Origin of the sequence: Burkholderia sp. COPS, from assembly GCF_019425585.1 — a bacterium.
Classification (GTDB): Bacteria; Pseudomonadota; Gammaproteobacteria; order Burkholderiales; family Burkholderiaceae; genus Burkholderia; species Burkholderia cepacia.
The window spans coordinates 3221-114306 of the sequence record NZ_WIXR01000005.1 but is presented as its reverse complement, the minus strand read 5'-3'; the positions used below and the strand labels follow the sequence as shown (position 1 = coordinate 114306).

The 111086-nt window shown below is 66.4% G+C and carries 87 protein-coding genes, 1 pseudogene and 1 riboswitch; of the genes and pseudogenes, 45 read left to right on the top strand and 43 right to left on the bottom strand.

Annotated features, from left to right (window positions below; genetic code table 11):
• The 7 genes from FOZ70_RS04110 to FOZ70_RS04080 form a co-directional block, all read left to right on the top strand.
• Window positions 1-1965, top strand: a 1965-nt coding sequence (locus tag FOZ70_RS04110) for a YadA-like family protein (RefSeq protein WP_219704997.1), incomplete at its 5' end; no start/stop codon positions are given.
• 124 nt (window positions 1966-2089) lie between these two features.
• Entirely contained in the window at window positions 2090-2758 is a 669-nt protein-coding gene (locus FOZ70_RS04105; RefSeq protein WP_021164373.1) for an OmpA family protein, read from the top strand.
• A 403-nt stretch (window positions 2759-3161) separates the two neighbouring features.
• Window positions 3162-4307 (top strand): DUF2827 domain-containing protein, encoded by a 1146-nt coding sequence (locus tag FOZ70_RS04100; RefSeq protein ID WP_048025465.1) that lies wholly within the window; start codon window positions 3162-3164, stop codon window positions 4305-4307.
• A gap of 14 nt (window positions 4308-4321) precedes the next feature.
• Entirely contained in the window at window positions 4322-5476 is a 1155-nt protein-coding gene (locus tag FOZ70_RS04095; RefSeq protein ID WP_048025464.1) for a DUF2827 domain-containing protein, read from the top strand.
• Between the two features lie 26 nt (window positions 5477-5502).
• Window positions 5503-5970, top strand: coding sequence for a DUF4019 domain-containing protein (locus FOZ70_RS04090; protein WP_021163030.1), 468 nt, complete (start codon window positions 5503-5505; stop codon window positions 5968-5970).
• Window positions 5971-6000: 30 nt separating this feature from the next.
• The gene (locus FOZ70_RS04085) at window positions 6001-7137 is read left to right on the top strand and encodes a DUF2827 family protein (RefSeq protein WP_219704996.1); all 1137 of its coding nucleotides are present in this window, start codon (window positions 6001-6003) and stop codon (window positions 7135-7137) included.
• Between the two features lie 23 nt (window positions 7138-7160).
• Window positions 7161-9128, top strand: a complete 1968-nt coding sequence (locus FOZ70_RS04080) for an FkbM family methyltransferase (protein ID WP_219704995.1) — start codon at window positions 7161-7163, stop codon at window positions 9126-9128.
• Window positions 9129-9244: 116 nt separating this feature from the next.
• Here FOZ70_RS04080 and FOZ70_RS04075 read toward each other — a convergent pair whose 3' ends face one another.
• From FOZ70_RS04075 to FOZ70_RS04065, 3 genes are all read right to left on the bottom strand, one after another.
• Window positions 9245-9661 (bottom strand): hypothetical protein, encoded by a 417-nt coding sequence (locus FOZ70_RS04075; RefSeq protein WP_219704994.1) that lies wholly within the window; start codon window positions 9659-9661, stop codon window positions 9245-9247.
• Window positions 9662-9754: 93 nt separating this feature from the next.
• On the bottom strand, window positions 9755-10558 hold the full coding sequence (locus FOZ70_RS04070) for an EAL domain-containing protein (RefSeq protein WP_027790583.1): 804 nt from the start codon (window positions 10556-10558) through the stop codon (window positions 9755-9757).
• A gap of 785 nt (window positions 10559-11343) precedes the next feature.
• Window positions 11344-12486 carry a DUF2827 domain-containing protein gene (locus tag FOZ70_RS04065; RefSeq protein ID WP_060277981.1) on the bottom strand — a complete coding sequence of 381 codons (1143 nt, stop codon included), beginning with the start codon at window positions 12484-12486 and terminating at the stop codon, window positions 11344-11346.
• Window positions 12487-12800: 314 nt separating this feature from the next.
• Here FOZ70_RS04065 and FOZ70_RS04060 point away from each other — a divergent pair, with 314 nt between their 5' ends.
• Window positions 12801-13499 (top strand): methyltransferase domain-containing protein, encoded by a 699-nt coding sequence (locus tag FOZ70_RS04060; RefSeq protein ID WP_021163023.1) that lies wholly within the window; start codon window positions 12801-12803, stop codon window positions 13497-13499.
• 100 nt (window positions 13500-13599) lie between these two features.
• Here FOZ70_RS04060 and FOZ70_RS04055 read toward each other — a convergent pair whose 3' ends face one another.
• From FOZ70_RS04055 to FOZ70_RS04030, 6 genes are all read right to left on the bottom strand, one after another.
• Window positions 13600-15714, bottom strand: a complete 2115-nt coding sequence (locus tag FOZ70_RS04055) for a phospholipase C, phosphocholine-specific (RefSeq protein WP_219704993.1) — start codon at window positions 15712-15714, stop codon at window positions 13600-13602.
• 42 nt (window positions 15715-15756) lie between these two features.
• Entirely contained in the window at window positions 15757-15960 is a 204-nt protein-coding gene (locus tag FOZ70_RS04050) for a hypothetical protein (protein ID WP_021163021.1), read from the bottom strand.
• A gap of 321 nt (window positions 15961-16281) precedes the next feature.
• Entirely contained in the window at window positions 16282-18279 is a 1998-nt protein-coding gene (locus tag FOZ70_RS04045) for an acetyl/propionyl/methylcrotonyl-CoA carboxylase subunit alpha (protein WP_048025458.1), read from the bottom strand.
• 36 nt (window positions 18280-18315) lie between these two features.
• Window positions 18316-19101, bottom strand: a complete 786-nt coding sequence (locus FOZ70_RS04040; protein ID WP_059496512.1) for an enoyl-CoA hydratase/isomerase family protein — start codon at window positions 19099-19101, stop codon at window positions 18316-18318.
• A 19-nt stretch (window positions 19102-19120) separates the two neighbouring features.
• Window positions 19121-20728 carry a carboxyl transferase domain-containing protein gene (locus tag FOZ70_RS04035; RefSeq protein ID WP_219704992.1) on the bottom strand — a complete coding sequence of 536 codons (1608 nt, stop codon included), beginning with the start codon at window positions 20726-20728 and terminating at the stop codon, window positions 19121-19123.
• A gap of 31 nt (window positions 20729-20759) precedes the next feature.
• Window positions 20760-21941, bottom strand: coding sequence for an isovaleryl-CoA dehydrogenase (locus tag FOZ70_RS04030; protein ID WP_021163017.1), 1182 nt, complete (start codon window positions 21939-21941; stop codon window positions 20760-20762).
• A 170-nt stretch (window positions 21942-22111) separates the two neighbouring features.
• Between FOZ70_RS04030 and FOZ70_RS04025 the strand changes: the two genes are divergently transcribed.
• Complete coding sequence (locus tag FOZ70_RS04025) at window positions 22112-22858, top strand: TetR/AcrR family transcriptional regulator (RefSeq protein WP_021163016.1); 747 nt, start codon at window positions 22112-22114, stop codon at window positions 22856-22858.
• Between the two features lie 54 nt (window positions 22859-22912).
• Here the strand turns inward: FOZ70_RS04025 and FOZ70_RS04020 are convergent, their stop codons facing one another.
• The gene (locus FOZ70_RS04020; protein WP_021163015.1) at window positions 22913-23401 is read right to left on the bottom strand and encodes a MarR family winged helix-turn-helix transcriptional regulator; all 489 of its coding nucleotides are present in this window, start codon (window positions 23399-23401) and stop codon (window positions 22913-22915) included.
• Between the two features lie 199 nt (window positions 23402-23600).
• Here FOZ70_RS04020 and FOZ70_RS04015 point away from each other — a divergent pair, with 199 nt between their 5' ends.
• The 5 genes from FOZ70_RS04015 to FOZ70_RS03995 all read left to right on the top strand — a co-directional run bounded on the left by FOZ70_RS04015 (window position 23601) and on the right by FOZ70_RS03995 (window position 29474).
• Window positions 23601-24680 carry an aromatic ring-hydroxylating dioxygenase subunit alpha gene (locus tag FOZ70_RS04015; RefSeq protein ID WP_048025454.1) on the top strand — a complete coding sequence of 360 codons (1080 nt, stop codon included), beginning with the start codon at window positions 23601-23603 and terminating at the stop codon, window positions 24678-24680.
• Window positions 24677-25642: a PDR/VanB family oxidoreductase gene (locus tag FOZ70_RS04010; RefSeq protein ID WP_111997759.1), complete on the top strand. Its 966-nt coding sequence runs from the start codon at window positions 24677-24679 to the stop codon at window positions 25640-25642. The genes FOZ70_RS04015 and FOZ70_RS04010 overlap by 4 nt, the downstream gene beginning before the upstream one ends.
• 64 nt (window positions 25643-25706) lie before the next feature.
• Window positions 25707-26762 (top strand): aromatic ring-hydroxylating dioxygenase subunit alpha, encoded by a 1056-nt coding sequence (locus FOZ70_RS04005; RefSeq protein WP_219704991.1) that lies wholly within the window; start codon window positions 25707-25709, stop codon window positions 26760-26762.
• 154 nt (window positions 26763-26916) lie between these two features.
• Window positions 26917-28260 carry an MFS transporter gene (locus tag FOZ70_RS04000; protein WP_059709109.1) on the top strand — a complete coding sequence of 448 codons (1344 nt, stop codon included), beginning with the start codon at window positions 26917-26919 and terminating at the stop codon, window positions 28258-28260.
• 101 nt (window positions 28261-28361) lie between these two features.
• Complete coding sequence (locus FOZ70_RS03995) at window positions 28362-29474, top strand: porin (RefSeq protein WP_060157430.1); 1113 nt, start codon at window positions 28362-28364, stop codon at window positions 29472-29474.
• 22 nt (window positions 29475-29496) lie between these two features.
• Here the strand turns inward: FOZ70_RS03995 and FOZ70_RS03990 are convergent, their stop codons facing one another.
• Window positions 29497-29940, bottom strand: coding sequence for a hypothetical protein (locus tag FOZ70_RS03990; protein WP_021163009.1), 444 nt, complete (start codon window positions 29938-29940; stop codon window positions 29497-29499).
• Between the two features lie 398 nt (window positions 29941-30338).
• Here FOZ70_RS03990 and FOZ70_RS03985 point away from each other — a divergent pair, with 398 nt between their 5' ends.
• Both FOZ70_RS03985 and FOZ70_RS03980 read left to right on the top strand, forming a co-directional pair.
• A complete protein-coding gene (locus FOZ70_RS03985; protein WP_059619784.1) occupies window positions 30339-32507 on the top strand; it encodes a TonB-dependent siderophore receptor in 2169 nt (722 codons plus the stop codon).
• A 495-nt stretch (window positions 32508-33002) separates the two neighbouring features.
• Window positions 33003-34205 (top strand): multidrug effflux MFS transporter, encoded by a 1203-nt coding sequence (locus tag FOZ70_RS03980; protein WP_219704990.1) that lies wholly within the window; start codon window positions 33003-33005, stop codon window positions 34203-34205.
• A gap of 33 nt (window positions 34206-34238) precedes the next feature.
• On the opposite strand, the gene FOZ70_RS03975 is transcribed toward FOZ70_RS03980, so the two are convergent.
• Window positions 34239-35114, bottom strand: a complete 876-nt coding sequence (locus FOZ70_RS03975) for a LysR family transcriptional regulator (protein ID WP_165581276.1) — start codon at window positions 35112-35114, stop codon at window positions 34239-34241.
• A gap of 390 nt (window positions 35115-35504) precedes the next feature.
• Here FOZ70_RS03975 and FOZ70_RS03970 point away from each other — a divergent pair, with 390 nt between their 5' ends.
• From FOZ70_RS03970 to FOZ70_RS03955, 4 genes are read left to right on the top strand one after another with little or no spacing between them, the layout of a single operon-like run.
• Window positions 35505-36296, top strand: coding sequence for a transcriptional initiation protein Tat (locus tag FOZ70_RS03970; protein ID WP_219704989.1), 792 nt, complete (start codon window positions 35505-35507; stop codon window positions 36294-36296).
• 8 nt (window positions 36297-36304) lie between these two features.
• A complete protein-coding gene (locus FOZ70_RS03965; RefSeq protein WP_219704988.1) occupies window positions 36305-37369 on the top strand; it encodes a substrate-binding domain-containing protein in 1065 nt (354 codons plus the stop codon).
• Between the two features lie 60 nt (window positions 37370-37429).
• On the top strand, window positions 37430-38116 hold the full coding sequence (locus tag FOZ70_RS03960) for a c-type cytochrome (protein WP_060218594.1): 687 nt from the start codon (window positions 37430-37432) through the stop codon (window positions 38114-38116).
• Window positions 38113-39051: a c-type cytochrome gene (locus FOZ70_RS03955; protein WP_219704987.1), complete on the top strand. Its 939-nt coding sequence runs from the start codon at window positions 38113-38115 to the stop codon at window positions 39049-39051. The genes FOZ70_RS03960 and FOZ70_RS03955 overlap by 4 nt, the downstream gene beginning before the upstream one ends.
• 52 nt (window positions 39052-39103) lie before the next feature.
• Here the strand turns inward: FOZ70_RS03955 and FOZ70_RS03950 are convergent, their stop codons facing one another.
• Window positions 39104-41026, bottom strand: a complete 1923-nt coding sequence (locus FOZ70_RS03950) for an SMP-30/gluconolactonase/LRE family protein (protein ID WP_060068386.1) — start codon at window positions 41024-41026, stop codon at window positions 39104-39106.
• Window positions 41027-41085: 59 nt separating this feature from the next.
• On the opposite strand from FOZ70_RS03950, the gene FOZ70_RS03945 reads away from it, so the two are divergent.
• On the top strand, window positions 41086-41340 hold the full coding sequence (locus tag FOZ70_RS03945) for a hypothetical protein (protein WP_124475770.1): 255 nt from the start codon (window positions 41086-41088) through the stop codon (window positions 41338-41340).
• Window positions 41341-41486: 146 nt separating this feature from the next.
• Here the strand turns inward: FOZ70_RS03945 and FOZ70_RS03940 are convergent, their stop codons facing one another.
• Entirely contained in the window at window positions 41487-41918 is a 432-nt protein-coding gene (locus FOZ70_RS03940) for a GFA family protein (protein ID WP_219704986.1), read from the bottom strand.
• Window positions 41919-42018: 100 nt separating this feature from the next.
• Window positions 42019-43212, bottom strand: a complete 1194-nt coding sequence (locus FOZ70_RS03935) for a porin (protein ID WP_219704985.1) — start codon at window positions 43210-43212, stop codon at window positions 42019-42021.
• Window positions 43213-43517: 305 nt separating this feature from the next.
• Between FOZ70_RS03935 and FOZ70_RS03930 the strand changes: the two genes are divergently transcribed.
• From FOZ70_RS03930 to FOZ70_RS03905, 6 genes are all read left to right on the top strand, one after another.
• Window positions 43518-44150 carry a LysE family translocator gene (locus tag FOZ70_RS03930; RefSeq protein WP_219704984.1) on the top strand — a complete coding sequence of 211 codons (633 nt, stop codon included), beginning with the start codon at window positions 43518-43520 and terminating at the stop codon, window positions 44148-44150.
• A 339-nt stretch (window positions 44151-44489) separates the two neighbouring features.
• Window positions 44490-47216 carry a P-loop NTPase fold protein gene (locus tag FOZ70_RS03925; protein ID WP_219704983.1) on the top strand — a complete coding sequence of 909 codons (2727 nt, stop codon included), beginning with the start codon at window positions 44490-44492 and terminating at the stop codon, window positions 47214-47216.
• A 52-nt stretch (window positions 47217-47268) separates the two neighbouring features.
• Window positions 47269-47805, top strand: coding sequence for a GNAT family protein (locus tag FOZ70_RS03920; RefSeq protein WP_219704982.1), 537 nt, complete (start codon window positions 47269-47271; stop codon window positions 47803-47805).
• 186 nt (window positions 47806-47991) lie between these two features.
• Entirely contained in the window at window positions 47992-48726 is a 735-nt protein-coding gene (locus tag FOZ70_RS03915; RefSeq protein WP_059496488.1) for a metallophosphoesterase family protein, read from the top strand.
• A gap of 53 nt (window positions 48727-48779) precedes the next feature.
• Window positions 48780-49391, top strand: a complete 612-nt coding sequence (locus FOZ70_RS03910; RefSeq protein WP_060057944.1) for an alpha/beta fold hydrolase — start codon at window positions 48780-48782, stop codon at window positions 49389-49391.
• Window positions 49342-49572, top strand: a complete 231-nt coding sequence (locus FOZ70_RS03905) for a hypothetical protein (RefSeq protein ID WP_219704981.1) — start codon at window positions 49342-49344, stop codon at window positions 49570-49572. The genes FOZ70_RS03910 and FOZ70_RS03905 overlap by 50 nt, the downstream gene beginning before the upstream one ends.
• Here FOZ70_RS03905 and FOZ70_RS03900 read toward each other — a convergent pair.
• Together FOZ70_RS03900 and FOZ70_RS03895 are read right to left on the bottom strand one after the other, a co-directional pair.
• Entirely contained in the window at window positions 49550-50878 is a 1329-nt protein-coding gene (locus FOZ70_RS03900) for an ATP-binding protein (RefSeq protein ID WP_021161178.1), read from the bottom strand. The two genes, FOZ70_RS03905 and FOZ70_RS03900, sit on opposite strands and share 23 nt — an antisense overlap.
• Window positions 50875-51615: a response regulator gene (locus FOZ70_RS03895; protein WP_021161177.1), complete on the bottom strand. Its 741-nt coding sequence runs from the start codon at window positions 51613-51615 to the stop codon at window positions 50875-50877. The genes FOZ70_RS03900 and FOZ70_RS03895 overlap by 4 nt, the downstream gene beginning before the upstream one ends.
• Before the next feature lie 242 nt (window positions 51616-51857).
• Between FOZ70_RS03895 and FOZ70_RS03890 the strand changes: the two genes are divergently transcribed.
• A complete protein-coding gene (locus FOZ70_RS03890) occupies window positions 51858-52439 on the top strand; it encodes a thioredoxin family protein (protein ID WP_060057948.1) in 582 nt (193 codons plus the stop codon).
• 91 nt (window positions 52440-52530) lie between these two features.
• On the opposite strand, the gene FOZ70_RS03885 is transcribed toward FOZ70_RS03890, so the two are convergent.
• Window positions 52531-53172: an FMN-binding negative transcriptional regulator gene (locus tag FOZ70_RS03885; RefSeq protein ID WP_059859747.1), complete on the bottom strand. Its 642-nt coding sequence runs from the start codon at window positions 53170-53172 to the stop codon at window positions 52531-52533.
• Window positions 53173-53295: 123 nt separating this feature from the next.
• Between FOZ70_RS03885 and FOZ70_RS03880 the strand changes: the two genes are divergently transcribed.
• Entirely contained in the window at window positions 53296-54831 is a 1536-nt protein-coding gene (locus FOZ70_RS03880; RefSeq protein ID WP_060057950.1) for a PLP-dependent aminotransferase family protein, read from the top strand.
• A gap of 97 nt (window positions 54832-54928) precedes the next feature.
• A complete protein-coding gene (locus FOZ70_RS03875; RefSeq protein WP_219704980.1) occupies window positions 54929-57160 on the top strand; it encodes a transglycosylase domain-containing protein in 2232 nt (743 codons plus the stop codon).
• 46 nt (window positions 57161-57206) lie between these two features.
• Here FOZ70_RS03875 and FOZ70_RS03870 read toward each other — a convergent pair whose 3' ends face one another.
• From FOZ70_RS03870 to FOZ70_RS03850, 4 genes are all read right to left on the bottom strand, one after another.
• Window positions 57207-59123 carry a WG repeat-containing protein gene (locus FOZ70_RS03870; protein WP_219704979.1) on the bottom strand — a complete coding sequence of 639 codons (1917 nt, stop codon included), beginning with the start codon at window positions 59121-59123 and terminating at the stop codon, window positions 57207-57209.
• 76 nt (window positions 59124-59199) lie between these two features.
• Window positions 59200-59613: a hypothetical protein gene (locus FOZ70_RS03865; protein ID WP_258025538.1), complete on the bottom strand. Its 414-nt coding sequence runs from the start codon at window positions 59611-59613 to the stop codon at window positions 59200-59202.
• Between the two features lie 456 nt (window positions 59614-60069).
• Window positions 60070-61170 (bottom strand): adenosine deaminase, encoded by a 1101-nt coding sequence (gene add / locus FOZ70_RS03855; protein WP_048025430.1) that lies wholly within the window; start codon window positions 61168-61170, stop codon window positions 60070-60072.
• Window positions 61171-61216: 46 nt separating this feature from the next.
• Window positions 61217-62566, bottom strand: coding sequence for an NCS2 family permease (locus FOZ70_RS03850; RefSeq protein ID WP_219704978.1), 1350 nt, complete (start codon window positions 62564-62566; stop codon window positions 61217-61219).
• 94 nt (window positions 62567-62660) lie between these two features.
• On the opposite strand from FOZ70_RS03850, the gene FOZ70_RS03845 reads away from it, so the two are divergent.
• Window positions 62661-63572, top strand: coding sequence for a LysR family transcriptional regulator (locus tag FOZ70_RS03845; RefSeq protein WP_027790547.1), 912 nt, complete (start codon window positions 62661-62663; stop codon window positions 63570-63572).
• Between the two features lie 55 nt (window positions 63573-63627).
• Here the strand turns inward: FOZ70_RS03845 and FOZ70_RS03840 are convergent, their stop codons facing one another.
• The 4 genes from FOZ70_RS03840 to FOZ70_RS03825 all read right to left on the bottom strand — a co-directional run bounded on the left by FOZ70_RS03840 (window position 63628) and on the right by FOZ70_RS03825 (window position 69108).
• Window positions 63628-64680: a nucleoside hydrolase gene (locus FOZ70_RS03840; RefSeq protein WP_060229061.1), complete on the bottom strand. Its 1053-nt coding sequence runs from the start codon at window positions 64678-64680 to the stop codon at window positions 63628-63630.
• A gap of 10 nt (window positions 64681-64690) precedes the next feature.
• Window positions 64691-65803 (bottom strand): porin, encoded by a 1113-nt coding sequence (locus tag FOZ70_RS03835; protein WP_048025427.1) that lies wholly within the window; start codon window positions 65801-65803, stop codon window positions 64691-64693.
• Between the two features lie 169 nt (window positions 65804-65972).
• Window positions 65973-67292 (bottom strand): hypothetical protein, encoded by a 1320-nt coding sequence (locus FOZ70_RS03830; protein ID WP_219704977.1) that lies wholly within the window; start codon window positions 67290-67292, stop codon window positions 65973-65975.
• Between the two features lie 397 nt (window positions 67293-67689).
• Window positions 67690-69108, bottom strand: a complete 1419-nt coding sequence (locus tag FOZ70_RS03825; protein ID WP_219704976.1) for an MFS transporter — start codon at window positions 69106-69108, stop codon at window positions 67690-67692.
• Between the two features lie 454 nt (window positions 69109-69562).
• Between FOZ70_RS03825 and FOZ70_RS03820 the strand changes: the two genes are divergently transcribed.
• The gene (locus FOZ70_RS03820) at window positions 69563-72007 is read left to right on the top strand and encodes a DUF3772 domain-containing protein (RefSeq protein WP_048026721.1); all 2445 of its coding nucleotides are present in this window, start codon (window positions 69563-69565) and stop codon (window positions 72005-72007) included.
• 51 nt (window positions 72008-72058) lie between these two features.
• Here the strand turns inward: FOZ70_RS03820 and FOZ70_RS03815 are convergent, their stop codons facing one another.
• The 7 genes from FOZ70_RS03815 to FOZ70_RS03790 form a co-directional block, all read right to left on the bottom strand.
• On the bottom strand, window positions 72059-73516 hold the full coding sequence (locus FOZ70_RS03815) for a TolC family protein (RefSeq protein WP_219704975.1): 1458 nt from the start codon (window positions 73514-73516) through the stop codon (window positions 72059-72061).
• The gene (locus FOZ70_RS03810; protein ID WP_060218580.1) at window positions 73488-74831 is read right to left on the bottom strand and encodes an HlyD family type I secretion periplasmic adaptor subunit; all 1344 of its coding nucleotides are present in this window, start codon (window positions 74829-74831) and stop codon (window positions 73488-73490) included. Before FOZ70_RS03810 ends, FOZ70_RS03815 begins: the two co-directional genes overlap by 29 nt.
• Window positions 74828-77014 carry a type I secretion system permease/ATPase gene (locus tag FOZ70_RS03805; RefSeq protein WP_219704974.1) on the bottom strand — a complete coding sequence of 729 codons (2187 nt, stop codon included), beginning with the start codon at window positions 77012-77014 and terminating at the stop codon, window positions 74828-74830. Before FOZ70_RS03805 ends, FOZ70_RS03810 begins: the two co-directional genes overlap by 4 nt.
• 102 nt (window positions 77015-77116) lie before the next feature.
• Entirely contained in the window at window positions 77117-81346 is a 4230-nt protein-coding gene (locus tag FOZ70_RS38485) for a calcium-binding protein (protein WP_346656385.1), read from the bottom strand.
• On the bottom strand, window positions 81343-81717 hold the full coding sequence (locus FOZ70_RS37940) for a hypothetical protein (RefSeq protein ID WP_258025537.1): 375 nt from the start codon (window positions 81715-81717) through the stop codon (window positions 81343-81345). The genes FOZ70_RS38485 and FOZ70_RS37940 overlap by 4 nt, the downstream gene beginning before the upstream one ends.
• Before the next feature lie 4 nt (window positions 81718-81721).
• Window positions 81722-82201, bottom strand: a complete 480-nt coding sequence (locus FOZ70_RS03795) for a hypothetical protein (RefSeq protein ID WP_124590185.1) — start codon at window positions 82199-82201, stop codon at window positions 81722-81724.
• A gap of 380 nt (window positions 82202-82581) precedes the next feature.
• Window positions 82582-83040: a hypothetical protein gene (locus FOZ70_RS03790; protein ID WP_155630965.1), complete on the bottom strand. Its 459-nt coding sequence runs from the start codon at window positions 83038-83040 to the stop codon at window positions 82582-82584.
• A gap of 554 nt (window positions 83041-83594) precedes the next feature.
• Between FOZ70_RS03790 and FOZ70_RS03785 the strand changes: the two are divergent.
• Window positions 83595-84100, top strand: a pseudogene (locus tag FOZ70_RS03785) (transposase); the annotation flags it as partial.
• Window positions 84101-84248: 148 nt separating this feature from the next.
• Here the strand turns inward: FOZ70_RS03785 and FOZ70_RS03780 are convergent.
• A complete protein-coding gene (locus tag FOZ70_RS03780; protein ID WP_021161161.1) occupies window positions 84249-85760 on the bottom strand; it encodes an aldehyde dehydrogenase family protein in 1512 nt (503 codons plus the stop codon).
• A gap of 633 nt (window positions 85761-86393) precedes the next feature.
• Between FOZ70_RS03780 and FOZ70_RS03775 the strand changes: the two genes are divergently transcribed.
• From FOZ70_RS03775 to FOZ70_RS03765, 3 genes are all read left to right on the top strand, one after another.
• Window positions 86394-87974 (top strand): amino acid permease, encoded by a 1581-nt coding sequence (locus tag FOZ70_RS03775; RefSeq protein ID WP_219704973.1) that lies wholly within the window; start codon window positions 86394-86396, stop codon window positions 87972-87974.
• 163 nt (window positions 87975-88137) lie between these two features.
• Complete coding sequence (locus FOZ70_RS03770; RefSeq protein WP_219704972.1) at window positions 88138-89406, top strand: FAD-binding oxidoreductase; 1269 nt, start codon at window positions 88138-88140, stop codon at window positions 89404-89406.
• 113 nt (window positions 89407-89519) lie between these two features.
• The gene (locus tag FOZ70_RS03765; RefSeq protein WP_011353990.1) at window positions 89520-90194 is read left to right on the top strand and encodes a TetR family transcriptional regulator; all 675 of its coding nucleotides are present in this window, start codon (window positions 89520-89522) and stop codon (window positions 90192-90194) included.
• A 75-nt stretch (window positions 90195-90269) separates the two neighbouring features.
• Here the strand turns inward: FOZ70_RS03765 and FOZ70_RS03760 are convergent, their stop codons facing one another.
• Both FOZ70_RS03760 and FOZ70_RS03755 read right to left on the bottom strand, forming a co-directional pair.
• Window positions 90270-92066, bottom strand: coding sequence for a phospholipase D-like domain-containing protein (locus FOZ70_RS03760; RefSeq protein WP_219704971.1), 1797 nt, complete (start codon window positions 92064-92066; stop codon window positions 90270-90272).
• Window positions 92067-92171: 105 nt separating this feature from the next.
• Window positions 92172-92930: a DeoR/GlpR family DNA-binding transcription regulator gene (locus FOZ70_RS03755; RefSeq protein ID WP_021161157.1), complete on the bottom strand. Its 759-nt coding sequence runs from the start codon at window positions 92928-92930 to the stop codon at window positions 92172-92174.
• 208 nt (window positions 92931-93138) lie between these two features.
• On the opposite strand from FOZ70_RS03755, the gene FOZ70_RS03750 reads away from it, so the two are divergent.
• The 3 genes from FOZ70_RS03750 (at window position 93139) to nadE (ending at window position 95512) form a co-directional block, all read left to right on the top strand.
• Complete coding sequence (locus FOZ70_RS03750) at window positions 93139-93324, top strand: hypothetical protein (protein ID WP_021161156.1); 186 nt, start codon at window positions 93139-93141, stop codon at window positions 93322-93324.
• A gap of 205 nt (window positions 93325-93529) precedes the next feature.
• Window positions 93530-94399, top strand: coding sequence for a DMT family transporter (locus FOZ70_RS03745; RefSeq protein WP_021161155.1), 870 nt, complete (start codon window positions 93530-93532; stop codon window positions 94397-94399).
• 264 nt (window positions 94400-94663) lie between these two features.
• Window positions 94664-95512, top strand: a complete 849-nt coding sequence (gene nadE / locus FOZ70_RS03740) for an ammonia-dependent NAD(+) synthetase (RefSeq protein ID WP_021161153.1) — start codon at window positions 94664-94666, stop codon at window positions 95510-95512.
• A 134-nt stretch (window positions 95513-95646) separates the two neighbouring features.
• Here nadE and FOZ70_RS03735 read toward each other — a convergent pair whose 3' ends face one another.
• The 3 genes from FOZ70_RS03735 to FOZ70_RS03725 all read right to left on the bottom strand — a co-directional run bounded on the left by FOZ70_RS03735 (window position 95647) and on the right by FOZ70_RS03725 (window position 99891).
• On the bottom strand, window positions 95647-97323 hold the full coding sequence (locus tag FOZ70_RS03735; RefSeq protein WP_059675658.1) for a peptidase S1: 1677 nt from the start codon (window positions 97321-97323) through the stop codon (window positions 95647-95649).
• A 75-nt stretch (window positions 97324-97398) separates the two neighbouring features.
• Complete coding sequence (locus FOZ70_RS03730; RefSeq protein ID WP_219704970.1) at window positions 97399-99015, bottom strand: S53 family peptidase; 1617 nt, start codon at window positions 99013-99015, stop codon at window positions 97399-97401.
• A 249-nt stretch (window positions 99016-99264) separates the two neighbouring features.
• Entirely contained in the window at window positions 99265-99891 is a 627-nt protein-coding gene (locus FOZ70_RS03725; RefSeq protein WP_027790530.1) for a LysE family translocator, read from the bottom strand.
• A 134-nt stretch (window positions 99892-100025) separates the two neighbouring features.
• On the opposite strand from FOZ70_RS03725, the gene FOZ70_RS03720 reads away from it, so the two are divergent.
• Window positions 100026-100490, top strand: a complete 465-nt coding sequence (locus tag FOZ70_RS03720; protein WP_011353982.1) for an Lrp/AsnC family transcriptional regulator — start codon at window positions 100026-100028, stop codon at window positions 100488-100490.
• A gap of 126 nt (window positions 100491-100616) precedes the next feature.
• On the opposite strand, the gene FOZ70_RS03715 is transcribed toward FOZ70_RS03720, so the two are convergent.
• Complete coding sequence (locus tag FOZ70_RS03715) at window positions 100617-101528, bottom strand: LysR family transcriptional regulator (protein ID WP_027790528.1); 912 nt, start codon at window positions 101526-101528, stop codon at window positions 100617-100619.
• A gap of 139 nt (window positions 101529-101667) precedes the next feature.
• On the opposite strand from FOZ70_RS03715, the gene speB reads away from it, so the two are divergent.
• Window positions 101668-102624: an agmatinase gene (gene speB / locus FOZ70_RS03710; RefSeq protein ID WP_059709136.1), complete on the top strand. Its 957-nt coding sequence runs from the start codon at window positions 101668-101670 to the stop codon at window positions 102622-102624.
• 56 nt (window positions 102625-102680) lie between these two features.
• Complete coding sequence (locus tag FOZ70_RS03705; RefSeq protein WP_219704969.1) at window positions 102681-104006, top strand: MFS transporter; 1326 nt, start codon at window positions 102681-102683, stop codon at window positions 104004-104006.
• Between the two features lie 97 nt (window positions 104007-104103).
• Here FOZ70_RS03705 and metE read toward each other — a convergent pair whose 3' ends face one another.
• Window positions 104104-106398: a 5-methyltetrahydropteroyltriglutamate--homocysteine S-methyltransferase gene (gene metE, locus FOZ70_RS03700; RefSeq protein ID WP_219704968.1), complete on the bottom strand. Its 2295-nt coding sequence runs from the start codon at window positions 106396-106398 to the stop codon at window positions 104104-104106.
• A gap of 125 nt (window positions 106399-106523) precedes the next feature.
• Here metE and FOZ70_RS03695 point away from each other — a divergent pair, with 125 nt between their 5' ends.
• Window positions 106524-107432 carry a LysR family transcriptional regulator gene (locus tag FOZ70_RS03695; RefSeq protein WP_219704967.1) on the top strand — a complete coding sequence of 303 codons (909 nt, stop codon included), beginning with the start codon at window positions 106524-106526 and terminating at the stop codon, window positions 107430-107432.
• Between the two features lie 22 nt (window positions 107433-107454).
• On the opposite strand, the gene FOZ70_RS03690 is transcribed toward FOZ70_RS03695, so the two are convergent.
• Together FOZ70_RS03690 and FOZ70_RS03685 are read right to left on the bottom strand one after the other, a co-directional pair.
• Window positions 107455-108177 carry a CbtA family protein gene (locus FOZ70_RS03690; protein WP_059648922.1) on the bottom strand — a complete coding sequence of 241 codons (723 nt, stop codon included), beginning with the start codon at window positions 108175-108177 and terminating at the stop codon, window positions 107455-107457.
• A gap of 13 nt (window positions 108178-108190) precedes the next feature.
• A complete protein-coding gene (locus tag FOZ70_RS03685) occupies window positions 108191-108400 on the bottom strand; it encodes a CbtB-domain containing protein (RefSeq protein ID WP_006488502.1) in 210 nt (69 codons plus the stop codon).
• 32 nt (window positions 108401-108432) lie between these two features.
• Window positions 108433-108576, bottom strand: a riboswitch (cobalamin riboswitch).
• 45 nt (window positions 108577-108621) lie between these two features.
• Between FOZ70_RS03685 and FOZ70_RS03680 the strand changes: the two genes are divergently transcribed.
• The gene (locus tag FOZ70_RS03680; RefSeq protein ID WP_219704966.1) at window positions 108622-109194 is read left to right on the top strand and encodes a histidine phosphatase family protein; all 573 of its coding nucleotides are present in this window, start codon (window positions 108622-108624) and stop codon (window positions 109192-109194) included.
• 175 nt (window positions 109195-109369) lie between these two features.
• The gene (locus FOZ70_RS03675; RefSeq protein WP_124469726.1) at window positions 109370-110962 is read left to right on the top strand and encodes an inorganic phosphate transporter; all 1593 of its coding nucleotides are present in this window, start codon (window positions 109370-109372) and stop codon (window positions 110960-110962) included.
• Window positions 110963-111086: the final 124 nt, after the last annotated feature.

The window sequence follows — 111086 nt, the reverse complement described above, 5'->3', positions numbered from 1 at the left end:
CTGTCGACTTCGACCTCGACGGGCCTCTCGTCGGCCACCAGCTCGATCGGCTCCCTGTCCACCGGCCTGAGCAGCACGAACAGCTCGATCAGCTCGCTGTCGACCTCCACGTCGACCGGCCTCTCCTCGGCCACCAGCTCGATCACGTCACTGTCCACGTCGACCTCGACCGGCATCAGCTCGTTGTCCACCGGCCTGAGCAGCACGGACAGCACGATCCTGTCGCTGTCCACGTCGACGTCGACCGGTATCGGCTCGCTGTCCACCGGCCTGAGCAGCACGAACAGCAACGTGGCCTCGCTGTCGACTTCGACCTCGACCGCGATCAACGCCGCGAAGACGCACTACTACAGCGTCAACGACAACGGCACGCAGCAGGCCAACTACGACAACACGGGCGCCACCGGCACCAACGCCCTCGCCGCCGGCGTGAACGCCAGCGCGGCAGGCGCGAGCAGCGTGGCAGTCGGCGACGGTTCGAACGCGCAGTCGGCAGGCGCGGTCGCGATCGGCCAGAACGCATCGGCCACGGGCGGCAAGGCCGTGTCGATCGGCTCCGGCAACACGGCCACCGGCGACGGCGCGGTCGCGATCGGCGACCCGAGCATCGCGACGGGTACCGGCGCGGTCGCACTGGGCGCGAACGACACGGCGACCGGCAACGGCGCAGTGGCGCTCGGCAACGCGAACACCGCAACCGGTGCCAGCGCGCTCGCCCTCGGCAGCTCGAACCAGGCCACCGCGGACAACACGATCGCGCTGGGCAACCAGTCGACGGCCAGCGCCGTCGGTGCACAGGCCTACGGCTCGAGCGCCACGGCCAGCGCCGCCGACGCGCTCGCCCTGGGTTCGAACGCCACCGCGAACGTCGCCAACTCGATCGCACTCGGCGCGAATTCGGTCACGGCCCCGGCCGTCGGTACCTCCAGCGCCACGATCGGCGGCGTCACGTACTTCTTCGCGGGCAGCTCGCCGGTCGGCGTGGTGAGCGTCGGCGCACCGGGTGCGGAACGCCAGATCACGAACGTCGCCGCGGGCCGGATCTCGGCCAGCAGCACGGACGCGATCAACGGCAGCCAGCTCAACGCGACGAACAACGCGGTCAACGCGCTGTCGACGTCCACCGCATCGAACGTCGCATCGCTGTCGACCGGCATCAACTCGCTGTCGACGGGCCTGAGCACGACGAACAGCAACGTGGCCTCGCTGTCCACGTCGACCTCGACCGCGATCAACTCGCTGTCGACCGGCCTGAGCACGACGAACAGCAACGTCAACTCGCTGTCGACGTCGACCTCGACGGGCATCGGTTCGCTGTCCACCGGCCTGAGCACGACGAACAGCAACGTGGCCTCGCTGTCGACCGGCGTGAACAACATCAACAACACGTTGAACTCGCTGTCGACGACGATCAACAACAACACGACGCGCGCCGCCAACAACAACGGCATCGCGGCCGACATGAACGGCAAGGGCACCGACGTCCCGACCGTCACCGCCGGCTCGAACTCGGTGGCGATCGGCGCGAATTCGAACGACGGCGGTCGCTCGAACGTGGTGTCGGTCGGCAGCGACACGCAGCAGCGCCAGATCACGAACGTCGCGCCGGGTACGCAAGGCACCGACGCGGTGAACGTGAACCAGCTGACGCAAGTGCAGACGACGCTGTCGACGGCACTGTCGGGCCAGCAGGCGCAGATCAACTCGCTGGGTTCGCAACTGCAGCAGACCGACCAGATGGCGAAGCAGGGTATCGCGGCCGTCGGCGCGATGGCATCGATCCCGCAGCTCGATCGCGATGCCAACTTCGGGATGGGCGTGGGTACGTCGACCTTCCTCGGCCAGAAGGCGATGGCGGTCAACATGCAGGCGCGCATCACGGAGAACCTGAAGGCGTCGATCAACGGCGGCTTCAGCGGCGGTCAGAAGGTGATCGGCGCCGGCATGCTGTACCAGTGGAAGTAACGCGTCGCGCCGCCAGGCCGCCCGGCTCGCCAGCCGGACGGCCCGCGGCGGCCCCGACGGCCGGACGAGCCCGCCGCGCAACCCGGGGCGGGCTTCAGTCAACCCAAGTTTTGAGGATGTAACCGTGAACAAACTCGCTCTTGCGCTCGCGCTTTCCGCAACGGCCCTCGCCGCGTGCTCGACCGCATCCGGCCCGACCTTCAGCGCCTCCGAACTGCAGCCGCGCGACGGCGTGCGCACCTTCCAGGTGGACTGCCACGGCCTGCTGTCGGGCCCGGAGACCTGCATGAAGGCCGCCCGCAAGATCTGCGGCGAAGAGCCCGTGCGCGCTGTCGACTCTGCCCGCGCGCTGCGCGACAAATCCGATCCGGCCACGCTGATCTTCCAGTGCGGCGCGGCACCGGCCGAAGCGGCCCCGGCAGCCACGCCGGCGCCGGCGGCTGCCGTCGTCGAACAGGTCAACCTATCGGGCGACGCGCTGTTCGCCACCGACCACGCGACGCTCGCCCCGACCGCGCGCGAATCGCTCGACCGTTTGCTGAGCGAGCGCGCCGACCACACGTACTCGCAGGTGAGCGTCACCGGCTTTACGGATTCGGTGGGCAGCGACGACTACAATCTCGCGCTGTCGAAGCGCCGCGCCGAATCCGTCGCGGCATACCTGAAGGCACACGGCCTGAAGACCGATTCGCTGACGGTCTCGGGGCGCGGCAAGGCCGACCCGGTCGCGTCGAACGCGACGCCCGAAGGCCGCGCCAGCAACCGCCGCGTCGAAATCCGCCTGCAGCACTGAGCGGGCCGCCGCCGCGCGCGGCGCCCCGATCCGGCCGGCCGTCAGTGCCGCGCCGGCCCGCACCCGCCCCCCTGCCGGACGAGCCAGGCGCCGCTTCGCCGGCGCCCGGCTCGCATGGGCCGGCGGCTATGTCAAAGTTCGTCACGTCCCGCCAAAAACGGCGGTTTCCGTGCCACAATCGCCGCAGACAGTCGCCGGGGCAACCTGTCCGAATCACGCGCCGTGCCAGGCGTGCCCGATGACACGCCGGAAACCGGCTGCCGCCCTCGCGAACCAGGTCGCCCGATTCGCCCGCCGCGGCGCACCGGCGCAAATGCAACCATGACAATCCACGGCGCGCCGCTTCCAGGCCAGACGCTCGACGCGATGCCCGGACGCACGACGCCGCAGAGGAAACCAACCGGTGACGGACATCAATGAAGCCGCCTCGGGCGGCACCCGCAAGCAACGGCCGGCGGTCGGCATCTCGCTGTTTGCGCGCGACGGCCAGGCGATCTGGGAAAACGGCATCCACCAGAACATCGCGTTCCTCGCGATGATGCTCAAGCGCTCGGATCGCGTCGGCCCGGTCTACTTCCTGAACGGCGGCGACGCCAACGCGCTGCCGGCCGGCCTCGAACTCGACGGCCTCGACATCCCGCTCGTGAAACCCTCCGACGTCACGCACGAACTCGACGTCGTGATCGAAATGGGCGCGCAGCTGCCGGTGGAGTGGCTCCGGCACATGAAGGCGCTCGGCAAGAAAATCGCCGCGTTCTTCTGCGGGCACGTGTATGCCGGCCTGTGCGAAACCCCGATCTTCGGGAAACCGTCGGGACACGTCTTCAACGGCGCGCCGTTCGACGAGGTCTGGTTGCTGCCGCAATACGACAAGACCGCGGCGCCGATGCTGCGGACCATCCTGCGCGCGCCCGTCCACCTGATGCCGCACATCTGGTCGCCGTACTTCCTCGATCGGCGCATCGCCGCGCTCGCCGCGGAAGGCGCGACGTTCGGCTATCGGCCCGGCCGCCGCCCGTGGTACCTCGCGATGCTCGAGCCGAACATCTCGGTCGCCAAGTCCTGCCACTATCCGATGCTCGCGTGCGACGCGTTCTACCGTGCGCGTCCGGACGCGGTTCAGCACATGTTCGTCGTGAACTCGTTGCACATGAAGGAGCATCCGACCTTCGTGCACTTCGCGAACAGCCTCGATCTCGTGCGCCAGCACAAGGCGACCTTCGAGCCGCGCCTCGACCTGCCGGGCTTCATGGCGCGTCACGCGGATGCGGTCGTGTCGCACCACTGGGAAAACGGGCAGAACTATCTGTATTACGACGTGCTGTACGGCGGTTATCCGCTGATCCACAACTCGACGCTGATCGGCGACGCCGGTTATTACTACCCGGACTTCGATTCCGCCGCGGGCGGCCGCGCGCTGCTCGACGCGTGGCTGCATCACGACGAACGCCTCGACGACTACCGCGCGAAGGCCGGCCGGCTGCTGCAGTCGGTCTCGATCGACAACCCCGCGAACCTCGACGCGTTCGTTTCGCGTCTGGTCGCCTGAACCGGAGAATACGCATGTCGGACTCCAATGCCCGTCAAGCGCCCGGCGAGGGCAAGCGTCTCGTCGTCGGCGTGTCGCTGTTCGTGCGCGGCGCCGGCCAGTCGCTGTGGGAAAACGGCATCTTCCAGAACTGCCTGCTGCTGATCCTGCTGCTGCGCCAGTCGCCGCTCGTCGCGGAAGCCGTGATGGTGAACGGCGGCGAACAGGTCGCCGATCCGCAGATGATGCTCGGCGAATGGGACGTGCCGCTCCTGTCGATGGATGAAGCACTGCAGCGCTGCGACGTGCTGATCGAAATGAGCGCGCAGTTCGGCGCGGATTACCTGCGCGCGTTCCGCGAGCGCGGCGGCAAGGTCGTCACGATGCGGGTCGGCAACGACTACGTGATCGACATCGAACGCGCGATGTTCAACAAGCCGTCGGGTTTCCTGTTCTCGGGCGCGCCGTACGATGCCGTGTGGACGATTCCCGAATTCGAGCGCTCGTGCCTGCACTATTACCAGACGGGCCTGCGCGCGCCCGTCACGATCGTTCCGCACATCTGGCACCCGATGCTGTTCGACAAGGCGCGCGCGACACTCGGTGCCGGGCTGTCGTTCGGCTATGAACCCGGCAAGCCGCGCTGGCGCGTGACGATGTTCGAGCCGAACATTTGCATGGTGAAGACGAGCGTCATCCCGATGCTGGTGGCCGAGGAAGCGTATCGCGCGAAGCCCGATTTCCTCGAGTTCGTGCGCGTGTGCAACACGCTGCACCTGAAGGAACATGCGACGTTCGTCCATTTCGCGAAAAGCCTCGACATCGTGAACCACGGGATCACGACGTTCGAGAGCCGCTACGCGGTGTACGAGTTCATGGCCGCGTTCGGCGACGCGGTCGTGTCGCACACGTGGGAAAACGCGCAGAACTACCTGTACTACGAACTGTTGTACGGCGACTACCCGCTGATCCACAACTCGCCGTTCCTCGGCAAGGCCGGGTATTTCTATCCGGACTTCGACTGCCAGGCCGGCGGCCGCGCGTTGCTGAAGGCGTTCGCCGAGCACGACGCGAACCTGGAAGCGTACCGCGAGCAGTCGAAGCACGTGCTCAGCTCCGTGAGCATCTACAACCCCGAGAACGTCGCCGCCTATACGGACGCGATCGCCACCCTCTATCGCGACGCGTGACGCGCCGCCCTTTTCCGGACTCCGACATGACCGCACGCACGACCCTCACCCGCGCCAAATGGCTGATCGGCTGCGCCGTTGCATCGATCGCGATCGGCGCGCATGCGCAAGCCGACGGCGAATCGGCCGACGCGCTGCTCCGCGACTCGGACGCCGTGTTCAAGCAGCTCGACGCCGGCCAGTACAACGACGTGTGGACCGATGCCGCCGCGTTCGTGAAGGCACGCATCAAGCAGGACCAGTTCGCGTCGGACATGCAGCGTGCGCGCCAGTCGGTCGGCGCGGTCCGTCATCGCGGCTGGGCGCAGATCACGCGCATCCGCTACACCAACGCGTCGACGACACCCGACGGGCTCTACGCGAACGTCGATTACGCGACCACGCTGACGAGCGGCGCGACCATGTTCGAGAAGCTGAGTTTTCGCCGCGAGGATGACGGCCACTGGCGCCTGACCGGCTATGTGCCGCGCTCGTCGCAAAACTATACGCCGTAACCCGCGCAACGCCCGCACCACGGAGCCGTCATGAAACTCAATGTCGCGATAACGATGAACGTGCAGCGCGACGCGACGCAGTCGATCTGGTACAACGGCGCGAACCAGCACTGCGTGTACCTGTACATGCTGCTGAAGCAGTCGCCGCTGATCGGCGAGGTCTGGCTCGCGCACGACGAAGGCGTGACCGAGTATCCGCAGGCGCTGATGATGGACGCGTTCGGCGACGCGCTGCGGCCGCTGTCCGCCGTCGTCCACCAGACCGACCTGCTGATCGAGATGAACGCATTCGTCGACTCGACGCACACCGACGCCGTGCGCCGGCGCGGCGGCAAGTGCGTGTCGTACCGCTTCGGCAACGACTACGTGATCGCGGTCGAGACGATCAACTTCGAGAAGAACCAGTGGCGGCCGAACCCGCACCGCGTGCAGTTCGACGAGATCTGGACCAACCCGCAGCACATGCATACGTGCGCCGCGTATTTCAAGGCCGTGTACCGCGCGCCGGTGATCGAGCTGCCGCACATCTGGTCGCCGTATTTCATCGAGCGCAGCCTCGACGCCGATCCTGAACTGAAGGCGCGCTTCGGTTATCGGAACCACGGCCCCGCGAAACGCATCGCATTCTTCGAACCGAACCTGAACGTCGTGAAAAGCTCGATCGTGCCGATGCTCGCCGCCAACGCGTGTTACGTCGAGCATCCGGAGCTCGTCGAGCACGTGTACATGACCAACACGTTCGACAAGAAGGAAAACGTCGCCTTCAAGCATCTCGCGCTCGGGCTCGAGATGGTGCGCGACGGCAAGGCGACCGCCGACGTGCGCGCGCCGTTCGTCGCGTGGGCCGCGCATCACACCGACATCGTCGTGTCCCACCACTGGGAAAACGGCCTCAACTACCTGCTGTACGACGCGCTGTACGGCAACTACCCGCTCGTGCACAACTCGCCGTTCCTGCGCGACGTCGGTTATTACTATCCGGACTTCGAGATCTTCGATGCGGCGCGTGCGATCGCGACCGCCGCGCAGACGCACGACGCACGGCTCGACGAATACGCGGCCGCGGCACGCCGCTGCCTGCATCAGGTCGACACACTCGCCGCGCACAACGTCCACGCGTATTCCGCACAGATCCAGCAGTTGTTCGCCGGCCGCGCACTCGGCTGACCTTACTTCCCCTGCTCCCGCCCATGAATCAGACCGTCCGCAATTTCGTCGTGATCGATTCGATTCACGGTCCGTTCGTCATCAACCGGCACTGCGCGTACCAGGCCGAAGCATTGATCAAGACCGGGCGGCCGCACATCCAGGATGAGCTCGACACGATCCTGAAGGTGATCGACCAGTTGCCGGACGATGCGATCGCCGTGGACGGCGGCGCGAATGCGGGGCTCGTGTGCGTGCCGATCGCCCACCGGTTGCGTGCGCGCGGCGGCCGCGTGTACGCGTTCGAGCCGCAGCGCACGCTGTTCCATGCGCTCGGCGGCACCGTCGCGCTCAACCAGCTCGACAACGTCCATCTGCTGAACATGGGGCTTGCGGGCGCCAACGGCACGATGAAGGTGCCCGACGTCGACTACGGACAGGATGCCGACTTCGGCCAGGTGTCGCTCGTCGGCGCGCACGCGGAAGGCGGTACGCCGACACCGGTCGTCAGGCTCGACGCGCTCGGCCTGTCGCGGCTGGATTTCCTGAAGCTCGACGTCGAAGGCATGGAGATCGACGCGCTGCGCGGCGCGCGCCGCCTGATCGAGACGCACCTGCCCTGGTGCTGGGTCGAATACTGGAAAGTCGGCGAGGCGCCGATCATCGCCACCTTTGCCGGCCTCGACTACACGTTCTACCGGATGGACCCGCTGAACCTGCTTTGCGTGCCCAACGCGCGCTGGGACAGGCAGCGGCTGGTCATCTCGATCGAGCCGATCGCCGTCGCGTCGCCGGCCGACGTCGATGCGCCCCCCGACGCAGCCGTCGACACCGACGCGCCTGAAACGCACTGGAACCGCGCACTCGACCATGAGTCGCGCTGCGAGTGGGGGCACGCGATCGATCGCTGGCAACGCGCGCGCGGCCGCGGGCTCGACGACGATGCGATCGCGCTGCAACTCGCGTCGTGCTACGGCTTTGCCGGGGCACCCGACGCCGGGCTCGCGGCGCTCGAACGCTTCAGCGACGCGGACGCGTTGCCCGACGCGACGCGCGGCCGCCTCGAGCTGATGCGTTCGATGCTGCTGCTGCGTGCCGGCCGGCGCGACGAAGCGGCCCGCGCCACCATCGCGAGCGAAAACATCCTGACGGCCGCGCAGTTCGGGCTGCCGACGGAGCGGCTCTACCAGGGCCAGCCGCTGCAGGGCAAGCGGCTGCTGGTGCTCAGCTACGGCGGTGTCGGCGATCAGCTCCAGTACGCGCGCTACCTGCATGCGCTCGACACGCTCGGCTGCACGAGCGTGACCGTCGTCGTTCCGGACGCGCTGACGGGCCTGATGCGTCACACGTTCCCGCACATCGAATGCATCGGCGCGCACGGCGCGTGGATCGACACGTCGCAGATCGCACACGATTACTGGTGTTCGTTCCTGGTGCTCGCCGCGCAGTTCGGCTACGCGCCGGCACCCAAAGGATCGGCGGGCGCGTACCTGTCCTGCCCGCCCGGGCAGGCGGCCGCGTGGCGCGAGCGCGTGTCGCGCGACGGTCATGCCGCCGGCACGCGCCGCATCGGGCTCAACTGGCGCGGGCGCGACGACAGCGACGCGCGCTTCCATCGCGCGGCCAGCCTGCGCGACCTCGCGCCGCTGACGCGGCTGCACGGTCACGCCGCGTACTGCATCAACCGCGACCTGTCCGCGCAGTCCGAGCAATCGGACCTGCCGGTGACCTTCCCGCATCACGCGATCGGCGATTTCAGCGACCTGGCGGCACTGATGCTCGCGCTCGACGCCGTGGTGACCACCTGCACCGCGCATGTGCACCTCGCCGGCGCGCTCGGCGTGCCGGCCGTGCTGCTGCTCAGCCCGAAAGCCGACGCGCGCTGGGAAACCGGCTCGCGCACCGCTCTCTATCCGGGCGTCCGGATCGTGCGCGCCGCGCACGTCGGCCGATGGGACGACGCGGTCGACCGCGCGATGGCGTTCGTGCTCGGCGGATTCGGGAAGGATTGACCGGTATGGCGCGCGATCGGGCCGCTACACGAAAAGATGAGATCGACACGGGCCGCGCGCATCGCATCGCATCGCGCCGCGCCGGCGCCGGCGCCGGCGACCGGCGTGAACAGGCGCTAGACCAGCACCCGGTCGCCACTCTGCGCGGCGAACACACGGCCATGCCGCCGGCCCGTTCGCGCGAGCACGGCAAAGCAACGCGCCGCCGGCCGGCTGATGCCGCCGGATAACTTGACGAGGCTGTCGGACACACCACGCGCGATCGCCGAATCGTCGCCGCACGCGCCCGCGATGACACCCGCGTAATAGTGCCGCGCGGCCAGTTCGCGGCCGCCGGCGTCGAGCGGCGTCATCCGCTGGATGCGGCGCGCAATGGTTTTCAGTCCGTCGAGATACGGCCCGACGTCGATCGGCACTTCGGTCGATTCGGCGCCCAGCTGCCACAGCATGTCGGCCAGCTCGGCGATCGCGACGAGTTCGCGCGCACCGGCTGCCTGCGTGCCCGTTCCGCTTCCGGCCTTCGTCCCCGCCATGCCCATGCCCCTTTGCGATTCGTCCCGGCCACGCGCCGGCCACGCCCGACACCGGCGTGCGTCGTGCACGCCACCCCGCCTGTTTCCGCGCCGTCACGCGGCGGCCGGCGACCGCCATGAAAAACGGATGCCCTGCGCCCAGGCGACGCCGGCATCCACGATGATCTGCCGGTCGATCTCGCTCTCCACGCCTTCGACGACGACGTGCCGCGCACCTTCATGCGCGAACGCGATCAGCCTGCGGAACTGGTAGCGGCCGATCGCGTTGCGCTTGATCATCGACAGGATCGACCGGTCGAGCTTCACGATGTCGGGATTGCCGACCACCAGGTTGTTCAACGCGCTGAAACCCACCCCGAAATCGTCGATCGCGATGCGGCATCCGGTCTGCCGGAAGCGGTTCACGAACGAACGACCCGCGACGGGATTCAGCGGCCCCGTCTCCGTGATCTCGACCACCAGCCGCGCCGCGACCGACGGCTCGCGCTCGAGCCGCCTGAAGATGGCCAGCCACGCATCGTCGACGACCGCGCTCGCCGCCGCCACATTGCAGCCGTAGACGGCAGCCGGATCGGCGCGCAGCGCGTCGATCGTCCGGCCGACCACGAGCCGGTCGAACCATCGCATCAGCCCGAGCGCCTCGAGGCGCGGCAGGAACGCGACCGGCGGCAGCGCATCGCGCTCGCCCCACCGCAATCGCGCCAGGCATTCCTGGTACAGCACACCGCCCGACAGGTCGGCCCGGCACACGGGCTCTTGCGCGAACGCGAGCCGGCTCTCCACGAAACTGCGTACCGACGCGAGGTCGGGATGATCGTCGGGGGCGCCGAACACGAGATCGATTTCGTCACGATTCGCTTCCCGATTCGCCTCCTGGCGAGCTTCGACCGCATTCATCCGGCGCTCCGGCAAATGGCGAGCCGCCGATCGCGGCTCGACCTCAACAAACATGCGGAGCAAACCGATCATGACGTGCTCCGCCGCCTACCCGGCCCATCCTGTTATGTCGATCTTTTCCGGGGAGCGTACTTTTCGCTTCGGCGCGCCGTCAAATTCGATATTTTCAACGATATTCAGTTACTGGAATACACCACGCATGCGCAACACCGATTGTGCGACAGGTCACACTAACGCAAATTACATAAACACGATTCGGATATTGTTTATTCCATGCACCTAAACATTCTTGTCCGAATCAATTCCCGCGTAATCCGCATGCCTCGCAAATTCGAAAATCTTCAATTAATCAGATCAATACCGGCCCGCGAGGCAGCGCCCTCGCCCGCTGCCGGACTCGCCGTGAAGGCTGGCGGCCCGGCTTGCGCGTCGCCGCAAATCGGCTGCCGCACGTCATTCGATCATCGCAGCGCTCAATTTTCCCGTTTCAAACGGATTATTAAATTTCCAACCTGAATCAAGCCACCGTTAATCGATAATATCAATTTAAATCATATGACGATTATCGATCAAACCATTTTTAACAATCTTGAATACTTGTTAACCTATAAAATGATTTCCGACGGACTTCCCTCGGAGCCGTCAAATTCGTGCCTTCAAAAACCGTCGAACCGATCGGGTTCGGCGGTTTCTTTTTTAACGGCATTATTTCGTCAGACATTAGGGCGGGACAATCCCGATGGCGGGCCGCGGCGCAACGTGTGCGCCGCGAGAAAAACCGGGCCTTATGCGGCCGATGCGCCGACCAAGTTCGCGAGCAGGGCGTCGTATTCGGCGATGAGCGCGGGATTCGCCGACGTATAGCGGCTCAGGATGTCCCGCTGGCGCCGCGTGTACGCTTCCCAGTCGTCATCGTGCGTATGCAGCGCGCGCAACAGCGCATCGGCGCCCTGCTGCACGTCGTTGTCCGGATAGTAGTAGCCGAGTTCGGGCGCGAGGCTCGCGTTGTGCACGAGCGGATAGCCCTGCCAGCACACGTCGAAATAGAAATAGTTGAGCGGGTTCGACCATTGGTGCGACACGACGATATCGGTCAGGTCGGCCAGGAACAGCGGCGTATCGAAGCGCCCGACGAAACTCGCCTTGCCCGCGCGCACGATGTCCAGGTAGTTCATCAGCATCACGAACTCGGGGCTGTCGTGCGCGAGGCGATCGGCGTTCGTCACGTGCGTGAAGCAGATCGCATCCGGATCGCGGCGATACGCTTCGTCGATGATCAGCATCGGATACACGCAGAACTTCACGACGTCGTGGTTCGGCTCCATCACCGTCAGCCGCTTGCCCGGCTCGCTGCGCGGCCGGTATTCGCCGCGCTCCGGCAGCGACTGCGCGCGCGCGCTCAGGAACATCGGGTCCCACACGAACGGCACGACACGCCCGGGGCAGCGGCGCAGCGACTGCAGGAACGGCAGCGACGACGGCGCGATCTGCGGAATCGCCCACACCTCGTCGTAGCCGCGATTGATGAACAGCGAATCCCACAGCCGGCGGCCGAACAGAATCGATTCCATCGCGTTGACGTACTCGACGCCGCAGCAGTAACTGACGAGTTTCGCGCCGCGCGCCTTCAGGTAGGCCGTCTGCTCGCCGTCGATCTGCCCGCCGAGCTCGATCAACACGTCGAGCGCATCCTTCATCTCGGCGAATGCGCGCGTGTCGTACACGCTGCGATCCCACGGCAAGGCATCGGTGAGCGGTACGTCGGTGGTGTTGACCAGCGTCACGCGGTAGCCATGCGGCGACGCCATCAGCAGCTTCGCAAGAAACAGCGCGTTCTGCTTGATGCCGTTGATCCACATGCTTTCGTCAGGGGCACGCAGTCCGATCGTGATACCGATGCGCAGGCCGTTCAGGACAGGGGATGTCATCGTCGGCGGGATGGGAAGTTGGATGGGGATGGAATGGATGCAGTGTAGCGCGCGAAGCGCCGCCCGCGTCAAGCGGCGCACGCCGCCGGCCACCCGGCATTCTAGCGGAGTGCCCGCCGCATACTGTCAGGGATGGTCAGCGCCCGGCCGGCACACGCAGATCCGCGAGACGGTTGTGCGATACTCGTGCGACCCGCCGCGCCACCGGGTTGCCGGGCGGTATCGGCATCCAGGGTGGGCAGAAAACGGCTTCGCAGCAACACTGCGACATCGCTACGATCAATTTTACAAACCAGCGTTGACGGGAGGTCAAAGTGGAGCAGATCGGGTATTCGTGGCCAACCTTCGATCAACTCACGCAGTATCTGGTCAAGTCGATCAACCCGGGCAAGATTCTGGATATCGGGGCCGGGGGCGGGAAATACGGGCGCCTGCTCAGGAAGGTCGTGCCGGATTGCCGTATCACGGCGCTGGAATGTGACGAGGAGACCCATCCGTTCCTGATCGAGAACGGCTACGACGACATCATTTCCGGCGTCAGCGACACGCTGTACGAACGGTCCGGCGACTCGTACGACACGATCATCCTGGGCGATGTCATCGAGCACATGCGCCACTCCCACGGTCGCGATCTACTGGAGTTTCTCAACTATCGATCGCGATACATCATCATCTCGACCCCCGAGTGCATGCCGATGAGCAGCGCATCGTACTTCGAGAGCCACAACTCCGTGTGGCGGCCCGATTCATTCATGTGGCATGACTTCTGGGCCCATCAGCAATGCGGGATCATGCACTTCTACCTGCTCAGGGGGCACCTCGACTGGAACGCACCGCGCCTCGATTCTCTCGTGAACTCCGCCAATGCGTCGAGCCTGTTCAATACGCGCGCCAGCAACGAACGCGAGGCCGCCGACGAGAAATTGCTCCAGCCGGTCAACCTGACGCTCCATGATTCCCGGTACCTGGAAAAACTCGACGGCGATCAATACGCAGTTTTTCGCCCGATCTGATTTCGTGTACCCGACTGAAAAAGGCGCCGTGCGGCGCCTTTTTCGTTTCTGACATGCGCTCGTCGCGTGCCGGCTCGGAGCCGGCACGCATGGATTGCCGTCAGATCGCCGAGATCGTCGGCGCCACGGCGGCCGGGTCGGTGATGCTGGCCTTGCCGGTTTCGACGTGCCCCGCGATGCGGCGCATCCAGCCGGCGTTCCCGGCCACCGCGAACTGCAGGTCGTACCAGTGGCTGCTGCACGACAGATCCCAGTGCGCTTCGACGCGCTGCCCGGCCGGAACCGTCAACGTGCGCGGTGCGCCGCCGTACGCGACATCGGTCGCCGTGACCGTGAGCGTGCCGGTGCCCGCGTTGGCGATCGTCACGTACACGTCGCCGTTGGCCGTGTCGTAACACGGCGTGATTTCAGGCTTCGCGCCGGCATCCGCGGCGGCCGATCCGGCGAAGCGCCGGAAATAGCCGTTCGGCCCCCACACGCTCACCAGGTAGTTGCCGTTCGCATCGAGCGCCCACGTGTCGGTCAGCTGCTTGCCCGCCTCGACCGTGTAGCGGCGCGGCATCGCGGTGGGGTCGCCCGTATAGACCCAGAAATGCGCGCCCTGCGTGCCGGTGTTCGCGAACGTCAGCGCATAGCCTTGCGCCTGGAGCTGGCCGGTCACGTGCAATTCGTACGGCAGCGCACGCGCCGGCCGCGTGCCGGGCTCCTGTGCCGTCACGACCTGCTGCGCGGTGCTGGCCGGTGCGGTCTGCGACGACGCGCGCGAACATTGCAGGTCCGCCTGCGCGACATACGCCTGCGTGCTCGGCAGGGTCGGCAGCGTCGCATCCGATTTCGAGAAGTCGAGCGCCGACGTCAGGTCGCCGCAGATCGCGCGGCGCCACGGCGAGATGTTCGTTTCCATCACGCCGAAGCGCTTCTCGATGAATTGCAGCACCGATGTGTGATCGAAGACCTGCGAGCACACGAAGCCGCCCTTCGACCACGGCGAAACCACGAACATCGGCACGCGCGGGCCGAGGCCGTATGGCAGGTTGTCGGCCGTGTACGTACCCGTCTGCGTCGAGGTCACGACGTTGTGCCGCTCGAGCGACACGTCCACGGTGCTCATGCCGGAACCCGGCAGCGTCGGTGCCGACGGCGGCACGACGTGATCGAAGAAGCCGTCGTTCTCGTCGTACATGACGAGCAGGACGGTCTTGCTCCACACGTCCGGATTCGACGTCAGCGCATCGAGAATGGTCGACAGGTAATACGCGCCGTAAAGCGGTGTGAACTTCGGATGCTCCGAATACGCGGCGGGCGGCAGCAGCCACGATACCTGCGGCAGCGCGTTCGCCTGCACGTCGGCCTTCAGCTGCGTGATCGGGCGCGTGCTCATCCCGCGCGTCTGCAGCGACGAACCGGCCGGCGCATTCACGAAGTTGTTGAAGCACGCGAGCATGTTCGTGCCGTAGTTGCCGGTGAAGTTGTCGAACCCGGTGCCCTGCTGGTAGACCTGCCACGAGATGCCCGCTTTCTCGAGGCGCTCCGGATAAGTCGTCCAGCTGAAGGGCGGCAACTGGATCTTGTCGAACTGGTTGTCGATGTAGTCGGTGTTGTCGAGCAGCGGGCCGCCGCCCGTGCCGAGCGGGTCGACCATGCCCGTCATCAGGTACATGCGGTTCGGGTGCGTGTTGCCCGGGATCGAGCAGAAGTAGTTGTCGCACACGGTGAACGCATCCGCGAGCGCGTAATGGAACGGGATGTCGTCGCGGACGTGGTAGCCCATCGTCATGTTGGACTTCTGCACCGCCCACTGGTCGGCACGGCCGTTGTCGATCGCGCCGTGCGTCGTCGCCCACGTATGCGGCAGGCCGCCGATGCACTGCGCGTTAACGCCCGGGTTGGTCGTGTCGTAGCGGAACGGCGCGATCACGCTCGTCTTGTCCTCCTGCCGCGGCTGGAACCACACCGGCTTGCCGTTCGGCAGCGTGACCGGGAAGCGGTCGTTGTAGCCGCGCACGCCGCTCAGGTGACCGAGGTAGTGGTCGAACGAGCGGTTTTCCTGCATGAACACGACGATGTGCTGCACATCCTGGATCGTGCCCGTCACGGTATTCGGCTCGATCGCCAGCGCCTTGCGGATCGATTCGGGAAGCAGTGCGGTGGCGGCGGTCGCGCCGGCGAGGCCGGCGGAGAACTTCAGAAAATCGCGTCGCGAATGGGTGGCCATGCTGGTTGCTCTTGATTGGATTTCTGGTGGAAACAGCCGGGATCAGGAAGCGGGCGAGGAGGCAGGCGCGGTGAAACCGGGCGGGCAGTGCATCTGCGCGGTGGCGACCACGCCGCCGCCGCATGCGGCCTTCTGCTGCGCCACAGGTGCGGCGGGTGCGGTCAGGTCGTCGTTGCAGGCACCGAGGAGTGCGGTCAGCGCGATCAGGCCAACGACCGCGAAAGGCCGTAGGGCCGACTTTCGCATAACGTCTCTCCGTGGATGTGATGACTCGACACAGGCGCGGGTGCGCACCGGTCGTGTCGACGGCGAGATGCTAATTATCACGTGTTACACGACGGTGTCGTGCAAGGAGGCGCGCCGCGTGCACGCAAGGGGCGCGCATGTCGCGGCGGAGAGGATTACGAGAGGTTGACGTAATGCAATCGAAAGATTCGCATTGCTTCGTTTTTGCCGAAGCGATCGAAGCGAACCTGTCGCGGTGTCGGTCGAGCAACGCACCACGACGCCTGTATTACGGGCCGGCAGCCGCGGCGGCCGGCCCGCATATCGCGAAACCGGCGCCGCTCAGCCTTCCGCCATCATCAGCAACTGCGCGCCATCCGAAACCTGGTCGCCGACGCCGTACAGCACTTCCGCGACGACGCCCGCGCTCGGCGCGCCGATCGTGTGCTCCATCTTCATCGCTTCCATCACGATCAGCGGCGTGCCCGCCTCGACCTTCTGGCCCGGCTCGACCAGCACCGCGATCACCTTGCCGGGCATCGGCGCGGTCAGGCGGCCGCCGCCCTGCTCCGCATCACCCGCATGCGCGAGCAGGTTGCGCCATTCGAACGTCTCGGCCGCGCCTTGCGAGAACACGTGGAAGGTGTCGCCGTCCGCATACACGCGGCCGCTGCTGCGTACGCCGCCGAGCGTCACGTCGAAATCGAGCGGCGTGGCGCCACGCGTCCACGTGAACGGTTGCGCGGCCGCGCCGCCGGTCGCGAGGCGCGCGACAGCGCCGTCGTCCTCGTACGTGACCGTCACGTCCGCTTCGCGCTCGGCCGCATGCCAGTCGAGCGTGCGGCGATAGCCGCCGTTCAGCCGCCAGTCCGGCAGCGCGCCCCACGGCGACGAACCCTGCGCGGCCGCGCCGCGTTCGCGCGCGAGCAGCGCCGCGCATGCGAGCGCGAGCATCGCGCGCGGCGGCTCTTGCGGCGCGAACAGCGCATCGTGATTGCGCTCGATCAGGCCCGTGTCGAGATCGGCCGTCGCGAACGGCTCGCACGCGACGATCCGCTGCAGGAACGCGGCATTCGTGTGCAGGCCGACCACTTCGCATGCACGCAGCGCGCGCAGCATCAGGCCCAGTGCTTCCGCGCGGTCCGCGCCGTGGACGATCAGCTTCGCGATCATCGGATCGTAGAACGGCGTGATCGCATCGCCTTCGCGCACGCCGCTGTCGACGCGCACCGATGCGCCGATCGCGAACTCGACGCCGGCCGGCAGCCGCAGGTGCTTCAGCGTGCCCGTGGACGGCAGGAAACCGCGCGCCGGGTTCTCCGCATAAAGGCGCGCCTCGAGCGCGTGACCCTGCACGCGCAGTTCGTCCTGCTGCAGCGGCAGCGGCTCGCCGGATGCGACACGCAGTTGCCATTCGACGAGATCGAGCCCGGTGACCATCTCGGTGACCGGATGCTCGACCTGCAGGCGCGTGTTCATTTCCATGAAGTAGAACGCGTCGCCCGTCATGATGAATTCGACGGTGCCCGCGCCGACATAACCGACCGCGCGCGCGGCCGCGACGGCCGCTTCGCCCATCGCCTGGCGCACGTCGTCGTGCAGGCCCGGCGCCGGCGCTTCCTCGAGCACCTTCTGGTGACGGCGCTGCACCGAGCAGTCGCGGTCGAACAGGTACACGGTATTGCCGTGCGTGTCGCCGAACACCTGCACCTCGACGTGACGCGGGCGCGTCAGGTATTTCTCGATCAGCACGCGGTCGTTGCCGAAGCTGCTCGCGGCTTCGCGCTGGCACGACGCGAGCGCCGCGGGGAAATCGTCGGAGCGCTCGACCACGCGCATCCCCTTGCCGCCGCCGCCCGCGCTCGCCTTCAACAGCACCGGGTAGCCGATCGCGTCGGCTTCGCGATGCAGGTTGGCCGCATCCTGGTCGTCGCCGTGATAACCGGGCACGAGCGGCACGGCGGCCGCGTGCATCAGCGCCTTCGCGGCGGCCTTCGAGCCCATCGCCGCGATCGCGTCGACCGGCGGCCCGATGAAGACGATGCCGGCCGCTTCGCACGCATGCGCAAAATCTTCGTTCTCCGACAGGAATCCGTAGCCGGGATGGATCGCCTGCGCGCCGGTTGCGCGCGCGGCTTCGATGATGCGCTCGATGCGCAGGTAGCTGTCCGCGGCGGCCGAGCCGCCGATGTGCACGGCTTCGTCGCACGCGGCCACGTGTTTCGCGTTCGCGTCCGCGTCGGAATAGACGGCGACGCTCGCGATCCCGAGACGTTTGCACGTCGCGGCGACGCGGCACGCGATTTCGCCGCGGTTGGCGATCAGAATCTTGTCGAACATGGCTTCGGTGTCGTCCGGAAAGTTAGGGGCACGCCGTCATTCACGCCACGAAGGCGTGCGTTTCTCGAGAAAGGACGCGATCCCTTCGCGCGCTTCCGCGCCGGCCCGGGTTCGCGCGATCCAGTCGGCGGTCTGCTCAATCAGCGCCGCGTCGAGCGCGCGGCCGGCCACGTCGGCAACGAGCCGCTTGCATGCGCGCACCGCGTCGGGGCCGTTCGCGACGAGCGTCGCGGCCAGCTTCGCGACGGTTTCGTCGAGCGCATCGGCCGGTACCGCTTCGTGAATGAAGCCGAGCGACGCCGCGCGCGTGCTGTCGAACACCTCGGCCGTCGTGAAGTAACGGCGCGCCGCGCGCTCGCCCATCGCGCGCACCACGTACGGCGCGATCGTCGCGGGGATCAGCCCGAGCCGCGCTTCCGACAGGCAGAACTTCACGCCGTCGGCGGCAATCGCGATGTCGGCAGCGGCCACCAGGCCCACGCCGCCCGCGTAGGCATCGCCGTGCACGCGGGCGATCACCGGCTTGCCGCAGCGATGGATCGCCTCGAGCATGCGCGCGAGCTTGCGCGCATCGGCGCGGTTCTCGTCGTCCGAGTAACCGGCCATCTTCTTCATCCAGTTCAGGTCCGCGCCCGCGCAGAACGCGGCGCCTTCCGCGGCGAGCACGATCGCGCGCACGCCTTCATGCGCGTCGAGCCATTCGAACGCGGTGGTCAGCTCGGCGATCGTCGTCTCGTTGAACGCGTTGCGCACGTCGGGGCGCGCGAGCGTGACGGTCGCCACGCGGCCGGCTTCGCTTACCTTGATCGTTTCGTATCGCATCGGTCAGCCCTCCCGGCCGTTACATGCGGAACACGCCGAAGCGCGTGTCTTCGATCGGCGCGTTCATCGACGCGGCAAGGCCGAGCCCGAGCACGTCGCGCGTCTGCGCCGGGTCGATCACGCCGTCGTCCCACAGCCGCGCGCTCGCGTAATACGGATGGCCCTGGCGCTCGTACTGGTCGCGGATCGGCTGCTTGAACGCGTCTTCTTCCTCGGCGGACCACGAACCGCCCTTCGCCTCGATGCCGTCGCGGCGCACCGTCGCGAGCACCGACGCGGCCTGCTCGCCGCCCATCACCGAGATCCGCGCGTTCGGCCACATCCACAGGAAGCGCGGGCCGAACGCGCGGCCGCACATCCCGTAGTTGCCGGCGCCGAACGAGCCGCCGATGATCACCGTGAACTTCGGCACCTTCGCGTTCGACACGGCCGTCACCATCTTCGCGCCGTGCCGCGCGATGCCTTCGTTCTCGTACTTGCGGCCGACCATGAAGCCCGTGATGTTCTGCAGGAACACGAGCGGAATCTTGCGCTGGCAGCACATCTCGATGAAATGCGCGCCCTTCACCGCCGATTCGGAGAACAGAATGCCGTTGTTCGCGACGATCCCGACCGGGTGGCCCCAGATGTGCGCGAAACCGGTAACGAGCGTCGTGCCGTAGCGCGCCTTGAATTCGTCGAACTCCGAATCGTCGACGATACGCGCGATCACCTCGCGCACGTCGAACGGCTTGCGCGTATCGACCGGAATCACGCCGTACAGGCTCTTCGCGTCGTAGCGCGGCGGCTTCGGCTCGCGCAGCGCGACCGGCGGCGCGATCTTCGGCGCGAGGTGACTGACGATGGTGCGCGCGATCGACAGCGCATGCGCGTCGTTCTGCGCGAGATGGTCGGCCACGCCCGACAGGCGCGTATGCACGTCGCCGCCGCCGAGATCCTCGGCGCTCACTTGCTCGCCGGTCGCGGCCTTCACGAGCGGCGGGCCGCCCAGGAAAATCGTGCCCTGCTCCTTCACGATGATCGACTCGTCGCTCATCGCCGGCACGTACGCGCCGCCCGCCGTGCACGAGCCCATCACGACGGCGATCTGCGCGATCCCCGCGGCCGACATCGTCGCCTGGTTGAAGAAGATGCGGCCGAAGTGGTCGCGATCGGGAAACACGTCGTCCTGGTTCGGCAGGTTCGCGCCGCCCGAATCGACGAGGTACACGCACGGCAGCCGGTTTTCCGCGGCGATCTCCTGCGCGCGCACGTGCTTCTTCACGGTGACCGGGTAATAGGTGCCGCCCTTGACCGTCGCGTCGTTGCACACGATCACGCATTCGCGGCCGGCGATGCGGCCGATCCCGGTGATGACGCCCGCGCCCGGTGCGTCATCGTTGTACATGCCGTTCGCCGCGAGCTGCGAGAACTCGAGGAACGGCGCGCCCGGATCGAGCAGTTGCGCGATGCGGTCGCGCGGCAGCAGCTTGCCGCGCGCCAGGTGCTTGTCGCGCGCGGCCTGGCCGCCGCCCTGCGCGAGCTGTTCGATCTTCGCGCGCAGATCGGCGACGACCGCCTCGAGCGCGGCGGCATTCGCGCGGAAGTCTTCCGAGCGCGGGTTCAGTTTCGATTCGATGATCGGCATCGACGGGGCTCCGTTCGCGTGACGTGGGGCGTTACATCGTTTCCGCGAACAGCTCGCGGCCGATCAGCATCCGGCGGATCTCGCTCGTGCCGGCGCCGATCTCGTACAGCTTCGCATCGCGCCACAGGCGCCCGACCGGGTATTCGTTGATGTAGCCGTTGCCGCCGAGGATCTGGATCGCCTCGCCGGCCATCCACGTCGCCTTCTCGGCCGTATAGAGGATCACGCCCGCGCAGTCCTTGCGCACCTGGCGGATGTGGTCGCTGCCGGCCGAATCGAGGTGGCGGCCGACCGCGTACAGATACGCGCGGCATGCCTGGAACGTGGTGTACATGTCGGCGACCTTGCCCTGGATCAGCTGGAATTCGCCGATCGCCTGGCCGAACTGCTTGCGGTCGTGGATGTACGGCACCACCGCGTCGAGACACGCGGCCATGATGCCCGTCGGGCCGCCCGACAGCACGGCGCGCTCGTAGTCGAGGCCGCTCATCAGCACCTTCACGCCGCCGTTGAGCTGGCCGAGGATGTTTTCCTCGGGCACTTCGACGTCCTGGAACACCAGCTCGCCCGTGTGCGAGCCGCGCATGCCGAGCTTGTCGAGCTTCTGCGCGACCGAGAAGCCCTTCATCCCCTTCTCGACGATGAACGCGGTGATGCCGCGCGGGCCGGCTTCGAGGTCGGTCTTCGCGTAGACCACCAGCGTGTCGCAATCGGGCCCGTTGGTGATCCACATCTTCGTGCCGTTCAGCACGTAGCGATCGCCGCGCTTGTCGGCGCGCAGCTTCATGCTGACGACGTCCGAGCCGGCGTTCGGCTCGCTCATCGCGAGTGCGCCGATGTGTTCGCCCGACACGAGCTTCGGCAGGTATTTCTGCTTTTGAGCCTCGGTGCCGTTGCGGTGGATCTGGTTCACGCACAGGTTCGAGTGCGCGCCGTACGACAGGCCGATCGACGCCGAGGCGCGCGAGATCTCCTCCATCGCGACCATGTGCGCGGTATAGCCCATGTTCGCGCCGCCGTACTCCTCGGCCACCGTCATGCCGAGCACGCCGAGATCGCCGAACTTCTTCCACAGATCCATCGGAAACTGGTCGGTGCGGTCGACCTCCGCCGCGCGCGGCGTGATTTCCTTCGCCGCGAACGTCGCGACGGCGTCGCGCAGCATCTCGATGTCTTCACCGAGCATGAATTGCACACCGGGCAGGTTGATCATGTCTCCTCCGTCTCCAGAAAGTGTGTGGCACCCACCGATTTCTGAGTTTCGCTCAAATCGAATGAATGCACCGATTCATTGACCAATACAGCGTAAATTTTGCACAGTTTCGCGCCTCGTCGGGTTCGGCGTCAATAGTTTTTTGAGTGACACTCAGATATCATGCGGAGATGACAGCCGCTACCGCCGACACCATGACCGCCACCGTCAAAGCCGATCGCGCCGACACGTCGCGCGCGCCCGCCGGGCGCAAATCCCAGCAACGCGTGCAGGACATCCTGCGCGCCGGCCGGGAAGTGTTCGCCGAAAAGGGTTACGAGCATGCGACGGCCGCCGAGATCGCGCAGCGCGTCGGCGTATCGGAGGCGACGGTGTTCAGCTACTTCCGCGGCAAGCGCGAGCTGTGCGCGCGCGTCATCGCGGATTGGTACGACGAAAACATCGCCGCGTTCGAGCAGGGGATGCCGCAGGAAGCGTCGGTGCGGCAGCAGTTCGCGTTCATCGTGCGCACCCACCTGCGGCTGATGCTGGTGAACGGCACGGGCCTGTGCGCGCTGGTGTTGTCGGAAGGCCGCGCGAAGCAGCATGCGCTGAGCGACGAACTCACCGCGCTGCAGCGCCGCTACACCGCGCCGCTGATGGACGTGCTCGCGCGCGGCCAGGCGGCCGGGCAGGTGCGTACCGACCTGCCGCTGAGCCTGCTGCGCTCGATGGTGTTCGGGCCGATCGAGCACGTGCTGTGGGATGCGATCCTCGGGCACCGCAAGCTCGACACGGAAACGACGGCCACGCAGCTCGTCGACATGCTGTGGGCCGCCGTGCAGCCGCCGGCGCCGGAACAGGCGGCGCTCGTGCGGTTCAGGAATGAAGTGGCGGAAGCCGTGCGGCGGCTGGAAGGGGAAGCGTCACGCCCGTGACGCAGGGGTGCGGCCCGGGCACGCGCCGCATCGTGCGCCGCGCGTAACCGACCGCTAGGAATCCTCGCCGACACGCAGCGGCGCGCGGCTCTGCTCGTTGTTCAAATGGACGAACTTGCGCAACAGGCGCACGAGTTCCTGCGAATCTTCCTCGCCCATCCCGTCGAACAGGCCGGCACGCAGCTCCTGCACTGACGGAATCAGGCGCGTGAGCAGTTCGACGCCCGTCGGCGTCAGCAGCAGGCGCCGCTGACGCCGCGGCAGCACTTCGCGAACGATCAATCCTTTCGCTTCGAGCCGGACCGCGAGGTCGGCCGTGGTCGACGTGTCGAGCGCCACCCGCTGCGCCAGCGTCACCTGATCGAGCCCCGGACACTCGTAGAGCATCCGCAGGACGGCGTACTGCACCGGCGTCACGTCGCGGCCCAGCTTCTCGTAGAACATCGCGACGGCAATCTGGTGCGCGCGCCGGATCAGGTGCCCCGGCTCGTCGTACAGGTCGAGCGGGAAAGCCGGCGCGTCGGCGGGATTCGTTTTTTCCATGAATGAGTCGATGACATAGGCGGCGCGCGCCGGTTGCGCGCGCCGACGGCATGGCGCTGCCTCGCGCCATTTCCCGGGAAAACCAGTATACCGCTCGCCTTGCCCCGGCTTATCTCAATGCGTACACTGAATCTCATTCAGTACACGGAATGAAGAACTGCCGCATGTCAGCGGCACCGCCCCGAAGGAGACGACGAACGTGTTTCTCAAGAACGCTTGGTATGTGGCGTGCACGCCCGATGAAATCGACGGCAAGCCGCTGGGCCGCAAGATCTGCAATGAATCGATGGTGTTTTACCGCGCGGCGGACGGCCGGGTCGCCGCGCTCGAGGACTTCTGCCCGCACCGCGGCGCCCCGCTGTCGCTGGGATTCGTGCGCGACGGTGTGCTCGTGTGCGGTTATCACGGGCTGGAAATGGGCTGCGACGGCAAGGCGTCCGGCATGCCGGGCCAGCGCGTCGGCGGCTTCCCGCCGATTCGCAGCTTCCCGGTGATCGAGCGCTACGGATTCGTCTGGGTCTGGCCGGGCAATGCGTCGGAAGCCGATCCCGCCAAGCTGCCCGCGCTGGCCTGGGCCGAAGACCCGGCCTGGGCGCACGGCGGCGGCCTCTATCACATCCGTTGCGATTACCGGCTGATGATCGACAACCTGATGGACCTCACGCACGAAACCTACGTGCATGCGTCGAGCATCGGCCAGAAGGAAATCGACGAAGCGCCGCCGAAGACCACCAGTCATGGAGACGAAGTCGTCACGAGCCGCTTCATGGAGAACGTGATGCCGCCGCCGTTCTGGCGGATGGCGCTGCGCGGCAACGGGCTCGCCGACGACGTGCCGGTCGACCGCTGGCAGATCTGCCGCTTCACGCCGCCGAGCCACGTGATGATCGAAGTGGGCGTCGCCCATGCGGGCCACGGCGGCTACGACGCGCCGGCCGAGTTGAAGGCGTCGTCGATCGTGGTCGACTTCATCACGCCCGAGACAGACACCTCGATCTGGTATTTCTGGGGCATGGCGCGCAACTTCCGGCCCGAAGATCACGCGCTGACCGCCGAGATCCGCGAAGGCCAGGGCAAGATCTTCGCCGAGGATCTCGAGATGCTCGAACGCCAGCAGCTCAACCTCGAGCAGTGGCCGGACCGCAAGCTGCTCAAACTCAACATCGACGCCGGCGGCGTGCTGTCGCGCAAGGTGATCGACCGGCTGCTCGCCGAAGAAAACGCGGCGAGCCCGCAGCGGCCCGTGATTCCGGTCGCGCAGGTCAAGGAGGCGTCATGAGCGCCGCGACATTGACGGTCCGGGTGGCCCGCAAGTGGCAGGAAGCGCGCGACATCTGCGGTTTCGAATTCGTCAGCGACGACGGTTCACCGCTGCCGGGCTTTGAAGCCGGCGCCCACATCGACGTGCATTTGCCAGGCGGGCTCGTGCGCCAGTACTCGCTGTGCAATCATCCGGAACACGCCGATCGCTATCAGATCGCCGTGCTGCGCGATGCCGACGGCCGCGGCGGGTCGCGCGCGATCCACGACGAAGTCCAGCAAGGCGATACCGTGCGGATCGGCGTGCCGCGCAACCAGTTTCCGCTCGCCCCCGACGCTCCGCACCACCTGCTGCTCGCGGGCGGGATCGGCGTCACGCCGATCCTCAGCATGGCGGAACGACTGTTCTCGTCCGGCATGCCGTTCGACATGCACTACTGCGCGCGCTCGACCGATCGCATGGCGTTCGTCGAGCGGATCAACGCGGCCGGGTTTCACGATCGCACCCGCCTCCACGTCGACGACGGCGATCCCGGGCAACGCTTCGACCTCGCCGCCGTGCTCGCCGCCGCGCCCGCAGGCACGCACCTGTACGTATGCGGCCCGCGCGGCTTCATGGACGCAGTGCTGAACGCCGCGCGCGAGCGCAACTGGGCCGAAGCGCGGCTGCACTACGAGTTCTTCGGCGGCGCGGTTGCGTCGTCCGGCGCGGACCGTGCGTTCCAGGTTCGGATCGCGAGCAGCGGCATGGTGATCGACGTGCCGGCCGAATGCACGGTCATCGCGGCGCTGGCGGCGAACGGCGTCGACGTGCTGACGTCGTGCGAACAAGGCGTATGCGGCACCTGCGCGACACGTGTGCTCGAAGGCGAGCCCGATCATCGCGACGCGTATCTGACCGACGATGAAAAGGCAGCCGGCGATCAGTTCATGCCGTGCTGCTCGCGATCGCGAAGCGACCTGCTGGTCCTCGATCTGTAGATCCGCAAAGCTGTAGACGGACCGCCCGACTCGCGGCGGCCAACCACAATACTGGAGACGATCAATGGAGCAACATGCCCCGGCACCGGTCAGTACTACTCAGTTCCCGGTCGATCGATGGTGGGTCGCCGCGCTGTCATCCGAGCTGACGGACAAACCCGTCGCCCGCACGCTCCTCGGCCGCCCGATCGTCCTGTTCCGGTTGCCGTCCGGGGAAGTCGGCGCACTGGAGGATCGCTGCTGCCACAAGTCGCTGCCGTTGTCGTGCGGCTCGCTCGAATCGCGCGGCCTGCGCTGCGGCTATCACGGGCTGCTGTTCGACCGCGACGGCACGTGCGTGGAGATTCCCGGCCAGGACCGGATTCCGGCGAAGGCGTGCGTGTCGTCGTATCCGGTACGGGAACAGGACGCCATCGTGTGGATCTGGATCGGCGCCGACGCGCACGCTCGGCCGACGAGCGCGCCGCCACGCTATGCGTTCCATGCCGATCCGCAATACCGGTTCGGCGGCGGCCACTACCATTACGACGCACCGTATCAGCTGATTCACGACAACCTGATGGACCTGAGCCACCTCGGTTATGTCCATCTGAAAACGATCGGCGGCAACGCGGCGCTGCACATGGGTGCGGAAACCCGCGTCAGCAGCGACGGCGATACCGTGACGCTGGTTCGCCGGATGCCGGATTCCGACCCGCCGCCAACCTATACCGCTGCGTGGCCGTTCGCGGGCCGCGTCGATCGCTGGCAGGAAATCGAATTCCACGTGTCGCACATCCGGATCTGGACCGGCGCGATGGACGCCGGAACCGGCGACCTGCACGATCCGGCACGCGGCGGCTTTCACATGCGCGGCTTCCACGGCATCACGCCCGAGACGGAAACGACGACGCACTACTTCTGGACCGTCGCGACCAATCCGCAACACGACATCGAGCGCGTCGCGCAAACGGTCATCGAGCAATCCGCGGCGACGTTCGACGAGGACAAGGCCGTGATCGAAGCGCAATACCGGAACCAGCTGCGGTTTCCGGGCGGCCGCCAGATCGACATTCACGTCGACGCGGGCCCCAATCGCGCGCGGCGCGTGATCGAGCGGCTGCTGCTCGAACCCGCTTGAGCATCGCGCCGCCCCGCCGACAACACCCGCCGGTCGCGACGGGCGCTCCGCGGGGTGTCCCGTCGGCCCGTTCAATCGCTTTCGCCCCATTCGCCATCACCGGCTTCGATTTCATCCCATTTAATTAGTCATACTATTTACAAGGATCTTTGACGTGAGCGCAAACATCCGCAATACGATCGACGAATCCCCGATGAGCACGTTCCAGACGATGGCGGTCACCGCCTGCGTCGTGCTGAACATGCTCGACGGCTTCGACGTGCTGGCCATCGCGTTCGCCGCGCCGCACCTGGCGGCCGAGTGGAAACTGAGCGGCAAGGAAATCGGCCTGCTGCTGAGCGCCGGGCTCGCCGGCATGGGCATCGGCTCGGTGCTGATCGCGCCGCTCGCCGACCGCGTCGGCCGCCGCCGCATCATCCTGCTCTGCCTCGCGGTGATCTCGACCGGGATGCTCGCCTGCGCGGCCACGCACAGCACGATTCAACTCGCCGTCACGCGTGCGTACACGGGGCTCGGCATCGGCGGCATGCTGGCGAGCCTGACCGTCATCAGCGGCGAATACGCATCGAGCAAATGGCGCAGCGCCGCGATCGGCATGCAGTCGACCGGCTACGCGATCGGCGCGACCGGCGGCGGCGTCATCGCCGGCTACCTGCTGTCGACGTGGGGATGGCGCAGCGTATTCGCGTTCGGCGGCATCCTGACCTTGCTGGCGATCCCGATGGTGCTCGCATTGCTGCCGGAATCGCTCGACTTCCTGCTGGCAAGGCGTCCGGACAACGCGCTGCAGAAAATCAACCGCATCCTCGCGAGAATGAAGCGCGCGCCGATCGACATGCTGCCCGCGGCGACTGCCGCCATCGACTCGGCGAACGCCGCGTCGAGCTGGACGGCCGTGCTGCGCGCGCCGCTGACGCGCCGCACGATCGCACTGTGGATCGCATTCTTTCTCGTGATGGGCAGCTTCTACTTCGTCGTGAGCTGGACACCGAAGCTGCTGGTTCAGGCCGGGTTGTCGGCATCGCAGGGGGTCACCGGTGGCGTGCTGCTCAATCTCGGCGGCATTGCGGGCGCATCGCTCTTCAGCCTGCTGTCGACACGGTTCGGCCTCCGTAACCTGCTCGGCGCGACGCTGCTGCTCGGCGGTGTATTGATGGTCGTGTTCGGCGCGAACACCGGCTCGCTCGGGATCGGGATGACGGTCGGGGTATTCCTCGGCGCCGTGATCAATGCGTGCGTGGCCGGCATGTATGCGCTGTCGCCGACGCCGTATCCCGCCGAAATCCGCACGACCGGCATCGGCCTCGCGGTCGGCATCGGTCGCCTCGGCGCGATCCTGTCGCCGATGACGGTCGGTGCGCTGCTGGACGACGGCTGGTCCGTGTCCCATCTGTATCTCGCGTTCCTCGTGCCGATGATCGGCGCGGCAATCGCCGTCGCCGTGGTGGGTACGCGTGCCGCGGCACCGCACAGGCAACGCGACCCGGCGATGTCGTAACGCACGACGCGCGCAGCCTTGCCGATACCCGTCGGCATCCCGGATCGGCTCGGGTCATAAAAATATCGATAAGCATATCTACATACTGTTTGGAGACAGCCATGAAAACGAAACTGGGCGCCGCAGTCGCGACGGCGACGGCGATGGCACTGACGCTGGCGCTGGCCGGACCGGCCTGCGCACAAAGCAGCGTGACGCTGTACGGAATCATCGATACCGGCGTGTCCTACTACAACAACGCCGCACATGGCGGATCGTTCACGGGTATGCCGACACTGACCGGCGAAGTGCCGTCACGCTGGGGGCTGAGGGGCACGGAGGATCTCGGCGGGGGCTACCAGGCGTTCTTCGTGCTCGAGAACGGCTTCCAGCCCGGCACGGGCGCACTGAACTACGGCGGGCGCCTGTTCGGGCGACAGGCGAACGTGGGCGTGAACAGTCCGCTCGGCGCGCTGACCCTCGGCCGCCAGATGAACATGTCGATGATCGTGCTGACCAATGCGGACGTGATCGGCCCGTCGATTCACTCGATGGCGGATTTCGATTCCTATCTGCCGAACGCACGCAGCGACAATGCGATCGGTTACAAGGGCACGTTCCACGGTGTGACGCTCGGCGCCACCTACAGCTTCGGCCGCGACGCGGCCGGGCCGGCAGGGCCGTCGGCCACGGGCTGTGCCGGACAGGTGCCCGGCGACTTCGTCGCTTGCCGCCAATACACGGCGATGCTCGCGTATGACGCGAGCAATTTCGGGCTCGCCGCGTCGCACGACGTGATGCGCGGCGGCGGCGGTGCGCTCGCGCCGCTGAACAATCCGGCGTACACCGACACGCGCGACATCGTCGCCGGCTACGTGAAGATCGGCCCCGCGAAACTGGGCGCCGGCTGGATTCGCCGCAACCTCGCGGCAGCCGAACACCTGCAGGCCGATATCGTGTTCGCCGGCGGCACGTACTACGCGACGCCCTACCTCGCGCTCGACCTTCAGGGCGTCCGCTACCTGCAACGCCGGGAAAACAGCGAAGGCGGCACGAACGCGACACTGCTCGTCGGCCGCGCGAACTATTTCCTGTCGAAGCGGACGACCGTCTATACGTCGGTGGGCTACATGTTCAACAGCACGCTGGCCGCGAACGCGGTCGCCGCGGGCGGGACGGTCGGCACCGGGATGAACCAGCTCGGCGTGATGGCCGGCATCCAGCAGAAGTTCTGAACGCCGGACGCCCGTGCGCCGGTCAGTTGGCGAGACGGCAGTGGGCCAGCTTCAGGCCCGGCAACACGGGCGCATCGATATAGCCTTCGTTCACGCAGCTGAAGCGGAAAGCCGCCGACGTGACGAACGGCTTGATTTCGCCGCCGGGGAATTTCGGCTTCAGCGCATCCTGGTCGGCCACGTCGAAATGCGTATCGAATTGCTCGCCGTCGGCCGTCAGCGCGCCGAAGTAAGTGCCGCCCGGATCGCTGCCCATCCGGATCACGGCGCCGACGAACGTGAGGCGCTTGCCGTCGTACTTCGCCTTCGCGGCGGCCACGTCCTGCGTGTAGGCCTCGATCACGGCGCCGTAGTGCGCGTCGATCGCGTCGGCATCGGAAGCCGCGCAAGCAGCCTGGTGAATGCCTGCCAGCAGCGCGCAGGCCGCAAGCGCGGCCGCCGCGAACGGCGCGGAAATCTTCTTCATGGGTGGTCTCCCGTCTAGCGTGGTGGTTGAAGTGATTGAAGCCCGGCGCAACGCCGGATGAATTCGCTTCCGTTGCTTTAATCGTTCGAATGGCGGATGACGGCTGCGATCACTTCATCGCCCGCGTGGTCGTGCGCGGTGCGTGGCGTCGCGCGGAACGCGACGTGACAGGAAGATGACATGGTGCGGCCCCCGGTTCTCTCGTTGAATTTCACTGCGTCTGATTTTGGCCGCTACGGTAGCAGACGGCCGCCAGCCCGGCAACCGACACCCGGGCGCCCGCAATCCTGTCATTACAATTGCAAATGATTCTCATTACATATATCATGCACGCCTTGGCCGTAACGAAACGCCGCGGCCCGAGACACGATCCTTAGCACTCCCTCCTGTATCGATTCATGCCATCCCGTCGAACGCCCCGCCGCGTCCGGACCCCGCGTCCGTGGCGCTCGAGCCTGCCTGCCCTGATTACCCTTTGCGTCGCAAGCGGCGCGCATGCGGCCAACGCCGAAGCCGGTGCAACCGCATCGGCCCCCGCGACGCCGGCCGGGAAAGAACTCCCCGCCATCAACGTCAACGCATCGTCGACCGTCGACCCGACCATCGGCTACCAGCCGCGCACCAGCAGCATCGCGGGCGGCAGCGACCGTCCGTTGAAAGAGATCCCGCAATCGGTCGCGGTGGTCAGCAGCAGCGTGATGCAGGACCAGCAGGCGCGTTCGCTCGACGACGTGCTCGGCAACATCAGCGGCGTGACCCAAACCAACACGCTCGGCGGCACGCGCGACGCGTTCATCAAGCGCGGCTTCGGATCGAACAACGACGGCTCCGTGCTGGTCGACGGCGTGCGCACGCCGGTGCTGCACAGCTATCTCGCGACGATCGACCGCGTCGAGGTGCTGAAGGGCCCGGCTTCGCTGCTGTACGGGATGCAGGATCCGGGCGGCGTGATCAACCTCATCACGCGCAAGCCGGAAGACACGTTCGGCGGCTCGATCTCCGCATCGCGCACGAACCACGGCGGCAGCAACGCGCAGTTCGATCTCACGGGCCCGCTCGGCAACCCCGGCCAGGTCGCGGGCGGCACGCTCGCGTTCCGGCTGACCGGCGAATACGACACGAGCCGCTACTGGCGCAGCTTCGGCCGCGAACGCAACGCGCTGATCGCACCCGCGCTGTCGTGGCACGACGCGAACACGTCGATCGACGTCAGCTATCAGTACGTCGACTACACGATGCCGTTCGATCGCGGCACCGTGCTCGTGAACGGCCAGCTCGACGATGCGTTGCGCTATCGCCGCTACGAGGAAGCATGGTCGCAAAGCAGCGGCATCCAGGAAACGTTGCGGACGCGCATCGAGCACCGCTTCTCCGACGCATGGCGCGTGCGCGCGACCTACGGCTGGGGCCGCGACCGCTACGACCAAACCATCACCCGCGGCAACTCGTTCAACAGCAAGACGGGCGCAATGACACGCTCGTCCGACGCGAACCTCGGCCGCAACGACTCCGACCAGATCGCGACGCTCGGCCTGCTCGGCAACGTGACGCTCGCCGGGATGAACCACGCGATCTACATCGGCGGCGAATACGAACGGCAGCGCAGTTTCCGCGGCGACACGATCCGCGGCAAGGCGACGACGGGCTTCAATCTCTACGATCCCGTGTACGGCCTGCTCGCGGCGGGCGGCACGCCCAACGCGAAGCAAAGCGATTCGCGCTCGGTCGTGCATGCGTATTCGACGATCGTGCAGGACTCGGTGAAGATCACCGACCGCCTCACCGCGGTGGGCGGGCTGCGCTGGGAAAACTGGCAGCAGGAATCGGGGATGGGGCGGCCGTTCGTGTTCGCCGACCGCTCGCGCGGCAGCGTCTGGCTGCCGCAGTTCGGGCTCGCATACGCGCTCACGCCGGCGCTGACCGCCTACGCGAACGTGAGCCGGTCGTTCAAGCCGAACGTCGCATCGAACGTCGCCGCGCCGCTCGCGCCGGAATACGGCCGCGTGCTCGAGGCCGGGCTGAAGTTCAGCCTGAAGCCCGCGATCACCGGCACGCTCGCGGTCTACCAGATCGACAAGCGCAACGTCGCGGTCACGGTCGGCGACATCACGTCGACGATCGGCACCGCGCGCTCGCGCGGGATCGAGCTCGACGTCGCCGGGCAGATCACGCGCCACCTGAGCGTGATCGGCAGCTACGCGTATACGAACGCGACCGATCGCGACAGCAACACCCCGCTCACGAACGTCGCGCGCCACACCGGGAGCCTGTTCGCCGTGTACGACACGGCCATCGCGAATCTGCCCGGCCGCTGGCGCTTCGGCGGCGGCGCGCGTCTCGTCGGCGCACGCTCCGGCGACACGGCGAACAGCTTCACGCTGCCCGGTTATGTGACCGTCGATGCCTTCGCAGCCTACGAAACGACGATCGGCAAGTTCCCGACGCGCTTCCAGCTCAACGTGAAGAACCTGCTCGACAAGACCTACTACCCGTCGAGCAACAACAACCTGATCGTCGCGGTCGGCGAGCCGCGGCTCGTCACGCTGACGACGACGGTGTCGTTCTGATGGCCTGACGTTCCGATCGCCCGATGCGTGCATGAGCCGGCCCAAACGCGGCAGCCCATGCACCACGGCCGTAGTCGCAGCCGCTCGCGACGCGTAGCGGCTCGCTCCTTGCCCCGGTGATGCATCCTTGCCGCTTCGCAAGCGGTCACCGCGAATCCGCGCGCGTTGGGCCGGACAACCACCGACGACGCGGCGACGGAACATCGTCCGATCCGCCGGCGAAGCAGGATCGACAGCGAATCACCCCGTTGCTTGCCGCCCACACCAGCGCCGGATTCCGCTTGACTGCCGTCCCGCGCGGCACCCGACGCCGCCATTCACATGCCTCCCCGGCACTCGCTTCACCGCCCGCAAAAATGCATCCGAGCGATGCATTTCCGCCCGCTCCCGAACCGCATCGCGCGCCGTATGATCGCCCCGGCTTTTCTCCACGGCGGCCCGATGCGCGTCTACGTCTCCATTCGCGCTCGCGCTCCGCTCCAACCACCTGCGAACATGTCCAACCTCTCACTCATCCTCGTCGTCTCCATGCTCAGCGCCTTCGGCCTGATCGCGTCCGACGTCTACCTGCCCACGATGCCGTCGATGGCCCACGAGTTTTCGATCGGCGCATGGCAGATGCCGCAAACGGTATCGGCTTACCTGATCGCGCTCGCCTGCGCGCAGCTGGCCTACGGCCCCCTCTCCGATCGATGGGGACGCAAACCCGTGCTGACCGCCGGCATCGTCCTGTACATCCTTGGCTCGATCGGCTGCGCACGCGCCGGCGGCTTCGCGAGCTTTCTCGGATGGCGCGTGCTCGAAGCGCTCGGCGCGGCGTCCGGCCTCGTCATCGGTCGCGCGATCATCGCCGACACCTGCGACAAGAACGCATCCGCGAAGATCTACAGCATCGTGTATCCGCTCGTGTCGCTGTCTCCGGCAATCGCCCCCGCAATCGGCGGATATCTGGCTGCGGCGTTCGGGTGGCGAAGCGATTTCATTTTCGTCGCCGCATTCGGCGTTGTCGCACTCGCGCTCGTTCAGTTGCTCCTGAAGGAAACCCGGCCGCCCGTCGCGCCGGGCCAACATCGCGCCGCACCGCTGGCCGGCTTCACCGGCGTACTCGCGGACCGGGCCTTCATCCGCTACACGCTCGTCGTGTGTGCGATCTATTGCGCGTGGTTCGTCTACCTGACGCAGTCGCCGTTCATCTTCTCCGGCCTCGGTCTTTCGGAACGGCAAAGCGGCTGGCTCTATCTGCCGCTGACCGCCGGCATCGTTTCCGCCAACCTGGTTGCGCGCCGCATGCTCGACCGGATGTCCTACGACTCGATCGTCGTGGCCGGCGTGGGCTGCTTCGTTGCCGGCGGCATGGCGTTCGCCCTGTGCGAATCGTGGCACGTCAAAGGGGTCGTCGCGATCGTGATGCCGATGGTGCTCGTCAGCCTGTCGAATGGATCGTCGCTGTCGCTCGCGGTCTCGGGCGCCATCGCGAGCGAACACGGGCGCGCGGCGACGGCGTCGGGGCTGGTCGGCTTCTTCCAGATCGGTAGTGCGTCGCTCGCCGCCACCGTGTCCGGCGGCCTGCTCGGCACCGGAAGCCACGTGCTGGCGGCGGCCATCCCGTTCTTCGCGATCGTCGCGGCCATCGCGATCGTGCCGCGCTGGTGTGCCGCGCGGCGCACGCTCTCGATGCGCGACACGCTACCCCGTTGAGCCCGTGGCCCTGCGCGGGCGGGGCCCCGGCCGCTATCGATAACGGTCGAACGTAGCCGCGATCTCTGCGGTGACCGCCCGAACGCGCGCCGTCCGGTTCAGGTCGGTATGCGATACGAGCCAGACCTGATACGGCGCGGCTCGCGTCCGGTCGGGCCAAATTCGCACGAGCGAATCGTCGTCTTGCGCCATATACGCGGGGAGTTCGCCGATGCCGATACCCGACCGGATCGACGCCGCCAGCATCAGGCTCGAACTCACCTGCGCCACGATGCGCCCGCGCTCCATCGACTCGCCGCACAGCGCGTTCCCCTGGTTCGACGTCGTGCCGGGCTGGTAGACGACCAGGTCATGCCCTTCGAACGCGCCTCCGATCGCGGGCTCGCCATGCGCATCCAGATACTCGCGGCTCGCGAACAGCCCGACCTCCCATTCGGCGAGCTTCCGGCGCACGAGGTCGGGATTTTCCGGCATCACGGTGCGAATCGCGAGATCCGCATCGCGTCGCGTCAGGTTGAGCACCTGCACGGACGTCGTCAGGATCACGTGTATCGCCGGACATTTCCGGCGCAGCTCCCGTATCGCGGGAACGACGAAATCCATCGCGAGGGAATCGGTCGTCGTCACCCGGACCTCGCCTTCGAGGCGATCGTCCGAGCCCTGGACGCGACGCTCGAATTCGCACGCCGCCTGCTCCATTGCTTCCGCAGCCTGCAGCGAATGCTCGCCGACCGGCGTCACGACATAACCGGACGATGTCTTGAGAAACAGCTTCGCACCGAGCGCCTTCTCGAGTGCGGTCAACCGTCGCCCCACGGTGGCCTGGTCGACATCGAGAACGGCCGCGGCCTCGCGCAGCGTCCCGGTGCGATGAACGGCCAGAAAAACGCGGGCATCGTCCCAATTCATGAGTAACGTTCTCTCTCTCGGTCAGGCATGTGTGAATTCGCAGGAGGCGATTATACAAGTCGATCCAGTGCAGCCCGCTCCGGATAATCAGCTATCCGTATCAACTGGATGATCGATTCGCCGATCTAAACCGGAACCGGAACCGTCCGCAGGAAACCCCTGAACGACGGGCTCGCCGACCGAAGCCGGGTGCAATGACCGAACCGATGGTCGTTTCACCGATCGCCCCAACCCCGGTCGCCCAATCATCAGCCTCCCGAATATCTCCCATCCGATACCGCGATTTTCCGTACCGGACGCGCGCCGCTAGACTGGCTACGCATTCGCGACGCCGCAGCGCCGTACCGCAACGCGGCATGCCCCCACAAAAACGATTCCGGGAGATACCCCATGTCCGACCGGCACGCGCGCCGAGGCGCGCTCAAGACACTCGGCCTCGCGGCCGGCACCGCGCTGCTCGCCGCCGCGCGCCCCGCTCGCGCCGCCGCGCCCGAAACCGGCACGCTGCTACCCGGCGGCGCCACGCACCTCGCCGACCTCACGCGCCGCCTCGCGGCCGCGCCGCGGCGGCGCGACTTCAAGACGGTGCCGGTGATCCTCGAACGCCCCGACCAGTGGGATCATGCGGCGCTCGCCGAACTGGCCGGCTACCGCGGCGGCCCGAAGCAGGTATGGGACAACACCGAGCTCGGCGGCCCGTGGCTGAACCTGATGCGCAATTCGCTGAACGCGCAGATCTGGTCGTATCGCCATCCGGATTTCCTCGTCGTATCGGCCACGCACGGCAGCGCGCATCTCGCACTGTTCGACCAGGCCGCGTGGGACAAATACGGCCTCGCGAAATTCGCCGGCGCCGCCTTTCCGGCCAACACGCTGCTCGACGCGAAACCCGCACAATCGAAGGGCGCGCAAGACCACGAGTCGCCCGACGGCGCATTCTCGTCGCACGACAACAGCATCGCCGCGCTGCAGCAGCGCGGCGTCGTGTTCCTGTCGTGTCACAACGCGATCTGGGAACTCGCGGAGCGGCTCGACGGCGCGAACGCGAATCCCGACAAGCTGCCGCTCGATGCGCTCGCGGCCGACCTGACCAACCATGTGATCCCGTCGGCAATCGTCACGCCGGGCGCGGTCGGCACGCTGCCCGACCTGCAGCAGGCCGGCTTCACGTACGCAAAATGAGCACCGCGATGACATCGATCCCCCTGCAACCGCCATCACCGTTGCCGCGCCGTCGGCGCACGCTGCGCGCCGTGCTGGCCGCCTGGCTCTGCTGCGCATCGGCGCTGTCGCTCGCCGCGCCGGCCGGCCCCGCCGCGAACGTCTTCCCGCCCTGGCAGGACGGCCGCAACAACGACGCGACGCATCGCGGCCTCGAATTCACGGTGCCGCAGGTCGACGTGCTCGCCGATTTCCACGGCGACCTCACCGCGCCGAAGCTCGTGCTGTTCGTCGGCGGCAACTATTTCTTCGCTATGGCGCCGCTCGTCGCGAAGTTCGAGGAAGACCATCCCGAGTACCGCGGCCGCATCTACTGGGAGACGATCCCGCCCGGCCTGCTCGTGAAGCAGATCCATGCGGGCGGCACGATCACCGTCGGCAACATGACGTGGACGGTCAAGCCCGACGCGTATTTCGCGGGACTCGGCAAGATCGACGGCTTGATCGCGGACGGCACGCTCGCCGGCCCGGCCGTGCCCTACGTGACGAACCAGCTGACGATCATGGTGCGCGCCGGCAATCCGAAGCGCATCGCGTCGCCGAACGACCTCGCGCGGCCCGACGTGCAGCTTGCGATGCCCAATCCGGCATTCGAGGGCGTCGCGCGGCAGATCCGCGCATCGCTCGTGAAAGCCGGCGGCGACGCGCTCGCGCGTACCGTCTACGACGACAAGGTGCGCGCCGGCACGACCGAGCTCACGCACATCCACCATCGGGAAACCGCGCTGTTCCTGATGCAGGGGCGCGCGGACGCGGGCGTGCTGTGGCAATCCGAGGCGGCCTTCCAGGAACAGGTCGGGCATCCGCTGATGCACATCGACATTCCGGTCGAGCAGAATACGACTGCGATCTATGCGGGCGCGATGGTGAAGGACGCGCCGCATCCGGAAGCCGCGCGCGCATGGCTCGCGTTCATCCGGTCGCCGGAAGCGTTTGGAATCTTCCAGCGCTACGGCTTCGGCCGATACGATGCGGCGACACCGCCGCAGCACCTCGCGCCGGCGCAGCAGGAGAAGCAGTCCGATGCGGGCTGACCACGCGGCCGCGCCGGCTGCCCGGCGGCGCGCTCGCGGCCTACAACAAGGAGGGGACACGTGAACGATACGGTGCACACACCGCGACGCCGGTTCGCGCCGCTGCTGCTCGCCGCGGCGACGCTGCTGGGCGGCCACGCGCGCGCGGACGACGCGGCGCTCGGCAAGACGCTCGCGACACAGGGTTCGACGACGGGCGTCGCCGCCTGCATCGGCTGCCACGGCAGCCAGGGCGAAGGCAACGCGGCGGCCGGCTTCCCGCGCCTCGCGGGCACGAGCGCCGCGTATCTGTCCGCGCAGCTTGCCGCGTTCGCGGACGGCAGCCGCCAGAATCCCGTCATGCAGCCGCTCTCGAAACTGCTGACGCCGCACGAGCGCGATGCGGTATCCGCGTACTTCGCGAGCCTGCCCGCACCCGCCGGCATCGTCGCCGCCGACGACACGTCGATCGATCCGGCGAACACCGGCGCGTGGCTCGCGACGCGCGGACGCTGGTCACAAGGCCTGCCCGCATGCGCCCAGTGTCACGGCCCCGGCGGCCTCGGCGTGGGCAGCGCGTTTCCGCCGCTCGCGGGCCAGCCCGCCGCCTATATCGCCGGCCAGTTGAACGGCTGGAAACACGGCACGCGCCCGCCGGGGCCGATGGCGCTGATGCCGGCGATCGCCGGCAAGCTGTCCGACGCCGACATCGACGCAGTGGCCGCCTACTACGCACGCGGCGGCGCCGCGCAGGGAGACAAGCGATGATCGACCGCACGACGCTGATCCGCCGCACCCGCGCGGCACTGCTCGGCGCGGCCTGGATGCCCGCGCTCGCGTTCGCGGCCGCACCGCAGGACGCACCACCGGCCAACGCTTCCGCATCCGCGCCTTCCGCCGTTGCGGCGGCCGCCAGGCCGTTCGCGCCGCCCGCCGAATCCGCGATCCCCGCCGACGAGTTCGGCAAGACCGTGAAGCTCGGCGAGCAGATCTTTTTGCACACGCCCGAGTTCGCGGGCAAGTACGTCGGCAACAAGCTGACCTGCGCGAGCTGCCACCTCGACGCGGGCCGGCGGCCCGATTCGAGCCCGATGTGGGCCGCGTACCTGCTGTATCCGGCGTACCGCAGCAAGAACGGCCACGTGAACACGTTCGCCGAGCGCCTGCAGGGATGCTTCCGCTACAGCATGAACGGCAAGGCGCCGCCGGCCGGCGACCCGATTCTCGTCGCGCTGGAAACCTATTCGTACTGGCTCGCGAAGGGCGCGCCGGTCGGCACGAAGCTGCCGGGGCAGGGTTTCCTGAAACTGCCGCCGCCCGCGCAGAAGGTCGACTATGCGCGCGGCGCCGCCGTCTACACGCAGCACTGCGCGCTGTGCCACGGTGCGGACGGCCAGGGGCAGTCGAGCGGCGGCAAGGCGGTCTTCCCGGCGCTGTGGGGCGCGCGTTCGTTCAACTGGGGCGCGGGGATGGGCGACATCCGCAATGCGGCCGGCTTCATCAAGGCCAACATGCCGCTCGGGCTCGGCGGCACGCTGACCGATCAGGAAGCGTGGGACGTCGCGACCTTCATGGACAGCCACGAACGTCCGCAGGACCCGCGCTTCACGGGCTCGGTGCACGACACGCGCGCGAAATTCCACGATTCGCCCGATTCGATGTACGGGCTCAGCGTGAACGGCCGCGTGCTCGGCGCGCCGTGACGCGGGCGCCGGGCAGGCCGGGCAGACCGCGCGGCCTGCTCGGCCCGCGCGTTCACGGACGCCAGCGATACACGATCATGCTGGTGCCGTTGTAGTTGTCCTTCGTGATCACGTATTCGCCGGTCGAGCGCAGGTACGCGCGGATCCCGTACATCGAGTCGACGTCGTTGCCGACATCCATCGCCGACGTGTTCGAGTTGGTCAGCGTCGTGACGAGGGCGCCCGTGTTGAGATCGAACACGTCGACGTTCGGCACGGTGTGCACGTAGCCGACGAACAGGTAGTGGCCGGCCGCCGCGATCGATTTGGGGTTCGCGCTCGTCAGGTTGATCACCGGGTTCGGCGCGCTCGTGTTGCCGTTCTTCCAGCCGTGATAGACCTCGATATGCCCGTTCATCGCGGTCCAGTCCCAGTTGCCCGCGAGGCCCTGCGCGAGGATCATCGTGTCGCTGTCCGCCTGGTAGATGATGCGCGTGACCGGCGCCACGGTGCCCGGCACGGCCGTCGTCGTCGGCTTGCCCCACGACGGCTTGCCGGTCGCGTCGAAGCCCGTCATCGGGTAGCGGGTAATCACGTTGGAGCCGTTCAACCCGGCCCACACGTCGCCGTTGCCGTCGATGTCGAAACCGGCCGTGACCTGCAGCGTCGTGTTGAACGGCTTGCCCGGCAGCGAGCCGGCCGGATTCGCGATATAGCCGGTCGCCGGCGTGAAGTAGTAGAAGTTGAAGTTGCCGGGGTTCTGGCCCGATGCGACGAGGATCCGGTTGCCGCCGACCGTCACGAGCTGGCCGAAGTGCTGGCCGCGCTGGTAGTCGTTCATGTCGAGGCGCGGGTCCTTCGGATAGCTGAACGGATCGACCGTGTTCGCGACGAACGTGCCGCCGGCCGAGCCCGTGTACACGTTGTTGCCGCTATAGAAGAACGCGCCGTCGGTCGCCGGGTCGGGCGCGGCGATCGCCTCGAAGTTCAGCGCCTGCAGCTTCCATTGCAGCGCGCCCGTCGGGCCGTATGAATGCAGGTCGGTGCTGCCGTTGCGTCCGAGATCCCAGCCCCCGCCCCACGCATTGTTGAGCACGTACAGGTTGCCGCCGGCATCCTTGCCGATGCCGACCACGCGCGTGAAGCGCTTGTCGCCGACCTGCCCCTTGATGCCCGATGTCGTGTCGAGATAACCGCCCTGCACGCCGAACGTGCCGACCTGCTGCGGCAGCCCGGCGAGGCTGTAGAGCTTGATGTTCATGTCCGGGCCCTGGTCGCCCACCAGCAACTGCCCCGTCGACGCGTCGAAATACAGCGCCGACGGCCGTGCGCCGGCCGCCATCTGGATCGTGTTCATCAGCGTGCCGGTCGCACTGTACTGCACGACCACGCCCGCGCTCATGCGCGCCACCCACAGGTTGCCCGCCGCATCGAGCGCCAGCGCACCGGGCCCGGTCACGCCGATGTCGCGCTGCCAGACGCCGTCGGTCGTATAGACGCGCACGCGGTTGCCGTAGAAATCGCTCGCATACAGCAGGTTGCCGGCCGTCGCGAGGCCGGTGATCACGTCCGGATTCGGCAGGCCCGTCCACGTGCTGACCGGGATGCGCAGGTCGCGCTGGTTCGTGCCGCGGTTGTAGCGGCCCACCGAGCCGCTGCCGAAGTTGCGGTTGTAGCCGAGCGCGACGAAGATCGACGTCGCGTTGCCGGTGATCGCGCCGCCCTGGAATTCGTCGTGGATGCCGATCGTGCCCATCGGCTGGCCGTTCTGGTAGAGCGCGACACCGCCCGCGTTCTCGTCCCAGCGCGACGCCGTGTAGATCACGCCCTCGGGGGCGACCCACATCGAGCGCGCGGCGTTGCCCACGTGCTGGGCCAGCGTGCCGTACGTGTTCGCGAGCCAGTCGGTCGAGTACGACACCTGCGCGTGACTCGCCGGCGCCAGCATCGCCATGCACATTCCCAGCAATGCCGCCCGAATTTGTTTCATTGACATGAATAATGCTCCCGAACGTTCAATTGTCGACACTGTAAATCGCGGCGCATGAAATATTGGTGATTCCGGCTAAAGCGCATTCACCTTCCTCCCGAATTATTCACGCCATTCTTTTTGCCGTCCGGCGCTTTTCCGTCAACGATGGTCAAACCCGCCCACCGCGCCGCAACGGCCTGCCGGCCGCACGGCTTCGGCGCTTTTCCCCGGCATTTTCTTCCGGATTGCCCAATGCAAATACGTCATTTTTTCTGAAATTCACGCATTGCCTTTTTCATTCCCCGGAAATGGGCTCGATGATTACAAATCGAAATTGAAATGAAAGGGAAAAAATATTATCCGGCTCGATCGCGTCGGTGCGATTCGGCGCAGCGGCATGCGGCGGGAGGAAGGGAGAAAGGAGAAAGCGGGATACGGCGGAGAGAACCGCGCGCCGGCCATGCCGGCACGCAGCCGCGATCGTTCAGTTCGCGTCGTCGAGCGTCGGGCCGTCCCAGCCGTCGAGGAATTTCGGCAGCTCGTCCACGACGTCGATCACGCGGTGCCGGTAGAACAGGTGCATCGTCGGCTGCAGGTCGCCGGGCAGTTGCCCGCCGTGCGCACGCGCGGCCAGGCTGTTCGGTACGACGCGCATGCCGAGCCGGTTGGTGCCGCACACGATCTCGCCGCAGGACGCGCAATACGTGCGCGACATCGACTTCGCCGGATGCGGGAACGTCGCATGGCCGCCCTCGACGGCCACCTGCTCCGGCGGCCACGCGGTCGCGGACAGCACCGGCGTGCCGTAGAAATCGCGGCAGGTCGCGCAATGGCAGTTCGCGCGCGCCGCAGGCTCACCGCGCAACGTCACGGTGACGGTTCCGCACAGGCAACTCGCGGAATACGTTCGGGTCATGTCGTCTCCTCGAAGAACGGAGGCGACAGTATAGGGGCATGCCTGCAACGTCGCCCGCACCGGCTGCGCGCAACGTTGCGGGCGCAACGATCGCTGCGCGTCAGAACTTCTGGCGCAGGCCGAGGCTGACGATGGCCTGCGACCGCGAATCGGACGAGTGGCCGTTCGCCTTGTCGGACACCGACGCGGTCGCGGCCACCGGCCGGCCGAGCGCGTCGAGCGTCATGCCCGATGCGTGCTGGTACGCGCCGAGCAGGTACACGCTGGTGCGCTTCGACAGGTCGTAGGTGGCGCCGAGCGTGACGTTGTGATACTGCGCGCGGTCGTCCACGCCATCGACATCGCTGCCGCGCGTGTAGCTGTAGCCCGCGAACAGTTGCGTCTGCGGGCGCACGTTCCAGCGCGTGAACACGCCCGCGACGTTGAACGTCGCGTGGCCCGTGAACCGCGACTGGTCGCCGCTGCGGTACTGCACGTTGCTGTAGTTCACCCCGACGACGGCCGGGCCGAAATCGTAGGTCGCGCCGGTCGCGATGATCTGCTGCGACTGCGCGCTCGCATAGCCTTCGTTGATCGACGAGTTGAACAGCCCGTCGTCGGTGCTCTGCCACTTGCCGGCCGTCGGGTCGGTCGCGCCCGTCTTGCTGTTGTCCGAGCGCTCGTAGCCGACGCCGACGCGCAGCGGGCCCGCCGCGTAGGCCGCGCCGACGCTCCACGTGTTGCGCTGCTTCATGCTGCCCGGCTGGCTGCCGAAACCGTACAGCGCGCCGAACGTGAAGCCCGAGTAGTTGGCGCTCGTGTACTTGATCGAGCTGTCGACGCGCGCCGTCTGGTCGAGGTCGTCGATATCGCCCGGGTGTGCGCCGAAGCCGCCGATGAACGACGACGGGCCGACCGGGCTCACGAAGTCGTCGAGCGACGTGTACTGGCGGCCGAGCGTGACCGCGCCGTAGCGGTCGCTGCCCAGGCCGACGAACGCCTGGCGGCCGAACTGGCGGCCACCCTGGCCCGACGTGCCGTTCGTGATGTCGAAACCGTTCTCGAGGACGAACAGCGCGCGCATCCCGCCGCCCAGATCCTCGGAACCCTTGATGCCCCAGCGGCTGCCGGACAGGTTGCCGGTCGTGAGCCCGACGTTCGAATGGCCGGTGTACGCGCCCGCGGAGCCGACCCGTTCGTTGCTGCGATAGGTCACGCCCGCGTCGACGATGCCGTACAGCGTGACGGAGCTTTGCGCGGCGGCGACGCCCGCGAGCGAGAGCAGCAGCGGGGCCGCGATCAGTTGCTTGTTCATGATTGTCGTGTCTCCGGGCGGTGAACCCGTTGTTCTGGCTGTCAGTTGCGAGTAGCGCGCGGGCGGCGAGATCCGCCGGCGGTGCGAGGCCGGCATCGTCCGCGCGCGACGACGCGGCGGGCGTGCCCGCTGCGGCCGCCATGGTAGATGGAACCGGTTTCAATCTGAAGCGGAATAATGAAAAAAGTTTATTGCCAAAATCGAGATAGTCGATCGGGCGGCCGTGTGCGCGGCGCGCCGTCCCTGTACAGCCCGGGCGGGCGCAGCCGATAATCGAGCGCGCCCCTTCCCTCGGGAGTTCCGTCATGCATGAAACGACCCTGCTGGTCTTCGCCGCCGTCGCCTTCGTCGGCATCGCGACACCCGGCCCGACCGTGCTGCTCGCGCTGACCAACGGCTCGCGCTACGGCGTGCGACGCGCGGCTTACGGCTTCGCGGGCGCGATGCTGTCCGATTTCGTGCTGATCGTCGCGGTCGCGCTCGGCCTCGGCGCGCTGCTGATGGCATCGGCGTTCTGGTTCTCGGTCGTGAAGTGGCTCGGCGCCGCCTACCTCGCGTACGTCGGCATCCGGCTGCTGATGTCGAAGGGTTCGCTCGACGTCGCCGCCGCGCACGGTGAAGCGGTATCCGGGCGCAACGCGTCGATCTTCGCGAAGAGTTTCCTCACGGCGGTGACGAACCCGAAGGGCTACCTGTTCTTCTCCGCGTTCCTGCCGCAGTTCCTCGATCCGTCCGCGCCGCTCGCACCGCAATACGTCGCGCTCTCGGTCACCTTCGCGCTGCTCGACGGCGCGGTGATGTTCGGCTACGCGCTGCTCGGCGCACGCGCGGTGCGGCTGCTGAAGCGCGCGGGCGCGCTGTGGCTCGAACGCACGTGCGGCGCGATGCTGCTCGCGCTCGCCGGGTCGCTGGCGTTGTACCGGCGTCATGCGGCGTGAATCGCGCGCCCGAACGTTCGCGGATCGTCGCGGCCGTCACGTTTCCCGATGTTGTCCCGTCGACAATTCGTCGGCGCCCTCGTCGGTAACGTTTCCAGAAAAAACAGACGATTCCGGAAACGCGACCTCAAGTACACTTGGTTGCCGCCCAAATAAGACGTGAAGCGTTGAATTACGACATCGGCCGGTTTTGTAACCGAGCGCCGTTCCGATGTCGTTGCAAAAACAAGTCGAACAGCAGTCGGCTCGCTGTGCGCCCGACGGCCGTTCCGGGCAGATATCGGACACGGCGATACTCATACCAAACAATCAAGACCATACATTCAAGTGGGAGCCGCAATGCCGCAACTTCTGGCTGATATTCCCGCGGGGAAAAACGCAATACAGGGGCCTCACCATCGAATCGCGAAAGCCATAGCGACGCTGATCAGAAACTGCAAGGGCGGGCAAAGCATACGACTGGATGGTGACTGGGGCGTCGGAAAGTCGACCATCGTCAGGCTTCTGGCGGAGGAATTCGAAGCGCAACCAGCGCAGGCGGACGAACTCGATGTCGTGGTGTTTGAATACGATGCGTGGGTTCACACCGGCGACCCGCTTCGACGCGCGTTCTTCGAAGCGCTGATCGCACGGCTGCGTGGACGTTGGCTTCCCACGCTCCGCTCAACTGACGATCAGGACGAATGGACCGATCGAATCGAATTCCTGGCAAAGCGGCTCAAGAAATCGTCTCGACAAAGCGAACCTGTTTTCAGGGACAACGACCAGACGCTCATCACGCTGCTCCTCTGTGCGGGTCTGGTCTCGCCGCTACTCAATTCCGCCATATCGTCGCTGGCGCAGGGCAAGGGGTTCTTTGCATCTGTCGTCTGGGCGGCCGTGCTGGGTTGGGGCGCGTACAAGATTCTTCGCCCGCTGACCGGCCGCACGCTGGGACTCATTTTGCGGCGGCAGCCCGACAGCGAAAACATCACCGTCACGGATGCGGGAGAACCGACGTCGCTCGATTTCCAGAACGCTTTTTTCGCATTGCTCGACACGGTGCTGGGCAGTCGAACGCATGCGACGGCCAACCGCCGGCTCGTGATCGTGGTCGACAACCTGGATCGCGTGGATGATGGCGAAGTGCGCGCAACCTGGGCGCTATTGCGTTCCTTTCTCGACAATCCGACGTTTCGTGCAGAACCCTGGTATGAGCGAGTCTGGCTGCTCGTGCCGATGGCTCGCCCCGTCAACCCGGGCAGCACGGATTCACCAAATGACGTGAACAACGCACTGGAGAAGGTGTTCCAGGTTCAATTCGCTGTGCCCGACATGACAACGCATTTCTGGCGATCGTTCTTCGAGGATCGCATGGACCGGGCCTTCGAAAAGTTAAATCGGAAAAGTCGCGATACTGTCATTGATCTGTATGCGGAAGAGCATCCGCGTACGCCGCGTGCCATCGTCCGCTATATCAACAGCTTGGTCGCGCTTTACGTCGAACGCGGCTTACGCGAAGAGGACGAGGGAGTCGACAAGAACGCAATCGGCATCGAAGTCCTTGCCGCCTACCAGCTGTGGGAGCAAAGTCCGGCGACCGGAGGCGCCCTACCGGAAATCGCGCCTTACATGATCAAGTTGACGGGCCGCAACGACCTTCAATCGATGTTCGACATCATCCGACTCGGCGCACCGGACCGGAGGCATGTCGCCTACATCTACGCACAGCAGCAACTTGAAGAAACCTTCTCAGGACCGCTGGACGACGACGCGCTGAACCAGCGCATCAAACGGATCGAGGCGTTCATCGAAGGCACGTATGCCGCGGATCGGGACCTGAAGCGCTTCGCGCTACAACAGTGCTCGGCTTTCCCCGGCCCGCTGGCCGCATTCGCCCAGACGGCAAAGACATTCATCGATCAGAAGCGCAGTTCCGACGCGTCCGTCAATCAAATATTTGCGGAGATTCTGGCGACACTCGAGCAAAACGGAATACATGCGGTGCAGGCGTTCGACGCATTGCCGCTTACTGATCTCACCGCGATTGATTCCATCGTGGCCACACTATCGTCGCTCCCGCATCCCGACGGCATCGCGCGAGAGATCTGCCGCAAGCTCGACGCCGAATCCGCCCTATCGATACGGAATTCTTCGTCGGGCATTGAAGACGGCATCGCGCGACTACTCCGCAGTCACGCAATCGCCGATGCCATCCTGGCGCACCCGACATCGATTAATCTGCACATAGACGCCGAATCCTTCACGTGGCTGGCCCAAAAACTGAATGGAATAGACGATCGCCGCGAGGTGCTCCAGAACTGCACATGCAGCGGTGGTGATCGCGAACTTGTCCGCTTCCTGAAAAACACAGCCAACAGGCCGGGATGGGACAGAGACGCGAAATATGTCTTGCATCTGCTCGGAATACGCAATGCCGATGCATTCGACGATGTGTGCGGTTCCGTTACCGAATTCGTGAAGAATGCGAGTAACGAGTATTCGGTCGTCACGCTAGCCATCGCGTTGCTCGTCTCGCTTGTCCGGACCAACCCCGAGCTGGCCAAGCCGCGAATTCGCGCACTTGCGGAATCCGGATCGCTCACGAAATTCATCGCGCTCAGTGTTAGCCAATCTCGCGACGAAGGTAACCGCTTTGCCGCAGTATGGCTGGTTCTGTGGTCATGGACCGACCATATCGCGAACGGCTCTTTTGCCAACGACGCGGATAACCACGGGTTGCAACTGATCCGTGAATGGCTGACCGCCCCCGGGAGCCTAGGCGACAGCGATATCGCATCGATGTGCGACGCGCTCGTCGACCTCATGGTCTTCGACACGTTGAACGCGCTGTCCGGCTACGCAGCATTCGTACGCCGAATCCTCAACGGCCTGCCGTCAACCGTAATGTACGAGCATCGCTGTTTCGACCACGAAGGTCCGCTGGAGGATCAGGCCGAGCGCTTCGCCGCCTCGTGGTTCCCGGATACAACGCTCCAGCGCGATTTCCTCGAGTCCTATGCTCGTTATCGACTAGAAAAATCGCGGGACCGCGGCGAAGTGGAGGATAGCGAGCAGGTCGGGTAATAGATCCGAGCGTCGGCGCCAGTCTTCTACCATCGACCACCGAGATCTGTTTATGAGAATCGACAATCCGCCGCAATCATGCTTTCCCGGCCTGTCGCTCCGCCAGCTCGAACGCGCCGACCTCGACGCGTGGTACGCGTACCTGTCGAACCCTGACGTCTTCCGCCACACGAGCTGGAACCTGCGCTCGCCCGACGATCTGCTGCCGCTGTTCGACGCCATCGAATCGACCGACCCCGATTCGATCCGGCGTCTCGCCGTGATCGACGACGCATCGGGCGCGCTCGCCGGGACGATCGGCCTGCATACCGTCTCCACCGCGAACCGCTCGGCCGAGATCGCATACGATCTCGCGCCGTCGCACTGGGGGCGCGGAATCGCGAGCGCGCTGTGCGCGGCCGTCACCGCGTGGGCCTTCGCGGACGGCGGCTTCATGCGCATGCAGGGCGTGGTGCTGACCAGCAACGCGGGCTCCGCGCGCGTGCTGCAGAAGTGCGGCTACCGCTACGAAGGGCTGTTGCGCGCGTACAGGATGGTGCGCGGCACACCGGGCGATTTCGCGATGTACGCGCGCCTCGCGACCGACTGACGCGAAATCTGCAGCTTCACGCCAAACCGCTTGCGGCTTGCGGCTTGCGGCTTGCGGCTTGCGGCTTGCGGCTTGCGGCTTGCGGCTTGCGGCTTGCGGCATCGCATACATGCATACATGCGCAAGCCATTGGACGACCCGAGCCGAATTGGCGACAATCGCCGTTCCCCTCCCCGACGATCCACCATGAAAATCGCCGCGCTGTCCGACATCCACGGCAACCTCGCCGCGCTCGACGCGGTGCTCGACGACGTCCGCCGCCGCGGCGCCGACGTGATCGTCAATCTCGGCGACATCCTGTCGGGGGCGCTCCATCCGCCCGAAACGGCCGACCGCCTGATCGCGCTCGACCTGCCGACCATCAAGGGCAATCACGAACGGCAACTGCTCGGCGGCGATCGCGAGTCGATGCGGCTGTCGGATCGCTGGGCGCACGACACGCTGCGCGCCGACCATCTCGCATGGATCGCCGCGCTGCCCGAGCGCGCGACGCTCGACGGCGACGTATTGATGGTGCACGGCACGCCCGGCAGCGACGTCGCCTATTTCCTCGAAACCGTCACGCCCGACGGCTGCCGCGCGGCGACGCCCGCGGAAATCGCGCAACGCGCGGGCGACGAACCGGCATCGCTGATCCTGTGCGGCCACACGCACATCCCGCGTACGGCCAGACTCGACGACGGCCGGCTGATCGTCAACCCGGGCAGCGTCGGGCTGCAGGCCTACGCGGACGACCTGCCGCACCCGCACCGCATCGAGACGGGGTCGCCGCATGCGCGCTACGCGATGGTGTCGCGCACGGCGGCCGGCTGGAACGTCGAATTTCATGCGGTCGAATACGACTGGCACACGGCGGCCGCCACCGCGGCATCGCGCGGGCGCGACGACTGGACCGTCGCGCTGCGCACCGGCCGGTGCTGACACGCGCTGCCCGCCACCCACTGTTACTTCATTCACCGGAAAACCGCGCCACCATGCCCGTTCCGTCGCAACTGCTCTTCCTGCCCGGTGCATCGGGCAGCACCGCCTTCTGGCAACCGCTCGCCGGCAGCCTGACGCACCCGGCCGAGCGCCGGATCGTCGGCTATCCGGGTTTCGGCGACACGCCGCGCGATCCGGCCGTCGACGATTTCGACAGCCTCGTGCGTCATGTCCTGGAAACGATCGACAGGCCGACCGCCGTGATCGCGCAATCGATGGGCGGCGTGATCGCGATGCGCGCGGCGCTCGACAAGCCCGGCCTGGTCACGCACCTCGTACTGACGGTCACGTCCGGCGGGCTCGACATGGAAGGGCTCGGCGCGCAGGACTGGCGGGCCGGGTTCGCGCAAGCCAACCCGCAACTGCCCGACTGGTTCCTGACGTTCCGTGCCGACCTGTCGCGGGAAATCGGCCGCATCGCGCAACCGACGCTGCTGCTGTGGGGCGACGACGATCCGCTCAGCCCCGTCGCAGCCGGCCGGCGCCTGCTCGAGCGGCTGCCCGACGCGCAGCTGCATGTCGTGCCGGGCGGCCGGCACGATCTCGCGGCCGTGCATGCGGCGACGCTCGCGCCGCTCGTCGACGCGCATCTGCGGCGCGGGTGACGTCGCGCGCGTCGGCTTCGGCTTCGGCGTCGGCTTCGGCTTCGGCTTCGGCTTCGGCTTCGGCTTCGGCTTCGGCTTCGGCGTCAGTTTCCGCTACGGCTTCGGCACGAACCTGAAACCACACTGCCTGAAACCACACGGCCACGTGCCGCCCCGCGTCACCCCGCATTGCGCAGCGTGAGTCGCGCCTCCAGCCCGCCGCCGTCCGCCCGGTTGTTCAGCGTGAGCGTGCCGCCCATCGCAAGCGCGAGTTGCCGCGCGATCGCGAGGCCGAGCCCTGTGCCGCCCGTCTCCCGGTTGCGCGACGTCTCCACGCGCCGGAACGGCTCGAACACCGCGTCGAGCTGATCGTCCGGAATGCCGGGCCCGCGGTCGAGCACGGCGATCACCGCGCCGCCGTCCGGCGCGGCGTGCACGTCGATCTCGGCGGCGCCCGCGAACTTCAGCGCGTTGTCGACGAGGTTGCCGACGATGCGGCGCAGCGCCTTCGGCCGCGTGACGAGCGCGAGCGGCGCGCGGCTGTGCAACGCGACGTCCTGCCCCGCATCCGTGTAATCGCACACGATGCTGTCGAGCAACGCATCGAGATCGATGCGGCGCGCGGCCTCCTCGGTGCCGTGCAGCGTCCGCGCATACGCCACGCCCTCCTTCACCAGATGCTCCATCTCGAGCAGGTCCTGGCGCAGCTTCGCGCCCTGCGTGTCGTCGTCCATCACGTCGACCCGCAAGCGCATTCGCGTGATCGGCGTCTGCAGGTCGTGCGAGATCGACGCGAGGATCTGCATGCGCTCGGCCATGTACTGCGCGATGCGGTCCTGCATCGCGTTGAACGCCCGGGCGGCGCGCGCGACTTCCGACGGCCCGTCCTCGTTCAGCCGCTCGCCCTTCAGGTCGGGGCCGAGCGCATCGGCGGCCTGCGCGAGCTGCTTGAGCGGCCGCGTCGCGAGCCGCACCGCGAGCCAGCAGCACGCGGCCAGCACCGCGAGCTGCAGCAGGAGCACGACCGGCAGCCAGCCCGACAGCGGCACCGTCGACATCGGATGGATGTCGATCGTGAGCGGCGACCCGTCGGTCAGGCGCAGATGCACCTGCAGATGTTCGCGGTCGCCGGGGATCGCGTTCGCGGTCAGCGGATAGTCGCCGCCGATGCCGTCGGAAATCGACCGCTCGACGCGCGCCGACAGCCGCGCTTCCGGCGGCGTGCCGGTCTCGCCGGGCCCGAGGATGAACGCATAGCTGCGCCGCGCGAGGCGCGGCAGCCAGGCGGCCCGCTCGGCCGGCGGCAGGTGGTCGAGCAGCGCGACCGAGCTGGCGACCTCGCGCTCGATGTAGCCCATCATCAGGTTGGTGGTCGCCTGGTCGCGCTCGGTCACCGTGAGCCAGAAAGACAGCGTCTGCGCGAGCGCGAGGCCCACGCACAGGATCAGCGCGAGCCGCGCGAACAGCGAGCGCGGCCAGTGCCACAACGTCAACGTGCGCGCGCTCATGGCGTACCGTCGACGGCGGTCACGGCCGACGAGAACACATAGCCCTCGTTGCGCAGCGTCTTGATGTAGCGCGGCTCGCGCGCGCCGTCGCGCAGGCGCTGGCGCAGCCGGCTCACGAGCAGGTCGATCGACCGGTCGAACGGGTCGGACTGCCGCCCCTGCGTGAGATTGAGCAACTGGTCGCGCGTCAGCACGCGCTGCGGGTTGTCGAGGAACACGCGCAAGAGCCGGTATTCGGCGCCGCTCAGCGCGACCAGCGTGCCGTCGGTATCGAGCAGGTGGCGTCCGGTCGTGTCGAGACGCCATTCGCCGAACGCGAGCATCGCGGCCGTTTCCGTCACCTGCATGCCGGGCGGCAGCATGCGTGCGCGCCGCAGCACCGAGCGGATTCGCGCGAGCAGTTCGCGCACCGCGAACGGCTTGGCGAGGTAGTCGTCGGCACCCATCTCGAGGCCGATGATGCGGTCGGTTTCCTCGCCGCGCGCGGTCAGCATCAGCACGGGCACCGTCCGGAACTTGCCCGCGCGCAGGTCGCGGCACAGCGTGAGGCCGTCCTCGCCCGGCATCATCAGGTCGAGCACGATCAGGTCGGGCGCGCCGTCGTCCAGCACGTTGCGCATCTCGCGGCCGTTCGCGGCCAGCGATACGCGCATGCCGTTCTTCTCCAGATAATCCGCGATCAGTTCGCGGATCGCGCGATCGTCGTCGACGATCAGCACGTGGTCGATCTTGTCCATGGGTCGTTTCGGTATCGAGGTATCGATGAGTCGATGAGTCGAGGCAGGCGATGTCCGCTTTTATACCGCACGGCGGGTACGCGTTTGTATCCCAATGTATCGCGCCGCCGTGACGACACACAACATTGCACACGCGCGGCTTGCCGGACACATCGCAGATACGTCGGCGCCGCCTAATGGGGCCTGTCGAAACCCGTCCGGCCGCCGCCTCCGAGCGGCGGCCTCCCGCTCAGGAGAACGCCATGCTGCCCCGACTCAAGACCGCCGCCCTCGTCATCGCCCTCGCCGCCACGGCCGGGCTCGCCGCGTTCGCCGGCACCCGCGACGAGGCGAGCATGCCGGCCTCGCAGGCCGGGACGGCGGCCCCCGATTTCACGGGCATCGACCGCTGGCACAACAGCGCGCCGCTGACGCTCGGCCAGTTGCGCGGCAAGGTCGTGCTCGTCGATTTCTGGACGTACTCGTGCATCAACTGCATTCATACGATTCCGTACGTGAAGGAGTGGGACCGCAAGTATCGCGACCAGGGGCTCGTGGTGGTCGGCGTGCATACGCCGGAGTATCCGTTCGAGCGCGACGCGGGCAACGTCGCCGATGCGATCAGGCGCTTCGGCATCCGTTATCCGGTCGCGCAGGACAACCGCTACGACACGTGGCGCGCGTACGGCAACCAGTACTGGCCCGCGCTCTACCTGATCGACGCGAGCGGAAAGGTCGTCTATACGCGCTATGGCGAAGGCGCGTACGACCAGACCGAGGCCGCGATTCGCGACGCGCTCGCGCAGGCGGGAGAAGGCACGAAGGGCGCGACGCGCACGCAATGACGGGCGCCGGTGCGCGGGCGTGGCACTCGCCCGAGCGCGCCGCCGGGGTCACGGCGTGCACGCCGCTTGCGCGTCACTCGCGTCATTCGCGTCATTCGCGTTTCGCGTCGGCCGCCGCGAGCATCGCCTCCCCGATCGCGAGGTTGCCCTCCGCGACCAGCGCTTCGCCCGCGCCGCGGATATCGGCTTCGTCCTTGTTCTGCCCGAGCTTGCGATTGCCGACGAGCCGCGTGATCTCGATCTGCAGCCCGACGATCGACTCCAGCATCCTGTCGATGTAGTCCTTCGGCGCGTCGCCCATCTTCCACGGCACCGGCTGCGACGCCTCGTGCGTGCGCGTCAGCCGCGCGACCACGCCGCGCACGAACTTTTCGTCGTCGCGCACCGTGATGCGGCCGTGCGCGTGCACGACCACGTAGTTCCAGGTCGGCACCTGCCGGTGCGCCACGTGCTTGCTCGGATACCAGGTTGGCGAGATGTAGGCGTCGCCCGCACGGAAGATCGCGAGCACCTCGTCGCCGTTCGCAACGTCCTGCCAGACCGGATTCGCGCGCGAGACGTGCGCATGCAGCTCGCCGAGCCCGCCGTCGTCGTCGGGCAGCAGTTCGAACGGAATGTGATTCGCGTCGAGCCCGTTCCTGCCGTGCGTGATCAGGCTGCCGAACGGATGCTGCACGATCAGCTCGCGCATCGCGTCGGGGTCGGGCTCGTTGAATTCGTCGGGGACGTACATGTCGGCTCCACGGTCATGCGGGGTTGGAAACGGCGCGGGCGCGAGCCCGTCACCCGCCGATTGTGACTTCAAACTGGTTTATGCTGTAGAGCCGGTTTGGAACAATTTCAGCAGACCAGAATCATGGCAAGAACGACCCGGATCGTCGAAATCCCGTCGCTCGGCGCGCTCGACCGTGCGGCCGGCGACCTGAGCCGCCAGCTCGCGCAGGCGCTGCGCGAAGCCGTGCGTCGCGGCGACGTCCGGCCGGGCGATGCGCTCCCGTCCACGCGGCTGCTCGCCACGTCGCTGCAGGTTGCCCGCGGCACCGTCGTCGATGCGTATGCGCAGCTCATCGCCGAAGGCTTTCTCGAATCGCGCGGCGGCGCGGGCACGCGGGTCGCGAACGCGCTCGCGGAACCGCCGCCCGGCCCCGAACCCGCGCCGCCCACGCCACGACGGCGCGCGGCCCACGCCGGGCTGCCCGAGCCGGCCGCCGCCTTCGCGCGGATCGCCCGCGAATTCCGCCCGCTGCCGGCGATGCCGTTCGCGATCTCGGTACCGATCGGCCTCACCGCACCCGACGACATCTGGCGCCGGCTCGGCAACCGCCTGCGCGCGCGCGGCGCCGGCGCGCCGTCCGGCTATGCCGATCCGCAAGGCGCGCTGCCGCTGCGCGAAGCGATCGCCGACTACGTGCGCCGTTCGCGCTCGGTGCGCTGCGAGGCCGGCCAGGTCGTGATCACGAGCGGCACGCAGCAGGGGCTGCACCTCGCGAGCCAGCTGCTGCTCGGCGCGGGCGACCGCGCCTGGGTCGAGAACCCGGCCTATCGCGGCATCACCGCGCTGCTCGAGAGCACCGGGCGACACGACGCGATGGTGCGCGTGCCGGTCGACGCCGACGGCCTCGACGTCGACGCCGGCATCCGTCTCGCGCCCGATGCGCGCGCCGCGTTCGTCACGCCGTCGCACCAGTATCCGCTCGGCATGCCGCTCAGCATGGCGCGGCGCAATGCGCTGCTCGCGTGGGCGCGTGCACGGCACGCATGGGTGGTCGAGGACGACTACGACAGCGAGCTGCGCTACGAAGGTTATCCGTTCCCGTCGCTGCAGGGTCTCGACCCCGATCGCGTGATCTACCTCGGCACGTTCAGCAAGATCCTGTTTCCGTCGCTGCGGCTCGGCTACGTGATCGCCCCCCACGATCTCGTGCCCGCGTTCTGCGGCGCGCGCGCACTGATGGATCGCCATGTGCCGACCGCCGACCAGCACGTGCTGGCCGCGTTCATCGCGGAAGGCCATCTCGACCGGCACATCCGCCGCGTGCGCGGCGTGTATGCGGAGCAGCGCGCGCTGCTGATCGACACGCTCGGTGCGCGGCTGCCGCGCGAACGCGCGTGGGTGCAGCCGGGCGATCAGGGGATGCACGTCGTGCTGTGGCTCGCAAGCGGCATCGACGATCTCGACGTGGTCGAGCGCGCCGCGCAAGCCGGCGTCGCGGTGCGCGCGGTGTCGCCGATGTTCGCGCCGGGCACGGCCCGCCCGGGGCTCGTGCTGGGCTTCGGCGGATTCGGTCGCGCGCAGATGGAAGCGGCCGCGCAACGGCTCGCGGACGTCGTATCGTCAGCGGAATCGCGGCGGCGGGTGCCGCAAAAGGTTGTCGATGGGCAACAAACGTAATCGTCTGTAAATCCTGCAAGCAAACGGCCGTTTCAGCGGGCGTCGCACGTGGGTCGTTTGCTAGGATCGCGCCTCCTCCATCCGCGCTCCTGCCGCCTTGAACCGCTTCGTGCCGCTTCTTCGAGACGCGTGGCTCCGTTGCCGCGCCCGCGTCGCACCGCTGGCCGCCGCCAGCCGCGCGCGCATCCGCGCGCTGTGCGCCGGCGCATGGCATCGCCTGCGCCATCCGACGCGCCGCGGCGTCGCGCTGACGCTCGCCTCGATACCGATGGCCGGCCTGCTGGTGCTGCTCGCGTTCGTGCCGTTCACGCCGAGCATCGGCGACATCCGCAAGGCCCGCATCGACCGCCCCGCGCGCGTGCTGTCGGCCGACGGCCAGGTCATCGCCGAATTCCGGCCCGTCAACCGCGAATGGGTGCCGCTCAAGCAGATCTCGCCGCACATGATCGACGCGCTGATCGCGACCGAGGATCACCGCTTCTACACGCATCACGGCATCGACTGGCGCCGCACGCTCGCGGCCGGGCTGCATACGTTCTCGGGCAGCCGCCAGGGCGGCTCGACGATCACGCAGCAACTCGCGCGCAACCTGTACCCGGACGAAGTCGGCCGCGCACCGACGCTCACGCGCAAGGTGAAGGAGCTGATCACAGCGTTCAAGATCGAGACGGTGTACAGCAAGGACGAGATTCTCGAGACCTACCTGAACACCGTGCCGTTCCTGTACAACGCGTACGGCGTCGAGATGGCCGCGCGTACCTACTTCGGCAAATCGGCCGACCAGCTCGACATCGTCGAGAGCGCGACGCTCGTCGGGATGCTGAAGGGCAACAGCTACTACAACCCGGTGCTGAATCCGGAACGCGCGGTCCAGCGCCGCAACATCGTGCTCGCGCGGATGGCGGCGATGGGCATGCTGTCGCCGCGGCAGCTCGCGCAATTGCAGCGCCGGCCGCTGCGCGTCGACTTCGAGCCGCAGACCGCTCAGCCGGGCCCGGCTCCGCACTTCGCGGTGCAGCTGCGCAAGTGGCTGATCGCCTGGGCCGACCGCAACAACTACGACCTCTACTCGGACGGCCTCGTCGTGCGCACGACGCTCGATGCGCAACTGCAGGACATGGCGACGCAAGCGCTGACGCAGCAAACCGATCGCCTGCAGGCAGTCGCGGACAGCGCATGGCGCGGCCCGTCCGGCTGCGGGCTGCGCAACGACCTGTTCCGCGGCTTCATCCGGCAGACGCCCGACTATCGCGACGCGCGCGCCGCAGGGCTCACCGATGTCGCCGCGCTGAAGCAGCTCGGCGCGAATCGCGCGTTCATGCACGCGTTGTGCGAACGCAAGACGCAGGTGCAGGCCGGCTTCGTCGCGATCGACCCGCGCAACGGCGCGATTCGCGCATGGGTCGGCAGCCCCGACTTCGGCAGCGAGCCGTTCGATCACGTGGTGCAGGCGCGGCGCCAGCCGGGTTCGACGTTCAAGCCGTTCGTCTATGGCGCCGCGTTCGCGGACGGCATGCGGCCGGGCGACACGTTCGTCGATCGCCCCGTCGCGATCCCGATCGGCACGCACGCGGTGTGGCGTCCGACCGATGCCGAGCCGCCGACCGACGCACCGATGACGCTGCGCGACGCGCTCGCGCTGTCGCGCAACCGCATCACCGCGCAGGTGATGCAGCGCGAAGGCGCGGCCAGGGTCGCGCAGCTCGCGCGCGCGATGGGCGTGCGCGAAAGCCCGCTCGACGCGGTGCCGTCGCTCGCGCTCGGCACGAGCCCCGTCACGCTGAAGGAAATGGTGTCCGCCTACGGGACGATCGCGAATCGGGGCGTATACGTCGCGCCGCAGATGATCACGCGCATCGAGGATCGCGACGGCAAGGTGCTCGCCGCATTCAACGGCGCCCCCCCCGAACGCGCGTTGCCGGTGGCCGCCGCGCAGACGCTGGTCGACGTGATGCGCGGCGTCGTCGATTACGGAACCGGCGAGGACATCCGTTCGCGCTACGGAATCCGCGTCGACGTCGCGGGCAAGACCGGCACGACGCAGGACAACACGGACGGCTGGTTCATCCTGATGCATCCGCAGCTGGTGGCCGGCGCGTGGGTCGGCTTCGACGACGGCAACGTGACGCTGCGCAGCGACTACTGGGGCGCGGGCGCGCACAGCGCGTTGCCGATCGTCGGGGCGTTCTACGATGCGGCACTGCGTACGCGCGCGATCGATCCGCGTGCGCAGTTCTCGCCCGACTTCCGGCCGCGCAGCGCACCGGCGCCGGCGCCGAAGCGGCGTCCGCACCCCGGCCTGTTCGACTGGCTGAGGTTCTTCCGCTGATCGTCGTGCCGGCACGCCACGCCGGCATGCACGACAGCGGCCCCGGCTAGCGCCGCGTCGTCGTCGCGTGCCCGTCCGCGTACAGCCATACCGGCACGCCGTCGTCGCGCAACGCGGCGACCGGTTCGCCCATGCTCCAGTTCTGCGCGACCTCGGCACGACGGACGTACCACGGCATCAACGTCGTGTGCCCGGCAGCGGCATCGGGATCGTCGTCGAACAGCGCATCGTCCCCGATCCGCGTGTAACGCGCCGGATGCAGCACGGTGCCGTCCGCGCGAAACACCGTCGCCCGCACGTCGTCACCGCCCTCGTCCTGCACGCAGGCCAGCCAGCCGTGATCGGCACCCCAGAACAGGCCGGCCACGTCGTCGTAGCGCCCCTGCACGACCGTCGCGCCCGTCTCGAGATCGCAGATCGCAACCTTCACCGGCTCGCCCGGCAGCACGCCGATCGCGTACCGCGTGAACAGTTCGCCCGGCACGGCTTCGTCATCGGGCAACCACGGCAGCGCCCCCATGTTGACGAAATCGAACGGCGTCAGCACGTGGCCCTGCCCGTCGACGATCGCGCAACGCCCGTCGTCGCGCCGCACGACATGGCGGATCGCACCAAGCTCGGACAGCATGTCCGTCCGTTCGTCGTCGGTCAGCGTGGCGATTTCCGCGTAAAACGGCTCGACGACGACCCGGCCTTTCGCATCGACCAGACCGACATGGCCGTTGCGTCGCGCGAGGAAGGCGCCGCATTCGGACGACCATTCGAGCGCGGCCCACTCGGGCGGCGCGCACCATTGCCCGTCGCGCCCGATCAGCCCCCACTGCTCGCCTTCGGATACCGCCGCGACGGCGCCGTTCACGAATTCATGTGCATCGTCGAAGCGTGGCGGAATCACCCACGCGCCGTGCGTGTCGACGAAGCCCCAGCGGCCGTCCAGGCTCGCGGACGCAACCCCGCCGGTGAATTCACCGAAATCGTCGAGCGACGGTTCGAGCACCCACGCGCCATCCGTGCCCACGAGCCCGAACCGCTCGCCGACGCGCACGCACGCGACGTCGCCGCTGAAATCCCACACCGCGTCGAACGCCGGTTCGCGCACGATCCGCATCTCGTCGCCATCGCCGTCGACGTCGCCATCGGCGAACAGCAGGCCGACCTTCCCGTCGCGCGCGGCCCACAGCAACCGGCGATCGCGCGCGCCGCTCGTCCACAGGTTCGTCCACTCGGGCGGCACGATCACGTGCCACGCGTCGTCGACTTCCCGCCGCACGCCCCACAGGCCGTTGCGCGCGCGAAAGCTGAACGTGCCGTAGCCGAGCCAGTTGCCGTGCACTTCGCCGGCGTCGAACATCTCGGCAAACGCCACGCCGCGCGGCGGCTCCTGTCGCTGGAAATAGTAATGCGACACGCCGCCGAACCCGAAGCCCCACGCCCAGTCGCGCCAGTCGGCGGGCGTATCGATCTCGAGCACGTCGCGCACGCCGCGCACGTCGCGGAAATCCATGCAGTTCGCGACCCGCCACCACAGGCGCGTGCAGTTGTCGCGCTCGTCGCGGATGAATTCGTCCGGATCGCCGCCGTCGAGCCATGACAGTTCGTCGAGATTCGCGGACAGCCGCGGTGCGCCGTGCGCATCGCCGAACGCATCGATCGACTCGCCGAGGTGACGCACGAGCGCATCGAACTGGCGCGCGAGCGCCGGATCGTCGCCGGGCAGCGGATACGCGACGACGAACGACGCGAGCCGGCTGAGTCGCGCATGCGCCGCGCGCGCATCGCTGGCGAGGTTCGGCGTGCCGGCGTCGCCGAACACGCGCTGATCCGTTATCGCGTCGCCCGCGCCGCCGTCGGCGAGCAGCACGCGCCACAGCAGCGGAAAGTGATTGTTGGATTCCGCGAACTCGATCGTTCGCGCGTCGTCGCCGTCACCGGCCTGGAGATAAAGCCATGATCGATTGCCCATCGGAAGGGTCGCCCTCGTCGTCGTGTCGTCGTGTCGTTGTGTCGTCGTGTATCGCGGGACGTCGGCTCGTACGCCGTCAGCGTGCCGCGGCCGGCGGCGAATCGCCGCGGCGCGCAACCCGATACAGCTCGATACCGTCGACCTGGAAGCCCTGCACCCTGCGCAGCAGGACGCCCGTGGTCGAATGCTTCGTGGTGAAGCTGCTGCCCGTGATCGACGTGACCTGATACGGCGAGCCGATCGGCATCTTGATCAGTTCGCCGCCCGGCACCTCGAGCACACAGGCGCCCGGCGGCGCCTTGTCAGGGCCGTCGGTTTCCAGCTCGGCTTCCTGCGTCGGTGCCGTTTCGGCACTCCACTGGCCGGCGTCGCGCCCGCGCAGCACGATCTTGCCGCCCACTTTCTCGACGCGCAGCGTCGCCGGCTTGCCGGCGGCCGGCGCGTAATCGCCGAGCAGCCCGTCGCAGGCACTGCCGGCTCGCGCGGACATCGAGACGAACAACATCAGACAGAAAACAGGAATGCGCACGGCGGCCCTCTCAGAATTCGAATTATTGTCGGAATGCCGGCACGAGCGCGCACGGCGGCAGCGGCACGACCGGGTGCCGCCGTGCGCCAATATAGCGAACGCGACCGACGTACGCCAGCCCGCAAGGCTGGCAGGTCGCGCCAGGCGATGCGAAGCCATCGCGGGATGCGTGCGCGGCATCGCGCCTGAACGATGCGCCGCCTTAGTCCACCTGGACGAAGCGGCCCGCCCCCGCGCCGCGCACCATCGCCGTCATCGTCCATCGATGCCGGAGGCCGCATGACCGCAAGCGCTGTCGAGATCGCGAACCTGCTGTACCGCTACGCGGCGTTGCTCGACGCGGGCGACCTGCGTTTCCATCTGAACGAAGTACCGGCCGGCTGACGCGCCGGCCGGCCGATATGGCAGGCAATGCGCTCAACCGGCCGCGAGCGTCGCGGCCAGCGTATCGAACTCCGGCGCCCACGCCGCACGCCACGCGGCCTTCGTCGCATCGTCGACCCACGCGCCGTCGATCCCGTTCAGCATGAATTGCTTGAGATCGGCGAGCGTAAAGCCGAAATGGCTGAACATCAGCTCCCACGCCTCCGACGGGTTGACCTTGTGCAGCGTCGGATCGTCCGTGTTCGGATGGATCTTCAGCCCGAGGCCCGGCATCTTGCGCATCGGATGCCGTTCCGCCCATTGCTCTGGCGGCAGCGTGCGCAGGTAGTACGAATTCGTCGGCACGACAGTGAAGACGATCCCGCGTTCCGCGTAGCGCGCGCACAGCTCGGGGTTATCGACGATCGTATAGCCGTGATCGACGCGATCGACCTGCAGCAGGTCGACGGCCGTCTCGACGTTGCGCCACGGCATCCCGAACTCGCCCGCATGCGCGGTCGTGCGGAAACCGGCCGCGCGCGCATTTCGGTAAGCCTTCCAGAACAGCTCCGGCGGCCGGTCGTTCTCGCGATAGTCGATCCCGAGCCCCGCCACTTCGTCCGCGCGATTCGCCTTCATCCATTCGACGATCGCCACGGCCTCGTCCGGATCCTGCTCGCGGTCGATGCTCGGGATCAGGCGCGCGCCGATCCCGAAATCGCGCGCGGCGTCGCGGATCGCCGTCACGATCGCGGCCTGCGCGTCCGCATACGCGATCCCCGACACCCGCACCGTGCCCGTCGGATTCCAGAAGCATTCCGCATGCCGCACGTTGTGCGCGGCCGCATCCTCCAGATACTCGTAAGCGATGCGCCGAAGGTCGTCGGGCCGCGTGAGCAGATACTTGTCGAGCGCGCGCAGCACGTGCAGCACGCCGACCGGCTTCTCGCCGCGCGCATAAAACGCGTCGATCTCCGCGCGCTCGATCGGCGCGCCGCTGCGTTCCGCGAGCGCGACGAACGTGTCGTGCCGCACCGCGCCGAGCAGGTGGCAATGCAGCTCGACCTTCGGCAGCGCGTGGAAGAAGGCCCGATGGGCCGGCGTGATCTCGATGCCCGTGCGCGCGGCCGGGACGTTACCTGGTGTTGCCTTCATTGCAGTCTCGTTTTGGGTAGTGCCGATACGTCGCGAAAGCCGTCTCTCAGTGCGGCTTCACGACGGTCCAGAAGTAATAGCCGAGCGGCAGCGCGAGCACGACGAGCCCCCACGACACGTCGCGCCGGCGGCCGGCCAGCAGCTTGACGAGCACGTAGCACAGCAGCCCGCCCGCGATGCCGGTGCCGAAACTGTTCGACATCAGCGTGAGCAGCACCATCGACATCACGGGCAGCGCATCGGTGAAGTCGTCGAAATGCGTATGGCGGATCGTTGCGAACATCGACAGCCCGATCAGGATCAGCGCCGGCGCGGTCGCCTCTTTCGGGATCGCGAGCGCGACCGGCACGAACAGCAGCATCGCGGCGAACAGCGCGGCCGCGGCCAGCGACGACAGCCCGCTGCGGCCGCCGGCCTCGACGCCTGCCGCCGATTCGATCAGCGCGGTCAGCGCGGGAATGCCGAACACGGGCCCGATCGTCGCCGCGAGCGAATCGACGAGGAACGGCCGGTTGATGTTCGGCAGGTTGCCCTGTTCGTCGAGCAGGTTCGCCTTCGCGCCGACCGCGAGCGCGGTGCCGAGCGTCGAGAAGAATTCCGCCGCGAAGAACGCGAACAGGTACGGCGCGGCCGCGAGGCTCAACGCGCTGCCGATGTCGAGCTTGAACGCGATCGGCGCGATGCTGTGCGGCAGCGACACGAACGACGCGGGCAGATGCGTGACGCCGAGCGGCACGCCCGCCGCTGCCGCGACGAGGATCGCGATCAGGATCGCGCCGGGCACCTTGCGTGCCTGCAGCACGATCGCGACCGCCAGGCCGATCAGCGCGACGAGCGCACCCGGCCGCGAGAAATCGCCGAGCGCGAACGCGTTGGTCTTCGCGTTCGCGACGACCATCCCCGCATTGCGCAACCCGAGCATCGTCACGAACAGCCCGATCGACGCGCCGAGCCCGAGCTTGATCTGCACCGGTATCAGCTTCATCACGACGCCGCGCGCACCGAGAATCGTCAGCAGGAAGAACAGGATGCCCGACACGCACGCGATGCCGAGGCCCGTCTGCCAGCCCACATGCTCCGTCGTCGCGAGCGTCACGCCGATGATCACCGAGCCGCCGATGCCGGGGCCGACCAGGAACGGCAGGTTCGCGTAGAGCCCCATCAGCGTCGTGAACAGCACGAACACGACGATCGTCGAGGTCGTCGCCGCGCCGCGCTCCATGCCGCCCGTCGCGAGCAGCGACGGGATCACGACGAGCAGGTACGCGGCCGCGAGAAACGACGTGACGCCCGCGATCGTCTCGGTGCGCACGCTCGTGCCGCGCGCGGCGAGCGCGAAGCGGCGTTCGAGCCAGTTGGCCGGCGCGCGCGCCGGCATCGTGTCAGTCGCTGACATGGTGGTTCTCCTGTGATTCCGAATATTGTCCTGTGTCGATGCACGCAGCGCGGTCTTATACTGCCGCGTACCGCACCCCGACCGTTATTGCCCGATGTCGTCCGACCGCTCGTCGCTGCTGCCCGCGCTCACGCTGCGGCAGGTTCAGCACTTCGTCGTGCTCGCCCACGCACGCAGCTTCACGCAGGCCGCGCAGGCGCTGTCGCTCACGCAGCCCGCGCTCACCGCGTCGATCCGCCAGATCGAGTTCCTGCTCGGCGGGCGCCTGTTCGCGCGTTCCGCGCACCGGCTCACGCTCACCACCGCGGGCGAAGCCGTGCTGCCGCTCGCCGAACGCCTGCTCAACCAGGCGCGCGGCACCTTCGACGACATGACGCGGCTCATCGGCGAACGCATCCAGACCGTGCGCATCGCGTTCATCCCGTCGGTCGCCGGCCGCCTGCTGCCCGCGCTCAACGCACTGCGCGACGCCCACCCGACGCTGCGCTTCACGCTCACCGACCTGCCCAACAGCGCACTCGTCGAAGCCGTGCGCGACAGCGTCGCGGATCTCGGCATCGGCGTACGCGAACCCGACAGCGACGACGGCACGCTGCGCTACCGGCAGCTGTTCGAGGACGAGATCGTGATCGTCGTGCGGCACGACGATCCGCTCGCCCGCGCGAAAAGCGTCACGTGGGCGAAGCTCGTCGATCGCGAGCTCGCGGTGTTCGTGCGCGGCAGCGTCAGCGAATCGCTGCATCGCACCGGCGGCGCCGAGAAGCTGCGCCTGAACGTCACCTACCGGATGGAATACACCGAGCCGCTCTATGCGCTCGCGCGCAACGGCCTCGCGACCGCCGTGCTGCCGAGCCTCTATACGATGCATCTGCACGATCCCGAACTCGTTGCGCTGCGCGTCGACAAGCCGCGCGTCACGCGCGCGATCTCGCTGATCTCGCTCGCCGGCGACGATCGCGGCCCGCACGTGCGTACATGCCGCGAATGGATTGCGAAGCACATCTGATTACGTCGGCCGAGTGCGGTTCGTGGTTCGCCGTTCGCCGCACGAGCGCCCGCGCTCAGGGCAGCTTCGCGATACGCTCGACGAGCGTCGCGTAGAAGCGGTCCGCGTCGACCTCGTTGATCCACGTCGCGTTCGCCGCGCGGCCGCTGCGCCCGTTCCAGTCGACGACGGTCTCGCCGAGCGTCCACTGTCCCGTCGTCTCGACCATCACGTTGACCTTGCGCCCGCCGAACAGCGTCGGATCGACGAGGTAGCCGACCGCGGTCGGGTCGTACATCGGCGCGTCTTCAGCGCCGCGCCGCTTCTTGTTGTACGCGAGTTCGGCATCCATGATGTCCGCGACGATCGCGCCGCAGCGGTTGCCGAGCGCACGGAACGGTGCGACGCGCGCCGGCGTGATCGGTGCCTTCACCGCGACATCGCGCGGCAGCACGACGATCGGCACGCCGCTGCCGAACACGACTTCGGCCGCCTGCGGATCGACGTAGATGTTGAACTCGGCGGCCGGCGTGATGTTGCCGCGCTCGAAGAACGCGCCGCCCATCAGCACGATCTCGCGCAGCGCACCGCGAATCTGCGGCGCCTCGACCAGCGCGGTCGCGACGTTCGTCAGCGGGCCGAGCGCGCACAGCGTCACGCTGTTCGGCGCCGCGCGGCTCAGCGTATCGACGAGGTACGACACCGCGTGGCCTGCCGCGAGCGGAACGCGCGGCTCGTGCAGTTCGACGCCTTCCAGCCCCGTCTTGCCGTGCACGTTCGCGGCCGTCACGAGCTCGCGCACGAGCGGCCGCGGACAGCCCGCGTAGACCGGCAGCGTCTTCGTGCGGCCGGCCCAGTCGCGGATGATCCGCGCATTGCGTTCGGTCAGGTCGAGCGGCACGTTGCCCGCGACGGCGGTCAGCGCGCGCACGTCGAGGCGGTCCTGCGCGCCCAGCGCGAACAGGATCGCGATGGCGTCGTCCTGCCCCGGGTCGGTATCGATAATCACCGTGCGGCGCGCGGCATCGCCGCCGGCGGCGAACGCGCCCGTCTCGGGCAGCAGCGCGGTGCCGGCCAGCGCGGCGGACAGTTTCAGGAAGGTGCGGCGGGATGCGATCGGATGGGTCATGGTCGGGCGCTCAGAAAACGTGCCGGACGCCGAGCGTCGCCATCATCTGGCGCGTGCCGGTCGAGCGCGCATACGCGAAGATCTGCGCATGGTCCGCGTCGCCGGCCGCCTGCTGCGCGATCACCGTCAGCGCGACGTCGGTGCGTTTCGACAGGTAATAATCGGCCTGCAGGTTCACCTGGTGCCATTTCGGCCGCTTGTCGATCACGTCGTACTTGCCGTTCGTGAACGCATACGCGGCGCCGAGAAAGAGCTGCGGTGTCATCGTGTAGACGACGTTCACGCCGAGGTTCTGCAGGTGCAGGTGCGAATTGTCGAGGTAATCGTAGCGCACGTCGGTAAACATCGCGGCGAACTGCGCGCGGCCGATCGTGTAGAAACCGCCGGTGCCCGCGATCCGCTGCCGGCTGGCGTAAGCCGCGGGCGTCATCGCGCTCTTGCTGAAGATCAGCAGCGGCGACGCGTAGTCGTTCGCGATCGCGCCGTCCTGGTTCGTCGCGCTGTAAGGGTGGTTGTACTGCGCGTAGACCGCGCTCCAGCGCAGCGGGCCCTGCTCGTAGCCGAGCCCGAAACTGTAGGCGCTGTTGTTCGCGAACCCCGTCGCGTTGCTGAAGCCGTACAGCGCGGTGAATTTCAGGCCGTGGTACACCGGGCTCACATACTTCACCGAATTCTGCACGCGGATGTCGTTGTAGCCGTTGTCGTTGTCGCCGATGTTCACGCCGTTGCTCGCGATGATCACCGGCCCGATGTAGTCGTGGATCGCGTCGTACTGGCGGCCGAACGTCAGCGAGCCGTAGGTGCGGTCGGCAAGGCCGACATAGGCCATCCGCCCGAACTCGCGGCCGTTCTGCGCGGCCGTGCCCGTCATCACGTTGAAGCCGTTCTCCAGCTGGAAGATCGCGGACAGCCCCTGCCCGAGATCCTCCTTGCCCTTCAGCCCCCAGCGCGGGTTCTGGTTCGTGCCGGACAACGCCTGCCACGCGTTCTTGCCACCCTGGTTGGTCGCGAACCCGACACCCGCCGAGATGAGACCGTACAGCGTGATGCTGCTTTGCGCACAGGCATGCGTCGCGAAGGCGCCGAGCATCGCGAGCGGGGCGAGCTTGTAGAGAGTTTTCATGCGGGTCGTGTGATCGGTGGTGGTCCAGGCGCGGCAGGGTTCCGCGAAACTGGCCTCGACTATACGAACCCGGATCGGATAATAAAAGTTTGCTTTTCTTATGTATCAATAAAACGGATTTATTCTCATCCTGGCATCGGCTGCAGCCGTCAGCCCCGCGAACCGGGGGTCAATCCGCCGTGTCGCCGCCCTTCGGCACCTTCGACCACGCATTGCGCCCCGGCATCGGCGCCCAGGCCGGGCGCGTCTTGCGCGCGCTGTCGACCACGACCAGATAACGGCCCGCGATCGGCGTGATGTCGCGGTCGCGACGCAGCACCCACAACGACTTGCCGGCCTCGACACGCGCCTGGTAATCGTCGTCGAGCAGGCCGTGACGATCGAAGAACGTGTTCAGCGACGCGGGAATCCGCACGCAGCCCTTCGAGTGCCGGATGCCGAGCAGCGCTTCGAGCCGGTCGGGATCGGTCGCATGCATCTGGAAGCGCATCGGCGACACGCCGCCCTTGCCCCAGCCGCGGTCGCCGTCCACCCAGCCGAAGTCGTAGATGCGCATGTCGCGGCGGCCGTAGCCGCGAATGCCGTTCTCGTTCGTCGTGCCTTCCGCGCGGAAATCCATGTTGTCGGGCGAGTGATGGAACACGCCGAGCGGCGTCACGAAATGGTCGTACTTGCCCGGCAACCCGGTGCCGACCGGCGAAGCGCCGATCATCAGCCACGCGTTGGCGGGCGTTGCACGGAAGTAGATGAACAGCGCCTGCACGTTCGGCGCGCGGTCGACCATCGCGACGTATTCGCCGGCGAGGTCGCCTAGATCCGCATCGGCGAGCGCCTCCTGGAGCCGCTGGCCGTAGGCGCGCTGCTCGCTTGCGGGCACGTTCAGGCGCCGCGTGACTTCCTGCGTGAAGCGCTTGCGCATGTCGACCGCGCGCGCCGTCGCATTTTTCGCCTCTTCGGCCGATAGCGGCGGATGCCGGCGTGGCGGTGTCGGCGGGGGTGCTTCGGCCTCGCTCGCGGCGGTGGCGGAAGCGGCGGACGCGGCGGAAGCGGCTGACGCGACGTCGGCAGCGGAAGTGCTGGAAGCAGTCGAGGCACCCGATGTCGCGCTGGCAGGCTCCGCATGACGCTCGTGCGACGCGGCTGACGCGGGCTGTACGGCCGACGCCCCCGACGACGCATGCGCAGGCGAGCCTCGTTGCGCATGAGACACCACCGACGCGGGCGGCGCAACTGATGAGGATGACGGAGCAACGGACGACGAAGGGTCGGACGCGGCAAACGCACGCGGCCCGACAAGCACGGGAACGATCAGGGCAACAGCGAGCGACACATACGCGGCGACTGTGCGGGTACGGCAACGCGACTTCGAAATGGGCCGCGTCAGGCTGAAAAGCATCATACGTTCGAAGCCATCGGCCGATCCGGCCGCCGCATGCTGCAGTTGCGGGCGGCGCATCTTCCGCGCGAGCCATCGACACGTCCGGCGCATCGTGTGCGCCCGGCGCCGACGCCTCTTCGCGGCGGAGCCGTTCGCCGATGCAACGCGTACGGTCCGATGGCGGCTAATGAGTCGTCAGGCCCTTCATTCTACGCGTCCGCGCAGGAATCTTCAGCGGCGCAAGCCGCGGTTTTACGGGGATTTGCGCTTCGTCACGCTTTGTTTCAACTCGTTGCCGCACGCATCTTTCGATGCATGGCAATCTCGTTGGTTGCACATTCGAGTCCGACAAAGGGCGCTGCTTTTTCGCCGCGGTGCGATGGCTTCGCCGATTCGATTCGGAAACCGGATCATTCCCGACAAGCCGTACGCGCCGGCCGCGCAGTGCGATGCCATCGCATGGCACGCATGCAGCACGAACCGTGCGACACGCGTGCACGATCACCGGTCACTTCGAGATGGCTTCGAGCGCGATGCCCTTCGTGCGCGGCCCCATGAGCCCGATCGCGGCCATCACGATCACCATCGCGCCCGCGATGAATGCGAACACGCCGAAGGTGCCGAAGCCCTTCAGCACGGCCGCGATCACGAACGACGAGAAGATCGCCGAGAAGCGGCTCCACGAATAGACAAAGCCGACGGCCCGTGCGCGGATCGACGTCGGGAACAGCTCGGCCTGATATGCGTGGAAGCTGTACGACATGATGTTGCTGGCGAGCGTGAGGCCGATGCCGAGCACGATCAGGAATGCGCCGACCGTCGTCTGGCTGAACAGCAGCCCGCAGACGACGATCGCCGCCGCCATCGCGACGATCACCGACTTGCGCTCGAAGCGGTCGGCGATCACGAGGCCGATCAGCGGGCCGACCGGCGCGGCGAGCGCGATCACGCTCGAATACATCAGGCTCGACGTGATCGTGATGCCCTGCTTGATCAGCAGCGTCGGCACCCAGTTCGCGAAGCCGTAGAAGCCGACCGTCTGGAACACGTTGAAGATCGTCATCATGATCGTGCGGTTGCGATACGGCTGCATCCACATGTCGCGGAAGCTGCCGCGCGGCGGCACGGGTTCGGCCGGCGCAGGCGGCGGCAGCGGCCGCCCGTATTCGGCTTCGACCTTCGCCTCGAGCGCGCGCATGATGCGGTCGGCTTCGTCGACCCGGCCCTGCTGCGCAAGCCAGCGCGGGCTTTCCGGCAATTCGCGGCGAATCCACCACACGAACAGCGCGCCATGCGCGCCGATCAGCACGACCCAGCGCCAGCCATCGAGGCCGAACGGCGCGTGCGGCACGAGCAGGTAGGCGAGGAACGCGACCACCGGCACCGCGACGAACCCGACCGCCTGCTCGCATGCGAATGCGCGGCCGCGGATCTGCTTCGGCACGAGTTCGGAGATGTACGTGCCGATCGTCACCATCTCGACGCCGAGGCCGAGACCGACGACGAAGCGCCAGAAGTTCAGCCCGGCCGCGGTGTCCTGGAACGCCATCACGACGTTGGCGGCCGTGTACCACAGCAGCGACCACGTGAAGATCGCGCGGCGGCCAAAGCGGTCGGCGAGAAAGCCGCACGCGATCGTGCCGATGAAGAGCCCGGAGAACAGCGCGGCGATGAAGCTCGCGACGCCCGTGGTGCCGAACAGGCCGTGTGTCGTCGCGGACAGGATGCCGCTTTTCACGAGGCCGGGCGCGACGTAGCCGCTGTACAGCAGGTCGTAGAGCTCGAAGAAGAAGCCGAGGCTCAGCAGGACGACGAGCTTCCAGACGGTACGCGTCGGCGGCAGGCGGTCGAGACGGGCCGAGATGGAGCCGGGGTCGACGGGAGGGGATTGGGCGGGTGCCTGCGAAAGGCTGTCCGTTGAGGCCATCTTGGGCGCGTCTCCTGTTCGTGTCGTGTTGTTGTCCGGCGACCTTCGAGCCGCCGTCGGGCGAATCGCTGCATTGTACCGGCACGTCCGTCCGACGCGAGCGCACCCCGGCCCCGATATCCGGCGCGCGACGACGGGCCGGCTGCACGCCGTACGTCGAACCGCTTCGGGTGCCTCACTTTTGCGCTGACCAACGTGTAACTTTCGTAACCGTCTGTCGGGTGCGGAAAACGCGCAGGAACGGCGACCCGGCGACGCATCGCGGCGGCGCCGGCCCCACGGTCCGGGCCTGATGCGCCGTTTCGCCCGGCCGCAAGCCGCCGGAACCGCCACAAACGGGGTACGCAATCAGTACAACCACGCGTTCCACACCCCGGTAACATGCTACCGGGCCAACCACCGGCTTCCGGGCACCTTTCGGCGCCCGGCATTGTCGGCAAATCGTAAGCATTCCATGTCCATACAACGACTATCCACGTACGCTCGCCGGATCGCGCTGATCGCGTTGCTGCAGTTCGCGGCGATCGCAACCGCGTCGGCGTTTCCGGAGGCCGCTTCCGCCCCGGGCGCAAGCGGCGTCGGCGCGCCCGTGCCCGCCATCTCGCTGAACGACGCCGTCGCGCAGCTCAAGCAGATGCAGGTCGAGCTCGACCGCATCAAGCAGCAGACGTCGACCGCGTCGAGCAGCAAGGAGCTGGACGCGCTCGACGACTCGGCGCAGGAGCTGAGTACCGACGTCGTGAAACTGCAAAGCGATCTCACGCCGCAACGCGCGCAGATTCAGGCACAGCTCGACGTGCTCGGGCCGCCGCCCGCCGAGGGCGCCGCGCCCGAAACGGCAGCCGTCGCGAAACAACGGGCCACGCTCGACGCGCGCAAGACGCAGCTCGATGCGGCGCTGAAGCAGGCCGCCGACCAGAAGACCAACCTCACGAACCTCGCCGAACAGTTCGCGAAGCTGCATCGCGGCCTGCTGAAGAACCAGCTCGCGTTCCGTTCGGGCGGCATTTTCAGCGCGCAGTTCTGGCTGCCGCTGTTCCATCTGTCGCCGGACGATACCCAGCGGCTCGGAGACTTCAACGAAGAAATCCGCGACATGCTGCGCTCGTCGTGGGTACCCGGACAAAAGGCGATCACCGCGCTGCTGCTGATTGCCGCGATCGCAGCCTGGCTCGGCGGCCGCCGGCTCCTCGAGCGCGGGCTCGCCTGGTTCTGCGTGAACCGCCTGCCGGCCACCCGCTTGCGCCGCAGCGCGCTGGCGTTGTCCATCGCGCTGTCGACCCTGCTGGCCACCGCCGTTGCCGTTCAGATCCTTTACCTCGCCGTCGCGCGCCGTTACGACCTCACGCCGGGGCTGACCGATCTGTGGGACCAGTTCGCGAAGCTCGCCGCGACCTGCGCACTGATCGCCGGGCTCGGCCGCGCACTGCTCTGCACGAAGCATCCGTCGTGGCGCCTCCCCGCGCTCGCCGATCCCGTCGCGCTCGCGATGAAGCCGTTCCCCGGCATCCTGGCCGCGCTGCTGCTCGTGTCCGGCACGCTCGAATCGATCAACCGGATCGTCGACACCAGCCTGTCGGTCACGCTGTTCGGTCGCGGCATCGTGTCGCTCGTCGTCACGCTGACGGTCGGCGCGTCGCTGTTGCGCGCCAACCGCGCGCGCGCCGCGCTCGCGGCGGCAGGCGAGGCGCCCGAACAGCGCTCGACGCTCGCCGGGCTGATCCATGCCGGCGTCACGCTCGCGATCGTCGCATCGTTGATCGCACTCCTGATCGGTTACGTCACGGTTGCACGCTTCATCACGTACGAACTCGTGTGGTTCGAGATCGTGCTGTGCACGACCTACATCCTGATCCAGCTGACGCGCGACGCGAGCGAAAGCCTGTTCTCGTCGAGCCTGTCGACGGGGCAGCAGATCAAGCACCTGTTCGCGCTCGAGGACCGCCACCTCGACCAGGCGCGCACGGTGCTGTCCGGCTTCGGAACGAGCCTGCTGATGCTGATCGCGGCCATCGCGCTGGTGACGGGCGGCTTCGGCACGACCCCGGGCGACCTGCTCGACAGCGCGGTCGCGATGATCGGCAGCCAGCGGCTGCAGAGCCTGAACATCATGCCCGACCGGATCCTGAACGCGGTAATCGGGTTCGCGATCGGCTTCTACCTGTTGCGCTCGCTGCGACGCTGGCTCGACAGCGAGTTCATGCCCGCGCTCGGCATGGATACCGGGATGCGCGTCTCGCTGATCACGCTGTTCACCAACGTCGGCTATGTACTGCTGGTGCTGATGACGCTCGGGCTGCTCGGCGTGCGGTGGAACAACCTCGCGTGGATCGTCAGCGCGTTGTCGGTGGGTATCGGCTTCGGCCTGCAGGAGATCGTGAAGAACTTCGTGTCCGGGCTGATCCTGCTGACCGAGCGCCCGGTGAAGGTCGGCGACATGGTCAGCATCGCGGGCGTCGAAGGCGACATCCGCCGCATCAACGTCCGCGCGACCGAGATCCAGCTCAGCGACCGCTCGACCGTGATCGTGCCGAACTCGCAGCTGATCTCGCAGAACGTGCGCAACGTGACGATGGGCAACAGCACGCAGGGCGTCGCGACGCTGGTGCTGACGTTCCCGCTGAACACCGATCCCGAGCAGGTGCGCGACCTGCTACTCGACGCGTACCGCGAGCACCAGGCGATCCTCGAGAAGCCCGCGCCGTCGGTCACGTTCAGCCAGCTCACGCCGGACGGGATCACGCTGAGCGTGACGGGCTACGTGTCGAGCCCGCGGATCGCGAGTTCGACGAAGAGCGATCTGCTGTTCGAGATCCTCAAGCAGTTGCGCGCGGCGGGCATCACGCTGTCGAGCCCGCAGATGCTGGTCGTGCAGAACATGCCGGCGGCGGAGAATTGAACAAAGACGGTCGGTCGCGTACTGCTGCTCTCGCGCCGACCGTCTCCAGTACTACCGAAATGCCCACCGTCCGATGACGCCGGCGCTGGCAAACAGCCGAAGCCGTGCCGCCTCCCACTCAGCCAGCGTTCGCACCCGTTCCTGGCGGGCATCGGAAAGGGCCGCTTGTGCCGACAACAGTTCCAGAATATCTCCTGCGCCGAACGCGTAACGATTGCGCGCCGACGTCAGCGCCGCTTCTGCGGCAGCCAGCAAGCGTGCAGACGCATCCAGGTTGCCCGCCGTCGTCTCCGCGTCGGCATGGGCCTTCAGCACGTCACGCAGAATCTGCTGCTGCGTATCGAGAAGCTGTACCTGTGCCAGTTCGCTTTGAGCCTGCGCGCCGCGAATCCGATACGTGCGAGAAAAGCCGTCAAAAAACGGAATCGTCAAAGTCAGACCGATGCTCGTCTGCGTCGCCCGCACTGACTGCAGTCCCTGATTCGGGTAACCGTTTCGCGACAGCGTACCGCTTAGATCGAGGGTCGGCATTCCGTCGGATCGCACGGCCGTGACCTTCGCTTGCGCAGCCTTCCATTTGGCCCGCGCTGCCCGGATCTCGGGGTGCGAACCTTCGGCCGTGCGAAGCCAGTCGCTTAGCTGGCGCTCCGCGTCCAGCGCAACCGGTGCGACCGCCTCTTCGACTTCGACCCGCGTGCCGACGGGCAGACCGGTCGCAAAGACCAGTTCGGCGCGGGCCCGAGCCACCTCCCCGCCAGCTCGCCGCGCAGCGAGCAATGCCTTGGCTAACGCCGTTTCCGCCTGCAATACGTCTGCTCGGGATGCTACGCCCAAGGCCAGCCGCTTGCGCGACGCACGCAGCGTCGATTCCGCCAAGGTCGCTGACTCGGTACGCGCTGCAAACGCCGCTTGAGCATTCTGGACATCGAAATAGCTCCCGATGACATCCACGACCGCCTTTTGCATCGCTGCGTCGTGGCCCGCCAACGCTGCCGTCAGCAGTTGTTGCGCCGCCGCGCCGTTTGCAGCTCGCCCGCCAAAATCGAGTAGCCGCCAGTTCAACGTCGCGTTCGACGTTCGACCGACGCCGCGCGTATTCATCGATGGTGCATCGGAATACCGGTTATAAGTCGTCAATTGGCTGATCGCCCCGTTGACGGTGGGGAGCCATGCCGATCTGGCTTCACCCACCGCAGCGGCCTGGATCTTGATCGACGCCCACGCCGCTCGAATACGGGGGTTGTGACATAGCGCAAGATCAACCGCATCACCAAGCGTCAGCGGCTTCGCCGGGCCAGTCGACGAAGCGCATACAACTGCCATGTCATCGCCCGGCAATCGCTGCCCCGCATCCAGCACCGGTAGACGGGTCAGCAACGGATCGGCCAGGGCATCCGGAATCCCGCGTGTTTCGGCATTGCAGGCAATTGAAACCAACATCAGGCAGAAGATCCACGGACACACGCCATCTTTCAAGCTCCTAGCGCTCACGCAAACTCTCCCGCGCATGCTGCAGCACCGGCGACAGCACGTACTCGATCACCCGCCGCGTACCGGTTCTGATCTCGGCACTACCCGACATACCCGGCGACAGTGCGACCTCGCGACCGTCAACCAGCAGCGCCGAACGATCAAGCAGGATCCTGACCGAGTAGACAAGTCCCTTCTTGTCGTCGTCAATCGCATCGCGCGAGACATGACTCACTGTCGCCGACAACGTGCCGTATTTCGTGTACTCGAATGCATCGATCTTCACGCTGGCGGCCTGCCCTTCCTCGACGAAGCCGATATCCCGGTTGTCGACGAACGCTTCCATTTCTACCGCCCCCTCTCGCGGCACGATCTGCATCAGCGGCTGTGCGGCCGGCACCGCCGTCCCGATGGTATGGACGGCAAGCTGCTGGACGGTTCCGTCGATCGGGGCAGTCAGACGCAGCAGTTCCCCGTGTGCCTCCGCACGCCGCATGTCGCCCGACGACGCGTCAACGATACGCTGCGCATCGTTCAACGCATCCCGGGTATTCCTTCGCGTCTCTGCCACGAGAGCCGCGCGTTGGTGACGAGCATCCGCAAGCTGTCCCGCCGTATCGATGCGCTGCTGCTCTGCCTCGATCCACGCGTGCTCCGCAACGTCACGGGTCTCCATCAATCTGGCGTAATCGTCCGCACGACGCGCCGCAAGCGGAGCGGCCTGACCGTACCTGTGTATTTCGCTGTCGAGACGGTCCCGTCGCGCGACGAAATCGCGCCATTGATCCAGCAGGTGCCGCTCGGCTTCGCGCCGACGCTCGGCCGACACGCCCTCCACACTCGCCAGTCGAGGCTGTCGCCCCGTGTCGATCGCGTCGATCAACGCCCGGGCACGCTCGGCTTGCAGTACCGCATTCAGCCGGTCGCCGTCCGCCCGTTGACGTTCGGCGTCGATTACGCGCGTATCGAGATCGATCAGCGCGTCGCCAGCCTTCACGACCTGTCCGTCGCGCACGTGCAGCGCTCGCACGCTGGCAACCTCGACCGCCGCCAGCGTCTTGGTCCGGGAGGATGGAATGATCTTGCCGCCGCCGTCGACAACAATGTCGATTTTCCCGAAATACGACCAGACGATCGCCGTCGTTACGAGCAGGATGAGAATGCGCGCGACCCACCGGCCTGCCGGCGAAACAGGTGTCGCCTGGACAGACAGCGCCGCCGGCAGAAACTCGGCCTCGTTCGCATTGAATGTCGGCAGCGTCATCCGATGGCGCCGCCTCCAGCAGTGACGCCAGACATCGCGGTACCGCCCGAACAGTTCACGCCAGGCCCCTGCCTGCTGTCGCATGCTCATATCCGTCCCTCTGCTACGTCGCGACCGCCTTGTTGCAGCGAATACAGGTGTGCGTAGATTCCATTCTTCGTGCGCAGCAGTGTGTCGTGCGTGCCGCTTTCCACGATTTGCCCGCGATCCATCACGAGAATCCGGTCGGCGTCGCGTACCGCCGAGAGCCGATGCGCAATGATCAGCACCGTACGCCGCGCGCAGATCGCCCGCATGTTGGCCTGTATGACGGCCTCTGATTCGTAGTCGAGCGCGCTGGTCGCCTCGTCGAATATCAGGATGCGTGGATCGGTCATCAATGCGCGAGCAATGGCAATGCGCTGCCGCTGGCCACCCGAGAGCCCCGTGCCATGCTCGCCGACAAGCGTGTCGTAGCCCTCCGGAAGCTCGCAGATGAACTCGTGTGCGCCGGCCAGCCTCGCTGCATCGATCACCGCGTCGATCGATGCAGTGGGTCGAGCCAGCGCGATGTTGTCCCGTACCGAACGATTGAACAGTGTGTTTTCCTGCAGAACGACGCCAATCTGCTGGCGCAGACTCGCCGTATCGATCACTGCAATATCGTGCCCGTCGACCAGCACTCGCCCGCGATCCGGCACGTAGAGCCGCTGTGCGAGCTTGGTCAGCGTGCTTTTGCCCGATCCAGAGCGGCCGACGATTCCGATGACCTCGCCCGCCGCGATCCTGACGGAGATCTGCCGGATGACATCGCTCGCATCCGGCCGGTAGCGAAACGATACCTGGTCGAATTCGATCGCGCCATCGAGACGGGGTACTCGCGTCTTTTTGGCTGCGGTTTCGGGCGCCGTGTTGAGGATATCCCCGAGGCGCCCCATCGAAATCCCTACCTGTTGAAAGTCGTTCCACAGCTGAGCGAGACGCAGTATCGGGCTGGACACCTGTCCGGCCAGCATGTTGAACGCGACGAGCTCGCCGACGGTCAACTTGCCATCGATCACCAACGTGGCGCCCAGCCACATGATCGCCGCGGTCACCAGCTTGCTGATCAACGTCACGCCGCCGCTTGCAATCGTGGCAACGTTGGTCGCCGACAGGCCCGAACTCACATAAGCGGCCAGTTGACGGTCCCATCGGTCCGTCCAGCGCGGTTCGAGTGCCATCGCCTTGACCGTATCGATTCCGCTGATGGTTTCAACGAGGAACGACTGATTTTCGGCGCCCTTATTGAATTTTTCGTTCAGACGCCGCCGAATGATCGGCGTAAACACGACCGACAACAGCACGTAGAGCGGAATCGAAACAACGACGATCAACGTAAGCCACGCGCTGTACCAGAGCATCACCCCAAGGAAAACGAACGAAAACGCGAGGTCCATCACCAGCGTCACGGCGTTGCCGGTTAGGAACGCGCGAATGTTCTCCAGTTCGCGAATACGGGCGACAGAATCGCCGACACGGCGTGCCTGAAACCACGCCAGCGGCAACGCCAACAGATGACGGAAGAGCCGCGCTCCGAGTTCGACGTCGATCTTGCTGCTCGTATGCGCGAAGACCCATGTTCGTATCCCCGAAAGCGCCGCCTCGAACAGCGTCGCGCAAATCAGCCCCACGGCGATCACGTTCAACGTCTTCATCGCGTGATTGACGAGCACCTTGTCCATCACCACCTGGAAGAAGAGCGGCGTGGCGAGTGCAATCAACTGCAGCACCAGAGAGATCGCAAGGACTTCGCCCAGCAGCTTCCGGTACGTGACGATTGCCGGAATGAACCAGCTGAAATCGAAGCGCGCCAGGGTACCCGCGATGCTGCTCTTGCTCGTGAAATAGATGAGCTCACCCGTCCAGATTTCCAGAAGACGCTCGCGCGTCAGCACGGTAGGCGCCTCACTCGGAAATTGAACAAGTGTTCGAGGCGCGCGCGTTCCGTCCCCGGCCTGATACTGCGCGACCACGAAATAGCCGCCTTCGCCTTTCATCCGTGCGACCGCGGGCAAAGGTGCCCGATCCAGTCGTTCGAGGCTCTGTTGAACGGCCCGGGCCGTCATGCCAAGTGAGCGCGCAGCTCGCAGGATGGTTTGAGTATCGAAACGACCGTAGCCGAATTCATGTCGCAACGCGGCCTCGTCGGCTGCGATGCCATGCAGGCTGGCCATCGTCAGAACGACGGCGAGACCGGAGTCGACATCCTGCGTCAGAGACGACGCTGGAGGCCGGAGAATGGAACTGTCCATGAAGGGAACACGAGGCGAGGAAGGAAATGCGATACGGCCGGCTGCAGGCCGTCCGGTCGCACGTAACGTGCAACCGGACGGATCGACCGTCGGGAATCGGAATTAACGCCAACTCGTCGCCAGCGTCGGCGCAAGCGCAGCCTGATACTCAGGGGACAGCGTGACCGACCCCGCAGCTGGCGGCGACCATACCGCCATGGCCTGTACCAGCTTCTCGACATCCGCGTTGACGAGCGTCCGCCCGTCGTCGACATGGATCTGCTCGATCTGATACCGCGAACCCAGGTACCAGTCCCGAACCGTCGCGGTATCGCTGGTGCCGAGGATACTGATCTCCAGATCGTTGCCGACGTGACGGAACCACAATTGATCCGCCGATACGCCCACGCCGATGCTGATCACATCGCTGTTGCCGAGCGTTTCATCATCGTCCCGGATCGTGTCGCGGCCGGACCCGCGACCGAATCGATAGGTATCGTTGCCCAGGCCGCCGATCAGGATGTCGTTGCCGGCACCGCCATCCAGCACGTTGTTGCCCCGGTTGCCGATGATCGTATTGTCGAGTGCGTTACCCGTGCCGTCGATGTCCTCGTTCCACAGTTTCAGCGCCTCGGCCGTGTAGATCGCGTAGGCATTCGGTACGTTGGCGGCCGCCCGGAACTCCTGAAGGCTGATGTAGCGCGTCATGTCGCTGACGCGCTGGCGGCCCGAGTCGGCAATATAGAAGCCTTTGAGCTCACCGTCGGCGTCTCCATAAACCGCGCCCGTCACGGTTACGACGTGATTCACGCCGCCGCCATCGAGATAAGCGCTGTCTCCCCAAAGACGCCCGGAGTTCAGCGCCAGTATCACGCCACGGCCACTGCGGATGAGATTCGCGACCGCATGTTCGTCGTATCCGGCAAGCAGATTGTTTGCAATGCCGTAACTCTTGAGCAGTGCCTGTTGCTGAACGTAATTCGATCCGCCTCGCTGGTAGTCCGTTGCGGCAGGGGTGGTGACCGCCCATTGGTTGTCGATTGCGCGGCGGACGACGTCACCCTCGGTCGTCGGCGTACCGGTCTGCGTCAGCAAATTCGCGATCGACGTCAGCGCACATGTTCCCTGGAACGTCGGAACCGCATCGCCTTGCATGTAATCCAGCTCGTTGGCTTTCGGGTAACCGTACACGTGAACGGCCGCGCCATCGACGAGCCCTTTCTCCGGCTTGCCGAAATCCAGCAGGTTAAGGTTCTCGACGTGTTCGCCCAACGTATAGCTGATCTTGCTCTGCACCGTATCGATGCCTTCGCCAGCGAATTCGACGACGCGGTCGCCGACATTGTCGACGTAGTAGGTATCGTTGCCCTTTCCGCCGATCATCGTGTCGGCGCCGGTGACGCCATCGAGGATGTTGTCTGCGCTGTTGCCGACGATCCGGTTATCGAGCGCATTGCCCGTGCCGTTGATGTTGAAGCCCTCGACGAGTCTCAGTTCTTCAATATTGGCGTTGAGAATGTAGTTTGCGCTGCTGATTACCGTGTCGTAACCCTCGTTCGCGTATTCGAGAATCACGTCGTTGACGCTGTTCACGATATAGGTGTCGTTACCCTGGCCACCTTCCATGTGATCTGCACCGGCACCGCCGTCGAGATAGTCGTCGCCCAGACCGCCGAGCAGCGTGTCATTGCCTTCTCCACCGTAGAGATAGTCATCGTCGGTCTCGCCGGGGGCCAGCGTCCTCTTCGCCTCGTTGTCACCGGTGAAGCCCACCAGCAAGTCGTCGCCTGCGCCGCCGTACAGGATGTCGTTCCCGACCTGACCGAACAGTCGGTCGTTGCCATCGCCGCCATAAAGCTTGTCGTGGCCGTCCCCGCCTTGAATTTCATCATCGCCAGCGTCGCCGTGGAGTTGATCATTGCCGAGACCGCCGAGGATCAGGTCGTTTCCGGCCCCGCCGTAGATCGTATCGTCATCGGTTTCCCACGCTGCCAGCGACTGCTTCGCGTCATTGCTGGCCGTAAAGCCGACAAGAATATCGTCGCCGTCGCCACCCCAGATCGTGTCGTTGCCCGCGCCGCCGAAAATCTTGTCGTTACCTGCTTCTCCGGAAAGCGCGTCGTGACCGTTGCCGCCGTTCAGTTCGTCGTCGCCCGCGCCGCCAAAGAGCCGGTCGTCGCCATCGCCGCCGTCGAGGAAATCGTTGTCGTTGCCGCCATCGAGGTAGTCGTTGCCAAGACCTCCGTACAGCGCATCGTTACCGTTGCCGCCATACAGCGTATCGTTGTCGGATTCACCCCACGACAACGTTTGCTTGGCATCGTTGCTAGCAGTGAAACCGATCAGCACGTCATCGCCATCACCGCCCCAGAGCACATCGTCGCCGGCTTCGCCGAAGATGCGATCGTTACCGGCGTCGCCAACAAGCCGGTCGTTGCCTGCATCACCGTGCAGTTCGTCGTTCCCGGCGCCACCGAAGACCGTGTCGTTTCCGTCCCCGCCACTCACGAAGTCCGCCCCGTCGCCACCATCCATGTAGTCGTGGCCGACGCCACTCCACATCCGGTCGTTGCCTGCGCCGCCGTACATGATGTCGTCATCCGTTTCGCCCCACGCCAGGGTCTGCTTGCTTTCGTTCGATGCGGTAAAGCCCATCATGATGTCGTCGCCATCGCCACCGTTCATGATGTCGTTACCGACCTGGCCGAAGAGCTTGTCGTTGCCGATACCGCCGTCGAGCACGTCGTTGCCTGCGCCGCCATTGAGTTCGTCGTCGCCGTCCTCGCCGTACAGCCTGTCGTCACCGTCATAGCCGAACAGCGTGTCGTTCCCGGTGCCGCCCCACAGATTGTCGTTGCGGCTGCTGCCGCCCATCATATCGTTGCCGTCGCCCGCGAGGAAATTGACGAGCAGCTTGCTGTCGATCCAGTGGCCATACGCTGCGTAGTAATTCGCATCGAATACGTCGTCCCCGTCGGTACCGATGAGATAGCTCCGATTGGAAGGACTGACCTTGATCTTATCGGGGCCGAAAAAGATAAAGTCTTTGCTATTGATCCAATAGAACTGCTCGTTGTCGCGCAGCCATCGATAGTTCGAGAGCGGAACGGCCGGGGCCAGATATATTCGACCGGGTTGCGATGCTTCCGAGGGTTTCCACGGCGCCCCGGCAGGTGCCGCTGCGTAGCGGTTGTTACCGCGTGTGATGATGTCATAGTCGACCGACCGAATCTCGGTGATCCCGGCTTGCGCCAGCAACCTGAATTCGCCGGCATCGCCGATACCGTCCTCGTTCGCGTCGATCCAGACTTGCAGCCCGTTCAGTTCCGCGCCGGACAATTTGCCGTCGCGGTTCGCGTCGCGCGACTGGAGCGCGCTGACGCTTACTCCCCACCGGTTCGCGTCGAGCAGGACAGGCGTCTTGTCGGCGATGGAGGCGGCTTTGTCGAATGCGGCGCTTTTGGCTTCGTAGAATGCGCCAATCGGGTTGTACCAGCCGGACGGCATCGTAAAACCGTAGTCGTTTCGACCGCCGTAGGTCAGCGTGCGGGAAATGATCTGGCTCAGGTCGAGGAAACTCGTGCCGCTCAGCAGCCCGGTCGCGCGGTATCGCGACAGCAGGTTGTCGGCAAAGGCAGCATCGCGGACGTTGGACAGATCGTAGCGCTGACCGCCGTTCACGACGAAATTGCGGTCGGCAACGCCGTCGCCATTGGTGTCTTCACGGATTACGCTGGCGCCTTCGCCGAGGCGGGTTTCTGTTTTAATGTTGTCGAACACGCCGTCGCTGTTGATGTCGGTCCGCGTGGTGGCAATTCGGCCATCATCTGTGTAGCGAGTTTCCTGAAGCTTGACGCCATTCGCTGCGTACCTCACATACTCCATCATCTGGCCAGTCGGGCCGTATAATGTTGCAGCACTCATTACCCCGCTGTTGTACTCGTTGACTTGCGTCGAGCCCGTAGAGAAAATCAGCTTCGTCGATATGATAAAACCTGTCGCCATATCCAGCACATAACTCTCTCCGACAACTGGCGCTTGAGACAACCGCTTTTCCGACGCTCCGTAAGCTGATCCGCTTTGCTCATAGTATGTCGTATCCGGATTCGCCCCGGGATATGCCCGAGATAGGTAGTTTTCTGCCACCTCGAGCATGATCCTCTCCAGCACCTCGGCAGCTATTTTCCCAACATTGGCTTCGTAGACCCTAGTGAATGCATCCTTGATGTTAAACCCCGGGGCCGCAGCGTCATCCTCTCGATCTCCCAATACAGGAATCACTCTCTTATCTTTTTTCGAGATTTCTCGGGCCACCACCCAATTGTTATAAGCCGCCTCGGCCTCTCGTGTCACTCCAACCATTGCGGCCGAGTGATAGTCGTCTTTTTTCCCGTCATGTATTCCTGCTCACGAGCCTGATCCCGACTGTGATTTACGTAATGTCCGATTTCATGACTGAGCACACCAACAAACACTGCGGGGTCGAGGTCTTTATAAGTTCCACCGTTATATTTTGAAAAGACAATCCCGGAACCATCTAGCCTCCAGAATATGCCACGCCCCTCATTTGAGACTTCCATTTCCCCGACGGCCCCACTAATTACATCAGCCTCATATGCAAGCAATTGCCGCACAAGAGTGTCACTTTTATTGATAAGATCGATCACCTCAGCATTGAGATGCAACTTGGAAAACATTTTTTCACTGCCAGATATCATGACCATAGCACTATCTCCCCACAAATCCCTGACTCAACCCCACCTCAATGAGGCACCCATCGCTGCCGAATCTAAAATAAGCCTGAACGATCGCTGCTGAATCACCCCTATATATATACTCCCCACCGAAACCGACTAAATACCGACCCTTGCCATTAAAAACATCCAACAGATCGACATTCATCACGCACACCATATCCGGATTCAATTTGAATCGAATTTGAACCCTCATCGGCTCACCGGCGCCCCCAAAGAACATTCCGTAATAAACCGCCGAATCTTTTTCAAATTCTTTCGCCTGACGTTCGGCTCGCCGAACCAGCCGGCGTCCAAACACCGTTGATGCTCCAGACGCCATATAATTGGCATCCTCCGTCACTGAAAAATCGACACGCAAGCTCCTGCCGACCGCATCAACGTCAGCCAGATTATCTGAATCAACAATATTTTTTACATCTTGAAGAAATTTCCGTCGCTCACGAACAGGCATCTCATTCACAGGAAGGGGGGCACATGCCGATATCGCAAATGCAACCAACGCTCCAAGTAAAACTATAAATCTACCCATTAAATCCCCCAACACCGCCCAACAACAAAAGCAAACCCTTCCGCCGCCTCACTCAAAAGTTTAAATATGCGATTAACACATGACATAAAATTTCAATAGCACGACCGCTCACCCGAATATCATCAGGAGTAAATCAAGCGATCAGCACACTGAAAATGTGTAAAGTGAAAATTTGCCGACGGCAACAACACCTCAACAGCACCTCAAAAACTTATTTCTCGATGACGTCATCGACAGCACTGCCGCAATCAGCCAGATGCGTATTCACAAACACTTGCGCCTCATCCACCATCGCTCACACATCATGCATTCTGTCGATTTTTGTAAATACCAACTCGGGAGACGCATCCACTACCTGAAATATGAAAAATAATCCTCGTTTTTGCACCCTTATTGTCACGCACGTACATCATAAACGCATTTATATCCATAATCGGATATCCCCCAACATCGTCAAATACATCAATGAAGTCGTATGGCGCAATACAGATCACCTCAAAATCCACCGGAAACGATATCGAAACCCTAAATGAATCACTCCCTTTAGGCTGGAATATGTCATAAGTAAATTCTCGATGTCGATAATATTCTTTAGAAAATGCGTAGCGCGTCACATTGATGGAATACCCCTTGATAGAACGATTATCCTCTCCGATGACGGAAATCTTTGAATTTCGCTGATAGCCAACCCTCATCAACTTAGAAACAAATCCTACGTCTTCCAGATCACCCGAATCCGCAACAGCTTTGACATCACTCAAGAACTGATACGGCGACCGAATTGGCAGTTCACTTGCCGGCTTAATTACGCACGCCGAGGTAATCCCAACAACTAAAATTAGTAACCCTATATTTTTTGTACGAATCGCGTCTCTACTCACATCACCTCACTGTTCATATCAGTCCCCTGCCCACCTTCCCAAGCTCACCGCCCAACCTCCATCGGCCCCTCAAAAGATATAGAAAGAATTGAAAGAAAACAAGGGAAGTTATTATTTTCAGACACATACTAAAAACAAAAACAATTTCGTAACTATCCGATTACTCACTGCCCCAACCTCATCAGCAAATCGACACGTTGCCCCCCCCCAAGCCAGTTCGCAGCCCCTATAAGCCATCGGCTTATACACAATGCTGCCCGTCGCTCGAGCGTTCGGAGTGAGTCGTTTGAGGTCAATGCGATAGGCACCGGCTTGTAAACTTTCGGCGCGTCGCGTTTACTTTCACTTTTTGCGTGAATGCCTTGGCCCTGGAAACACCGTGCTGGACGGAAACTGAATTTGTCGACCTTGACCTTGGCGACGCGCGCTTGAACAACGAATACGTGTGTCCGCAGGGCCAGGCATTGCCTTACAGCACAACCATTCGGGTCGGCTACCGGGAATACAGATCCGACGCGCAGATTTCCCGGCGCTGCCCGGTACGGGCGCAGTACACGAACAGTGCGAACGCGGTGAAGGTGGGGCCCGCCATGTCTGGGAGCGCGCCAACGAGCGGGGGGCGCCAGGCGGCTAACCGAGTGGGGTCAACGCGTTTACGCGCGGCGCAAGGAGACGATGGAGCGCAGCTTCGCCGATGCCAAGCAACTGCATGGGCATCGTTATGCCCGCATGCGGGGGCTCCGCAAGGTGGCCGAGCAGTGCTTGTTGGCCGCGATGGCACAAAACATCAAGAAGATTGCGATGCTGCCGGCACGGCAGCGGAAAAAAGGGCCCGCGGGTTCCCGATTGGCTATTCGCACGCGGCCTGCTGTGCCTGGTAAGCCGTTTGTGCAGCCCATCGGCCTACTCGCTTCTCGCGATCCTCCAAGCCGGCTCCTAGAAAAACAAAACCCCACGCTTCGAAAAACGTGGGGTTCGTCAGCAGTCCGAGCCGACGTATGGCCGGCTTTCCCGCTTGAAACGATTACGACGCTACATCAGTCGCCTGATGGAATCATCGCAAACAACATGCCAATGCCACCCCGACATCAAACATCAAACTTCACCCCCTGCGCCAGCGGCAACTGCCGGCTGTAGTTGATCGTATTCGTCGCGCGGCGCATATACGCCTTCCACGCATCCGAACCCGACTCGCGGCCGCCGCCCGTTTCCTTCTCGCCGCCGAACGCGCCGCCGATCTCCGCGCCGCTCGTGCCGATGTTCACGTTGACGATCCCGCAGTCGCTGCCCGCTGCCGACATGAACTGCTCGGCCTCGCGCATGTCGTTCGTGAAGATCGCCGACGACAGGCCTTGCGGCACCGCGTTGTGCAGTTCGATCGCATCGTCGAAGTTGTCGTAGACCATCACGTACAGGATCGGTGCGAACGTCTCGCGCTCGACCACGGCCGATTGCTTCGGCATCCGCACGATGGCCGGACGCACGTAGTACGCATCCGCGTGACCGACGTCGACGCGCTCGCCACCCTTCACCTCGCCGCCCTGCTCGCGTGCGTCGCCCAGCGCCTTCTGCATCGCATCGAACGATGCGCGATCGACCAGCGGGCCGACCAGCGTGCCTTCTTCAAGCGGGTTGCCGACCTTCACCGACGCGTAGGCCTTCTCGATGCGCGGCAGCAGTTGCTCGACCAGGCTGCGATGCACGATCAGGCGGCGCAGCGTCGTGCAGCGCTGGCCGGCCGTGCCGACCGCCGCGAACGTGACCGCGCGCACCACGAGATCCAGGTCCGCGCTCGGCGCGACGATCATCCCGTTGTTGCCGCCGAGTTCGAGGATGCCGCGGGCGAGACGCTGGCTCAGCACCTTCGCGACTTCCTGGCCCATCCGCACACTGCCCGTCGCGCTGACGACCGGCACCTTCTTCGACGCCGTCAGCACCTCGCCGACATCGCGCATGCCGAGCACCAGCTGGCTCAGGCCCTTCGGCGCGACGCCCGGATGCGTCTTCTCGAACTCGCGGAGCGCCTTCTCGAGCAGCACGTGGCACGCGATCGCGGTGAGCGGCGTCTTCTCGGACGGCTTCCACACCACCGAATCGCCGCACACGAACGCGAGCGCCGCGTTCCAGGCCCACACCGCGACCGGGAAGTTGAACGCCGAGATCACGCCGCACACGCCGATCGGGTGCCACGTTTCCATCATCCGGTGGCCCGGACGCTCGGAGGCGATCGTCAGGCCGTAGAGCTGGCGCGACAGGCCGACCGCGAAATCGCAGATGTCGATCATTTCCTGCACTTCGCCCAGGCCTTCCGACGTGATCTTGCCGGCTTCGAGTGTGACGAGGCGGCCCAGTTCGGCCTTGTGCTCACGGAGCACGTTGCCGAACACGCGCACGAACTCGCCGCGCACCGGCGCCGGCACCGTGCGCCACTTGAGGAATGCGTCGTGCGCGGCGTCGATCTTGCGCTCGGCGTCGGCGGGCGTGTCGACGGCCAGCGTCGCGAGCGTCGCGCCGTCGAGCGGCGAACGCGCGGTCAGCGCATTGCCTTTCCACTGGGCGAGATCGATATCGAGCGCGGCAAGAATGTCGTTGAATTGCATCACTTCCTCTTCAGGGACAGATTGATCGGTGCGGCGGCAGCGCCGCCCGCGTGATTCGATTGGAGCGCGTTCGCGCGCCCTGTGCAAGCGGATGCGCCGCGCGGCAGGCCCGGTGCGCCGTGCGGCGCATCGCGCCGCGCCACCGCCGGAAGCCCAGACGGACGGCGCGCTCCCGCCTCGCAAGGCACGATCCATGAAACACATTGTCGGTGGCCACAAGTCGGGCCGCTATTGATATTAACTCACGACTTCATTCCCAAAACGCAACAACTCGGCACGCCGATCCGATGCGCTTGCGCGCCGATACGGGACGTTTCCAAAGCCCGTAGACGGGCAGGAGGACACATCGCAACACGACGCAAGTTGATGACAATCCTGCATCACCCTGTGCGGAAATATCGTTTGCCGGCCGTGCATCGGGCACACACAATCGTTGCGACGTCGAGGTGCAACGCACCCGGCGCGCCGCCGGCCGCCACAACGGCAGCCGGACGCCTGACGAAGGCGACACGCACCGCGCCCCGGCTCACCGGCGCGCTTTCGCACCGCATCACCGCTGCCCGGCCCGCAGCAGGCAACGCGTCGCGCTTCGTCACCGAAAAATAATCCCGGAGACAGCGCCCAGCGCCCGCCATGCATTCAGATGCCCGCCCCGATTCACTCCGTCCGTCCGGCTCGCCGCCCGCGAAGCCGTCCCTCCACCGTGCGCTGCAGGCACGCCATCTGCGGATGATCGCGATCGGCGGCTCGATCGGCACGGGCCTGTTCGTCGCGTCCGGCGCGTCGATCTCGCAGGCCGGCCCCGGCGGCGCGATGCTCGCGTACCTGGTGATCGGCCTGATGGTCTATTTCCTGATGACGAGTCTCGGCGAAATGGCCGCGTTCATGCCGGTGTCGGGCTCGTTCGCGACCTACGGCGCGAAGTTCGTCGACGAAGGTTTCGGCTTCGCGCTCGGCTGGAACTACTGGTACAGCTGGGCCGTGACGCTGGCGGTGGAACTCGTCGCCGCGCAGCTCGTGATGCATTACTGGTTCCCGCACGTGCCGGGCGTCTGGTGGAGCGCGCTGTTCCTCACGTTGATCTTCGCGCTCAACGCGCTGTCGGTGCGCGGCTTCGGGGAAGCCGAATACTGGTTCGCGCTGATCAAGGTGCTGACGGTGCTCGCGTTCGTCGGCGTCGGCCTGCTGATGATCTTCGGGATCATGCAGGGCGGCCCGAGCGCGGGCTGGGGCAACTTCACGATCGGCGACGCGCCGTTCGCCGGCGGCTGGGCAACGATGCTCGGCGTCGCGATGATCGCGGGCTTCTCGTTCCAGGGCACCGAAATGATCGGCGTCGCGGCCGGCGAATCGGAAAACCCGCGCACGACGATCCCGCGCGCGGTGCGCCAGGTGTTCTGGCGGATCCTGCTGTTCTACGTGTTCGCGATCTTCGTGATCGGCGTGCTGATTCCCTATACCGACCCGAGCCTGCTGAAGAGCGACGTGACCGACATCGGCGTGAGCCCGTTCACGCTCGTGTTCCGCCACGCGGGCCTCGCGTTCGCGGCCGGCGTGATGAACGCGGTAATCCTCACGGCCGTGCTGTCGGCCGGCAACTCGGGCATGTACGCGTCGACGCGGATGCTCTACAACCTCGCGGTCGAAGGCCGCGCGCCGAAGATCTTCGCGAAGCTGTCGCGCGGCGGCGTGCCGCGCAACGCGCTGTATGCGACGACGGCCGTCGGCGCGTTGTGTTTCCTCACGTCGCTGTACGGCGACAAGACGGTCTACCTGTGGCTGCTGAACACGTCGGGCATGGCCGGCTTCATCACGTGGCTCGGCATTGCTGTCAGCCACTACCGGTTCCGCAAGGGGTTCCTGAAGCAGGGCTACCGGCTCGACCAGCTGCCGTACCGGTCGAAGTGGTTCCCGTTCGGCCCGCTGTTCGCATTCGCGTTGTGCACGGTCGTCGCGCTCGGCCAGGATTACCAGGCGTTCCTCTCCGACAAGATCGACTGGGTGAGCGTCGCCGCGACCTACATCGGCCTGCCGTTCTTCCTCGCGATCTGGCTCGGCTATGCACTCGTGCGCAAATGCCGCCTCGTGCGCTACGAAGACATGGAAATCGCGCCTTGGATCGAACGCAACGTGACACCCGAAACCGCGCCGCAGGCCGAAACCGGCTACGCGGGCTACATCGCCCGTCCGGCCAACCCGACGCCGGGCACCTGACCGCGCGGATCGGCCCGCACCGGCCCGCCCCAGCCCACTTCGCACCGGCCGCCGCCCAGGCGCGACAGCCGGTGCCTCGCGCCCCATTCGACGCGGCGCGCGCGTTCAGGCAAGATCGACGCGCGCCGCCTGTTTTTCCGCCGTCACGAGTCAACGAAATCGCATGCAGAACTTCTACGAAGCCACCGTTACCCGCCAGCCCTACCCGCAACTGACCGGCACGATCGATACGCAGGTCTGCATCGTCGGCGGCGGCCTCGCCGGCCTGTGCACGGCGCTCGGCCTCGTCGAGCGCGGCGTGCATGACGTCGTCGTGCTCGACAGCGAGCGGGTCGGCTTCGGCGCATCGGGCCGCAATGGCGGCTTCGTCTTCGGCGGCTACAGCCTCGACAACGCCGACCTGCTGCGCACGCTCGGCCGCGACGAGGGGCGCCGGCTGTACCGGCTCACCGTCGATGCGGTCGACCTGATCCGCGCGCGGATCGCGCGCTACGGCATCGACTGCGACATCGTCGACCAGGGCGTGATGCTCGCGAACTGGTTCGACGATCCTTCGAGGCTCGACAGCGTGCGCACGCTGATGAAGGACGATCTCGGCGTCGACTGGGAACCCGTTTCGACGGACGCGCTGCGCAAGCGGCTGAAGACGCAGCGCTATTACGGCGGCCTGTTCGAGCCGAACGCGTTCCACTTCCATCCGCTCAAGTACGTGCTCGGCGTCGCGGCGGCCGCATCGCGCGGCGGCGCGCGCGTGTACGAACGCTCGGCCGCGCTCGGCATCGCGCGCGAAGGCGCCGGGTACGTCGTGCGCACCGCACAGGGCACGGTGCGCGCGAAGGACGTCGTGTTCGCCGGCGGAGGTTATGCACGCGGCGTGTCGCCGCGCATCGAGCGCGCGGTGCTGCCGATCGCGACCTACGTGATCGCGACCGAGCCGCTCGGCACGCGCCTGCCCGACGCGATCGACGCACCGTACGCGATCTACGACACGCGTTTCGCGTTCGACTATTACCGCCCGCTGAAGGACACGCGCATCCTGTGGGGCGGCCGAATCTCCGTGCTCGACCGCGGCCCCGACGCGATCGCCCGCCTGCTGCGGCGCGACCTGCTGCGCGTGTATCCGCAACTGGAAGACGTGAAGGTCGACTACGCGTGGGGCGGGCTGATGAGCTACGCGCGGCACAAGATGCCGCAGATCGGCCGCGACGCGGACGGCGTGTGGCACGCGATCGCGTTCGGCGGCCACGGGATGGCGCCGACCACGGTCGCCGGCGAAGCGCTCGCGGCCGCACTGGCCGAAGGCCGGCCGGTGCCGGAAGGCTTCAACGCGTTCGGGCTCACGCGCACGTTCGGGCTGGCGGGCCTCGCGGCTGCGCAGCTCACGTACACGGCGTACCAGGCCCGCGACGCGCTCGCGTCCTGCCGCCGCTGAGCGGCCGCAGCGGCCGGAACCGCCCCGCCGATTAGAGCGGAAGGTCGGCCGGGCGGGGATTTCCCGCATGCTAGAATGCCTTTTCCACGCCGCCGAAGCCACAATAAAGTCACATGAAAGCAGGAAGCAAGGCCGCCACGTCCGATACCCGCGCGCTTCCGTCAGATGCGCGGCGCAAATACGATCCCGAGCAAACCAAGCGCAACATCCTCGATGTCGCCACGCAGGAATTCTCCGCGATGGGGCTCGCCGGCGCGCGCGTCGACGCAATCGCCGAGCGTACCAACACGACGAAGCGGATGCTCTACTACTACTTCGAAAGCAAGGAAGGCCTGTACGAGGCCGTGCTGGAGAAGGTGTACGGCGACATCCGCGCACTCGAGCAGGAGCTGCACGTCGGCGACATGGAGCCGCGCGAAGGCATGCGCCGCCTCGTCGAATTCACGTTCGACTATCACGACAAGCATCGCGACTTCGTCCGCCTCGTGTCGATCGAGAACATCCACGGCGCGAAGTATCTCGAACAGCTCAAGTCGTTCAAGAACCGCAACGTCAGCATCATCAAGACGCTCGAGGAACTGGTCGAGCGCGGCGCGGCGAGCGGCGCGTTCCGCAAGGACATCGACGCATTCGACCTGCACCTGCTGATCAGCTCGTTCTGCTTCCACCGCGTGTCGAACCGCTACACGTTCGGCGCCGCGTTCGGACGCGACCCGTCGGCGCCACGCCTGCGCGCCCGGCATCGCGACACGATCGCCGACGCCGTGCTGCGCTACGTCGCCGCATAAGCGACGGCGGCGGCCGGTTTCCCGGCCGGCCTCATACCGGGCGCGCGACATCCGCGCCCGTCGCCTTCTCGTGGGTCAGTCCGTCGGCGCGGCCGACGCCAGTGCGATCCGCGCCTTCTCTTCCGGGCTTCCCGCCACGTAATACTTCTTCGCCCAGCTCGAATCGGGCGCAAGCGCGAGCCGCGCATGCGCGCCCGTGCTGGTGCCCGGGCCGTGCTGCTGCTTCGCATCGATCGCCAGCGCCCGTGCACGATAGTGCTCGTAAAGCCGCAGGAATTCCGCGAGATAGATCGCCGCGATCCGCTTGTCGCGGATCTCGAGCAGGTTCTCGTCGTTGTACTGCTCGGAATTGCGGCTCATGTTCGCCGAGCCCGTATAGACGACCGGATTCGCGCCTTCCGCGTCGATCACGATGAACTTGTGATGGATCACGACCGGCGGAAAGGCCGGCGCCGGCTCGCCCGGAAAGAGGCGCAGCTCGGGCTCGAAACCCTGCGGCACGGTGGCCGGCGAGAAATACGCGGCATCGATCACGTCGCGGTTGTCGCGGCTGCGGTGATACAGCTCGAGGTTCGCGAGCGTCGCCGCATCGAGCGTCTGGCCGGCCTGCTGCGCGGCATCGGCCTTCGTCGCGCTGCCGGCGTTGATCCGGTTCACCAGCCCGAACATCATCAGCCCGCGGTCGCCGGCCGCGAAGCAGGCGTCGCGCAGCGCCGCGTCGGTCGGCATGAACAGGCAGAACGACACCGAATGCTTCGCGGCCGCGATCGCGGCGACGATCGTGTCGATCTCGGTGCGCTGCCCCGCCGGTTCCGGCGAAAACGCGAGCCGCACCTGCGCGCTGCCGATCGTCATCGGCGCCGACCAGCCCGGCGACAGCCGCGCGGTCGCCGCGATCGGCGGATTCCCGGCCAGCGCATGCGCACGCGCGTTGTAGAGCGCGGCAAGCTCGGGCGAATCGAACGCGTGCAGCACGTTCGCCTGCTCCGTGAGCCCCTCGGTAGTGAAGTTCGCGGAGCCGGTCAGCACACGCGCGGGCGCCGGGTTCGACGCCGCATCGGTCACGATGAACTTGTCGTGCATGATGTGCGTCCTGTCGCGCGGCGCGAGCGTCGCGAGCCCCTGCAGCGCGTCGACGGCCGGCTGGTTCGGCGACGGTAGCGGCGGCTTGCCCTTGCGCGCCGTCGTGTGCGCGTCGTAGACGATCGCGAGCGACGCTTCGCCGTGGGTGCGCCCGAACGCTTCGAACGCAGGCAGCGCCCACAGCGTGTCGGTCAGGTGATAGACGGCCGACGCCGCGCGCGATGCCGGCTCGAGCATCTCCGCGAACACCTGCTCCATGTCGTTCGCGAGCCAGGTGCGCAGCTTCAGCGCCTGCGCGTCGCTCGGCGCCGCATTCGGCGCGAGGCCCAGCGCCGCCACCTGCTTGGCGAACGCCTGAGAACTGACCACCGCGCGGTTGAACCACGTGCCGATGCCGTCCTCGACATGGGCGGGCAGCACGACGTCGCACACACCGGCTTGCGCGTCGAGTACCTGCAGATTCGCCGGCGTGCCGACGACCGGATACACGTCGTAGCGAAACGACGCGCCGCGATCCTGCGGATCGATGCGCGCATCCCACCACATGAATTTCTGGATCGGCGCCTGGTCGGTCGGCGCGTCGCCCTGCGTGTGCGCGGCCGGGCCGTCGAACGTCAGGCGGTTCGGGAGCCAGCTGTCCGGCGCGCGCGTCTTGCCGTCGGCCGACCAGAAGCCCGGCGTGCGCCGGATCGCGAAACCGAGGAAATCGGCACGCGACGCCGCATCGGGCCAGTCGAAGGCCAGCAGGACCAAGGTGGGGGAAAGATAGCTGCGCACGCTGACGGTCATTCGTTGCTCCCTGGCCTGGCGGCCGGTCGAGGTGAATGAGTCAGTCTTGACGGCAGTTCTTCCCGCGGAATGACGGTTCGATGAACCTTGTATGTCCGGCGCGCGTCAGTCGCACACGAGCAGCTCGATCCCGCGCGCGGTCAGCGCGCGGCGCACGGCCTTGTCGGGCGCGCGCTCGGTCACGAGATAGCGCGCGGCGGCCGTGCCGTTGATCCGCACCGGCGTCACGCGGCCGAATTTCGAATGATCGGCGACGATCATCGCGGTGCCGGCCGCCGCGATCATCCGGCTGCGCACCTCGGCCGCGAGCCGCGAGTAGTCGGTGCATTCGCCGTCGGGCGTGATGCCGCCGGCGCCGATGAACGCGAAATCGACGTGGTACTGCGCGAGTTGCTGGATCGTGTCGAGCCCGAAGGTGGCGTCCTCGTCGTCGGACAGCTCGCCGCCGAGCAGCGTCACGCGATTGCCGTTGCGTCGCGCGAGCACGAACGCGGTGCGCCAGTCGTTCGTGTAGATCGACAGCCGGTGCCGGTCGGCGAGCGCGAGCGCAACCGCATGCGGCGTGCTGCCCGAATCGATCAGCACCGACGCATCGTCGGGCACGAACTCGGCTGCGCGCCGCCCGATCGTGCGCTTCGCTTCGGCATTCGCGGCTTCGCGCTCCGACAGGCTCGGCTCACGGCGATCCGCGGCCAGCGCGCCGCCGTGCGTCATCACGAGCAGGCCGCGTGCGGCCAGTGCGTTCAGGTCGCGCCGCACGGTCTCGCGCGACACGTCGAGCGAGCGGACGAGTTCCGCGACCGACAATGCGCCCGACCGTCCGAGCTCCGACAGGATGAATTGATGACGTTGTTCCGCCAGCATCGCGTGTGCGCCCGAGGCGACTGGTAATGGGTAAGCCGCCCATTGTATTACGGCCGTTTGACCGGCATTTGACGGCGGCGGGACGCCGGGCGGGCCGCGTTTCCCGAAAGCGAAATTCTGTATTGCCCGACGCGCGCGAATCGGCGCGGCGCCGGTTGCTACACTTTGCGCTTCGCCGAACGACAGACCAAGCAAAGGGGCTCGCGCCATGTATCGCAAAGGCAGTGTGATCGAAATCCAGTTTCCACCCGAACGACTCAACGACGCGGCCGGCGATCCGTACTGGATCGACCTGACGCTCGACGAGGCCCGCCGGCTCTACGAACAGCTCGCCACGCGCTTCGCGACCGACGCCCGCGCCAACCAGCCGCTCGACACGTTCTCGATCGACTGATCTCCGCTGCTTCACGCCCGCCCGCTGCGCATGCCGGGCGGCGCCCGTCCCGTTCCTGCGGCACCGCCCGGCCCGCACCGACGGCCGCACGTGGCGCACATTCGGCACACGGCATGAGTGCAGGATTCGACAAGACGCCGGCATCGCTTCCCCCGATACTGGCCGACTTCACGATTCTGTCCGGCCGCATCGCGGCCCGCCATGCATGCTGACCTCGCTCGTCGCCGCCGCTTTCGTCGCACTCTGGTCCACCGGCTTCATCGTTGCGCGGGCCATCAAGCCCTACGCCGATCCCAACCTGTTCCTGCTCGCGCGTTTCGCGGGCACGGCCGCGCTGTTCGGCGCGGTGGCGCTCGTCGCGCGCGCGCCGTGGCCGGCCCGGCGCGAATGGCCGCGCCACCTGATCGCGGGCGCGCTGCTGCAGGGCGTCTATCTCGGCGCGAGCTACTGGGCCGTCGCGCAAGGGCTGAACGCAGGTGTCATGGCACTGCTCGGCGCGCTGCAGCCGCTCGCCACCGCCGTGCTCGCCGTTCCGCTGTTCAACGAGCGCCTGCCCGCGCGCGGCTGGCTCGGGATGGCGCTCGGGCTCGCCGGCGTCGCGCTCGTGCTGGCGCCGAAGGTGACGGGCGGTGTCGCGTCGGCGCCGGGCGCTGCGCCTGCGTGGCTCGTCGTCGCCGTCTCGGTGCTCGCGGTCGGGTCGATCACCGCCGGCTCGCTGTACCAGAAGGGCAAGCTCGCGCAAAGCGACCTGCGCACGGCGGTTGCCGTGCAGAATTTCGGCGCGGCGATCGTCGCGGCCGTCTTCGTCGCGCTGCTTCACGAAACCCGCTGGATCGGCGCGCCGGCGCTGTGGGTGTCGCTGGTGTGGGGCGTCGTGTTCCTGTCGGGCGGCGCGGTCACGATGCTGATGTGGATGCTGCGCCGCGGCAACGCCGCGCGCGCGACGTCGCTGCTGTTCCTCGCGCCGCCGCTGGCCGCGCTGCAGGGCTACTGGCTGTTCGGCGAAACGCTCGCGGCGATCCAGCTCGCCGGCTTCGCGCTCGCGCTGGTGGGCGTCGTGCTCGCGCGGCGCTGACGCGCGCCGCCGGGCCGGGCCGGTGCACGCGTCGGTGTCGGTGTCGGTGTCGGCGTCGGCGTCGGCGTCGGCGTCGGCGTCGGCGTCGGGCACAAGGATGCGCGTCACGCGGCATCCCGCACCCGCCCGGCGCACCGTGCACCACGACGATGCAGCCCGTCTCGCCGATGCAACGCAAAACCGCCGGAACGCACACCCGGCGCGGCACCGCGCCGCGATTGCGCTTATGATGGGCGCCTTGAATTTCGTTCCGGAACTTCCTTCATGACATTCGCCGATTACGCCAGCCGCCAGCGCGCGATCATTGCCGAACTGAACGTTGCCCCGCACTTCGACGCCGAGGCCGAGATCGAGCGCCGCATCGATTTCCTCGCGCAATATCTTCGTTCGACCGGCCTGCGGTCGTACGTGCTCGGCATCAGCGGCGGCGTCGATTCGTCGACGGCCGGCCGGCTCGCGCAACTGGCGGTCGAGCGCCTGCGCGCCGACGGCTACGATGCGCGCTTCATCGCGATGCGCTTGCCGAACGGCGTGCAGAACGACGAAGCCGATGCACAGCGCGCGCTCGCGTTCGTGCGCGCGGACGAGGTGCTGACGGTCGACGTGAAGCCGGCCGCCGACGCGATGCTCCGCTCGCTGGTCGCCTCCGGCCACGCATTCGAAACGCCGGCGCAGCAGGATTTCGTGCACGGCAACATCAAGGCGCGCGAGCGCATGATCGCGCAGTATGCGGTGGCCGGCGCACGGCGCGGCATCGTGATCGGTACCGACCATGCGGCCGAATCGCTGATGGGTTTCTTCACGAAGTTCGGCGACGGCGGCGCGGACATCCTGCCGCTCGCGGGCCTGAGCAAGCGGCGCGTCCGCGCGGTCGCGCGTGCGCTCGGCGGCGAGGAGCTGATCGTGATGAAGGTGCCGACGGCCGACCTCGAGGAACTGCGCCCGCTGCGGCCCGACGAGCACGCGTACGGCGTGACCTACGACGAGATCGACGATTTCCTCGAAGGCAAGCCGGTCGAAGACCGCGTGTACGAAACGGTGCTGCGCTTCTTCGACGGTTCGCGCCACAAGCGCGCGCTGCCGTACACGCCGTTCGACTGGCCGGCCGCGTAAGTCGCGACCGCGGCAGGACGACCGCCGCGTCGCAATCCTGCGCTACCGCGCGTGGCGGCCGGCCGGCAGCGTCGGAGCCCGACCGCCGCGCGCGGCCTTGACGGCTACGCGCGGCAACCCGGCGCCGGGCAACCCTATGCGTGCCCGCCCGTCTTCGACGCCTGCAGCGCGCGAATCCGCATCCGCGCCCCCGTATCGCTGACCGTCGCGTCGTACATCGCCGCGAGATCGCGCTTGAGCGCGGTACGCGAGCCGCCGTCGAGATACACCATGTGCCCCGACGGATAAAAACGCGCGGACAGGTTCTGCCGCACCTTCTGGTCCTCGAGCGGCATCTGCTGCAGGTCGATCACGGTCTGGTAGAACGGCGTGACGAAATCGTAGAAGCCGTTCGCCGACAGCACCTTCAGGTCGACGTTCAGCGCCATCACCGCGGCGAGATCGCCGGCCGTATAAAGGATCACGTTCCCCTGCGCATCGATACCCTGCTGCGCGCCGGTCGGATCGATGTGACTGAAATCCCAGTTCTGGAACGCCTGGTCGTTCAGGTCGGTGAACGCGGAATTCGACGTGAACTTCAGCTGCTCGTTCAGGTAGCTGTTCCACATCGCCGTATAGACGCCCGTCACGGCCGTCATCGTCGGATCGTTGCCACCCGAGTTCGGGTCGATCTTGCCGGCGATGCCCGACGAGATCCCGGTCACGCGGCCGTCGTACGAGCCGAGCGCGAGCCCCTGCGCATGCAGCAGCGTCGTCAGGAACAGCGAATTGCCGCGCGCGTCGTAGCCGGCGATGTCGAGGCTCCACGATTGCAGCGTCGCCGTATCGATGCCCGTGTATTGCGACAGCTTCTGCACGGCGGCCGGGTCCGCATGCGGGACCGTGCGCAACGCTTTCAGGTAGTCGGTGCGCGCGAACTGCGCGACTTCCTCGACGAACGCGCCGAGATCGGTCGGCGCCGGCGTGACGCCAAGTTTCTTGTGGTACCACGCATCGGCCGCCGCGGTCGGCAGCGCGCCGACCGGGTTGCCGGCCTGCCGGTAGTCGAGGATCGACGATTGCAGCGTGACGCCGTTCAGGTCGACGCCGTCCTCGTGCAGCTTGTACGCGAGCACGCAGCTGCGCGCGGTGCCGTACGATTCGCCGAACAGGTATTTCGGCGAATTCCAGCGGTTGTTCTTCGTCAGGTAGCGCTTGATGAACTGCTTCAGCGAATCCGCATCCTGATCGACGCCCCAGAAGTTGCGGTTCTTGTTCGGCGCGACGGCCGCCGAATAGCCGGTGCCGACCGGGTTGATGAACACCAGGTCGCTGTGGTCGATCATGCTGTCCGGGTTGTCTTCCATCTGGTACGGCGCGGGCGGCGTGAACCCCGGCATCGACGTCTTGATGCGCTTCGGCGCGAACGAGCCCAACAACACGAACACCGACGACGAGCCCGGCCCGCCGTTGTAGAAGAACGTCACGGGCCGCGTTTCTTCCTTCGCGCCGTCGGCCGTGAACGCGACGTAGAACAGCTTCGCGGCCGGCTGCGAACTGCTCGGGTCGACCGTCACGAGATGGCCGGCCGTCGCCGTGTAGGCGATGCGCTTCCCGTCGATCAGGATCGTGTGATGCGTGATCGCGGCGGCCTCGGTGGTGTCGGTCACCGAATCGTCGGGGCCGTTGCCGTACGCGACCGGATCGAAGAACGGCTGGTCACGGCCGTGGCTCAACGCGACCGGGTTGACGGTCGGCGGCACGCCATGCGAATTGTGGTCGCCGTGATGCAGCGGATACACGCCGCCGGAAGATGCGGAATCGATGCCCATCGTGCTGCTCCTGGAGGTGAGAAAAAGGCGCGGGCAGGAAGCCCGCGCCATGCGGAAAGACGTGTACCGCGGCCGTCAGCTCGACGGCTTGCGCGTCAGGATCGCGGCGAGCTGCGCGCCGTTCGGGCTGCCGAGGCCCGTGCAGGCATCCCAGCCCTGCGCGGCCGCGTAGGTCCCGTTCGAGCCGTGCGTGATGTCGCGCAGCGCACCCGGATTCCTGTAGAGCACCGGATTGACCCAGCCGGCGGACGCACCGCCCGCCGCACTCGCCGCCGCACTAGCCGCCGCGTTGATCCGCGCGATCAGCGCGGCCCACAGCGGCGCGACCGCGCTCGTGCCGCCCATCACCGTAGCCGTGCCGGCGATCGACACTTCGTAGCCGGTCTGCGGCGACGCATCGCCGGCGACGTCCGGCACGCCGCGCTTCGCGAGCGGCACGCGGCTGCCGTCGGCCAGCGTCGCGGCAAGTCCCTGCTGCCACACCGGCAGGTCGAACAGCGTGCTGACGCCGCCCCCGCCCGCGCCGCCGCCGGCTGCCTCGTCGTTCCACACGACCTCGCTGCGGATGCCCTGCCCGGGCAGCGCGTCGAGCTGCGTGCCGCCGCAGCCGAGCACATACGGGCTCGATGCGGGGAAGTCGACATGATCGGCGCCGTCCTGCAACCCGTCGCCCGAGCCGCTGTCGCCGGAGGCCGCGCACACCGTGATGCCCTGCGCGGCCGCCGCCTGCAGCACACGGTTGAACGCCTGAGCGGACTGCGCCTGCCAGATGGCCTCCGGGCCGCCCCAGCTGATCGAGATCACCGACGGCTTGTTGGTCGTGTCGCTGACGGCCGCGTTGACGGCCTGGATGAAGCCCGCGTCGCTGTTCGCCGCGAAATAGACGGCGATCTTCGCGGCCGGCGCGATCGCGCCGGCGATCTCGATGTCGAGCGCGACTTCACCGTCCGGGCCGCTCGGATCGCCGGTCGGCGTGTTGCGGCCGGTGCCGACGTTGACGTCGACGAGCGTCGGCGGCTTCGTGATGCCGAGCCCGCGGAAATACTGCTGGATGTCCGCCGCGCGGTAGCCGCCGCCGAGCTCGATGATCGCGATGCACTGCCCGGCGCCGTCGCCGGCCGGGAAGCCGTACAGCGATGCGAGCTGGACCGGGGTGAACGTGACGCCCGCCGCGCCGCCGCGCGCGGGCGTGAACGGCGGCCTCAGCCGGAAGTGCGGTCGCGCCTGCGGACGGCTGTCGAGGCCGAGCACGGCCGTGACGGCGTCGCCGAGATCGTCGGGCAGCGCGATCGGGCCGGAGCGGCCGCGATACTGGCCGATCGACCGATGCTCGAAGCGCTCGAGCTTGACGCCGAACGCGGCTTCGAACTGCTGGATCGTGCCGGACACCACGACGACGCTTTCGACCGGATCGACGCGATCGACCGTCAGCTGGTGGCGACGCGCGAAGTCCTCGGCCTTGCGAATGTCGTCGGGATTGGCGGAAAAACGTTGCGCGAAGGTTTCGCGCGACACCGGTTTCGCTTGCGCGTCGCCGGTGGCGAGCTGGTGAAGCAGCGTATCGAGTTGCCCTTCTTCCTGCCGCCGCAACATGATCGTGACGTGGATGCGTTCTGCCGGATCGCACGGGCCGAGGCACTTGGACTCGGCGACGATTCGGGGTTCACGGTCGGCGTGAAGATGCCTTGCCATGTTCAGACCCTCCTTGGTACCGCGTTGCACGGAACAGCCAGGAAATCGGACAGGGCCGGCGGGAGACGGTTCCGTTCGGTCGTTCGGGTTCGCGACAGCGCGAAGTAACAGGGAGTTTAGATCAGTCAGACGATTTGCGCGCACGCCCTTTTGCGGCGGGGCGCATGTGCGGGCCGGCGTTGCGCGCGGCCCTCATCGGATGCGGCGACGCGCCGCGCGACCTGCGCCGGCGCAGCGCCGCGGCGGCACTCAGTCCATCGACAGGCGCAGCGCAAAGCCGATCAGCGCCGCGGAAAACGTCCAGCGCTGCACCGTCTGCGCGAGCGGATGCGCACGCATCCATGCGGCGATCCGCGACGCGCCGAACACGCACGCGAGGTCGAAGCACACGCCGGCCGCCACCAGCAGCGCGCCCAGTTCGAACATCTGCAACACGACCGGCCCGGCCTCGGGGCGCACGAACTGCGGCAGCAGCACCGAGCAGAACAACAGCGCCTTCGGGTTCAGCAGGTTGGTGAGCAGGCCCTTCACGAACGACTGCCGCAACTCGCCCGCCGTGGCCGCCGCGTCGCCGTCGCCGAGCGCGAACACGGGCGAACGGAACACCTGGATCGCGACATACGCGAGATACAGCGCGCCGCCGTAGCGGATCACTTCGTACAGCCACGGCGCGCTGCGGATCAGCGCCGCGACACCGCAGGCGGACAGCGTCACGTGCGCGGTGCGCGCGAGCGACAGGCCGGCGGCGGCCGCCATCCCCGGCCGCACGCCGCGGCCGATGCTGGTCTGCAGCACGAGCGCCATGTCCGGCCCCGGCACCGCGTAGATGGCCGCCAGCGCGGCGAGATAAATCAACAGCAAATGCGTGGAAATCATGGTCTGCCCCTCTCCTCCTACGGCGATATGTTGCCGCTGGAGCGCGAGGGATTATTGGCCATCTTTGGCTCAGGATTGGCGATCCGTAGGGGAATCCGCCACAATCGCTGAACTCGCATCAGGAATCCGCCATCATGACCGAACTCGACAAGACCGACCGCGCCATCCTGGCCGCGGTGCAGCGCGACGGCCGCCTGCCGATCGCCCGCCTCGCCGACACCGTGGGCCTCTCCGAGACCCCTTGCGCGCGCCGCCTGAAGCGCCTCGAAAACGACGGTTACATCGAGCGATACCGCGCACAGCTGTCGCGCCAGGCGCTCGGCTTCGGCGTCGTTGCGTTCGTGCTCGTGCGGTTCGCGACACACGACCGCAAGACCGCCGACCGCTTCGAGCGGGAAGTGCTCGGCATCGAGCGGATCCTGGCGTGCCACAACGTGGCGGGCACCGCCGATTACTTGCTGCAGGTCGTGGCGCGCGATCTCGACGATTACGGCACGTTCCTGCGCGAATCGCTGCGGATGCTGCCGGGCGTGACGTCGATCGAATCGGCGCTGTCGCTGCGCGAGGTCAAGCACGACGCGGGGCTGCCGGTGCCGTGATGCCGGCGCGGGCACGGTTCACGCAAGCCGGGCCCGACACCCGTTTCGTCACTTCGACGCCCATCGATGTGGGCCGCGTCGAGCCGCGCCGCCGCAACACTCGTTCACATTGTCGATGCCGGCCGCCTACGCGATGTCGGTCGGCTGGTGCGCGCGTTCCAGATCCTCGAGAAACGCTTCCACGAGCGGATTGCCGCGCCCGTTGCGGGCGACGACCATGTGGAACGTGACGTCGTAGCGCAGTTGCTCCGGATTGAGCGGCGCGAGCAGCCCCTGCGCGACGTAGGGCGCCGCGAAATGCTGCGGCAGGTAGCCGAGGTGGTGGCCGGACAGGATCAGCAGCGCGACGGCCTCCATGTTGTCGGCCGTCGCGGTCACGCGGTCGGGCGTCGTCGACATCTGCGCTTCGGGCAGCGGATACGAGCGCCACGCCCACTCGAAGCCCGCGACGTCGGCCGGGGTCAGCGCGCCGGCGCCGTCGAACAGCGGATGGCCGCGCCCGCAGTACGCGACCTGGCGCTCGATGAACAGCGGCGTGTAGTGCAGCGACGGCACCCGGTGCCAGAAGTAGCCGACCGCGATCTGGATCTCGTCGCTCAGCAGCTTCTCCTCGAGATCGCCCGGCGCGCGCACGGAGATCGAGAAGCGCACGGCCTCGTCGCGCGTGCGGAACGCGGCGATCGCCTCGGCGATCCGCGCGTTCTGGCTCACCGGCGTATGGCCGATCAGGCCGATGTGCAGCGTGCCGACCAGCTGGCGGTCCATGTGCCGCGCGGCCATCCCGAATTCGTCGAGCGCCGCGAGCAGCTTGCGGCTCATCGCGTGAAACCGCTCGCCCTTCGGCGTGAGCCGGAAACCGCTGCGGCCGCGCTCGCAGAGCCGGTAGCCGAGCCGCGTCTCCAGCGACGAAAGCTGCGCGCTGATCGTCGACTGCCCGACGTTCAGCACGGCCTGCGCGGCCGACACGCCACCCGCGTCCGTGACCGCGAGAAACACGCGGATCAACCGCAGATCGAGGGTCGACAGATTCCCCAGCACGTTCATCCCCTTCCATACATCGACGAAAATCGATGTTTACGTCGATATCTTCGCATTCTTCTTTCCCGGCGGAGCGCGTAAAACTGTGCGCCAAGCCGCGTCGCATGATACGGCAACCCCACATCGGAAGAGACAGCCCATGAACGACCACACCCATTTCCAGCCGCTCGGCGGCAATGAAATGCCGCGCTGCGGCGGCATCGCGACGATGATGCGCCTGCCGCACGTGGCGAGCGCCGAAGGCCTCGACGCCTGCTTCGTCGGCGTGCCGTTCGACCTCGGCACCTCCAACCGCACCGGCGCACGCTTCGGCCCGCGCCAGATCCGCACCGAATCCGTGCTGCTGCGCCCATACAACATGGCCACGCGCGCCGCGCCGTTCGATTCGCTGCAGATCGCCGACATCGGCGACGTCGCGATCAATCCGTACAACCTGCACGATTCCATCGCACGCATCGAAGCCGCGTACGACGCGATCCTCGAGCACGACTGCAAGCCGATCACGCTGGGCGGCGACCACACGATCGCGCTGCCGATCCTGCGCGCGATCCACCGCAAGCACGGCAAGGTTGCATTGATCCACGTCGATGCACACGCCGACGTGAACGACACGATGATGGGCGAAAAGATCGCGCACGGCACGCCGTTCCGCCGCGCGGTCGAGGAAGGCCTGCTGCACGGCGACAAGGTCACGCAGATCGGCCTGCGCGGCACCGGCTACGCGGCCGAGGATTTCGACTGGTGCCGCGAGCAGGGCTTCCGCGTCGTCCAGGCCGAGGAATGCTGGAACAAGTCGCTCGCGCCGCTGATGGAAGAAGTGCGCGCGCGCATCGGCGACACGCCCGTCTACATCACGTTCGACATCGACGGCATCGATCCGGCCTACGCGCCGGGCACCGGCACGCCGGAAATCGCGGGCCTCACGGTGCCGCAGGCGCTCGAGATCATCCGCGGCGCGAAGGGGCTGAACATCGTCGGTTGCGATCTCGTCGAAGTCGCGCCGCCGTACGACCCGTTCGGCACCACGGCGCTGCTCGGCGCGAACCTCGCCTACGAGCTGCTGTGCGTGCTGCCGGGCGTCAAGTACCGCGACTGATTCCCGCGCCACCCCCTATTCCAAAATCAAAGGATTCCAGAGGAGCACTTATCAAGATGGGGACTTCCGTCAAGCAACCCAAGCGTGCGGCGCTCGCGTCGTTCGTCGGCACCACGATCGAGTGGTACGACTTCTATAGCTACGCGACCGCCGCTGCCATCGTGTTCGGGCCGCTGTTCTTTCCCGGCGAAAACCGCTTCATCAGCCTGCTCGCATCGTTCGGCTCGTTCGCGGTCGGCTTCTTCGCGCGCCCGCTCGGCGGCGTGATGTTCGGCTATCTCGGCGACCGCTTCGGCCGCAAGCGCTCGCTGCTCGCGACGCTGATGCTGATGGCCGTGTCGACGGTCGCGATCGGCCTGCTGCCGACCCATGCGCAAGCCGGTGTGATTGCACCCGTCCTGCTCGTGCTGATGCGGGTGCTGCAAGGCATCGCGGTCGGCGGCGAATGGGGCGGCGCGGTGCTGCTTGCCGGCGAACATGCGCCGGAAGGCAAACGCACGTTCTTCGCGTCGTTCGCGCAGCTCGGCAGCGCGAGCGGCCTGATCCTGTCGATGCTCGCGTTCGGCGCGATCAGCACGCTGTCGAAGGAAGACATGATGAGCTGGGGCTGGCGTGTGCCGTTCCTCGCGAGTTCCGTACTGCTGATCGTCGGTTTCGTGATCCGCGCGAGCGTGTCCGAATCGCCCGAGTTCGAGGAAGTCAGGAAGAGCGGCAACATCGCGCAAAAGCCGCTGCGCGAAGCGCTCAAGTACTGGCCGCTGCTGCTGCTCGCGATCGGCGCGAACGTGTACGGCATCGCCGGCGTGTATTTCAGCAACATCTTCATGATCAGCTACGCGACGCAGTTCCTGTCGCTCGACCGGTCGATGGTGCTGCATTGCATGACGATCGTCGCGGTGCTGCAGTTCGTCGTGCAGCTCGCGGCCGCGTTTCTCGCGCAGCGCTTCGGCACCACGCGCGTCCTGCTGATCACCGGCGCATGGGCCGCGATCGTCCCGTTCGTGATGCTGCCGCTCGTGCACATGGGCACGCCGCTGTCGATCACGGTCGGCGTCGGCCTCGCGACGCTCGCGGAATCGGGCTACTACTCGGTAGTCGCGGGCTTCGTCAGCGGCATCTTCGTCGCACGCATCCGCTACACGGCGATCTCGATCGCGTACCAGGTGTGCGGCGCACTCGCCGGCGGCCTCACGCCGCTCGTCGCGACCATCATCGCGCAGAACACCACGCCGCAATGGTGGCCGCTCGCGCTCCAGTACACGAGCGCCGCGCTCCTGTCGTCGCTGTGCGTGTGGCTGATCTCGCGCCGCGTCAGCATCGACGATGCCGGCGCGCCCGACAAGACGAACGAGCCGCTGCCGCGCGGCGCACGCACGGCGTAACGCAAGTGCACGCATGATGCAAAACGGCCCGCTTTCGCGGGCCGTTTTTTTGCCGCCCGATCTTCGATCGCAACGGCGGCGTGCAGCGCTCGCTGCGTTATTGCACCTGGCTGCGCAGCGTCTTCGCGGCAGCGACCATGTTCGTCAGCGCCGGAATCACTTCCGCCCACTGGCGCGTCTTCAGCCCGCAGTCCGGATTGACCCACAGACGCTCCGCCGGAATCCGTTCCGCCGCTTTCCTCATCAGGCCGACGATATGTTCCTGCGTCGGGATGTTCGGCGAGTGAATGTCGTACACGCCCGGCCCGATCTCGTTCGGATACTTGAAGTCGTCGAACGCGTCGAGCAGCTCCATGTCCGAGCGCGAGGTCTCGATCGTGATCACGTCCGCATCCATGTCGGCGATCGACGCGATGATGTCGTTGAACTCCGAATAGCACATATGCGTATGGATCTGCGTGTCGTCCTGCACGCCGTTCGCGGTGATGCGGAACGACTCGACCGCCCACTTCAGGTACGCGCCCCATTGCGCGCGGCGCAGCGGCAGCCCTTCGCGCAGCGCGGCCTCGTCGATCTGGATCACGAGCACGCCGGCCTTCTCGAGATCGAGCACTTCCTCGCGGATCGCCAGCGCGAGCTGGTAGCACGACACCGAGCGCGGCTGGTCGTCGCGCACGAACGACCAGTTCAGGATCGTCACGGGGCCGGTCAGCATGCCCTTCATCGGCTTGTTCGTCAGCGACTGCGCATACGTGATCCATTCGACCGTCATCGCCTTCGGGCGGCTGATGTCGCCGAACAGGATCGGCGGCTTCACGCAGCGCGAACCGTACGACTGCACCCAGCCGAACTGGCTGAACGCGTAGCCGTCGAGCTGCTCGCCGAAGTACTCGACCATGTCGTTGCGCTCGGCTTCGCCATGCACCAGCACGTCGAGTTCCAGTGCTTCCTGCTCGCGCACGCTGCGTTCGATTTCAGCCTGCATCGCGGCCCGGTAGCCCGCATCGTCCAGCGCACCGGCCTTGAACTGGCTGCGCGCGTGACGGATTTCGCCGGTCTGCGGGAACGAGCCGATCGTCGTCGTCGGGAACGCCGGCAGCTTCAGGCGTGCCGACTGCTTCGACGCACGCTGCGTGTAGGGGCTCACGCGGTTGCCGAGCTGCGCGTCGATGCGGGCGATCGCGGCCTTCACCGCCGGGTTGTGCACGCGCGGCGAGTGGCGGCGCGCATGGATCGCGGCAGCGTTCGCCGCCAGTGCATCGGCCACCTTGTCGCGGCCTTCGTTCAGCGCGGTCGCGAGCACCTTCAGCTCGTCGAGCTTCTGCAGCGCGAACGCGAGCCACGAGCGGATTTCCGCATCGAGCTTCTCCTCGCTCGCGAGATCGACCGGCACGTGCAGCAGCGAGCACGACGGAGCGAGCCACAGGCGATCGCCCAGTTGCTTCGCGAGCGGTTCGAGCCAGTCGAGCGTCGCGTTCAGGTCCGTCTTCCAGATGTTGCGGCCGTTGATCGCGCCAACCGACAGCACGCGCTCGGCCGGCAGTTCACGCACCAGCGTGTCGACTTCGTCACGTGCGTTGATCGCATCGACATGCAGGCCGTCGACCGGCAGCGAACTCGCGAGCGCCAGGTTGTCCTGGAGCTGGCCGAAGTAGGTGGCGAGCAGAAGCTTGATGCGACGCGTTTCCAGTGCCGCATAGGCGGTGCGCAATGCCTGACGCCACTCGGCGTCGAGTTCGGTGACGAGGATCGGTTCGTCGATCTGCACCCATTCGACGCCCTGCGCGGTCAGCGTGTCGAGCAGCGCGCCGTATACGGGCAGCAGCTTCGGCAGCAGCGCGAGGCGGTCGGAATCGTCCTTCGCCTTGCCGAGCCACAGGTACGTGACGGGGCCGAGGATGACCGGCTTCACGGCCACGCCCTGCGCGTGCGCTTCCGCCAGTTGCTGGAGCAGGCGCGACGGGTCGAGCGAGAAGTTCGTGTCCGCATGGAATTCCGGCACGATGTAGTGGTAGTTCGTATCGAACCACTTCGTCATTTCACCGGCGGCGACCCCGCCGCAGCACGCCGCATGCTCGTCCACCGACTGCGCCGAACGGCCGCGCGCGACGCGGAAATAGTTGTCGAGCACATCGCCGTGGAAACCCTGCACGCGCTTCGGCAGGTTGCCGAGCGTGAAGCTCATGTCGAGCACCTGATCGTAGAACGCGAAGTCGCCGATCGGAGCCAGGTCCAGATCGCGCTGGTCGTTCCAGTGACGCTTGCGCAGCTCGGCGCCGAGCGCCTTCAGCTCGTCGCGCGACGATTCGCCCTTCCAGTAGCGTTCGAGACCGAACTTGAGTTCGCGCTTCGCACCGATGCGCGGGAAACCGAGGTTGTGTGTCGTGACCATGAGGTGCCGTCCAGAAGAAGTGAAGATCCGGCAGCCATCATAGGGATTTCATCCCATGAAATAAAATGGTATTATTTCATTCATCCATTAAACCTGTTCATGTATCCGTTGCACGAGCGATATCCATGCTGGAACGATTCCATCTCGTCGTGATCCGTGAAGTCGAGCGCCAGGGCTCACTGACCGCGGCCGCCCACGCACTGCACCTCACGCAATCGGCACTCAGCCATACCGTCCGGAAAATCGAGCAGCAGCTCGGCACGCCGATCTGGGATCGGGAGGGCCGCGGCCTGCGGCTCACCCAGGGCGGGCAGTATCTGCTGAAGCTGGCGAACCGGCTGCTGCCTCAGTTCGAGCTCGCAGAGGAGCGGATGAAGCAGTACGCAAAGGGCGAGCGCGGCACGCTGCGCATCGGGATGGAGTGCCACCCGTGCTACCGGTGGCTGCTGAAGGTCGTGTCGCCGTACCTGTCGCGCTGGCCCGACGTCGACGTGGACGTGAAGCAGCGCTTCCAGTTCGGCGGCATCGGCGCCCTGTTCGGCTATGACATCGACGTGCTCGTGACGCCCGATCCGCTGAACAAGCCGGGGCTACGCTTCGACCCCGTGTTCGACTACGAGCAGGTGCTGGTGGTCGCCGATTCGCACCGGTTCGCAAACGCCGATTACGTGACGCCCGAACAGCTGACCGACGAGATCCTGATCACCTATCCGGTCGAAACCGACCGGCTCGACATCTACAACCAGTTCCTGACGCCGGCCGGCATCGTGCCGAGGCGGCACAAGTCGATCGAAACGACCGACATCATGCTGCAGATGGTGGCGAGCGGGCGCGGCGTGGCCGCGCTGCCGAGATGGCTTGCCGACGAATACGCCGACCGGATGCCGGTCGTGCCGGTCAAGCTCGGCAAGAAGGGAATCGCAAAGCAGATCTTCCTCGGCATCCGCGAAGCGGACGCATCGATCGACTATCTGGCTGCGTTCGTCGCGCTGGCGCGCGAATCGACGGGGAGCGCGCCACGCATGCTGCGCTAGGCGGGCCCCGTTGCCATGCGCGTCAGGCGGCGCGCATGGCGATGCGTTCGCTGCGCTCGACCCATGCGCCGAACAGCAGGCCGATCGTCGTCCACATGATCACCTGCATGCCGATCGCCGCCACGCGGAACTTCCACAGCAAGGCCGCCGGGAAATCGGCCGGCAACTCGCTGACGGACGGCAACCCGATCTGCACGGCCGCGATGATCGCGACGAACACGAGCCCGGCGACGATCGATGCGTTCCACTGGCCGAGCTTCGCCAGCAGATGGCGGCGTACGCTGACCGAGAACACCATCGTCGCGACCGAGATCGCGATCATCAGGAAGAACAGGCCCGTGCGATAGCCGATCGTGTCGGGGTCGCCGACCGACGGCGGATTGGCCGGGTACTTGAGGTTCGGCACGATCACGAGCGCGATGAACGCCGCCAGCGCGAGCCACGCGGCCAGTGGACGGGCCGGGAGGCGGCTGCCTCGCCCGTAGGCATACGCGAAGACCAGCGAGAACAGCCCGCCGAATGCCGCGCCATAGGTCACGACGCCCGTCAGCAAGCCGAGGCCGGCCTGCGTGTGGCGGCTGACCAGCTCCGGCTCCGGTGCGTCGCCCTTGGCGGCGTCGGCTTTTTCTTCCAAGGAGATTGCCTGATCGACTTGCGGTTCGCCGACGACCTTCGCGAAACCGAACGTGAGGAGGCCTGCGGCGATGCCTGCGAGCATCCCGCGCATGAGCAGCTTTCCGACCATCGTGAACTCCGCGTCAGTGGCAGGGGAAGCCGAGCAGGTGGCGGCCGTCGTGGACGAATTCGTGGACGTACATGCCCGGCACGAGCGACGTCGCACCTTGTTCCGCGCCGACGAAATAAAGCGCGAGCAACAGGATCAGGCCGACGAACACGGCCCAGGGCAACAGTTCACGGACGGGGATGGGCGCCGGCACGACCGCCGGCTTCAGCACTGCTTCGCTCATGGATGCACCTCAGGGGAATCGCGCCCCGATAAATGTTGGATGGGTACGAAGGCAGGTCTGGCTTCCGGGATCATCGATTCCCCGGTTACAGTGGCGCGACCGCGCCGGGCTTGCACCGGCTTCCGCGCTTCGTATCGGGCGAATTGTACGCGCGAACGTTCGCGCATTGAAGCGGCGCCAGGCGGGCACGTGCGCCCGTCCCGGATCATCCGACAACCGACATGAACATGCCTACCTCGCTGCGCCTGATCGCACACGCATCGACCCGGGCGATGCGCACCGGCACGTTTCCCGACGACGATCCGCTCGACACGCGCGGGCTCGCCGAAGCCGCTGCGCTACGCGGCCGGTGGGCAGGTACCGCCGGTGCGCCCGTGCTGTGCAGCCCCGCATGCTGCGCGCGGCAGACCGCCGACGCGCTCGGACTTCATGCCGACATTGACGACGCACTGCGCGACATCGATTACGGCAACTGGCGAGGCCAGCGCCTGCACGACCTCGCACGCGACTTGCCGGACGAACTGGATGCGTGGATCGCAGACCCGTCGGCGCCGCCGCACGGCGGTGAATCGTTCGAAGCAGCCATGCACCGCGTCGGCACCTGGTTGAACGCGCTGCGGCAAGATCGCGACATCGTCGCAGTCACGCATGCGCCAATCGTCCGCGCGGCCATCGCCCATGTGCTGCGGATGGATACGAAGGCAGCGGCCCGCATCGACGTCGCGCCGCTGTCCTGCACGACGCTTGTTGCGTCGCCGAACGGATGGATGTTGAGCGCGGACGGCAACGCGTAGAACGCTATCGCGCTCACTATGTGGACGACGATGCGGGCTGGCGCGTCGCGTTGCGCATACACGCCTTCAATCGCCTTACGCATCGGCAAGGCACACCGTTCGTGGTCCCGACTGTCATCAAACTGACTGCTGGCCGCAGATAGGATCGGACGCGGTTCCCTCACGAGATGCCGTCATGAATCAACCTGCTTCGTCCGCACCGAACAACCCGGCCTCCGTCGAACGCACCAGACAGGTCGGCTACGCCGTCTTCCTGCTGGTGCTGGCGCTCGGCGCGCTCTATATCGCCACGCACCTGATCGACGATCTGTCGCCGGTCCGCGAAGGGAAGCTGTTCCCGTACCTGCTGCTCGGCGCCGCGCTGCTGATCGCGCTCGGCTTCGAATTCGTCAACGGCTTCCACGACACCGCGAACGCGGTCGCCACCGTGATCTATACGCACTCGCTGACGCCGAACGTCGCGGTGATCTGGTCCGGCATGTGGAACTTCCTCGGCGTGATGGTCTCGAGCGGTGCCGTTGCGTTCGGCATCCTGCAGTTGCTGCCGGTCGAGCTGATCCTGCAGGTCGGCAGCGGCGCGGGCTTCGCGATGGTGTTCGCGCTGCTGATCGCCGCGATCGTGTGGAACCTCGCGACCTGGTATTTCGGGTTGCCATCGTCGAGTTCGCATACGCTGATCGGTTCGATCATCGGCGTCGGGCTGATGAACCAGCTGATGCACGGGCCGTCCGGCACGAGCGGCGTCGACTGGGGTCAGGCGCTCGGTGTCGGCAAGTCGCTGCTGTTCTCGCCGATCGTCGGCTTTCTGTGCGCGGCGCTGCTGCTGCTCGTGCTGAAGACGCTCGTGCGGGTTCCGGAGTTGTACAAGGAGCCGCCGAAAGACCAGCCGCCGCCGTTCTGGATTCGCTGCCTGCTGATCCTGACCTGCACGGGCGTGTCGTTTGCGCACGGTTCGAACGACGGGCAGAAAGGGATGGGGCTCATCATGCTGATCCTGATCGGCACGGTGCCGACCGCCTATGCGCTGAACAAGGCCGTCACGCCGGCCGAGACGCAGACCTTCGTGGCGGTCGCGAACCAGGCGGCCGCGACATTCGGGAAGTACACGAACGGCGTCGCGCCGTCCGCGAACCCGCGCGCCGACGTCGAGCGCTACGTGCAGCATCGCGAACTGACGCCCGCGGTGCTGCCGGCCGTCCAGCAGCTGTCGACGTCGCTCGCGACCGCGGTCGGCGCGTCGGGCTCGATGGCAGCCGTGCCGCAGCGCGACGTCGACAACGTGCGCAACACGATGTATCTGGTATCCGAAGCAATCCGCCTGATCGAGAAGTCGGGTCAGCCCGCGTTCGCGGCCGACGACAAGCTGGCGATCGACAACTATCACAAGCAACTCGACCACGCGACCAAGTTCATTCCGACGTGGGTGAAGGTTGCCGTCGCGATCGCGCTGGGCCTCGGCACGATGGTGGGCTGGAAGCGGATCGTCGTGACCGTCGGCGAGAAAATCGGCAAGCAGCATCTGACGTACGGACAAGGCGCATCGGCCGAACTCGTCGCGATGCTGACGATCGGCGCCGCCGACGTGTACGGATTGCCCGTGTCGACGACACATGTGCTGTCGTCGGGTGTCGCGGGCACGATGGCGGCGAACGGCTCCGGGCTGCAGTGGAGCACGGTGCGCAGCCTCGTGCTCGCGTGGGTGCTGACGCTGCCGGCGTCGATCATGCTTGCCGGCGGGCTCTACTGGTTGTTCCGGTCGATGGCTTGATTCACGTTGCGACGGGTGGCCGGTGAGCCGGCCGCCTGTCGTGGAAGATTCGCCGCTCGCTTCTCTGCTTCTCCGCCATTCCGCCTTTCCGCCTTTCCGCCTTTCCGCCTCTCCGCCTCTCCGC

What these genes read in the sequence shown, in the direction of transcription:
- FOZ70_RS04095 (WP_048025464.1), top strand. Translation starts at nt 4,322, where the DNA reads ATGTCGGACTCCAATGCCCGTCAAGCGCCCGGCGAGGGCAAGCGTCTC.
- FOZ70_RS04090 (WP_021163030.1), top strand. Translation starts at nt 5,503, where the DNA reads ATGACCGCACGCACGACCCTCACCCGCGCCAAATGGCTGATCGGCTGC.
- FOZ70_RS04085 (WP_219704996.1), top strand. Translation starts at nt 6,001, where the DNA reads ATGAAACTCAATGTCGCGATAACGATGAACGTGCAGCGCGACGCGACG.
- FOZ70_RS04080 (WP_219704995.1), top strand. Translation starts at nt 7,161, where the DNA reads ATGAATCAGACCGTCCGCAATTTCGTCGTGATCGATTCGATTCACGGT.
- FOZ70_RS04075 (WP_219704994.1), bottom strand. Translation starts at nt 9,661, where the DNA reads ATGGCGGGGACGAAGGCCGGAAGCGGAACGGGCACGCAGGCAGCCGGT.
- FOZ70_RS04070 (WP_027790583.1), bottom strand. Translation starts at nt 10,558, where the DNA reads ATGAATGCGGTCGAAGCTCGCCAGGAGGCGAATCGGGAAGCGAATCGT.
- FOZ70_RS04065 (WP_060277981.1), bottom strand. Translation starts at nt 12,486, where the DNA reads ATGACATCCCCTGTCCTGAACGGCCTGCGCATCGGTATCACGATCGGA.
- FOZ70_RS04055 (WP_219704993.1), bottom strand. Translation starts at nt 15,714, where the DNA reads ATGGCCACCCATTCGCGACGCGATTTTCTGAAGTTCTCCGCCGGCCTC.
- FOZ70_RS04050 (WP_021163021.1), bottom strand. Translation starts at nt 15,960, where the DNA reads ATGCGAAAGTCGGCCCTACGGCCTTTCGCGGTCGTTGGCCTGATCGCG.
- FOZ70_RS04045 (WP_048025458.1), bottom strand. Translation starts at nt 18,279, where the DNA reads ATGTTCGACAAGATTCTGATCGCCAACCGCGGCGAAATCGCGTGCCGC.
- FOZ70_RS04040 (WP_059496512.1), bottom strand. Translation starts at nt 19,101, where the DNA reads ATGCGATACGAAACGATCAAGGTAAGCGAAGCCGGCCGCGTGGCGACC.
- FOZ70_RS04035 (WP_219704992.1), bottom strand. Translation starts at nt 20,728, where the DNA reads ATGCCGATCATCGAATCGAAACTGAACCCGCGCTCGGAAGACTTCCGC.
- FOZ70_RS04030 (WP_021163017.1), bottom strand. Translation starts at nt 21,941, where the DNA reads ATGATCAACCTGCCCGGTGTGCAATTCATGCTCGGTGAAGACATCGAG.
- FOZ70_RS04025 (WP_021163016.1), top strand. Translation starts at nt 22,112, where the DNA reads ATGACAGCCGCTACCGCCGACACCATGACCGCCACCGTCAAAGCCGAT.
- FOZ70_RS04020 (WP_021163015.1), bottom strand. Translation starts at nt 23,401, where the DNA reads ATGGAAAAAACGAATCCCGCCGACGCGCCGGCTTTCCCGCTCGACCTG.
- FOZ70_RS04010 (WP_111997759.1), top strand. Translation starts at nt 24,677, where the DNA reads ATGAGCGCCGCGACATTGACGGTCCGGGTGGCCCGCAAGTGGCAGGAA.
- FOZ70_RS04005 (WP_219704991.1), top strand. Translation starts at nt 25,707, where the DNA reads ATGGAGCAACATGCCCCGGCACCGGTCAGTACTACTCAGTTCCCGGTC.
- FOZ70_RS03995 (WP_060157430.1), top strand. Translation starts at nt 28,362, where the DNA reads ATGAAAACGAAACTGGGCGCCGCAGTCGCGACGGCGACGGCGATGGCA.
- FOZ70_RS03990 (WP_021163009.1), bottom strand. Translation starts at nt 29,940, where the DNA reads ATGAAGAAGATTTCCGCGCCGTTCGCGGCGGCCGCGCTTGCGGCCTGC.
- FOZ70_RS03985 (WP_059619784.1), top strand. Translation starts at nt 30,339, where the DNA reads ATGCCATCCCGTCGAACGCCCCGCCGCGTCCGGACCCCGCGTCCGTGG.
- FOZ70_RS03980 (WP_219704990.1), top strand. Translation starts at nt 33,003, where the DNA reads ATGTCCAACCTCTCACTCATCCTCGTCGTCTCCATGCTCAGCGCCTTC.
- FOZ70_RS03975 (WP_165581276.1), bottom strand. Translation starts at nt 35,114, where the DNA reads ATGAATTGGGACGATGCCCGCGTTTTTCTGGCCGTTCATCGCACCGGG.
- FOZ70_RS03970 (WP_219704989.1), top strand. Translation starts at nt 35,505, where the DNA reads ATGTCCGACCGGCACGCGCGCCGAGGCGCGCTCAAGACACTCGGCCTC.
- FOZ70_RS03965 (WP_219704988.1), top strand. Translation starts at nt 36,305, where the DNA reads ATGACATCGATCCCCCTGCAACCGCCATCACCGTTGCCGCGCCGTCGG.
- FOZ70_RS03955 (WP_219704987.1), top strand. Translation starts at nt 38,113, where the DNA reads ATGATCGACCGCACGACGCTGATCCGCCGCACCCGCGCGGCACTGCTC.
- FOZ70_RS03950 (WP_060068386.1), bottom strand. Translation starts at nt 41,026, where the DNA reads ATGTCAATGAAACAAATTCGGGCGGCATTGCTGGGAATGTGCATGGCG.
- FOZ70_RS03940 (WP_219704986.1), bottom strand. Translation starts at nt 41,918, where the DNA reads ATGACCCGAACGTATTCCGCGAGTTGCCTGTGCGGAACCGTCACCGTG.
- FOZ70_RS03935 (WP_219704985.1), bottom strand. Translation starts at nt 43,212, where the DNA reads ATGAACAAGCAACTGATCGCGGCCCCGCTGCTGCTCTCGCTCGCGGGC.
- FOZ70_RS03930 (WP_219704984.1), top strand. Translation starts at nt 43,518, where the DNA reads ATGCATGAAACGACCCTGCTGGTCTTCGCCGCCGTCGCCTTCGTCGGC.
- FOZ70_RS03925 (WP_219704983.1), top strand. Translation starts at nt 44,490, where the DNA reads ATGCCGCAACTTCTGGCTGATATTCCCGCGGGGAAAAACGCAATACAG.
- FOZ70_RS03920 (WP_219704982.1), top strand. Translation starts at nt 47,269, where the DNA reads ATGAGAATCGACAATCCGCCGCAATCATGCTTTCCCGGCCTGTCGCTC.
- FOZ70_RS03915 (WP_059496488.1), top strand. Translation starts at nt 47,992, where the DNA reads ATGAAAATCGCCGCGCTGTCCGACATCCACGGCAACCTCGCCGCGCTC.
- FOZ70_RS03910 (WP_060057944.1), top strand. Translation starts at nt 48,780, where the DNA reads ATGCCCGTTCCGTCGCAACTGCTCTTCCTGCCCGGTGCATCGGGCAGC.
- FOZ70_RS03905 (WP_219704981.1), top strand. Translation starts at nt 49,342, where the DNA reads ATGCGGCGACGCTCGCGCCGCTCGTCGACGCGCATCTGCGGCGCGGGT.
- FOZ70_RS03900 (WP_021161178.1), bottom strand. Translation starts at nt 50,878, where the DNA reads ATGAGCGCGCGCACGTTGACGTTGTGGCACTGGCCGCGCTCGCTGTTC.
- FOZ70_RS03895 (WP_021161177.1), bottom strand. Translation starts at nt 51,615, where the DNA reads ATGGACAAGATCGACCACGTGCTGATCGTCGACGACGATCGCGCGATC.
- FOZ70_RS03890 (WP_060057948.1), top strand. Translation starts at nt 51,858, where the DNA reads ATGCTGCCCCGACTCAAGACCGCCGCCCTCGTCATCGCCCTCGCCGCC.
- FOZ70_RS03885 (WP_059859747.1), bottom strand. Translation starts at nt 53,172, where the DNA reads ATGTACGTCCCCGACGAATTCAACGAGCCCGACCCCGACGCGATGCGC.
- FOZ70_RS03880 (WP_060057950.1), top strand. Translation starts at nt 53,296, where the DNA reads ATGGCAAGAACGACCCGGATCGTCGAAATCCCGTCGCTCGGCGCGCTC.
- FOZ70_RS03870 (WP_219704979.1), bottom strand. Translation starts at nt 59,123, where the DNA reads ATGGGCAATCGATCATGGCTTTATCTCCAGGCCGGTGACGGCGACGAC.
- FOZ70_RS03865 (WP_258025538.1), bottom strand. Translation starts at nt 59,613, where the DNA reads ATGTCCGCGCGAGCCGGCAGTGCCTGCGACGGGCTGCTCGGCGATTAC.
- add (WP_048025430.1), bottom strand. Translation starts at nt 61,170, where the DNA reads ATGAAGGCAACACCAGGTAACGTCCCGGCCGCGCGCACGGGCATCGAG.
- FOZ70_RS03850 (WP_219704978.1), bottom strand. Translation starts at nt 62,566, where the DNA reads ATGTCAGCGACTGACACGATGCCGGCGCGCGCGCCGGCCAACTGGCTC.
- FOZ70_RS03845 (WP_027790547.1), top strand. Translation starts at nt 62,661, where the DNA reads ATGTCGTCCGACCGCTCGTCGCTGCTGCCCGCGCTCACGCTGCGGCAG.
- FOZ70_RS03840 (WP_060229061.1), bottom strand. Translation starts at nt 64,680, where the DNA reads ATGACCCATCCGATCGCATCCCGCCGCACCTTCCTGAAACTGTCCGCC.
- FOZ70_RS03835 (WP_048025427.1), bottom strand. Translation starts at nt 65,803, where the DNA reads ATGAAAACTCTCTACAAGCTCGCCCCGCTCGCGATGCTCGGCGCCTTC.
- FOZ70_RS03830 (WP_219704977.1), bottom strand. Translation starts at nt 67,292, where the DNA reads ATGCGCCGGACGTGTCGATGGCTCGCGCGGAAGATGCGCCGCCCGCAA.
- FOZ70_RS03825 (WP_219704976.1), bottom strand. Translation starts at nt 69,108, where the DNA reads ATGGCCTCAACGGACAGCCTTTCGCAGGCACCCGCCCAATCCCCTCCC.
- FOZ70_RS03820 (WP_048026721.1), top strand. Translation starts at nt 69,563, where the DNA reads ATGTCCATACAACGACTATCCACGTACGCTCGCCGGATCGCGCTGATC.
- FOZ70_RS03815 (WP_219704975.1), bottom strand. Translation starts at nt 73,516, where the DNA reads ATGCGCGGGAGAGTTTGCGTGAGCGCTAGGAGCTTGAAAGATGGCGTG.
- FOZ70_RS03810 (WP_060218580.1), bottom strand. Translation starts at nt 74,831, where the DNA reads ATGAGCATGCGACAGCAGGCAGGGGCCTGGCGTGAACTGTTCGGGCGG.
- FOZ70_RS03805 (WP_219704974.1), bottom strand. Translation starts at nt 77,014, where the DNA reads ATGGACAGTTCCATTCTCCGGCCTCCAGCGTCGTCTCTGACGCAGGAT.
- FOZ70_RS37940 (WP_258025537.1), bottom strand. Translation starts at nt 81,717, where the DNA reads ATGGTCATGATATCTGGCAGTGAAAAAATGTTTTCCAAGTTGCATCTC.
- FOZ70_RS03795 (WP_124590185.1), bottom strand. Translation starts at nt 82,201, where the DNA reads ATGCCTGTTCGTGAGCGACGGAAATTTCTTCAAGATGTAAAAAATATT.
- FOZ70_RS03780 (WP_021161161.1), bottom strand. Translation starts at nt 85,760, where the DNA reads ATGCAATTCAACGACATTCTTGCCGCGCTCGATATCGATCTCGCCCAG.
- FOZ70_RS03775 (WP_219704973.1), top strand. Translation starts at nt 86,394, where the DNA reads ATGCATTCAGATGCCCGCCCCGATTCACTCCGTCCGTCCGGCTCGCCG.
- FOZ70_RS03770 (WP_219704972.1), top strand. Translation starts at nt 88,138, where the DNA reads ATGCAGAACTTCTACGAAGCCACCGTTACCCGCCAGCCCTACCCGCAA.
- FOZ70_RS03765 (WP_011353990.1), top strand. Translation starts at nt 89,520, where the DNA reads ATGAAAGCAGGAAGCAAGGCCGCCACGTCCGATACCCGCGCGCTTCCG.
- FOZ70_RS03760 (WP_219704971.1), bottom strand. Translation starts at nt 92,066, where the DNA reads ATGACCGTCAGCGTGCGCAGCTATCTTTCCCCCACCTTGGTCCTGCTG.
- FOZ70_RS03755 (WP_021161157.1), bottom strand. Translation starts at nt 92,930, where the DNA reads ATGCTGGCGGAACAACGTCATCAATTCATCCTGTCGGAGCTCGGACGG.
- FOZ70_RS03750 (WP_021161156.1), top strand. Translation starts at nt 93,139, where the DNA reads ATGTATCGCAAAGGCAGTGTGATCGAAATCCAGTTTCCACCCGAACGA.
- FOZ70_RS03745 (WP_021161155.1), top strand. Translation starts at nt 93,530, where the DNA reads ATGCTGACCTCGCTCGTCGCCGCCGCTTTCGTCGCACTCTGGTCCACC.
- nadE (WP_021161153.1), top strand. Translation starts at nt 94,664, where the DNA reads ATGACATTCGCCGATTACGCCAGCCGCCAGCGCGCGATCATTGCCGAA.
- FOZ70_RS03735 (WP_059675658.1), bottom strand. Translation starts at nt 97,323, where the DNA reads ATGGGCATCGATTCCGCATCTTCCGGCGGCGTGTATCCGCTGCATCAC.
- FOZ70_RS03730 (WP_219704970.1), bottom strand. Translation starts at nt 99,015, where the DNA reads ATGGCAAGGCATCTTCACGCCGACCGTGAACCCCGAATCGTCGCCGAG.
- FOZ70_RS03725 (WP_027790530.1), bottom strand. Translation starts at nt 99,891, where the DNA reads ATGATTTCCACGCATTTGCTGTTGATTTATCTCGCCGCGCTGGCGGCC.
- FOZ70_RS03720 (WP_011353982.1), top strand. Translation starts at nt 100,026, where the DNA reads ATGACCGAACTCGACAAGACCGACCGCGCCATCCTGGCCGCGGTGCAG.
- speB (WP_059709136.1), top strand. Translation starts at nt 101,668, where the DNA reads ATGAACGACCACACCCATTTCCAGCCGCTCGGCGGCAATGAAATGCCG.
- FOZ70_RS03705 (WP_219704969.1), top strand. Translation starts at nt 102,681, where the DNA reads ATGGGGACTTCCGTCAAGCAACCCAAGCGTGCGGCGCTCGCGTCGTTC.
- metE (WP_219704968.1), bottom strand. Translation starts at nt 106,398, where the DNA reads ATGGTCACGACACACAACCTCGGTTTCCCGCGCATCGGTGCGAAGCGC.
- FOZ70_RS03695 (WP_219704967.1), top strand. Translation starts at nt 106,524, where the DNA reads ATGCTGGAACGATTCCATCTCGTCGTGATCCGTGAAGTCGAGCGCCAG.
- FOZ70_RS03690 (WP_059648922.1), bottom strand. Translation starts at nt 108,177, where the DNA reads ATGGTCGGAAAGCTGCTCATGCGCGGGATGCTCGCAGGCATCGCCGCA.
- FOZ70_RS03685 (WP_006488502.1), bottom strand. Translation starts at nt 108,400, where the DNA reads ATGAGCGAAGCAGTGCTGAAGCCGGCGGTCGTGCCGGCGCCCATCCCC.
- FOZ70_RS03680 (WP_219704966.1), top strand. Translation starts at nt 108,622, where the DNA reads ATGAACATGCCTACCTCGCTGCGCCTGATCGCACACGCATCGACCCGG.
- FOZ70_RS03675 (WP_124469726.1), top strand. Translation starts at nt 109,370, where the DNA reads ATGAATCAACCTGCTTCGTCCGCACCGAACAACCCGGCCTCCGTCGAA.